This is a genomic window from Cupriavidus sp. IK-TO18 (genome assembly GCF_015549295.1).
Taxonomy (GTDB): domain Bacteria; phylum Pseudomonadota; class Gammaproteobacteria; order Burkholderiales; family Burkholderiaceae; genus Cupriavidus; species Cupriavidus oxalaticus_A.
The window spans coordinates 56,390-168,669 of record NZ_JADGMP010000033.1 but is presented as its reverse complement, the minus strand read 5'-3'; the positions used below and the strand labels follow the sequence as shown (position 1 = coordinate 168,669).

At 66.4% G+C, this 112,280-nt stretch carries 103 protein-coding genes and 4 pseudogenes (2 of these 107 running past the window's edge); 44 read left to right on the top strand and 63 right to left on the bottom strand.

Annotated elements, in window-relative coordinates:
- From lptE to IPF36_RS26175, 4 genes are all read right to left on the bottom strand, one after another.
- Positions 1-197: the 5' portion of an LPS assembly lipoprotein LptE gene (gene lptE / locus IPF36_RS26190; protein WP_116318117.1), read on the bottom strand. 319 nt of this gene lie to the left of the window's left edge; the window shows 197 of its 516 coding nt (coding positions 1-197); the start codon lies at positions 195-197; its stop codon lies off the left edge, out of view.
- A gap of 40 nt (positions 198-237) precedes the next feature.
- On the bottom strand, positions 238-2,859 hold the full coding sequence (gene leuS, locus IPF36_RS26185) for a leucine--tRNA ligase (RefSeq protein WP_195431289.1): 2,622 nt from the start codon (positions 2,857-2,859) through the stop codon (positions 238-240).
- A gap of 180 nt (positions 2,860-3,039) precedes the next feature.
- Positions 3,040-3,837 (bottom strand): 4-hydroxy-tetrahydrodipicolinate reductase, encoded by a 798-nt coding sequence (dapB, locus tag IPF36_RS26180; protein WP_135705912.1) that lies wholly within the window; start codon positions 3,835-3,837, stop codon positions 3,040-3,042.
- Positions 3,838-3,935: 98 nt separating this feature from the next.
- Complete coding sequence (locus IPF36_RS26175; RefSeq protein WP_195431276.1) at positions 3,936-4,586, bottom strand: outer membrane protein assembly factor BamE; 651 nt, start codon at positions 4,584-4,586, stop codon at positions 3,936-3,938.
- Between the two features lie 243 nt (positions 4,587-4,829).
- Between IPF36_RS26175 and fur the strand changes: the two genes are divergently transcribed.
- On the top strand, positions 4,830-5,261 hold the full coding sequence (gene fur / locus IPF36_RS26170; protein WP_010813212.1) for a ferric iron uptake transcriptional regulator: 432 nt from the start codon (positions 4,830-4,832) through the stop codon (positions 5,259-5,261).
- An 81-nt stretch (positions 5,262-5,342) separates the two neighbouring features.
- Here fur and IPF36_RS26165 read toward each other — a convergent pair whose 3' ends face one another.
- The gene (locus IPF36_RS26165) at positions 5,343-6,338 is read right to left on the bottom strand and encodes a LysR family transcriptional regulator (protein WP_133092312.1); all 996 of its coding nucleotides are present in this window, start codon (positions 6,336-6,338) and stop codon (positions 5,343-5,345) included.
- A 300-nt stretch (positions 6,339-6,638) separates the two neighbouring features.
- On the opposite strand from IPF36_RS26165, the gene IPF36_RS26160 reads away from it, so the two are divergent.
- Complete coding sequence (locus tag IPF36_RS26160; RefSeq protein ID WP_195431274.1) at positions 6,639-7,262, top strand: flavin reductase family protein; 624 nt, start codon at positions 6,639-6,641, stop codon at positions 7,260-7,262.
- A 68-nt stretch (positions 7,263-7,330) separates the two neighbouring features.
- Here IPF36_RS26160 and gap read toward each other — a convergent pair whose 3' ends face one another.
- Both gap and tkt read right to left on the bottom strand, forming a co-directional pair.
- Positions 7,331-8,329: a type I glyceraldehyde-3-phosphate dehydrogenase gene (gap, locus tag IPF36_RS26155; RefSeq protein ID WP_011298986.1), complete on the bottom strand. Its 999-nt coding sequence runs from the start codon at positions 8,327-8,329 to the stop codon at positions 7,331-7,333.
- Positions 8,330-8,413: 84 nt separating this feature from the next.
- Positions 8,414-10,447, bottom strand: coding sequence for a transketolase (gene tkt, locus IPF36_RS26150; protein ID WP_195431272.1), 2,034 nt, complete (start codon positions 10,445-10,447; stop codon positions 8,414-8,416).
- 275 nt (positions 10,448-10,722) lie between these two features.
- Between tkt and IPF36_RS26145 the strand changes: the two genes are divergently transcribed.
- From IPF36_RS26145 to IPF36_RS26135, 3 genes are read left to right on the top strand one after another with little or no spacing between them, the layout of a single operon-like run.
- On the top strand, positions 10,723-11,151 hold the full coding sequence (locus IPF36_RS26145; protein WP_133092314.1) for a glyoxalase/bleomycin resistance/extradiol dioxygenase family protein: 429 nt from the start codon (positions 10,723-10,725) through the stop codon (positions 11,149-11,151).
- A complete protein-coding gene (locus IPF36_RS26140; RefSeq protein WP_195431269.1) occupies positions 11,151-11,906 on the top strand; it encodes a 16S rRNA (uracil(1498)-N(3))-methyltransferase in 756 nt (251 codons plus the stop codon). The genes IPF36_RS26145 and IPF36_RS26140 overlap by 1 nt, the downstream gene beginning before the upstream one ends.
- Positions 11,907-11,954: 48 nt before the next feature.
- A complete protein-coding gene (locus tag IPF36_RS26135; RefSeq protein ID WP_133092316.1) occupies positions 11,955-12,557 on the top strand; it encodes a YidB family protein in 603 nt (200 codons plus the stop codon).
- Positions 12,558-12,635: 78 nt separating this feature from the next.
- Here the strand turns inward: IPF36_RS26135 and IPF36_RS26130 are convergent, their stop codons facing one another.
- The 3 genes from IPF36_RS26130 to IPF36_RS26120 form a co-directional block, all read right to left on the bottom strand.
- The gene (locus IPF36_RS26130; RefSeq protein ID WP_029047850.1) at positions 12,636-13,256 is read right to left on the bottom strand and encodes a barstar family protein; all 621 of its coding nucleotides are present in this window, start codon (positions 13,254-13,256) and stop codon (positions 12,636-12,638) included.
- Positions 13,253-13,624, bottom strand: a complete 372-nt coding sequence (locus IPF36_RS26125; RefSeq protein ID WP_133092385.1) for a ribonuclease domain-containing protein — start codon at positions 13,622-13,624, stop codon at positions 13,253-13,255. Before IPF36_RS26125 ends, IPF36_RS26130 begins: the two co-directional genes overlap by 4 nt.
- Before the next feature lie 366 nt (positions 13,625-13,990).
- Positions 13,991-16,315 (bottom strand): NADP-dependent malic enzyme, encoded by a 2,325-nt coding sequence (locus IPF36_RS26120; RefSeq protein WP_195431267.1) that lies wholly within the window; start codon positions 16,313-16,315, stop codon positions 13,991-13,993.
- Between the two features lie 369 nt (positions 16,316-16,684).
- Here IPF36_RS26120 and thiL point away from each other — a divergent pair, with 369 nt between their 5' ends.
- From thiL to IPF36_RS26105, 3 genes are all read left to right on the top strand, one after another.
- On the top strand, positions 16,685-17,665 hold the full coding sequence (thiL, locus tag IPF36_RS26115; protein ID WP_133092318.1) for a thiamine-phosphate kinase: 981 nt from the start codon (positions 16,685-16,687) through the stop codon (positions 17,663-17,665).
- A gap of 146 nt (positions 17,666-17,811) precedes the next feature.
- Positions 17,812-18,378 (top strand): phosphatidylglycerophosphatase A, encoded by a 567-nt coding sequence (locus tag IPF36_RS26110; RefSeq protein ID WP_133092319.1) that lies wholly within the window; start codon positions 17,812-17,814, stop codon positions 18,376-18,378.
- 33 nt (positions 18,379-18,411) lie between these two features.
- A complete protein-coding gene (locus IPF36_RS26105) occupies positions 18,412-18,909 on the top strand; it encodes a CinA family protein (RefSeq protein ID WP_133092320.1) in 498 nt (165 codons plus the stop codon).
- 102 nt (positions 18,910-19,011) lie between these two features.
- Here IPF36_RS26105 and pyrF read toward each other — a convergent pair whose 3' ends face one another.
- Positions 19,012-19,830, bottom strand: a complete 819-nt coding sequence (gene pyrF, locus IPF36_RS26100) for an orotidine-5'-phosphate decarboxylase (RefSeq protein ID WP_133092321.1) — start codon at positions 19,828-19,830, stop codon at positions 19,012-19,014.
- 202 nt (positions 19,831-20,032) lie between these two features.
- Here pyrF and IPF36_RS26095 point away from each other — a divergent pair, with 202 nt between their 5' ends.
- Positions 20,033-20,932 (top strand): DMT family transporter, encoded by a 900-nt coding sequence (locus IPF36_RS26095; RefSeq protein WP_135705916.1) that lies wholly within the window; start codon positions 20,033-20,035, stop codon positions 20,930-20,932.
- A 557-nt stretch (positions 20,933-21,489) separates the two neighbouring features.
- On the top strand, positions 21,490-22,452 hold the full coding sequence (gene corA, locus IPF36_RS26090) for a magnesium/cobalt transporter CorA (RefSeq protein WP_133092323.1): 963 nt from the start codon (positions 21,490-21,492) through the stop codon (positions 22,450-22,452).
- A 21-nt stretch (positions 22,453-22,473) separates the two neighbouring features.
- On the opposite strand, the gene mtgA is transcribed toward corA, so the two are convergent.
- From mtgA to mpl, 8 genes are all read right to left on the bottom strand, one after another.
- The gene (gene mtgA, locus IPF36_RS26085) at positions 22,474-23,175 is read right to left on the bottom strand and encodes a monofunctional biosynthetic peptidoglycan transglycosylase (RefSeq protein WP_133092386.1); all 702 of its coding nucleotides are present in this window, start codon (positions 23,173-23,175) and stop codon (positions 22,474-22,476) included.
- A gap of 86 nt (positions 23,176-23,261) precedes the next feature.
- Positions 23,262-24,161, bottom strand: a complete 900-nt coding sequence (gene aroE, locus IPF36_RS26080; protein ID WP_133092324.1) for a shikimate dehydrogenase — start codon at positions 24,159-24,161, stop codon at positions 23,262-23,264.
- On the bottom strand, positions 24,161-25,093 hold the full coding sequence (locus IPF36_RS26075; protein ID WP_195431265.1) for an energy transducer TonB: 933 nt from the start codon (positions 25,091-25,093) through the stop codon (positions 24,161-24,163). Before IPF36_RS26075 ends, aroE begins: the two co-directional genes overlap by 1 nt.
- Before the next feature lie 111 nt (positions 25,094-25,204).
- The gene (locus IPF36_RS26070; protein ID WP_135705918.1) at positions 25,205-27,319 is read right to left on the bottom strand and encodes a ribonuclease catalytic domain-containing protein; all 2,115 of its coding nucleotides are present in this window, start codon (positions 27,317-27,319) and stop codon (positions 25,205-25,207) included.
- Positions 27,320-27,566: 247 nt separating this feature from the next.
- Positions 27,567-28,307 (bottom strand): 3-oxoacyl-ACP reductase FabG, encoded by a 741-nt coding sequence (gene fabG, locus IPF36_RS26065; RefSeq protein ID WP_133092327.1) that lies wholly within the window; start codon positions 28,305-28,307, stop codon positions 27,567-27,569.
- A gap of 4 nt (positions 28,308-28,311) precedes the next feature.
- Positions 28,312-28,965 carry a chorismate lyase gene (locus IPF36_RS26060; protein WP_195431263.1) on the bottom strand — a complete coding sequence of 218 codons (654 nt, stop codon included), beginning with the start codon at positions 28,963-28,965 and terminating at the stop codon, positions 28,312-28,314.
- Positions 28,962-29,576 carry a YqiA/YcfP family alpha/beta fold hydrolase gene (locus tag IPF36_RS26055; RefSeq protein ID WP_195431261.1) on the bottom strand — a complete coding sequence of 205 codons (615 nt, stop codon included), beginning with the start codon at positions 29,574-29,576 and terminating at the stop codon, positions 28,962-28,964. Before IPF36_RS26055 ends, IPF36_RS26060 begins: the two co-directional genes overlap by 4 nt.
- 17 nt (positions 29,577-29,593) lie before the next feature.
- Positions 29,594-30,982, bottom strand: coding sequence for a UDP-N-acetylmuramate:L-alanyl-gamma-D-glutamyl-meso-diaminopimelate ligase (gene mpl, locus IPF36_RS26050; RefSeq protein ID WP_195431259.1), 1,389 nt, complete (start codon positions 30,980-30,982; stop codon positions 29,594-29,596).
- A 200-nt stretch (positions 30,983-31,182) separates the two neighbouring features.
- On the opposite strand from mpl, the gene IPF36_RS26045 reads away from it, so the two are divergent.
- From IPF36_RS26045 to IPF36_RS26000, 10 genes are all read left to right on the top strand, one after another.
- Complete coding sequence (locus tag IPF36_RS26045) at positions 31,183-31,872, top strand: UDP-N-acetylmuramate--alanine ligase (protein ID WP_135705922.1); 690 nt, start codon at positions 31,183-31,185, stop codon at positions 31,870-31,872.
- Between the two features lie 40 nt (positions 31,873-31,912).
- On the top strand, positions 31,913-32,461 hold the full coding sequence (locus IPF36_RS26040) for a TlpA disulfide reductase family protein (protein ID WP_195431257.1): 549 nt from the start codon (positions 31,913-31,915) through the stop codon (positions 32,459-32,461).
- 195 nt (positions 32,462-32,656) lie between these two features.
- Positions 32,657-33,154 carry a type II 3-dehydroquinate dehydratase gene (gene aroQ, locus IPF36_RS26035; RefSeq protein ID WP_195431255.1) on the top strand — a complete coding sequence of 166 codons (498 nt, stop codon included), beginning with the start codon at positions 32,657-32,659 and terminating at the stop codon, positions 33,152-33,154.
- 167 nt (positions 33,155-33,321) lie between these two features.
- Entirely contained in the window at positions 33,322-33,783 is a 462-nt protein-coding gene (gene accB, locus IPF36_RS26030; protein ID WP_135705924.1) for an acetyl-CoA carboxylase biotin carboxyl carrier protein, read from the top strand.
- Positions 33,784-34,038: 255 nt separating this feature from the next.
- A complete protein-coding gene (accC, locus tag IPF36_RS26025; RefSeq protein WP_195431253.1) occupies positions 34,039-35,391 on the top strand; it encodes an acetyl-CoA carboxylase biotin carboxylase subunit in 1,353 nt (450 codons plus the stop codon).
- Between the two features lie 41 nt (positions 35,392-35,432).
- A complete protein-coding gene (prmA, locus tag IPF36_RS26020; protein WP_029047872.1) occupies positions 35,433-36,326 on the top strand; it encodes a 50S ribosomal protein L11 methyltransferase in 894 nt (297 codons plus the stop codon).
- 9 nt (positions 36,327-36,335) lie between these two features.
- Positions 36,336-38,009: a zinc-ribbon and DUF3426 domain-containing protein gene (locus IPF36_RS26015; protein WP_195431250.1), complete on the top strand. Its 1,674-nt coding sequence runs from the start codon at positions 36,336-36,338 to the stop codon at positions 38,007-38,009.
- Positions 38,010-38,130: 121 nt separating this feature from the next.
- The gene (gene tpx / locus IPF36_RS26010) at positions 38,131-38,631 is read left to right on the top strand and encodes a thiol peroxidase (RefSeq protein ID WP_133092337.1); all 501 of its coding nucleotides are present in this window, start codon (positions 38,131-38,133) and stop codon (positions 38,629-38,631) included.
- A 97-nt stretch (positions 38,632-38,728) separates the two neighbouring features.
- Entirely contained in the window at positions 38,729-39,676 is a 948-nt protein-coding gene (locus tag IPF36_RS26005) for a carbohydrate kinase family protein (protein WP_135705927.1), read from the top strand.
- A 35-nt stretch (positions 39,677-39,711) separates the two neighbouring features.
- A complete protein-coding gene (locus IPF36_RS26000) occupies positions 39,712-40,179 on the top strand; it encodes a hypothetical protein (protein WP_133092339.1) in 468 nt (155 codons plus the stop codon).
- Positions 40,180-40,420: 241 nt separating this feature from the next.
- Here IPF36_RS26000 and IPF36_RS25995 read toward each other — a convergent pair whose 3' ends face one another.
- A complete protein-coding gene (locus IPF36_RS25995) occupies positions 40,421-41,002 on the bottom strand; it encodes a histone H1-like DNA-binding protein (protein ID WP_133092340.1) in 582 nt (193 codons plus the stop codon).
- A 1,645-nt stretch (positions 41,003-42,647) separates the two neighbouring features.
- Between IPF36_RS25995 and IPF36_RS25990 the strand changes: the two genes are divergently transcribed.
- Entirely contained in the window at positions 42,648-43,133 is a 486-nt protein-coding gene (locus IPF36_RS25990) for a DUF2147 domain-containing protein (RefSeq protein WP_133092341.1), read from the top strand.
- A gap of 131 nt (positions 43,134-43,264) precedes the next feature.
- Here IPF36_RS25990 and IPF36_RS25985 read toward each other — a convergent pair whose 3' ends face one another.
- Both IPF36_RS25985 and IPF36_RS25980 read right to left on the bottom strand, forming a co-directional pair.
- Positions 43,265-45,388 carry a TonB-dependent siderophore receptor gene (locus IPF36_RS25985; protein ID WP_195431247.1) on the bottom strand — a complete coding sequence of 708 codons (2,124 nt, stop codon included), beginning with the start codon at positions 45,386-45,388 and terminating at the stop codon, positions 43,265-43,267.
- Between the two features lie 181 nt (positions 45,389-45,569).
- Positions 45,570-46,451, bottom strand: coding sequence for a LysR family transcriptional regulator (locus tag IPF36_RS25980; RefSeq protein WP_195431244.1), 882 nt, complete (start codon positions 46,449-46,451; stop codon positions 45,570-45,572).
- A 153-nt stretch (positions 46,452-46,604) separates the two neighbouring features.
- Here IPF36_RS25980 and IPF36_RS25975 point away from each other — a divergent pair, with 153 nt between their 5' ends.
- Complete coding sequence (locus tag IPF36_RS25975; protein WP_135705930.1) at positions 46,605-46,997, top strand: 4-oxalocrotonate tautomerase family protein; 393 nt, start codon at positions 46,605-46,607, stop codon at positions 46,995-46,997.
- 164 nt (positions 46,998-47,161) lie between these two features.
- On the top strand, positions 47,162-47,995 hold the full coding sequence (locus IPF36_RS25970) for an aldo/keto reductase (protein ID WP_135705931.1): 834 nt from the start codon (positions 47,162-47,164) through the stop codon (positions 47,993-47,995).
- Between the two features lie 19 nt (positions 47,996-48,014).
- Here IPF36_RS25970 and IPF36_RS25965 read toward each other — a convergent pair whose 3' ends face one another.
- Positions 48,015-48,437 carry a hypothetical protein gene (locus IPF36_RS25965; protein WP_135705932.1) on the bottom strand — a complete coding sequence of 141 codons (423 nt, stop codon included), beginning with the start codon at positions 48,435-48,437 and terminating at the stop codon, positions 48,015-48,017.
- Between the two features lie 188 nt (positions 48,438-48,625).
- Between IPF36_RS25965 and IPF36_RS25960 the strand changes: the two genes are divergently transcribed.
- Together IPF36_RS25960 and IPF36_RS25955 are read left to right on the top strand one after the other, a co-directional pair.
- Positions 48,626-49,204 (top strand): YSC84-related protein, encoded by a 579-nt coding sequence (locus tag IPF36_RS25960; protein ID WP_133092347.1) that lies wholly within the window; start codon positions 48,626-48,628, stop codon positions 49,202-49,204.
- Positions 49,205-49,310: 106 nt separating this feature from the next.
- On the top strand, positions 49,311-50,210 hold the full coding sequence (locus tag IPF36_RS25955; protein ID WP_133092348.1) for a recombination-associated protein RdgC: 900 nt from the start codon (positions 49,311-49,313) through the stop codon (positions 50,208-50,210).
- Between the two features lie 45 nt (positions 50,211-50,255).
- Here IPF36_RS25955 and IPF36_RS25950 read toward each other — a convergent pair whose 3' ends face one another.
- The 11 genes from IPF36_RS25950 to IPF36_RS25900 form a co-directional block, all read right to left on the bottom strand.
- Positions 50,256-50,699, bottom strand: a complete 444-nt coding sequence (locus IPF36_RS25950) for a thioesterase family protein (RefSeq protein WP_133092349.1) — start codon at positions 50,697-50,699, stop codon at positions 50,256-50,258.
- A gap of 121 nt (positions 50,700-50,820) precedes the next feature.
- Positions 50,821-52,173: a BatD family protein gene (locus tag IPF36_RS25945; protein ID WP_195431241.1), complete on the bottom strand. Its 1,353-nt coding sequence runs from the start codon at positions 52,171-52,173 to the stop codon at positions 50,821-50,823.
- Positions 52,170-53,807 (bottom strand): VWA domain-containing protein, encoded by a 1,638-nt coding sequence (locus tag IPF36_RS25940; RefSeq protein ID WP_195431238.1) that lies wholly within the window; start codon positions 53,805-53,807, stop codon positions 52,170-52,172. The genes IPF36_RS25945 and IPF36_RS25940 overlap by 4 nt, the downstream gene beginning before the upstream one ends.
- Positions 53,807-54,829: a VWA domain-containing protein gene (locus tag IPF36_RS25935; RefSeq protein ID WP_195431235.1), complete on the bottom strand. Its 1,023-nt coding sequence runs from the start codon at positions 54,827-54,829 to the stop codon at positions 53,807-53,809. Before IPF36_RS25935 ends, IPF36_RS25940 begins: the two co-directional genes overlap by 1 nt.
- Positions 54,816-55,361 (bottom strand): DUF4381 domain-containing protein, encoded by a 546-nt coding sequence (locus IPF36_RS25930; protein ID WP_195431232.1) that lies wholly within the window; start codon positions 55,359-55,361, stop codon positions 54,816-54,818. Before IPF36_RS25930 ends, IPF36_RS25935 begins: the two co-directional genes overlap by 14 nt.
- On the bottom strand, positions 55,358-56,386 hold the full coding sequence (locus tag IPF36_RS25925; protein ID WP_195431229.1) for a DUF58 domain-containing protein: 1,029 nt from the start codon (positions 56,384-56,386) through the stop codon (positions 55,358-55,360). Before IPF36_RS25925 ends, IPF36_RS25930 begins: the two co-directional genes overlap by 4 nt.
- Positions 56,387-56,402: 16 nt before the next feature.
- On the bottom strand, positions 56,403-57,380 hold the full coding sequence (locus IPF36_RS25920) for a MoxR family ATPase (protein WP_135705939.1): 978 nt from the start codon (positions 57,378-57,380) through the stop codon (positions 56,403-56,405).
- Positions 57,367-60,015: a fused MFS/spermidine synthase gene (locus IPF36_RS25915; protein ID WP_195431226.1), complete on the bottom strand. Its 2,649-nt coding sequence runs from the start codon at positions 60,013-60,015 to the stop codon at positions 57,367-57,369. The genes IPF36_RS25920 and IPF36_RS25915 overlap by 14 nt, the downstream gene beginning before the upstream one ends.
- A 58-nt stretch (positions 60,016-60,073) precedes the next feature.
- The gene (locus IPF36_RS25910; protein ID WP_255519901.1) at positions 60,074-61,822 is read right to left on the bottom strand and encodes an arylsulfatase; all 1,749 of its coding nucleotides are present in this window, start codon (positions 61,820-61,822) and stop codon (positions 60,074-60,076) included.
- Between the two features lie 56 nt (positions 61,823-61,878).
- Positions 61,879-62,967, bottom strand: coding sequence for an HAD family phosphatase (locus IPF36_RS25905; protein ID WP_195431223.1), 1,089 nt, complete (start codon positions 62,965-62,967; stop codon positions 61,879-61,881).
- Between the two features lie 37 nt (positions 62,968-63,004).
- Positions 63,005-64,171, bottom strand: coding sequence for a formylglycine-generating enzyme family protein (locus IPF36_RS25900; RefSeq protein WP_255519905.1), 1,167 nt, complete (start codon positions 64,169-64,171; stop codon positions 63,005-63,007).
- A gap of 411 nt (positions 64,172-64,582) precedes the next feature.
- Here IPF36_RS25900 and IPF36_RS25895 point away from each other — a divergent pair, with 411 nt between their 5' ends.
- Complete coding sequence (locus IPF36_RS25895; protein ID WP_195431217.1) at positions 64,583-65,599, top strand: tripartite tricarboxylate transporter substrate binding protein; 1,017 nt, start codon at positions 64,583-64,585, stop codon at positions 65,597-65,599.
- 104 nt (positions 65,600-65,703) lie between these two features.
- Here IPF36_RS25895 and IPF36_RS25890 read toward each other — a convergent pair.
- Positions 65,704-66,225, bottom strand: a pseudogene (locus IPF36_RS25890) (DNA-binding protein).
- A gap of 218 nt (positions 66,226-66,443) precedes the next feature.
- A complete protein-coding gene (locus IPF36_RS25885; RefSeq protein ID WP_195431213.1) occupies positions 66,444-67,703 on the bottom strand; it encodes a CaiB/BaiF CoA-transferase family protein in 1,260 nt (419 codons plus the stop codon).
- A gap of 168 nt (positions 67,704-67,871) precedes the next feature.
- Here IPF36_RS25885 and IPF36_RS25880 point away from each other — a divergent pair, with 168 nt between their 5' ends.
- From IPF36_RS25880 to IPF36_RS25865, 4 genes are all read left to right on the top strand, one after another.
- Entirely contained in the window at positions 67,872-68,678 is an 807-nt protein-coding gene (locus IPF36_RS25880; RefSeq protein WP_133092362.1) for an IclR family transcriptional regulator, read from the top strand.
- A gap of 128 nt (positions 68,679-68,806) precedes the next feature.
- Entirely contained in the window at positions 68,807-69,808 is a 1,002-nt protein-coding gene (locus IPF36_RS25875) for a tripartite tricarboxylate transporter substrate binding protein (protein ID WP_195431206.1), read from the top strand.
- Between the two features lie 66 nt (positions 69,809-69,874).
- The gene (locus tag IPF36_RS25870; RefSeq protein ID WP_195431203.1) at positions 69,875-71,047 is read left to right on the top strand and encodes an acyl-CoA dehydrogenase family protein; all 1,173 of its coding nucleotides are present in this window, start codon (positions 69,875-69,877) and stop codon (positions 71,045-71,047) included.
- A 130-nt stretch (positions 71,048-71,177) separates the two neighbouring features.
- Positions 71,178-71,681: a GNAT family N-acetyltransferase gene (locus IPF36_RS25865; protein WP_195431200.1), complete on the top strand. Its 504-nt coding sequence runs from the start codon at positions 71,178-71,180 to the stop codon at positions 71,679-71,681.
- Between the two features lie 103 nt (positions 71,682-71,784).
- Here the strand turns inward: IPF36_RS25865 and IPF36_RS25860 are convergent, their stop codons facing one another.
- The 9 genes and pseudogenes from IPF36_RS25860 to IPF36_RS34845 all read right to left on the bottom strand — a co-directional run bounded on the left by IPF36_RS25860 (position 71,785) and on the right by IPF36_RS34845 (position 80,264).
- Complete coding sequence (locus tag IPF36_RS25860; protein WP_195431197.1) at positions 71,785-72,630, bottom strand: enoyl-CoA hydratase/isomerase family protein; 846 nt, start codon at positions 72,628-72,630, stop codon at positions 71,785-71,787.
- Complete coding sequence (locus tag IPF36_RS25855) at positions 72,627-73,862, bottom strand: CaiB/BaiF CoA-transferase family protein (protein ID WP_195431195.1); 1,236 nt, start codon at positions 73,860-73,862, stop codon at positions 72,627-72,629. The genes IPF36_RS25860 and IPF36_RS25855 overlap by 4 nt, the downstream gene beginning before the upstream one ends.
- A 59-nt stretch (positions 73,863-73,921) precedes the next feature.
- Positions 73,922-74,890 (bottom strand): tripartite tricarboxylate transporter substrate binding protein, encoded by a 969-nt coding sequence (locus IPF36_RS25850; protein WP_195431192.1) that lies wholly within the window; start codon positions 74,888-74,890, stop codon positions 73,922-73,924.
- A 66-nt stretch (positions 74,891-74,956) separates the two neighbouring features.
- Entirely contained in the window at positions 74,957-75,895 is a 939-nt protein-coding gene (locus tag IPF36_RS25845) for a LysR family transcriptional regulator (RefSeq protein WP_135705950.1), read from the bottom strand.
- A 277-nt stretch (positions 75,896-76,172) separates the two neighbouring features.
- Positions 76,173-76,718 (bottom strand): hypothetical protein, encoded by a 546-nt coding sequence (locus tag IPF36_RS25840; RefSeq protein WP_240745899.1) that lies wholly within the window; start codon positions 76,716-76,718, stop codon positions 76,173-76,175.
- Positions 76,715-77,356, bottom strand: a complete 642-nt coding sequence (locus IPF36_RS25835) for a hypothetical protein (protein WP_195431189.1) — start codon at positions 77,354-77,356, stop codon at positions 76,715-76,717. Before IPF36_RS25835 ends, IPF36_RS25840 begins: the two co-directional genes overlap by 4 nt.
- Entirely contained in the window at positions 77,353-77,913 is a 561-nt protein-coding gene (locus tag IPF36_RS25830; RefSeq protein ID WP_135705952.1) for a PAAR domain-containing protein, read from the bottom strand. The genes IPF36_RS25835 and IPF36_RS25830 overlap by 4 nt, the downstream gene beginning before the upstream one ends.
- Positions 77,914-78,532: 619 nt before the next feature.
- Positions 78,533-79,406, bottom strand: a pseudogene (gene dapA, locus IPF36_RS25825) (4-hydroxy-tetrahydrodipicolinate synthase).
- A gap of 525 nt (positions 79,407-79,931) precedes the next feature.
- A complete protein-coding gene (locus tag IPF36_RS34845) occupies positions 79,932-80,264 on the bottom strand; it encodes a hypothetical protein (protein ID WP_255519900.1) in 333 nt (110 codons plus the stop codon).
- Between IPF36_RS34845 and IPF36_RS25815 the strand changes: the two are divergent.
- Positions 80,257-80,598: pseudogene (locus IPF36_RS25815) on the top strand (D-serine ammonia-lyase); the annotation flags it as partial. The gene IPF36_RS34845 and the pseudogene IPF36_RS25815 sit on opposite strands and share 8 nt — an antisense overlap.
- A gap of 70 nt (positions 80,599-80,668) precedes the next feature.
- Here the strand turns inward: IPF36_RS25815 and IPF36_RS25810 are convergent.
- Positions 80,669-81,885, bottom strand: a pseudogene (locus IPF36_RS25810) (RNA-guided endonuclease InsQ/TnpB family protein).
- 22 nt (positions 81,886-81,907) lie between these two features.
- Here IPF36_RS25810 and IPF36_RS34415 point away from each other — a divergent pair.
- From IPF36_RS34415 to IPF36_RS35165, 3 genes are all read left to right on the top strand, one after another.
- A complete protein-coding gene (locus IPF36_RS34415; protein WP_218959710.1) occupies positions 81,908-82,228 on the top strand; it encodes a hypothetical protein in 321 nt (106 codons plus the stop codon).
- 34 nt (positions 82,229-82,262) lie between these two features.
- Positions 82,263-83,786, top strand: a complete 1,524-nt coding sequence (locus IPF36_RS25800; protein ID WP_195431186.1) for a M81 family metallopeptidase — start codon at positions 82,263-82,265, stop codon at positions 83,784-83,786.
- A gap of 317 nt (positions 83,787-84,103) precedes the next feature.
- A complete protein-coding gene (locus IPF36_RS35165) occupies positions 84,104-84,319 on the top strand; it encodes a SymE family type I addiction module toxin (RefSeq protein ID WP_135705955.1) in 216 nt (71 codons plus the stop codon).
- Positions 84,320-84,445: 126 nt separating this feature from the next.
- On the opposite strand, the gene IPF36_RS25790 is transcribed toward IPF36_RS35165, so the two are convergent.
- On the bottom strand, positions 84,446-85,348 hold the full coding sequence (locus tag IPF36_RS25790; RefSeq protein WP_135705956.1) for a LysR family transcriptional regulator: 903 nt from the start codon (positions 85,346-85,348) through the stop codon (positions 84,446-84,448).
- Between the two features lie 92 nt (positions 85,349-85,440).
- Here IPF36_RS25790 and IPF36_RS25785 point away from each other — a divergent pair, with 92 nt between their 5' ends.
- The 3 genes from IPF36_RS25785 to IPF36_RS25775 are packed head-to-tail and all read left to right on the top strand — an operon-like array spanning position 85,441 to position 87,257.
- A complete protein-coding gene (locus tag IPF36_RS25785; RefSeq protein ID WP_195431183.1) occupies positions 85,441-85,881 on the top strand; it encodes a DoxX family protein in 441 nt (146 codons plus the stop codon).
- A gap of 21 nt (positions 85,882-85,902) precedes the next feature.
- Positions 85,903-86,331 (top strand): nuclear transport factor 2 family protein, encoded by a 429-nt coding sequence (locus tag IPF36_RS25780; RefSeq protein WP_135705958.1) that lies wholly within the window; start codon positions 85,903-85,905, stop codon positions 86,329-86,331.
- Entirely contained in the window at positions 86,331-87,257 is a 927-nt protein-coding gene (locus tag IPF36_RS25775; RefSeq protein WP_195431180.1) for an NADP-dependent oxidoreductase, read from the top strand. Before IPF36_RS25780 ends, IPF36_RS25775 begins: the two co-directional genes overlap by 1 nt.
- Before the next feature lie 7 nt (positions 87,258-87,264).
- Here IPF36_RS25775 and IPF36_RS25770 read toward each other — a convergent pair whose 3' ends face one another.
- Positions 87,265-88,158: an AraC family transcriptional regulator gene (locus IPF36_RS25770; RefSeq protein ID WP_195431298.1), complete on the bottom strand. Its 894-nt coding sequence runs from the start codon at positions 88,156-88,158 to the stop codon at positions 87,265-87,267.
- 283 nt (positions 88,159-88,441) lie between these two features.
- Between IPF36_RS25770 and IPF36_RS25765 the strand changes: the two genes are divergently transcribed.
- From IPF36_RS25765 to IPF36_RS25755, 3 genes are read left to right on the top strand one after another with little or no spacing between them, the layout of a single operon-like run.
- Positions 88,442-89,182 carry an SDR family oxidoreductase gene (locus tag IPF36_RS25765; RefSeq protein WP_167884598.1) on the top strand — a complete coding sequence of 247 codons (741 nt, stop codon included), beginning with the start codon at positions 88,442-88,444 and terminating at the stop codon, positions 89,180-89,182.
- A 41-nt stretch (positions 89,183-89,223) separates the two neighbouring features.
- Positions 89,224-89,985 (top strand): SDR family NAD(P)-dependent oxidoreductase, encoded by a 762-nt coding sequence (locus tag IPF36_RS25760; RefSeq protein ID WP_135705960.1) that lies wholly within the window; start codon positions 89,224-89,226, stop codon positions 89,983-89,985.
- Between the two features lie 41 nt (positions 89,986-90,026).
- The gene (locus tag IPF36_RS25755; RefSeq protein WP_135705961.1) at positions 90,027-90,875 is read left to right on the top strand and encodes an SDR family oxidoreductase; all 849 of its coding nucleotides are present in this window, start codon (positions 90,027-90,029) and stop codon (positions 90,873-90,875) included.
- A gap of 239 nt (positions 90,876-91,114) precedes the next feature.
- Here the strand turns inward: IPF36_RS25755 and IPF36_RS25750 are convergent, their stop codons facing one another.
- From IPF36_RS25750 to IPF36_RS25720, 7 genes are all read right to left on the bottom strand, one after another.
- Positions 91,115-92,302 (bottom strand): ribonucleotide-diphosphate reductase subunit beta, encoded by a 1,188-nt coding sequence (locus tag IPF36_RS25750; RefSeq protein WP_029048109.1) that lies wholly within the window; start codon positions 92,300-92,302, stop codon positions 91,115-91,117.
- Between the two features lie 143 nt (positions 92,303-92,445).
- Positions 92,446-95,382, bottom strand: a complete 2,937-nt coding sequence (locus tag IPF36_RS25745; RefSeq protein WP_135705962.1) for a ribonucleoside-diphosphate reductase subunit alpha — start codon at positions 95,380-95,382, stop codon at positions 92,446-92,448.
- A 516-nt stretch (positions 95,383-95,898) separates the two neighbouring features.
- Entirely contained in the window at positions 95,899-96,519 is a 621-nt protein-coding gene (ampD, locus tag IPF36_RS25740; RefSeq protein ID WP_135705963.1) for a 1,6-anhydro-N-acetylmuramyl-L-alanine amidase AmpD, read from the bottom strand.
- A complete protein-coding gene (locus tag IPF36_RS25735; RefSeq protein ID WP_135706314.1) occupies positions 96,516-98,171 on the bottom strand; it encodes a sigma-54 dependent transcriptional regulator in 1,656 nt (551 codons plus the stop codon). The genes ampD and IPF36_RS25735 overlap by 4 nt, the downstream gene beginning before the upstream one ends.
- 29 nt (positions 98,172-98,200) lie before the next feature.
- Entirely contained in the window at positions 98,201-100,315 is a 2,115-nt protein-coding gene (locus tag IPF36_RS25730; RefSeq protein WP_195431177.1) for a sensor histidine kinase, read from the bottom strand.
- Positions 100,312-100,608 carry a PP0621 family protein gene (locus IPF36_RS25725; protein WP_133098435.1) on the bottom strand — a complete coding sequence of 99 codons (297 nt, stop codon included), beginning with the start codon at positions 100,606-100,608 and terminating at the stop codon, positions 100,312-100,314. Before IPF36_RS25725 ends, IPF36_RS25730 begins: the two co-directional genes overlap by 4 nt.
- A gap of 6 nt (positions 100,609-100,614) precedes the next feature.
- Entirely contained in the window at positions 100,615-101,577 is a 963-nt protein-coding gene (locus tag IPF36_RS25720; protein WP_133098436.1) for an inner membrane protein YpjD, read from the bottom strand.
- A 130-nt stretch (positions 101,578-101,707) separates the two neighbouring features.
- Here IPF36_RS25720 and ffh point away from each other — a divergent pair, with 130 nt between their 5' ends.
- Both ffh and IPF36_RS25710 read left to right on the top strand, forming a co-directional pair.
- On the top strand, positions 101,708-103,102 hold the full coding sequence (gene ffh / locus IPF36_RS25715; RefSeq protein ID WP_135705965.1) for a signal recognition particle protein: 1,395 nt from the start codon (positions 101,708-101,710) through the stop codon (positions 103,100-103,102).
- A 52-nt stretch (positions 103,103-103,154) separates the two neighbouring features.
- On the top strand, positions 103,155-103,697 hold the full coding sequence (locus IPF36_RS25710; protein ID WP_133098438.1) for a hypoxanthine-guanine phosphoribosyltransferase: 543 nt from the start codon (positions 103,155-103,157) through the stop codon (positions 103,695-103,697).
- Positions 103,698-103,760: 63 nt separating this feature from the next.
- Here IPF36_RS25710 and IPF36_RS25705 read toward each other — a convergent pair whose 3' ends face one another.
- From IPF36_RS25705 to IPF36_RS25690, 4 genes are all read right to left on the bottom strand, one after another.
- Positions 103,761-104,384 (bottom strand): LysE family translocator, encoded by a 624-nt coding sequence (locus IPF36_RS25705; RefSeq protein WP_133098439.1) that lies wholly within the window; start codon positions 104,382-104,384, stop codon positions 103,761-103,763.
- A 116-nt stretch (positions 104,385-104,500) separates the two neighbouring features.
- Positions 104,501-105,403, bottom strand: a complete 903-nt coding sequence (locus tag IPF36_RS25700) for a 2OG-Fe(II) oxygenase (RefSeq protein WP_133098440.1) — start codon at positions 105,401-105,403, stop codon at positions 104,501-104,503.
- Entirely contained in the window at positions 105,400-106,140 is a 741-nt protein-coding gene (locus tag IPF36_RS25695) for a lytic transglycosylase domain-containing protein (protein WP_133098441.1), read from the bottom strand. Before IPF36_RS25695 ends, IPF36_RS25700 begins: the two co-directional genes overlap by 4 nt.
- Before the next feature lie 5 nt (positions 106,141-106,145).
- The gene (locus tag IPF36_RS25690; protein ID WP_133098442.1) at positions 106,146-107,867 is read right to left on the bottom strand and encodes a proline--tRNA ligase; all 1,722 of its coding nucleotides are present in this window, start codon (positions 107,865-107,867) and stop codon (positions 106,146-106,148) included.
- 181 nt (positions 107,868-108,048) lie between these two features.
- On the opposite strand from IPF36_RS25690, the gene IPF36_RS25685 reads away from it, so the two are divergent.
- Both IPF36_RS25685 and IPF36_RS25680 read left to right on the top strand, forming a co-directional pair.
- Entirely contained in the window at positions 108,049-108,711 is a 663-nt protein-coding gene (locus IPF36_RS25685) for an RNA pyrophosphohydrolase (RefSeq protein ID WP_135705967.1), read from the top strand.
- Positions 108,704-109,285 (top strand): CNP1-like family protein, encoded by a 582-nt coding sequence (locus tag IPF36_RS25680; protein WP_195431174.1) that lies wholly within the window; start codon positions 108,704-108,706, stop codon positions 109,283-109,285. Before IPF36_RS25685 ends, IPF36_RS25680 begins: the two co-directional genes overlap by 8 nt.
- An 80-nt stretch (positions 109,286-109,365) precedes the next feature.
- Here the strand turns inward: IPF36_RS25680 and proB are convergent, their stop codons facing one another.
- The 4 genes from proB to rplU form a co-directional block, all read right to left on the bottom strand.
- Entirely contained in the window at positions 109,366-110,484 is a 1,119-nt protein-coding gene (proB, locus tag IPF36_RS25675) for a glutamate 5-kinase (protein ID WP_133098445.1), read from the bottom strand.
- Between the two features lie 47 nt (positions 110,485-110,531).
- Positions 110,532-111,629, bottom strand: coding sequence for a GTPase ObgE (obgE, locus tag IPF36_RS25670; RefSeq protein WP_133098446.1), 1,098 nt, complete (start codon positions 111,627-111,629; stop codon positions 110,532-110,534).
- A gap of 112 nt (positions 111,630-111,741) precedes the next feature.
- Positions 111,742-112,002, bottom strand: coding sequence for a 50S ribosomal protein L27 (rpmA, locus tag IPF36_RS25665; RefSeq protein WP_010814747.1), 261 nt, complete (start codon positions 112,000-112,002; stop codon positions 111,742-111,744).
- A gap of 39 nt (positions 112,003-112,041) precedes the next feature.
- On the bottom strand, positions 112,042-112,280 hold the 3' portion of the coding sequence (gene rplU, locus IPF36_RS25660; protein WP_006576525.1) for a 50S ribosomal protein L21. The gene runs 73 nt beyond the window's last position; the window shows 239 of its 312 coding nt (coding positions 74-312); its start codon lies off the right edge, out of view — the gene reads right to left on this strand; the stop codon is at positions 112,042-112,044.

The following is a 112,280-nucleotide window of genomic DNA, read 5'->3' as shown; positions in this document are numbered from 1 at the left end:
GTGTCGGAGCCGCCGCGGATGGCGCGGCGCAGGTCCGCGCCCATCAGCGAGTTGGGCGGGATCCCGATATAGAGCCGCTTGAACGCGAAGTCCGAATTGCCGCGCATGTGGAAGCCGCAGCCGGCCAGCAGGCCCGTTGCCGGCACCGCCAGCATCGCCGCGAGCGCCTTGCGGCGGCCCATGTTCAGTCGCTTCATTCTTGGCGATTCCTCAGTCAGGTTCCGGGCCGCTGACCCGTTACAGCACCACGTTCACCAGCCGGCCCGGCACCACCACGATCTTCTTCGGCGCCTTGCCTTCGGCAAACTTGGCCACGGTCTCGCAGCCGGCGGCGGCCGCCTCGATCGCGGCGCGGTCGGCGCTGGCCGGCACGGTAATGCTGCCGCGCACCTTGCCGTTGATCTGCAGCACCAGTTCGATCTCGCTGCGCACCAGCGCGGCTTCGTCGACCTGCGGCCACGGGGCGTCGAGCAGGTCGCCGGCTTCGGCGGCGAAGCCCAGCTGTTCCCAGAGGCCGTGGGTGATGTGCGGCACCACCGGGTACAGCACGCGCAGCAGGATGCCGAAGCACTCGCGGCGCGCGGCCGGCGAAGCGGTCTTGGCGTCTTCCAGCGCGTTCAGCATCTTCATCGTGGCCGAGACCACGGTGTTGTACTGGATGCGCTGGTAGTCGTAGTTGGCTTGCTTGAGCACGCCGTGGATCTCGCGGCGCAGCTCGGCGTCATCGGCCGTGATCGCACTGCCGGCGCCATCGCGCAACGCGGCGGCGTTGGCGTAGCCGTAGTTCCACACACGGCGCAGGAAGCGCGAGGCGCCCTCCACGCCCGAGCCGCTCCACTCCAGCTGCTGCTCGGGCGGCGCGGCGAACATCACGAACAGGCGCGCGGTGTCGGCGCCGTACTGGTCGATCAGCGCCTGCGGGTCGATGCCGTTGTTCTTGGACTTCGACATCTTCTCGATGCCGCCGATCACCACCGGCTGGCCGTCGGCCTTCAGCGCGGCGCCAACCGGGCGGCCGCGCTCGTCGGTCTGCACGTCGACGTCGGCCGGGTTGTACCAGTGCTTCTTGCCCGAGGCGTCTTCGCGGTAGAAGGTCTCGTTCAGCACCATGCCCTGCGTCAGCAGGTTGGTGAACGGCTCGTCGAACTTGACCAGGCCCAGGTCGCGCATGACCTTGGTCCAGAAGCGCGCGTACAGCAGGTGCAGGATCGCGTGCTCGATGCCGCCGATGTACTGGTCCATCGGCATCCAGTAGTCGTTGCGGGCATCGACCATAGTGGCCGCGTCCGGGCAGGTATAGCGTATGTAGTACCAGCACGAATCGATGAAGGTATCCATCGTGTCGGTCTCGCGGCGCGCGGGCTTGCCGCACGACGGGCAGGTGCACTGCAGGAAGCGCGGGTCCTTGGCCAGCGGGTTGCCGGTGCCGTCCGGCACCAGGTCTTCGGGCAGCACCACCGGCAGGTCCTGTTCGGGCACCGGCACCACGCCGCAGCCGTCGCAGTGGATCAGCGGGATCGGCGTGCCCCAGTAGCGCTGGCGCGAGATGCCCCAGTCGCGCAGGCGCCAGGTGGTCTTCTTCTCGCCAAGGCCCATCGCGCCCAGGTCGGCGGCGATGGCTTCCACCGCGGCCTGGTAGCCGAGGCCGTCATACTTGCCGCTGTGGACGCAGGTGCCGTTTTCCTTGTCGCCGTACCATTCCTGCCAGGCTTCGGTCGAGTACGGCTGGCCCTTCACGTCGATCACCTGCTTGATCGGCAGGCTGTACTTGTTGGCGAAGGCGAAGTCGCGCTCATCGTGCGCGGGCACGCCCATCACGGCGCCGTCGCCGTAGCTCATCAGCACGTAGTTGCCGACCCACACATCGACCTTGTCGCCGGTCAGCGGGTGCGTGACCTGCAGCCCGGTCGGCATGCCCTTCTTCTCCATGGTCGCCATGTCGGCTTCCATGACCGAGCCGTGCTTGCATTCGTCGATGAAGGCAGCCAGTTCGGGGTTGTTCAGCGCGGCGTGCGTGGCCAGCGGGTGCTCGGCGGCGACCGCGCAGAAGGTCACGCCCATGATGGTGTCGGCGCGCGTGGTGAAGACGTAGAGCTTGCCGTCGTTGATCGGCTTGCCGTCCTCGCCCGGGATGTCATGCGTGAAGGCGAAGCGCACGCCCACGCTCTTGCCGATCCAGTTCTGCTGCATTACCTTGACGCGCTCGGGCCAGCCCAGGCCGTCGAGGTCGCCCAGCAGCTCCTCCGCATACTCGGTGATGCGCAGGTAGTACATCGGGATCTCGCGCTTTTCCACCACCGCGCCCGAGCGCCAGCCGCGGCCGTCGATGACCTGCTCGTTGGCCAGCACAGTCTGGTCGACCGGGTCCCAGTTGACGGTTCCGGTCTTGCGGTAGGCGATGCCCTTTTCCAGCATCTTCAGGAACAGCCACTGATTCCAGCGGTAGTAGTCCGGGCTGCAGGTGGCGACCTCGCGCGACCAGTCGATGGCCAGGCCCATCGACTGCATCTGCTTCTTCATGTAAGCGATGTTGTCGTAGGTCCAGGCGGCCGGCGCCACGCCGTTGTTCAGCGCGGCGTTTTCCGCCGGCATGCCGAAGGCGTCCCAGCCCATCGGCATCAGCACGTTGTTGCCGTTCATGCGCAGGTAGCGCGCCATCACATCGTTGATGGTGTAGTTGCGCACGTGGCCCATGTGCAGCTTGCCCGACGGGTATGGCAGCATCGAGCAGGCGTAGAACTTGGCCTTTTCCTTGCCGTCGGGGCCCGCTGCATGCTCCGACACGCGGTAGGCGTCGATGGCTTGCCAGTGCTGCTGGGCGGCTTGTTCAACGGCGGAAGGAAGGTATTTGTCTTGCATGGTCGGGACAGCAGTCAGGGCAACGATCAGAGCAGCGCCTGCGCGGCATCTGGTCTGCCGGCAGCCGGGGAAGCGTTGGAATGTGGGCGGCGGGCGCCCGTCTGGGGCGCCCGTCCGGCGAGCAATGCTAAAGCAATCGATTATAACCGTGGCGCCGGCGCTGGCCGCGCCGGGGGCGCCTTACTTCAGGCCCAGCACGTCCTGCATGTCGAACAGGCCGTTGGGCTTGTCGGCCAGGAAACGGGCCGAACGCACGGCACCGTCGGCATAGGATTGGCGGCTGGACGACTTGTGGCTGATCTCGATGCGCTCGCCGATGCCGGCAAACATCACGGTGTGGTCGCCGACGATGTCGCCGCCGCGGATGGTGGCAAAGCCGATCGAATTGGGATCTCGCTCGCCGGTATGGCCCTCGCGGGCATAGACGGCGCAGGTCTTCAGGTCGCGTCCGAGCGCATCGGCGATCACTTCACCCATCTTCAGCGCGGTGCCCGACGGGGCGTCGACCTTGAAGCGGTGGTGGGCCTCGATCACTTCGATGTCGTAGCCGGTCGACAGCAGCTTGGCCGCCACTTCCAGCAGCTTGAAGGTGGCATTCACGCCGACGCTGAAGTTGGCGGCAAAGACGATGCCGATGGACTTGGCGGCTTCGGCCAGCGCGGCCTTGCCGGCGTCGTCGAAGCCGGTAGTGCCGACCACCATCTTGACGCCCAGCTTCTTCGCCACGGCCAGGTGCGCCAGCGTGCCTTCCGGACGGGTGAAGTCGATCAGGCAATCCGCAGCGGCCAGGCCGGCTTCCAGGTCCGCCGTGATCGCCACGCCGGTGTTGCGGCCCAGGAACAGGCCCGCGTCCTGGCCCAGTGCCGGCGAGCCCGGCAGGTCGAGCGCGCCCGACAGCTTCACGCCCTCGGTGTTCAGCACTTGTTCGATCAGCATGCGGCCCATGCGGCCGGATGCGCCTGCGATGGCGATGTTCATGGTGTCTGGCTCAGCGGAATGTGCGCAATACGCGAAAAGTGAATGGGCCGGTCATGGCTGACCGGCCCGGGAACAGATGGCAAGCCGCGGATGGCGGCTCAGTTGGCCTTGGACGCTTCGGCGGGCGCGGTGGCCTGGGCGGGGGCGGGGGCCGCAGCCGGCGGCGCTTCAGCCGCGGGGGCGGCAGATGCAGCGGGCGCCTGTGCCGGCGCGGCGGCCGGCTCGGCCGCCTGCCGCGGCACGAAGTTTTCCACGGTGGTCTGCGGCTCAGCCTGGGCAGCGGCCGTGCTGCTGGTGGACACCTTGCCCGGGGTCTGGCCCTTCAGCGCCTTCTTCATGCCGTCAATTTCGGCGATCAGCTCGTATTCGGACGGCAGTTCGTCGCCACCAAACTTGACCAGGCGGTCGCCATCGAAAAAGACCGTATAGCGGCGCTGCTGCACCACCGGGGTATTGCCGCGGCGGAACGAGAACACATAGTCCCAGCGGTTGGCGTGGAACACATCGGTCAGCAGCGGCGTGCCGAGCAGGAACTTGACCTGCTCGCGCGTCATGCCTTCGCGCAGTTGCGAAGCGGCCTCGCGGGACACGAAGTTGCCCTGCACGATATTGATCCGGTACGGCGTGATGGCGTTGGCTACCTTGCGCGAGGTGGAATCGTAGGCCGAGCAGGCGCCGGCCAGCAGAGCCGCGGCCAGCAGGGAGACAACCAGCGTCGGGCGCATGGCGGACGAACGGATATAACGCATGTATCTCGCTTCCGGGAGGGAAAGGGAAAGTACGGAAAGTACCGCGGAAGACCGGCGCAGCAAGCGCTGCAAGAGCCGGCTACACCACATGCGCACGGGGCGCCTGCCGCGGCAACCACATGGGACCGACGGCAAATGCCTGAGGCGCGTTGCCCACATGGCATGCGGCACCGCGGGCGACTTTTGCTGTCAAAACCCTTATGATTCAACTATCCAGACATTGTACTCTAGGGAGTCACGCCCATGCCGAGTCCGGCGGACCTCAAGAATATCGGCCTGAAGGCGACCGTGCCCAGGCTGAAGATTCTTGAAATTTTTCAGACCAGCGAACAGCGGCACCTGAGCGCGGAAGACGTCTACCGTATCCTGCTGAACGAGCATATGGATATCGGCCTCGCAACCGTCTACCGCGTGCTCACCCAGTTCGAACAGGCAGGCCTGCTGTCGCGCAACAACTTCGAATCCGGCAAGGCCATTTTCGAACTCAACGAAGGCAAGCACCACGACCACCTGGTCTGCCTCGATTGCGGCCGCGTCGAGGAGTTCTTCGACTCCGAGATCGAGCATCGCCAGCAAAGCATTGCGCGCGAGCGCGGCTTTACCCTGCAGGAACATGCACTGTCGCTGTACGGCAACTGCACGAAGACCGACTGTCCCCACAGACCCAAACGATAAGCCGGCGCACGCACCGCGTAGCGCATCCGGCAAAACAAAAACCGGCGCCAGGCGCCGGTTTTTTTATGGGAATGCCCTGGTTCAGGGCTCGCGCAGCGCCTGCAGGTCGTCTGCAGCAACCACGCGCGACGGGCGCGACGCCGACAGGCCGACAAACTCGGCCACCACCTGGCGGAACAGGTTGCGCGCCCATACCAGCATCGGATGGGTGTTGCGGCTGCGGTGCCAGAACATGTTCAGGCCGACCGTGGTATTGAGTTCAGCCGGCAGCGGGAACGCCTTCAGGCCGTAGGTTTCGCAGGCCATGTCCTTGGTCAGCGCATTGACAGTGAAGATCATGTCGGTCTGCGCGGCCATCTCGGCCTGCGCCCGCCACGAATGCACCGTCAGCGTCGCATTGCGCTTGAGGCCGCGCTGCTGCAGCGCGTAGTCGAGCGGGATCAGCGACGGCGCCGGGCGGCCCGCGCCGCCGGAATGCGCCATGAAGATATGGCCGCAGTCCAGGTATTGCTCGAGCGTGCAGTGGTTCTTCAGCACCGGGTGGTTCTTGCGCGCGCACACCCACAGGTTCAGCGACGTCACCATTTCCTCGACGATTTCCGGATGCCGGGTCGGGAACGGGGAAAACGCCAGGTCCAGCTCATTGGCGCGCATCGAGGCCACGTCGGCTTCCCAGGAATGGGACTCGACCAGCTTGATATGCAGGTCCGGCGCCAGCTGCTTGATGCGCAGCACGAAGCGGTTGAACACCGTGTCGCCCAGCTCGGCGGCAAAGCCGATGCTCAGCGTGCCGGTGGCCACCGCGGGATCGAAATTATCGGCGTCGCCTTCGTTGATCGACGACCACAGGTCCAGCATGTCGCGGATCTTGGGGCCCAGCTCCAGCGCGCGGGGGGTGGGCGTCAGGCCGTGGGGAACGCGGATGAAGAGCGGATCATCAAAAATCTCGCGCAACCGGCCCAGCGAATGCGATACCGCCGGCGCGGTCATGTGCATCTTCTCCGCGACGTAGGTGGCGTTTCGCTTACTCAGCAGCTCGGTGAAGATCACTAAAAGCTTTGTGTCTACGTTCACCATGATCAGGCCCAGGTCAGATTTTTCTTAGCAAAGATGGCCCCACCACTTGCACTGGCTGCACATCAGAGTTCAACGGCATCTTGATAGTGTAAGAGGAAAAAACAAGCTCGGAAAGCAAATTCGGCATTTTCGGAGCGCCAAACCTTGTCACATTTCTGAAAAATGAGGTCATTTTTATGAAGTTGGTCTCATATACGCATACTTTCCGTGCCGCAGCAGAGCCTTGGGCATCGGCGTATATTGGGGGTCACCATCCCATTTTTGTCATTCTTTTCCCAGGCCGCGAACGCGTCCGCCATCATGCCTGACTCCCGCACCGACCATTACCGCCTTCCTGTCGAACTGCCCAAGGCCTACCGGCTGCTCAACCATGGCCCGACCGTGCTGGTCAGCGCGGCCGCGGGCGGCAAGCGCAACATCATGGCCGCCGCGTGGGCAATGCCGCTGGATTTCGCGCCGCCCAAGGTTGCGGTGGTGCTGGACAAGAGCACCTGGACCCGGCGCCTGCTGGAAGATAGCGGCGAATTCGTGCTGCAGGTGCCCACCGTCAGCCAGGTCGACCTGACCGAAGCGCTTGGCTCCAGCTCCGGGCTGGCCCTGCTGGAGCAGGAAGGGATCGACAAGTTCGATGCCTACGGGCTGGGCACCTTTGCCGGCACCGTCGTCGGCGCGCCGCTGCTGGAAGGCAGCGCGGCCTGGCTCGAATGCAGGCTGCTGCCGGAACCGGCAACGCAGCAGACCTATGACCTGTTCCTCGGTGAGGTGGTAGCCGCGCATGCGGATTCGCGCGTGTTCAGCAATGGGCGCTGGCATTTCGAGGGCCACGACGCGCTGCGTACGATCCACCATGTCGCCGGCGGCCACTTCCTGGTGGACGGCGCGGCGGTCGACGCGCGCCCGCTGGCGCCGCGCGAGGGCGCCTGAACGGCCATCGCGCCCAATAAAAAAACGCGCCCGAAGGCGCGTTTTTATTGGCTGCAAGGACAGCCGGATTACTTGGCCACCACGCGGGCCATTTCCAGGCACTTGTTCGAGTAGCCCCACTCGTTATCATACCAGCTCACGACCTTGATGAAGGTGCCGTCCAGCGCGATGCCGGCTTCGGCGTCGAAGATCGAGGTGCGGGCATCGCCGCGGAAGTCGGTGGCGACAACCTTGTCTTCGGTGTAGCCCAGCACGCCCTTGAGCGCGCCCTGGCTCTGGGCCTTCATCTCGGCGCAGATTTCCTCGTACGAAGCCGACTTTTCCAGCTCGACGGTCAGGTCGACCACCGACACGTCGGAGGTCGGCACGCGGAACGACATGCCGGTCAGCTTCTTGTTTAGCTGCGGGATCACCACGCCCACGGCCTTGGCGGCGCCGGTCGACGACGGGATGATGTTTTCCAGGATGCCGCGGCCGCCGCGCCAGTCCTTGTTGGACGGGCCGTCAACGGTCTTCTGGGTGGCGGTGGCAGCGTGCACGGTGGTCATCAGGCCGCGCTTGATGCCCCACTTGTCGTTCAGCACCTTGGCCACCGGTGCCAGGCAGTTGGTGGTGCAGCTCGCGTTGGAGATGATCGCTTCGCCCTTGTACGTTTCGTGGTTCACGCCGTACACGAACATCGGGGTGTCGTCCTTCGACGGGGCCGACATGATCACCTTCTTGGCGCCCGCATCGATGTGCTTCTGCGCGCCTTCCTTGGTCAGGAAGATGCCGGTCGACTCGATCACCACGTCGGCGCCGACTTCACCCCACTTCAGCTCGGCCGGATCCTTGACCGCGGTCAGGCGGATCTTCTTGCCGTTGACGACCAGGGTGTTGCCGTCGACCGACACTTCGCCGTCAAAGCGGCCGTGCACCGAGTCGTACTTCAGCATGTAGGCCAGGTAGTCGGGCTCGAGCAGGTCGTTGATGGCAACGACTTCGATGTCCTTGAAGTTGGCGGCGGCGGCGCGGAACACCATGCGCCCGATGCGGCCGAAGCCGTTGATGCCGATCTTGATGGTCATGACTGTCTCTCCTGAGGATCGATGAAAACCGGTGGGCGCCGCTGCTGCCGCGCGGCGCACCGCGCGGTTGCAGCGCCCGGATGCTTAGATAAGGGTGTCTTTCACCGTACGCACGACGTTGTCGACGGTGAAGCCGAAGTGCTTGAACAGCACGCCGGCCGGGGCCGATTCGCCGAAGGTGTCGATGCCCACTACCGCTTGGACCTGGTACTTCCACCAGAAGTCCGTCACGCCCGCCTCGACCGCCACGCGCGGCACGCCGGCCGGCAGCACGCTGGCCTTGTAGGCGGTGTCCTGCTTGTCGAACACGGTGGTCGCCGGGATCGAGACCACGCGCACATGCACGCCTTCCGCTGCCAGCGCGTCTGCCGCGCCAACCGCCAGGCCCACTTCCGAGCCGGTCGCCATGATCACGGCGTCCGGACGGCCGGTGCTGGCGTTGACGCTGTCGCGCAGCACGTAGCCGCCGCGCGCGATATTGGCGCGGGTGGCGTCGTCGCGCTGCTGGAACGGCAGGTTCTGGCGGCTGAAGATCAGGCAGCTCGGGCCATTCTCGCGGCGGATCGCCTCGGCCCAGGCCACCGCGGTCTCGGTGGTGTCGGCGGTACGCCAGACGTCCATGTTGGGGATCAGGCGCAGGCTGGCGACATGCTCGATCGACTGGTGCGTCGGGCCGTCTTCGCCCAGGCCGATCGAATCATGGGTGAACACGAACAGCGAGCGGATCTTCATCAGCGCCGCCATGCGCAGCGCATTGCGGCTGTAGTCCGAGAAGGTCAGGAAGGTCGCGCCGTAGGGGATGTAGCCGCCATGCAGCGTGATGCCGTTCATGATGGCGCTCATGCCGAACTCGCGCACGCCGTAGTTGATGTGGTTGCCCCAGGCGTCCACGCGCACGGCCTTGCTGCCCGACCAGTTGGTCAGGTTCGAGCCGGTCAGGTCGGCCGAGCCGCCGAGGAACTCGGGCAGCACCGGGCCGAAGGCTTCGATGGTGTTCTGGCTGGCCTTGCGGGTGGCGATGGTCTCGGCCTTTTCCTCGCACTTGGCGATGAAAGCCTCGACGGCGGCGTCGAACGAACCTGGCAGCTCGCCCTTCATGCGGCGGGTGAATTCGCCGGCTTCATACGGGTGGCGCTCGGCGTACGCGTCGAACAGCGCGGTCCAGGCACGCTCCAGCGCCTGGCCGTTGGCCTTGGCGTCCCAGGCGTCATAGACGTCGGCCGGCACTTCGAACGGGGCATGGGCCCAGCCCAGCGCCTCGCGCGTGGCCAGCACTTCGGCGCCGCCCAGCGGCGCGCCGTGCACGTCGTGGCCGCCTTCCTTGTTGGGCGCGCCCTTGCCGATCTTGGTGCGGCAGCAGATCAGGGTCGGCTTGTCGCTGGCCTTGGCCTGCGAGATCGCCAGGTCGACGGCGGTAACGTCATGGCCGTCGATGCCGCGGATCACGTTCCAGCCGTAGGCTTCGAAGCGCTTCGGGGTGTCGTCGTTGAACCAGTGCACGACGTCGCCGTCGATCGAGATGCCGTTGTCGTCCCACAGCGCAATCAGCTTATTAAGCTTCAGCGTGCCGGCCAGCGAACAAGCCTCGTGCGAGATGCCTTCCATCAGGCAGCCATCGCCCAGGAAGACGTAGGTGTGGTGGTTGACGATATCGAAACCGGGGCGGTTGAATTCTTCGCCCAGCAGGCGTTCGGCCAGCGCCATGCCGACCGCGTTGGTGATGCCCTGGCCGAGCGGGCCGGTGGTGGTCTCCACGCCCGGGGTGATGCCGTATTCCGGGTGGCCGGCGGTCTTGCTGTGCAGCTGGCGGAAGTTCTTCAGCTCTTCGACCGGCAGGTCATAGCCGCTCAGGTGCAGCAGCGAATAGATCAGCATCGAGCCGTGGCCGTTCGACAGCACGAAGCGGTCGCGGTCGGCCCAGTGCGGGTTGGCCGGGTTGTGCTTCAGGTGCCGGCCCCACAGCGCCACGGCGATATCCGCCATGCCCATCGGCGCACCGGGGTGGCCGGAATTGGCCTGCTGGACGGCGTCCATGGCAAGCACGCGGATGGCATCGGCCATCAGCTTGGCGGGCTGGGAAGCGAAGGGACTCGTGGCGGGATGGGCTAGGGCGGACATTCGTGCGGTCTTGGACGTGAGCTTGGACGCGGGCGGGCGTGAGCCTGTCGGCGGGAAAACCGCAATTTTAACAGAAGCTAAGGGGTTTTCCGGACTCCCGGACACCGGCAGCGGGCATGGCTCGGGGATCACCCGGGTGGCTGTGCACGTAGCGCTGCGCCGCACTTCGACAGCGCACCGCCACGCGCGTAAGATGCACACTCGCACCGCGCGGGCCGGCTCGGCAATAGACGAGTGACAGACCGCGCCGGGTTTCCCGCAGACAGGAGACGATCATGAGCAGACCGGCCAACACCCCCTGGCTCACCCCCTACCTGACCGTCGCCAACGGGCGCGCCGCACTGGACTTCTACAGCCGCGCCTTCGGCTTTGCCGCCGGCAACGTGGTCGATGAAAACGGCGTGCCGACCCATGCCGAAATGCACTACCAGGGCGACCTGGTGGTAATGTTCGCACCCGAAGGCGCCTGGGGCAGCACCGCCCGCACGCCCCGCTCGCTGGGCGTGGAATGCCCGCAAACCTTCTATGTCTACTGCGACGATGTCGACGCGATGCACCAGCGCGCGGTCGACGCCGGCGCCGTCAGCCTGATGGCCCCCGCCGACCAGTTCTGGGGCGACCGCTACTGCATGGTCGAGGACCCGGACGGGTACCGCTGGGGCTTCGGCAAGCCGCTCGATCCGAACGGGGGCAAGGCAAGCTGATGGCTCCGCGTTTCTTTGTCGGCGGCACGGACACGGTCCTGGCCGCCGAAGCCGAATTTCCGCTGCCCGAGCCGGTGGTACGCCACGCCCAGGTGCTGCGCCTGGCGCCCGGTGACGCCATCACGCTGTTCGACGGTCGCGGCGGCAGCCACGCCGCCACCCTGCTTGAACTGGGCAAGCGCCATGCGCTGGCGCGCATCGGCGCGCACGACGCGGCCGAGGCCGAGCTGCCCTTCCACGTCACGCTGGCGCAAGGGCTGGCCGGCGGCGACAAGATGGACTGGCTGATCGAGAAAGCGGTAGAACTCGGTGTCGCCGCGATCCAGCCCCTGCAGGCCAACCGCTCGGTGGTGCGCCTCGCCGGTGACCGCGCGCACAAGCGCCAGGCGCACTGGCAGGCGCTGGTGCAGGCCGCCTGCGAACAATGCGGGCGCAATCGCTTGCCGGCAGTGGCCCCGGTCGCTAACTTTGAGACGTGGCTGGCGCAGTCAGGCAGCGGCGCCGGTGCACGGCTGCTGGTATCGCCGCGGGCCGAGCAGTCGCTGCCGGCCTATATTGCCGAGCACCGCGACGCCCTGCTCGCCGATGGCGTCACGCTGCTGATCGGACCGGAAGGCGGGCTGTCGCCCGATGAAGAACAAGCGGCGCGGCAAGCCGGCTTCACCGGCGTGTCGCTCGGCCCGCGCATCCTGCGCACCGAGACCGCCGGGCTGGCCTGCCTTTCCACGCTCAACGCCTTGCTTGGCGGATTCTGACGGCGGCGGCCATCCGGCCAGCGCCAACCTTGACTGAAGGAGTCGACCATGGGACTACTCGATAGCGTGCTGGGCGGCGTGCTCGGACAACTGGGCAATGCCCGCGGCGAAGAAGGCAGCGCCGGCGGGCTCAATCCGAAGCTGATGATGGCGCTCGGCCTGCTGGCAATGCTGGCCATGCGCAACCGCAGCCAGGAAAGCGGCTCCGCAGCGCCGGTCGACGATGGGCTCGGTGGACTGGGCAGCCTTGGCGGGCTGCTAGGCGGCATGATCGGCGGCAATGCCAGCGCGCCCGGCGCCACCGGCGGGCTCGACCTTGGCTCCCTGCTCGGCGGGCTGCTTGGCGGCCAGGGTGGCGCCCCGGCCAACAGCCAGGCGCTGGGCGCTGCCGCAGGCGGCATCGGCGCGCTGCAGCAGATCCTGGCGCAGGCGGGGCTGGGCGAGCAGGTGGATTCGTGGATCGGCACCGGCGCCAACCAGCCGGTCACGCCTTCGGCGCTGAGCGACGCGCTGGGCGGGACCGGGGCGCTGGACTCGCTGGCACAGTCGACCGGGATGTCGCAGGAGGACGTGGCAGCGCAACTGAGCGAGGGCCTGCCCGAGCTGATCGACCGGCTGACGCCGCACGGGCATGTCCCTGCGCAGGAGTGAGGCCGGCACGCGCCGCGCGCATACAAGCAAAAAGCCCGCAATTGCGGGCTTTTTGCTTGTATGGAACGGTACCGGCGCTCAGGCGAACGAGTAGAACACCCGGAACTGCACCTTACGCTCGCCCCAGAACTCGGCGGCATCGCGAAACACGTCGAGCAGCACCTCGCGCCCTTCCTTGTCGAACTTCTGCGCAATCGGCAGGCCTTCCAGAACGATGACAAAGCCCGGCTGCGGGCCAGCCTTGTAGATCAGGTCGGTCAGGCAGTCCGCCAGCGCATCGAAGTTCTTGCCGAAATGCTTGGGAAAGATAAACGACGTTGCGATCGTTTCCAGAACCTCGGCCTTGCTGGCGCAATGCGCGCAGTTAGCATACAGGAAATGCTGGCCGAGATCGGCGGCCGCCTGGGCCAGCTCGGGCACGCGGAAGGCGCGGATCGACTGGACGATGTTCGGACGCACCGTCTTGAACAGGTTCATGGCCCCCTCGCTGGTGCCGTCAGCCCAGCCTGCACCGGCCGGCATGGCCACGGGCGCGTTCGCGGGCGGGAGTTTGTGCGTGAGCTCTTGGCGCTGCGGCATCGTCAGCACGTTGTCGTATAGGTTCTGGGCCTGCTGCTGGGCCCGCTGCCAGCCATCTCCGGCGCCGCGCTCTTCGCGGGCGGCAAGGGCGTCGCCCAATCCGAAAATGTCAGTCATCATTTGAGTATCCGTTTGAAGCTGTTGTAGTGGTCTTCCGTGTAGTAACAATCGTTGGCAGCGCGCTGTTCCCCGCCGCATACGATCCGCCTGGCTCCCCGGTTCCGGCTTCTGGCGCTCTTTACCGTGTACTCGCGGTAGTAGCCGCGTTCTTTTTGCGGCAGCAGGCGTTCGTAGTTGCCGAACCTGGTTCCGTCCTTGTCATACGGAAACGGGCCGCCGGCTTCGATGCGCTCCAGGGTCTGCCGTGCTTCGTTGGGCAACTGCTGCACCGCAATGGTTCCCATGCCTTCGGTCTGCGCCTGGCGCGCCAGCGCGGGCTGCGCCAGGGCCAGCACCAACGCCGCGCCGGTCATCGACCGGGCCAGCATCCGCGCTGCCTGCTGCATCAAGGGTACTTGGGAAACCACGTTGCTTGTCTAGGTTGAACCGGAAATCGAGCCTGCCGCTGTTTGGGTAGACGATCTGTCCGGGCCACCCTGGCCGGCAAACCTTGCGCGCCTTTCAATTCACGCGCCGGATGCCAACCGCACCGGGGCGCTCATGGCGAGCGCCTGTATCAAAGGCGTAAGGTTACGCGCATGCACGCAATTAATCAATCCCGGCCCCGGCGCAGCGGGATTTCTTCAATTGTTTCAATATGTTAAGCGTATGTGTGCGCATACTAACCGTCACCGCCAAGCGACAAAAAAGCCGGGTTCGCCCGGCTTTTCCGCAACCGCTGCAACGCAGCCGGCTTAACGCTTGGCAGCAGCGTCCACCACCACCAGCGAGGTCATGTTGACGATGCGGCGCACCGTCGCCGACGGCGTCAGGATATGCACCGGCGCGTTCACGCCCAGCAGGATCGGGCCGATCGCCACGTTGTTGCCCGCGGCAACCTTGAGCAGGTTGTACGAGATATTGGCTGCGTCGATGTTCGGGCACACCAGCAGGTTGGCTTCGCCCTGCAGCGTGCTGTCCGGCACCAGCCGGTCGCGCAGCTTCTGGTCGAGCGCGCTGTCGCCGTGCATTTCACCGTCGACTTCGAGTTCCGGCGCGCGCTCGCGCAGGATGGCGAGCGTATCGCGCATCTTGCGGGCCGAAGGCGCCTCGGACGTGCCGAAGTTCGAGTGCGACAGCAGGCCGACCTTGGGCTCGATACCGAAGCGCTTCAGTTCTTCGGCAGCCATCAGCGTGATCTCGGCCAGCTCCTCGGCGGTCGGGTCCACGTTGACGTGGGTGTCGACCAGGAAGATCTGGCGGCCCGGCAGCACCAGGCCGTTCATGGCCGCGTAGACCTTGCCAGTGCCGCCCAGCACCTGGTCGATGTAGCGCAGGTGCGCCGCGGTGGTGCTGACGGTACCGCAGATCATGCCGTCGGCCTCGCCCTGCTTGACCAGCATGGCGCCGATCAGCGTGGTGCGGCGGCGCAGTTCCAGCTTGGCGTACTGGGGCGTGATGCCCTGGCGCGCCATCATGCGGTAATACGCGTCGGAGTAGTCGCGGAAGCGCTCGTCGTGCTCGGGATTGACCACAGTGAAGTCGACGCCGGCGCGCAGGCGCAGGCCGAAGCGCTCGATGCGGTGCTGCAGCACGGCCGGGCGGCCGATCAGGATCGGGTTGGCCAGCTTTTCATCGACGATCACCTGCACGGCGCGCAGCACGCGCTCTTCTTCGCCCTCGGCAAAGACGATGCGCTTCTTCTCCATCTCGACCTTGCGCGCGGCGGCGTAGATCGGCTTCATCAGCGTGCCGGAGTGGTACACGAACTGCTGCAGTTGCAGGCGGTAGGCGTCCATGTCCTCGATTGGACGGGCGGCCACGCCCGACTTCATCGCGGCTTCGGCCACGGCCGGCGCCACCTTGACGATCAGGCGCGGATCGAACGGCTTCGGGATCAGGTACTCGGGGCCGAACGACAGGTCCTGGATGCCATAGGCGCTGGCAACGATGTCGCTCTGCTCCTGGCGCGCCAGCTCGGCCAGCGCGTTGGCCGCGGCGATCTCCATCTCGCGCGTGATGGTGGTGGCGCCGCAGTCCAGCGCGCCACGGAAGATGAACGGGAAGCACAGGACGTTGTTGACCTGGTTCGGGTAGTCGGTGCGGCCGGTGGCCATCACGGCGTCCGGGCGCACTTCCTTGACCAGCTCGGGCGCGATTTCCGGGTTCGGGTTGGCCAGCGCCAGCACCAGCGGCTTGTCGGCCATGCGCTGGACCATGTCCTGCTTGAGCACGCCCGCGGCGGACAGGCCCAGGAAGATGTCGGCGCCGTCGATGACCTCACCCAGCTTGCGCTTGTCGGTTTTCTGCGAGAAACGGGCCTTTTCCGGATCCATCAGCTCGGTACGGCCTTCATAGACCACGCCGGCCAGGTCGGTCACCCAGATGTTCTCGATGGGCAGGCCGATGTCGACCAGCAGGTCCAGGCAGGCCAGCGCGGCGGCGCCGGCGCCCGAGGCGACCAGCTTGACCTTGCTGATGTCCTTGCCGACCACCTTCAGGCCGTTGATCACGGCCGCGGCCACCACGATTGCGGTGCCGTGCTGGTCGTCGTGGAAGACGGGAATCTTCATCTTCTCGCGCAGCTTGCGCTCGACGTAGAAGCACTCCGGTGCCTTGATGTCTTCCAGGTTGATGCCGCCGAAGGTGGGCTCCAGCGCGGCGATGATCTGGACCAGCTTTTCCGGGTCCTTCTCGTCGATTTCGATATCGAACACGTCGATACCGGCAAACTTCTTGAACAGGCCGCCCTTGCCTTCCATCACGGGCTTGGAGGCCGCGGCGCCGATGTCGCCCAGGCCGAGCACGGCGGTGCCGTTGGTGATCACCGCGACGAGGTTGCCGCGCGCGGTATAGCGGAAGGAATTGGCCTGGTCGACCACGATCTCTTCACAGGCCGCGGCCACGCCCGGCGAGTAGGCCAGTGCCAGGTCGCGCTGGTTCGACAGCGGCTTGGTCGGGGTGACGGAAATCTTGCCGGGGGTCGGAAACTCGTGGTACTCGAGCGCCGCTTTGCGCAGCGCCTCACGCTGCTGCTGTTTCAGATCGTCTTGGGACGGGGACTGCTGAGGGCTGGTCATCGGCGCATTTTCCAATCGGTGGAGCCGTCATTGACTGGCGGGGACGATCGGCGGACCGGCTCCACGTGTCCGCCCTTCTCTTCCTTTGGAACCCAGCATTTTATATAGTGAAATACTATTTCACAATAAGCCTTTTGCTTGGGGCACCTTTGCTATTCGGTACAATATGCCCCATCCAGCGGGGCAACACCAGCAAGCGTAGCGCCGCCCGGCGCATGGCTGGTGACTCGCTGCGGTCATGGCTGTCGTGCGCGGCAGTATCTTGCTGAAACGCTGCCGGCGCCGCATCCTGATGCGCCCATCCGAGTCCTTCCGTCCCTCCGGTGCCTGCCGGCCGGGCAAACACCTGTCCACTGCCAGTTCGCCGCGATGTCCGACGCCCAGACCGCTCCCCTTTCAGAGTTCGACCTGATTCGCCGCTATTTCACGCGTCCGGTGCACAAAGCCGCACTCGGCGTGGGCGACGACTGCGCACTGATCGAAGGCCGCCCGGGCCATCACCTCGCCATCAGCACCGACATGCTGGTCAGCGGCCGCCATTTCTTTGCCGACGTGGCGCCACGCGCGCTGGGCCACAAGGCGCTGGCGGTCAACCTGTCCGACCTCGCCGCGATGGGGGCCGAGCCGCGCGCCTTCACGCTGGCGCTAGCCCTGCCCGAGGCCGACCCGGCATGGCTGGCCGAGCTGGCCGACGGCATGCTGGCCCTGGCCGACGCCCACGGCTGCGAGCTGGTCGGCGGCGACACCACGCGCGGTCCGCTGACGCTGTCGCTGACCGTGTTCGGCGATGTCCCGCACCGCGCGGCGCTGCGCCGCGACGCGGCACGCCCGGGCGACGATATCTGGATCTCCGGCACGCTTGGCGACGCGCGCCTCGCACTGGGCGACTGCCGTGGAGAATGGCTGCTGCCCGAGCCCGACTTCACCCAGGTACGCCCGCGCATGGACACGCCGACACCGCGCGTGGCACTGGGCATGGCCCTGCGCGGCGTAGCGCATGCAGCACTCGACATCTCCGACGGCCTGATCGGCGACCTTGGCCATATCCTGGCACGCTCGCAGGTGGGCGCACTGGTCGATGTCGACGCCCTGCCGCGCTCGGCGGTGCTGGCCAGCCAGCCGGAGGCGATCCAGCGTGAATGCGTCTTGGCGGGCGGGGACGACTACGAGCTGTGCTTCACCGCCCCGGCGGGCAACCGCGATGCGCTCGCCGCAATCAGCGAACGGCTGGCGTTGCCGCTGACGCGAGTCGGGGCGATCACATCGGAGCCGGGCCTGCGCCTGGTCGACCATGCCGGCAACCCCACGCGCTACACCGGCGCCAGCTTCGACCACTTCGCCTCCTCCTGACACCGGGGCACAGGCGTGTCATGATGCCGGCATCGGCGCGCCGCGCGGGAACCGGAGTCCCGCCTTTTGCAGCACTAAAAGCAGCAGTTGCCGCAGCAAGCCGGCCATAACCATAAGCAGCATCCGCATCACACGAGCCAACCTTGATGTCCACCATCCCGTCCGGGGCCGCACCCCGCGATCCCGCCATGACCCTGGAAGCCGGCCAGACCGTCAAGGTCACGCGCCCGACGGCGCGCTTCATGCTGGCGCATCCGGCCCACCTGATCGCCTTCGGCTTCGGCTCGGGCCTGTCGCCGGTCAGCCCCGGCACGGTCGGCACGCTCTACGCGTGGCTGTCGTTCGTGGTGGTGTCGCTGTGGATCGAGCCGACCACCTGGCTATGGGTGGTAGGCGGCGGCTTCCTGCTGGGCCTTTGGGCCTGCGCCAAAACCGCGCGCGACATGGGCGTGCATGACCATGGCAGCATGGTGTGGGACGAGATCATCGCGTTCTGGCTGGTGCTGGCCTTTGTCACGCCGACCGGATTCTGGGGGCAGTTCGCCGCCTTCCTGTGGTTCCGGCTGTTCGATATCGCCAAGCCCGCGCCGATTGGCTACTACGACCGCACGCTCAAGGGCCCCGGCCTGCGCGGCGGCTTCGGCGTGATGTTCGACGACATCTTCGCGGCCTTCTACACGCTGCTGGTGTTCGCGCTGTGGCGCTCGTTCTGAGTCCCGCCCCTTCCAACAAACCCCAAATCCATCATGTCAGTCAGCCGCCTGCTCGACCAGCTTGCCGTCCAGTCCGGCGTCGCCCTTGCCGATAAATCCCTGATGCTGGCCACCGCCGAGTCCTGTACCGGCGGACTGGTCGCCGCCGCCATCACCGATGTCTCGGGCTCTTCAGGCTGGTTCGAGCGCGGCTTCGTCACCTATTCCAACGAAGCCAAGTCCACTATGCTGGGCGTGCCGGCCAAGCTGATCCGCGACCACGGTGCCGTCAGCGAAGAGGTCGCGCGCGCGATGGCGGAAGGGGCGCTGCTGAACAGCCGCGCGCAGGTCTCGCTGGCGATCACCGGCGTGGCCGGCCCCAACGGCGGCACGCCGGAAAAACCGGTGGGCATGGTGTGCTTTGGCTGGAGCAACCGCATCACCACCATCGTGGAAACCCAGCGCTTTCCCGGCGACCGGGCGCAGATCCGGCGCCAGGCGGCGGAGCACGCGATGCGGGGGTTGCTGGAGTTGCTGCGCAATGAGGCCTGAGGGCTCCTGCCGTCCCAGGGTGCCCAACCGCAGCCCACACTGCAGCCCAACAAAAAACCGCGCCAGCTGGCGCGGTTTTTTTTAACCTGCCGCATGCGGCAGTCAGCCGTGGCGGTAGCGATTGATGGTCTCCCGCGTCTGCAGCGCCACGTTGCGCGCCGCCGCCGCGAAATCCTTCTCGCGGCTGGCGTACAGGATCGCGCGCGACGAGTTGATCATCATGCCGGTGCCATCCGCGGTACGCCCGGCCTTGACCGTCGCTTCGATATCGCCCCCCTGCGCGCCGATGCCGGGGATCAGCAGCGGCATGTCGCCGACGATCTGGCGCACGCGCGCGATTTCGTTGGGGAAGGTGGCGCCCACCACCAGGCCCATCTGGCCGGTGGTGTTCCAGCGCTCGCGCGCGGCCTCGGCCACCAGCTGGTACAGCGGCTTGCCCTCGACCTGCAGGAACTGCACGTCCGAGCCGCCGGGGTTGGAAGTGCGGCACAGCACGATCACCCCGCGGTCCGGGTAGGCCAGGTACGGCTGCATCGAATCGAAGCCCATGTACGGGCTGACCGTGACTGCGTCGGCGCGGTAGCGCTCGAATGCTTCCAGCGCATAGTGCTCGGCGGTCGAGCCGATATCGCCGCGCTTGGCGTCCAGGATCACCGGGATGCCGGGGTGGGCGTCGTGGATGTAGTGGATCAGCTGCTCGAGCTGGTCTTCGGCGCGCTGCGAATGGAAATACGCGATCTGCGGCTTGAAGGCGCAAACCAGGTCGGCGGTGGCATCGACGATCTCGCGGCAGAACGAGAAGATGGCGCCGCCCGTGCCGGTCAGCGACAGCGGCAGCTTCTGCGGATCAGGGTCGAGCCCGACGCACAGAAGGGAATCGTTGCGCTGCCAGGCGGCAGCAAGCTGCTCGGTGAAAGTCATGGGATGCTCGAAATTTCCTGGTGGCGCCGGCGCCTCATGGGACATCCAAGTCCCAGGCCGGCACGGTTGGCCGCAGCGGCGTGAAAACCTTTCATCCCTGCAGCATATGTCGTTTCCGGCAATTTTACCCGCTGCGTGCTATCGTTTTGCGCTTCCTCTCAAAACAAAGAGCGGCATCGCGCACAGCCGCCATCCTGCAGTCATGTCTCTCGATCGCCGCGGTATTTTCCTGCTTGTCGTGCTGACCCTCGCCTGGGGCATCAACTGGCCCATCATGAAGGTCGGGGTTGCGCATTTTCCGCCGATGGGCTTCCGCCTGCTGTGCATGGCCGGCGGCGTGGTCGCGCTGGGCCTGGCGCTGCGCCTGCGCGGCGATTCGCTGGCGGTGCCGCGGCGCGAATGGGGCACGGTGTTCCGCCTTGCCCTGCCCAACATGGTGGTGTGGCACCTGTTCGCCATCTGCGCGGTCAAGATGCTGTCGTCGGGACGTGCCGCCATCCTCGGCTACACCATGCCGATCTGGGCCGTGGTGTGGGGCCTGGTCTTCTTCCGCGAACGCATCGGCGGCTGGGCCTGGATTGGCATCGGCTGCGCGCTGGCGGGCACGGTGCTGCTGCTGTCGGGCGAAATCAGCGCGCTGACCGGCAGCCCTGCCGGCACGCTGCTGATGCTGCTGGCCGCGGCTGGCTGGGGCTTCGGCACCCAGTTGATGAAGCGCACCCAGACTGACGTGCCGATCGGCGCCATGACCTTCTGGATGCTGCTGGCAACCGTGCCCTTCCTGCTCGCCGGCACGCTGCTGCTGGAGCACGGGTGGCGCATGCCGACCGCCGTCGAATGGGGTGCGATCGCCTACAACGCGGTGGTGGTCTTCGCCTTCTGCCACCTGGTCTGGTTCGGGCTGGCGCGCAGCCTGCCGCCGGTGGTGTCGAGCCTGTCGATCATGTTCATCCCGGTGGTCGGCGTCTTCTCGGGCATGTGGCTGCTGGGCGAGCAGCCGCACTGGCAGGACTACGCCGCCATCGTGCTGATGTTCATGGCCCTGTCCTCGGTGATGCTGGCGCCGCTGTTGTGGCGCCGGCTGCGCGGTGCCATGGGCTGAGCCCGCCTGGGGGGCGGAGCACAACGGCCACGCCGCCTGCCGCGCCGACTTCGCGGAGATTTCACTTAACAAGCGCCCCTTCGTTGGGCTACACTCGCGGCCATCACAATCCCGGAGAAATTACGTGGGCAGTAGCATCGGGTGTTCGAGTTGGCGCAGTCATGCGGCCACTGCGAATGCCATGTCACTGCGGGCTGCGTAACGACGACCTGCCCGGAGCACCCGGCTCCGCGCTTCGTCGGCCTTGCCCGCAGTCAGAACTGCGGGCGAGTGTCTTTCCGTGCCACCGGCGGCGCCTCCATGCGCGCCCTGCCGTGGCGGATCTTCCCTCTCCCGGCTAGCCAGCCAACCCAGGCAAACGCCATCGCCTTGTCCGCCCTGCTCTCGCGCAGCCGCGGGACAGCGCGATCACGCTTGCCCGTGGCCCGGCCTTTCGCGGCTTGCCGCTGGGCCATGACGGGGCATGACGCAATACCTGGGATGCGGCGAGCCGCCTGCGCTTGTCTTCGCGCTTGTCATTGTTTTTCGTCGCAAATCAGCAATAAGGAATCCCGGGGATGATCAACCTGTTCGTCCTGCAGAAAGGCCGGCTTGCCCAGGAGCAAGTCGACGAGCGCAATGAGCTGCTGCAGCACAAGCCGATCTGGATCGATGTCGTCAACCCTGACGACGAAGAGCTGAACTGGATCAAGGAAGCCTACGGCGTCGCCCTTCCCGAGCTGGAAGACTTGGGCGACCTGGAGGCGTCGGCGCGCTATTTCGAGGGCGAGGACGAAAATATCCATATCCGCACCGACTTCCTGCTCGCCGAGGAAGAGGTCTCGCGCAACGTGCGCGTGGCCTTCGTGCTGACCAAGGACGTCCTGTTCTCCATCCACGACGAAGACCTGCCGGTGTTCCGGCTGGTGCGGCTGCGCGCGCGCATGCGACCGGGCTCGGTGCGCAACGCCAAGGATGTGCTGATGGACCTGTACGCGACCGATGCGGAATACTCGGCCGACTCGATCGAAGAAGTCTACGAGCGCCTGGAAGAAGCCAGCCGCCGCGTGCTGGCCGAGAACGTGACCGATGCCGCCGCGGCCGACGTGCTGGAAACCATCGCCCGCGAGGAAGACCTGAACGGCCGCATCCGCCGCAACGTGATGGACACGCGCCGTGCGGTGTCCTTCCTGATGCGCAGCCAGCTGCTGTCGGCCGAGCAGCAGGACGAAGCGCGCCAGATCCTGCGCGACATCGACTCGATCGAGAACCACACCGCGTTCCTGTTCGACAAGATCAACTTCCTGATGGATGCGACCGTCGGTTTCATCAACATCAACCAGAACAAGATCATCAAACTGTTCTCGGTGGTGTCGGTGGCATTGATGCCGCCCACGCTGATCGCGAGTATCTACGGCATGAACTTCAAGGTGATGCCGGAACTGGACTGGGCCGCGGGCTATCCGTGGGCGATCGCGCTGATGGCGGTGTCGGCGGCGATCCCGCTGGTGTATTTCCGCCGCAAGGGGTGGCTGAGCTGAGTCCCGGAGGCCCGCCGGGCCTCAGTCCGGCAGCGTCGCCGCGCCCATCCGGCGCGCGATGATCCCCGCCTTGGCGCGGAAATTCACCCGCACGTTGGCGCAGTACTCCTTCTTGTCGAAGCACTTGGGCGCCGGCAGCGCCGCCGCCAGCCGCGCGGACTGGCCGATGCTGAGCTTGTCGGCATTGGTGCGGAAGTAGTGCTGTGCCGCGGCCTGCGCGCCGAACACGCCCTCGCCCCACTCCACCGAGTTCAGGTAGATCTCGTAGATGCGCTGCTTGTCCAGCCAGAACTCCAGCATCCACGTGATCGCCAGCTCCTGCCCCTTGCGCAGGTAATGCTGCTCGGACGACAGGAACAGGTTTTTGGCCAGCTGCTGCGTGATGGTCGACGCGCCGCGCACGATGCGGCCGCGCTTCTTGTTGCGCTCCCAGGCATCGAGCATGGCGTCGAGTTCGTAGCCGGGATGGTTGACGAAGCCCGCATCCTCGCTGGCGATCACCGCGCGCTTGAGGTTGCGCGAGATGCGCTCGTATGGCACCCAGTCGCGTTCCAGCCCGCAGCTCCAAAAGTTGAAGCCGCACAGCCGCCAGCGCTCGGCTCGCATGAAGGTCGTGCTCGACGGATTGACGTACTGCCAGCTGGCAATCTGCACGAAGAAATACAGCTGCATCGCCAGCACGCCCGCGACCACGCAGCCCAGCAGGTAGCCGAGCCAGCGCAGCGGATTGAGCGCCGAGCCGGCGGAAGCAGCGCCGCGGGCAGCGCCGGCCGTGCGGTTGCGGATGGCCACGGCTGGCGGCGCCCCGCTCAGCCCTTGCGTTCGGCCTGCAGCGCTTCGCGCAGCTCGGCCAGCACGGGAGCGGTGCGGGGACGCACGCCGCGCCAGATATAGAAGGCCTCGGCGGCCTGCTCGACCAGCATGCCCAGGCCGTCGCTGGTGCGCGCGCCGCAGCGCGCGGCGAACTGCAGGAACACGGTCGGCTCGGCACCGTACATCATGTCGTAGGCCAGCACGCCTTCGCCCAGCAGGAACTCGGGCAGCGGCGGCACTTCGCCATGCAGGCTGCTCGACGAGGCGTTGATCACGATGTCGCAGGCCTCGTCCTCGGACAGGCCTTCGAGCGCATCGAGGCCGCCGCCCCACAGCTCCACGCCGAACTGGTCGGCCGCTTCGACGAATTCTTCAAGCATGTCGGACGCGCGCGACGCGGTGCGATTGGCCACCACGATGCGCGACGGACGCGCCTCGATCAGCGGCAGCATCGCACCCATGGCCGCGCCGCCCGCGCCAAGCAGCAGCACGCGCTTGCCTTCGACCAGCGTGTCGAGGTTGTCCTGGATATCGCGCACCAGGCCCACGCCATCGGTGTTGTCGCCGTGGATCAGGCCATCCTCGATCCACAGCGTATTGACCGCGCCGGCGGCTTCGGCACGCTCGGTCAGGCGGTCGGCCAGGTCATAGGCCTCCAGCTTGAACGGCACCGTCACGTTGCAGCCGTAACCGCCGTCGGCGAAGAACTTGCGCACGGTATCGGCAAACCCGTCCAGCGGCGCTTCCAGCCGGTCATACTGCACCGCTTCGCCGGTCTGGCGCGCAAAGGCGGCGTGGATCGCCGGCGAACGGCTGTGCGCGATCGGATTGCCGATCACCACATACTGGTCCGGCGTGTTCTGGGTGCTGTCGGGCGTAGTGTCTGGAGTTGTCATCAGCGTGCCTGCAGCCGGGTTTCCAGCCCGCTGCGCGAAAACTTGAAGGTGGAAATGACTTCCAGGATGTCCTGGCGTGCCGCCATTTCCGCGGTGAAGGCGCCGAACGGCGCGGCCGCGCGCACGATCGCCACGGCCTGTCGGTCCAGCGCGGGATCGCCCGAGCTCTTGACCACGTCGATGGCGTCGATGTTGTAGCCGTCGCGGTTGTAGCCGAGCTTGCCGAGCCGGTTCACGTTGATCACCAGGATCAGCTGGCCGTACAGCGGCTTGCCATTGCGCTGCGGGAAATCGGTGGTGCCGCGCGCCTCAATCTTGCGGCGCAGCCGGTCGTAGTACTGCGCGTAGTCGACCGCCTGCGCGCTGGTCGCGGTCAGCTGGAAGCGCTTGGGCCGCTTGGCATAGTGGTCCAGGTTGCGGCCGATCTCGGCTTCGAGCTTGGCCATCTCGTCGGCCGAGGTGCGCTCGTCCTGGCCGCGCCGGGGATTGTCCTGGCGCTTCTCGCCGGGCTTGAGCGGCTGGCTGTGCACCGCGGGCGCGGCCTCGCGCGCCTGTGTCAGCAGGCGTTGCTGCTCCATTTCGAGCTGCTCGACGCGGCGCTGCACCTGGCGCACAAGGTCGCCTTCCTGCGTCACGGTCTGCGCGGGCAGCGGCGTGGTGGCGCGCTGCAGGTCGTGGTCGCCGCCGCCGTCGAGGTTGGCTTGCGCCAGCGCGGTCGGGTTGCGCGGCTTCTGCGCCGACTTGGCGTTGACCAGCACCACGTCAAGCGGCGAGTCGGTGCGCTTGATCTCGAACACCTCGGGCGCGGCGACGCGCACCATCAGCAGCAGCGCATGCACAACCAGGGAAATGGCCAGCGCCTTGGCCAGCGTACTGCTGTTGTGCCACCTGGCGTGCCACCAGTGGCGGGGAGCGGCGAATGCGGCGTTCACGATGGCGGGAATTTGGCTCGGAAGGTGCGAGGCGACTGGTTGACGAGCATTCCCGGCCAGCCGGGAATGCCGCTAGGCATTGTAAGTGAGCCCCGCCGATTTCCGAAGGCTTCAGCCCGCGGCGGTGCCGCCGGTGTCGCGCTCAGCCGACGGCTCCGCCGGCACGTTGCCACCGGCTTCTGCGGGGGCTTCTGCGGCAGCCTCTTCCGAGGCCCCCGCGGCCTGCTCGGCAGCGTCTTCCGCAGCAGCCTCGGCAGCGGCTTCGGCTGACATTTCAGCGGCTTCCTCGTCGCTTTCCAGCTCTTCTTCAGGCAACACACCCTCGCCGGCAAAGATTTCCAGCACGCGGCACGAGACTTCCAGCGTGATCTCGTCGGTCTCGCCGATCTCCAGCAGCACCTGGGTGCCGCGCTGCGCCTGGACCAGCTCGGGCACGCGCGTGACCAGCGGGATCTCGGTAAAGCGCACCGCGCCTTCCTTGAGCACTGCGGCGACCAGGCGCTCGCGGTTCTCCTGCTTGAGCCAGCGCAGGCACCAGTAGCGCTCCATGGTCGACTGGTGGTCGGCATAGGCGGCATAAGTGCCTTCGAAGTCGGCCACGGCAGCCAGCAGGTCGGCGTCCTTGGGCTTGAACGGCGCCACCAGCTTGGCGGTCACGCCGTGCTGCGCCACCGCCAGGATCTGCCACTGGTTGACCAGGTCGACGTAGCGGCGCAGCGGCGAGGTGCTCCACGCGTACTGCTGCACGCCCAGGCCTTCGTGCGGCGCCGGGTAGGTCTGCATGCGGGTGCGGTGCATGCCCCACGCCTTCTGCGTGCGGTAGATGCCCGGTACGCCGTTGTCCGCCAGCAGCTTGCCCCACGTGCTGTTGGCCAGGATCATCAGCTCGGCCACGATCTTGTCCAAGGGCGAGCCACGCTTGCGCTGCTCGATGCGCACGCGCTGGCTGCCGTCGTCCTGGTCGTCGAGGTAGAAGTTGAAGTCGGCGCGGTTGTGTGTCTCGGGGCGCAGGCCGCTGGCCAGGCGCGCCTTCTGGCGCTCATCGTACAGGTAGCCGGCGAAGTGCCACAGCTGGGTCAGCGCCTCGCGGAACGGGTAGTCGCCGGTGCCGTCGGCGAGCGAGGCCTCGGTGATGACATCGTCCAGCAGGTTGTGGCGCAGGTTGGCGGAGATCGGCACCATCTCGGCGCGGGTCTCGCTGCCGGTGATCAGCCAGACCGTCGGGTCCACCGTCACATACAACGACAGGGCCGGACAAACCCGGCCTTCCTGCAGCGTGTAGCGCTCGACCACCGGGTCGGGCAGCATGGTGATCTTGTCGCCCGGGAAGTACACCGTAGACAGGCGCTGGCGCGCGATCACGTCGAGCGCCTCGCCTCGGCGGATACCCAGCGCGGGCGCGGCGATATGGATGCCGATGCGCAGCTTGCCATCGGGCAGCTTCGTCACCGACAGCGCATCGTCGATCTCCGTGGTGGTGACGTCGTCGATCGAGAACGCCTCGACCTCGGCCAGTGGCAGGTCGGCGGGCGGCTCGGGCACGTCGGTATCGGGGAAGCCGGTGCCCTTCGGAAAGCACTCGGCGAGGAACTTGGCCTCGTGCAGCGCACGTGCGCTGGCGACGCCGCCGACGGCCACCATCAGCCGCATCGGCGTCATGCCGAGCGCGGTGCAGGCCGCGTCCATGGCCTTGTATTCCAGGCTGTTCTTGTCCGGCTTGAACAGCAGTTGCAGCACCTTGTTGCGGAACGATTCCGGCAGCGTCAGCGCCTTGAGCTGTTCTTCATATTCGGCCTGGACCAGCGCCTGCTGGCGCTTGCGCTCGAGCGCGGCCAGCGCGGCCTTGAGCTGGTCCTCGGGCGCGCGCTGGTAGCGGCCACGCCCCTTGCGGCGGAAGTACACCGGGTTGCCGTGCAGCGCCATCGCAAGCGCCGCCTGCTGCACCGCGCCAGGCTCGGCGCCGTAATACTCGGCGGCCAGCTCGGCAAAGCCGAACTCGGCCTCGGGGGCGCATTCCCACAGGAAGTCCAGGTCGATCTCGGCCACCATGTCGCCGGTCTGGCGGACCAGCTCGATCGCCGACGGCTGCGCAAACTGCAGCAGCACGTCGCGCGACTTGACCTTGGTGCGCTTGCCGGCCGGCAGCTCCACCTGGTAAGCCTCGCCCTGCTGGTTCAGCACGGTGCCGGCGCGGATCTCGCCGCCTTCTTCGAACAGCAACTGCATCGATCGGTACTTTCAGAAATGCGCGGATCCGCTTCGGGGCGCCACGGAGCGGGCGCAGCGGTGGATCCTGTGGGAGAAATGGTGCAAACGGCCCCGGCCGGCGGCGCGCTGCACGCCGCGCCGTGGCCACGAGGGCCAGGCCGCAGACCCGGAATGATACCGCACCGGCGCTGCGGCCCCGGGCGTGCGCCCCGGGGCGGTGCGCGCCGCGGGACGCCGGGGACCGGGCCCGAAATAACCGGAAGGGTCAGAGCGACATGCCGCCGCTGGCTTCGATCGCCACGCCGTTGACATAGCTGGCGTCGTCGCTGGCCAGGAAGGCGTAGATGCTGGCGATCTCGGCCGGCTCGGCCAGCCGGCGCAGCCAGCACGACGACTTCATGCCGTCGAGCACCTTGTCGGGCACGGTCTGCAGGATCTCGGTATTGACGAAGCCGGGGCAAACGGCGTTGACGCGCACGCCCTTGGGACCCAGCTCGCGCGCCCAGGTCTTGGTGAAGCCGATCACGCCGAACTTGCTGGCGGCATAGTTGGTCTGGCCGAAGTTGCCATACAGGCCGACCACGCTGGAAGCGTTCAGGATCACGCCCTTGCCCTGCTCGGTCATGATCGTGGCGACAGCCTGGGCGCAGTTGAAGACGCCCTTCAGGTTGACGTCGATCACGGCATCGAACTGCGCCTCGGTCATCTTGGCCAGGCGCGCGTCCTTGGTGATGCCGGCGTTGTTGACCAGGATGTCGATGCGGCCGTGCGCGGCCAGCACCGCAGCCACCATGGCATCGACGTCTTCGCGGCGGGTCACGTCGACCCGGTAGGCGGAGACGCTGGCGCCGGCGCCGGCAAGCTTGCCGGCGGCTTCGCGCACGCGCGCTTCATTGACGTCGCACAGCACGACGACGGCGCCTTCGGCGGCGAAGCGCTGCGCGGTGGCAAAGCCGATGCCAGCGGCGGCACCGGTGATGATGGCAACCCGACCCTGCAGTTTCATCTTGTTATCTCTTGATTTCGGTAGTGTGTGAAGTGATGGGGCCGCGGTCTGTGGTGCGCCGGAACATCGGTAGCGCAATCGCCTTGGTCCCCGGGGCTGGCCGTGCCAGCAGGTCCGGCAAGAAGACCTCTGTCACGAGCATGACGCCGTCGCCGCGCCGGAATACGGAGCGCCGCGCAGGCAGCATGGGCAGCGGCGCCATCGCCGGCAGCTCGCGCTGCAGCGCCTGGCGCAATGGATGGTGCGGCAGCAGCCGGGCAAACTGGAACGGGTCGCGCGTCACGGCCGGATCGATAAACAGCCGCCCGCCCAGGGGGCGCGCGCCCAGCCCCCGCAGGAACGGCCAGTCGCGCCGCGCATGGCGCAGCCGCACCACGGTGTGGGCGAAGACGGCGGGGATATCGTCGCAGATCAGCAGCACTTCGCGCGTCAGCGCCGGGACGCGGTCGTGCTGGCCCAGCACCTGCCATTCATCGGCCAGCGGCCGCAATGGGCGCTGCAGCAGCTGCGCCACGCGGAAGCGCTCGGACGCGGCCACCAGCCGCGCGGTCAGCGAACCGTCGTCGCCGGTGACCCAGCGCCGCAGGTTGGGCGTGATCGCCGCATCGAATGCCAGGTGCGAACTCCAGCCGCAGCGGCGCGCGGACTGCGCGCTCATGCCGCGCCCGCGCTTGCCGGCACCTTGCCGCCCGGGCCATAGCCGCAGAAAGCGAGCACTTCGTCGACGTAGTCGGCAAATTCGCTGATGCCGTGGTCGCTGCCCTCGATCACGCGGATATTCGCGCCGGGGCAGGCGGCCACCATTTCACGGTAGTCCAGCACCTCGTCGCCGGTGGCGGCGAGGAGGTAGTAGCGCTCGGGGCGCGTGATGGCGTCCACCCGCAGGGCCAGCAGCTCCAGCAGGTGGCGGCGCTCGACCGTGACCGAGCCGCCGCCGTGCCACAGCGGCTGCTCCCCGAGGTATTGCTCCAGGTCGGTCCACGGATGGACCGCCGGGTTCAGCAGCACGGTCTTGCAGCCGTGGCGCTCGCCGAGCCAGCGGGCATAGAAGCCGCCCAGCGACGAGCCCACGATGGCAACTTCCTGGTCGCCGCGGGCCTGGGCGGCGCGGATGGCGGCGTCGGCCTGGGCGATCGCCAGCGCCGGCGAGACATTGAGCTCCGGACAGGCGTAGTAGCGGCCCACGCCCCACTCGCGCATGCGCTCCTGCACCAGGCGCGCCTTGAACGACTGCGGTGAGGAGCGGAATCCGTGCAGGTACAGCAGCATGGCAGCCCCCCTGCGGCTCAGGCCGCCGCGGCCAGCGCGTCCAGCAGCTTCTGGTGCACGCCGCCGAAGCCGCCGTTGCTCATCACCAGCACGTGGTCGCCCGGCTGTGCCGCGGCGCACACGGCCTGCACCAGCGCGCCCAGGTCCTGGAATGCGCCAGCCTTGTCGCCCAGCGGCGCCAGCGACTCGGCCAGGTCCCAGCCCAGCGCGTCCTTGCCGGCCGGGGCGCCGTAGCCGAACACCAGGTCAGCCTGCTCCAGGCTTGCCGGCAGCTGGGCTTTCATCACGCCCAGCTTCATGGTGTTCGAGCGCGGCTCCAGCACCGCCAGGATGCGGGCATTGCCGACACGCCGGCGCAGCCCTTCCAGCGTGGTCTGGATCGCGGTCGGATGGTGGGCGAAGTCGTCGTAGACGGTCACGCCGCCGACCTCGCCGCGCACTTCCATGCGGCGCTTGACGTTGGCGAAGCGCGACAGCGAAGCGATCGCCTGCTCCGCCGGCACGCCCACGTGGCGCGCCGCGGCGATTGCCGCCAGCGCGTTCATGCGGTTATGCGTGCCCTGCAGGTCCCACACCACGGTGCCGACCACGGCGCCCTCGAACCAGACGTCGAAGGCATCCTTGCCCGGCTGTGCGGTGTGGGCGGTGTGGGCGGCATCGCTCTCGCGCCAGTCGCCCACGCCGAACTGCTCGACCTCGCTCCAGCAGCCGCGCTCGAGCACGCGCGCCAGGCTTTCCTCGACGCCGTTGACGACCAGCCGGCCCTGGCCCGGTACGGTGCGCACCAGGTGGTGGAACTGCGTCTCGATCGCCGCCAGATCCGGGAAGATGTCGGCGTGATCGTATTCCAGGTTGTTCAGGATCGCAGTGCGCGGGCGGTAATGCACGAACTTGCTGCGCTTGTCGAAGAACGCGGTGTCGTACTCGTCGGCCTCGATCACGAAGAAATCGGACTCGGTCACGCGCGCCGAGATGCCGAAGTTCTGCGGCACGCCGCCCACCAGGAAGCCCGGGTTGTAGCCGGCATCCTCCAGGATCCAGGCCAGCATCGACGTGGTGGTGGTCTTGCCGTGCGTGCCGGCCACCGCCAGCACCCATTTGCGCGCAAGCACGTGCTCGCCCAGCCATTGCGGGCCGGACACATAGGGCAGGTTGCGATCGAGGATGGCTTCCATCAGCGGATTGCCGCGCGAAACCACGTTGCCGATCACGAACAGGTCAGGCTCCAGCGCCAGCTGGGCGGGGTCGAAGCCTTCGATCAGCTCGATGCCCTGCGCTTCCAGCTGGGTGCTCATCGGCGGATAGACATTGGCATCGCAGCCGGTGACGCGATGGCCGGCCTGCTTGGCCAGCACCGCCAGGCCGCCCATGAAGGTGCCGCAGATGCCAAGGATATGAATATGCATGGGTTCCCGGGAAGACATGAAGCCCGCAGGCTTGGGGACTCGGCACCCGGCGCTCGCGCGGCGGCAGCGTGGCCGCATGGTGATGGCAGGCCGGGCAGGAAGCCACTGATTGTACCCGAGCGCCGGCGGCCTTCGCTGCACCGCGGCACCGGCGGCCACGTGCGTGCGGCGCCCCGCGTGCGCTCCGGTATCATGGGGCAATGAGCCGACGTACCCCGCCCGACCCCACCCGCCTGCGCGAGGAAATCGCCCAGGCCGCCGCCCGCATGATCGCCGAGGACGGCGCCGACTACGCCACCGCCAAGCGCAAGGCCGCGCGCCAGGTGCTGGGCGAGCAGCGCGTGCCCGGCGAATGGCTGCCCGACAACGACCAGGTCGAGGCCGAAGTGCGCGCCTACCAGGCGCTGTTCCATGGCGACACCCAGCCGCGCGTGCTGGCCCTGCTGCGCCGCGTGGCCGTGCTGGCCATGGAGGACCTCGCGCCGTTCCGGCCCTACCTGGTGGGCGCCGTGCTGAACGGCACCGCCACCGAGCACTCGGATATCTACCTGCAGTGCTTCTGCGACAGCGCCAAGGACGCCACGCTGCACCTGCTGAACGCCGGGGTCGACTTCGAAACCAGCGAAAGCCGTCACTTCGGCGGCCGCGGCGATGTCGAGACCCTCAGCTTCCTGTGGAAGGGCCAGTGGCCCGACCGCCGTGCGGCCCGCCAGCTGGCCGGCGAGGTGCGCGCGGAACTGGGTGCGCCGGTCGGCATCCATATTGCGCTGTATGATGCCGTCGACGAACGCGGCGCCGTGCGCGCCGACGCCTCCGGGCGGCTAACCCGCGCGGACCTGCAGGCCGTACGCGCGCTGATCGGCGAAGATGCCGGCACCGGGCCGTCCTGAATCACGGCCCGCGCCCGCCCCGCTCACGCTACCTAATCCAATGACTGATACCGTCTCCTCGACCGTCCGCCGCTCCCGCCTCTGGCTGTGGATCGCGGTTGCCGTGGCGGCATGCGCCGCCGGCGCGATTGCCGGCCATTTCTTGTTCTCGCCCAAGCCGGCCAGCGACCAGGCCGTCGAGGCGTTCTTCCAGACGCGGCTGCCGGACCCCGCGGGCACCGAGCTTGACCTGGGCACGCTGCGGGGCAAGACACTGGTGGTGAACTTCTGGGCGCCGTGGTGCGGCCCCTGCGTTGAAGAAATGCCCGAGCTGACCGCGCTGCACGAGGAATACAAGAACCGGCAAGTCGAGTTTGTCGGCATCGGTATCGATTCAGCCAGTAATATCCAGCAGTTCACCAGGAAGGTACCGGTCGCCTATCCGCTCGCAGTGGCAGGCTTCGCCGGCACCGAGCTGTCGCGCAATTTCGGCAACAGCGCCGGCGGCTTGCCCTATACCGTGGTCATCAACCCCGACGGCAGCGTCAAGTACCGCAAGATGGGCCGCGTCACCGCGGAAGAGCTGCGCGCGGTGCTGCCTCGCACCTGAGTAAGTTCTTTCGGTATCTCCGGTCAATTTCGGATTTCTCGCGCGATTTGTTCCGTTTCCGTATGTGAGGCCCGAGAAAGTGCCGAAAGCGCCGCCGTATCGTCCCGATGCCGCCGCGCCTTGTATCCCGCGCTAGACAAATCCCTCTAAGCTACGGTAATCTCCGCGCAATTTCGTTGATCTGGTCGAGCCGCCGTGACTGCAACCCGCTCCATCCGTCGCTCAACCCGCTACCGCAAGGTGCTGGTCCTGCATGGGCCTAACCTGAACCTGCTGGGAATGCGCGAACCGGAGACCTACGGGCACACCACCCTGGCCGATATCGACGCAGCGCTGGCCGACCATGCATCCAAGGCCGGTATTTCCCTGGCTTCGTTCCAGTCCAACCATGAGGGGGCACTGGTCGATCGCATCCACGCCGCGCGCGAGGAAGGCGTCGATTTCATCATCATCAACCCGGCGGCCTACACGCACACCAGCGTGGCCCTGCGCGATGCGCTGGCCGGCGTGGCCATCCCGTTTGTGGAGGTCCACCTGTCCAACGTGCACCGCCGCGAGAGCTTCCGTCACCACTCCTATTTCTCCGATATCGCTGTCGGAGTGATCTGTGGGCTGGGCTGGCAGGGATACCTGCTGGCACTCGACTATGCGCTCGCCCAGGAACAGCCGCCGCCAGGAAGCCCGGGGCGCTGACCCCTGCCAGAATTTTTTGACGAACCTGCGCGCGCCGCCCGGCGGACCGCGCCCGTTGCACGTGCCGCGGCACGGCGGGCGCGGCTCCGTGGTGGGCGCCAAACGATTTCTTCCGCCGCAGCCCAGCGGGGCCGCGGCCGGACAACCTGATTCAGGAGGATAAGAAGATGGACCTGCGCAAGCTGAAGACGCTCATCGACCTGGTGGCCGAATCCGGCATCTCCGAGCTGGAAGTCACCGAAGGCGACGGCAAGGTACGCATCGTCAAGCAACCGCCGCAAATCGTCGCCGCGCCGATGGCCATGCCGCAGCTGCAGGCACTGCCGGCCGCATCGGCCGCTGCCCCGGTCGGCACCGCCGCCCCGGCCGCCGAGCCGGTTGCGCAACTGCCCGCCGGCCACATCGTGACCTCGCCGATGGTGGGCACGTTCTACCGCGCGCCGTCGCCGGGCGCCGCACCGTTCGTCAATGTCGGCGATTCGGTCAAGGAAGGCCAGACCGTCTGCATCATCGAAGCCATGAAGCTGCTCAACGAAATCGAGTGCGACAAGGCCGGCGTCATCAAGGAAATCCTGGTCGAGAACGGCCAGGCCGTGGAATACGGCCAGCCGCTGTTCGTCATCGGCTGAGCCTGAAAGGCATGCCGCGCCCAGCGCTGCCGACGACCGCCCTTGCGGCGGCAGGCACAGCACCGGCGCGGCCCTCTATGGCGTTTCAGGACGCCAGGGACGTTGTGGGCATCGCGACCCGTTCCGTGCAGTTCCATGCAGTTCCGCGCGTTAGTGCGGCCCGGCGTGCGGCCCGGCGGCCAGCCTGACGGCCGCGCGCCCGACGTGCCATGGCGGCACGCAGCGGGACCGCTCCCGTTCTCGCAGAGAGAGACCATGTTTGAAAAAATTCTGATCGCGAACCGCGGCGAAATCGCACTTCGCATCCAGCGCGCCTGCCGCGAACTGGGCATCAAGACGGTGGTGGTGTATTCCGAGGCCGACAAGGAGGCCAAGTACGTGCGCCTGGCCGACGAAGCCGTCTGCATCGGCCCGGCCCCGTCGCCGCAGTCGTACCTGAACATGCCGGCCATCATCTCGGCCGCCGAAGTGACCGATGCGCAGGCCATCCACCCGGGCTACGGCTTTCTGTCGGAGAACGCCGACTTCGCCGAGCGCGTGGAGAAATCCGGCTTCGTCTTCATCGGCCCGACCGCCGACAGCATCCGCCTGATGGGCGACAAGGTCTCGGCCAAGCAGGCCATGATCAGGGCCGGCGTGCCGTGCGTGCCGGGCTCTGACGGCGCCCTGCCCGACGACCCCAAGGAAATCCTGGCGACCGCGCGCCGCGTAGGCTACCCGGTGATCATCAAGGCCGCCGGCGGCGGCGGTGGCCGCGGCATGCGCGTGGTGCACACCGAAGCGGCGCTGATCAACGCCGTCAACATGACGCGTGAGGAAGCCGGCCGCGCCTTCGGCAATCCCGAGGTCTACATGGAGAAGTTCCTGGAGAATCCGCGCCATGTGGAGATCCAGATCCTGGCCGACCAGCACAAGCAGGCGATCTGGCTGGGCGAGCGCGACTGCTCGATGCAGCGCCGCCACCAGAAGGTGATCGAAGAAGCGCCGGCGCCGCATATCCCGCGCCGCCTGATCGAGCGCATCGGCGACCGTTGCGCCGAGGCCTGCAAGAAGATGGGATACCGCGGCGCCGGCACTTTCGAGTTCCTGTACGAAAACAACGAGTTCTACTTCATCGAGATGAACACGCGTGTGCAGGTGGAGCACCCGGTCACCGAGATGATCACCGGCATCGACATCGTGCAGGAACAGATCCGCATCGCCTTCGGCGAGAAGCTGCGTTTCCGCCAGAAGGACGTGCAATTCCGCGGCCACGCGATCGAATGCCGCGTGAATGCCGAGGACCCGTTCAAGTTCATCCCGTCGCCCGGCCGCATCACCGCCTGGCACATGCCGGGGGGCCCTGGTGTACGCGTGGACTCGCACGCGTATGATGGCTACTTCGTGCCGCCCAACTACGATTCGATGATCGGCAAGATCATCACATACGGCGCCACGCGCGAGCAGGCCATCGCCCGCATGCGCATCGCGCTGTCCGAAATGGTTGTGGACGGCATCCAGACCAACGTGCCGCTGCACCGCGAGCTCATGATGGACGCCAACTTCGTCGAAGGCGGCACCAGCATCCACTATCTCGAGCATCGCCTGGCGGAGCGCGCGAAGGCCTGACGCGACTTACCCGCAACCCCAAGCAGCAAGCAAGGAAGCCCGTGGCATTTCAGGAATGTGTGATCGAAGTGGCGCAGGACCAGGCCGAAGCCTGGTCCGAGGCCCTGTTCGACCTCGGTGCGCTGTCGGTCTCGGTGGAAGACGCCGATGCCGATACGCCCGATGAGCAACCGCTTTTCGGCGAGCCCGGGCTCGAACCCAAGCAACTCGCGTGGAACCGGTCGCGCGTGGTGGCGCTGTTCGGCGACGATGCCGATCCCGCCGTGGTGGTGGCCGCTGCCGCCAACCAGCTTGGCATCGATCCGGTGCCGGCATACGAACTGCGCGCGGTGGAAGACCAGGACTGGGTGCGCCTGACGCAATCGCAGTTCGAACCGATCCGCATCGGCGAGCGCATCTGGGTGGTGCCGTCGTGGCACGACGCCCCCGAGCCCGATGCGGTGGTGCTGGAGCTCGACCCCGGCCTGGCCTTCGGCACCGGCAGCCATCCGACCACGCGGCTGTGCATGCAGTGGCTGGAGCAACACGTGGTGCCGGGCGAGACCGTGCTCGACTATGGCTGCGGCTCCGGCATCCTGGCGATCGTCGCGCGCAAGCTCGGCGCGGGCGCTACCGTTGGCATCGACATCGATCCCAACGCCGTGGAAGCGTCGCGCTACAACGCCGAGCGCAACCAGGTCGAGGCGTCGTTCGCGCTGCCCGAGTCGGTGTCGGAGGCCACCTATGACCTGGTGGTCGCCAATATCCTGTCGAACCCGCTCAAGCTGATGGCCGCCATGCTCAGCGCCCGCGTGCGCCCCGGCGGCCGGCTGGTGCTGTCGGGCGTGCTGGAGCGCCAGGCGGAGGAAGTTGCCGCCGCCTATGCACCGTGGCTGCCGCTGACGGTATGGCGCGCCGAGGAAGGCTGGGTGTGCCTGCACGGCACCCGTCCCTGACCAGTCCAGATGGCCGCCGTCAAGCTCGTCACGCGCTGCCCGGCCTGCCGCACCGCCTTCCGGCTGGTCGCCGACCAGTTGCGCCTGCGCCAGGGGCTGGTGCGTTGCGGCCACTGCGAAACGGTGTTCGATGCGCGCGAGCACCTGATCGAAATCCCCGTGCCGGCAGGCAGTGCCACGCCGCCGGCGTCCGCCGTACCGGCAACGACCACGCCGACCGCGGCCACGCCCGCACCGGCAGCTGAAGCTGCGCGCCCCGGCGAGTCTGCCCCGGCATCGCAGCCAGCCCCTGCCCCCTTCACGCCCTTCACGCCCACCATCGATCCCGGCTATGACGTGCCGGCGCTGGACGCGCCTACCATGCTCATGACCTCGCCCGCGGACCTCGACGTCGCGGCACCGCCCCACGCGGACGTGCATGAGGACGAGATCGAACGGGCGCTGCGCGAGGCCAACGATGCCGTCGCCCAGCGCGACGCGCGCGATGCGGAACGGCAGGCGGACATCGAGCCCGCGCCGCAGCAGACGCCCGCCACGGAGACCGCGCGGGAAGCGGAACCCATGGCGGAGTCGGAACCGGAGCCAGAAGCAAAACCAGGACCGGAACCCGAAGCGCAGCCTGAACCAGAGCGCAAAGCCACGCACGACGCAGAGGCCACGGCGACGCACGCGGCGCCTCAGCCGGCCGAACCCGAAGTTGCAGCGCCGGCATGGCCCGCACTGAACCACAACGCACTCGATCATCCTGCGCTTGAAGAGCCGGCACGGATCGGCAAGGCCGGGGAGCCCGAAGCAGAAGCGCGAGGGAAAGCGGAAGCGCCGGCGCCCCAGCCGGACGCTGTGCCCGCACCCGCGGCAATCCCGAGTGCCAGCGAATTCCTGCGCGCGGCGTCGGCGGATATCGGCCCGCCACCGGCGATCCATCCGGCGCCGGCAGACACGCCCGAGTCCGCCGCCGAGCCGTCCGAGAGCAAGGCTGCCGAGCGCACCGACACCAGCGATACGCGCTACGGCCGCGACGCCGGGCCCGCGCCCGACACTGGCGCGCCCGCCAGCATCACTGGCGAAGCCGTCGCACGCGAGCAGACCACGCGCCGCTGGACCCGCGCCGAAGCCCCGGCCGGCCCGGTCTTCGCTCCCGACTTCCTGCGCCACGCCCGCGAACGCGAGCGCGAGCGTGCCCCCGCGCGCAGCCGCGCGCCGGCGCCGCGCACGCTCTGGTACGCCGCGGCAGCGGTGCTCGCCCTGGGCGCGACGGTGCAGGCCGTGTATCTCGCGCGCAGCCCGCTGGCCGGACAGTTCCCGATGCTGCGCCCGGCACTGGAAGCCGCATGCGCCCCGTTCGGCTGCGACGTGCCGCCGTGGCGCGACATCGACGCACTGCGCATCGAGAGTTCGCAGCTGCAGCGCCTGGACGAAGGCGGCGATGCCTACATGCTCGCCGTCACGCTGCGCAACCTCGGCCGCGCCACCACCGCGCTGCCAGCGATCGAGCTGGTAATGACCGACCTGCAGGACCAGCTGCTGCTGAGGCGTGTGCTGCAACCGGCGGATTACCTGGACCCTTCGCAAAAGGCCTTCGCGACAGAGGGGCTTCGCGCCGGCATGGAGCTGCCGGTTCGGGTACGATTCCGGACGCAGCAGGCGCCATCCAACTACCGCGTGCTGATTTTTTATCCCTGAATTCCGCGGCCTGCCGCCGGACCGAATCCGAGTCCGGCGGCGGGCAGCGCCCCCCACCGGGGCATTGGCCGGCCAGGCGCCGGAAACTGAACCGGAAACCATCAGACATCAAGGAGCAGACATGAGCAGCGTTACCCTCGGCGGCAACCCGATCGAAGTCGCAGGCAAGTTCCCGCAAGCCGGCGACAAGGCGCCCGCCTTCTCGCTGGTCGGCAAGGACCTGAAGGACGTCACGCTGGCCGACTTCGCCGGCAAGCGCAAGGTGCTGAACATCGTCCCGAGCCTGGACACGCCGGTGTGCCAGGCTTCGGCCCGCAAGTTCAACGAGGCCGCCAACAGCCTGGCCAACACCGTCGTGCTGACGATCTCGGCCGACCTGCCCTTCGCGATGGGCCGCTTCTGCACCACCGAAGGCCTGGCCAACGTGGTGACGCTGTCGACGATGCGCGGCGCCGAGTTCAAGGGCAACTACGGCGTGGACATCAAGAGCGGCCCGCTGGCCGGCGCGACCGCGCGCGCAGTGGTGGTGCTCGACGAGAACGACACCGTCAAGTACGCCCAGCTGGTCCCGGAAATCAAGACCGAGCCGGACTACGAAGCCGCCCTGGCCGCGCTGAAGTAATCCGCACCGCCTGACGGCAGCGGCCGCCCGCGCAACCGGGGCGGCCGTTTTTGCTTTATCTGACCTATCCACCAACAACCTACCACCTGGAGAGAGCATGGCCAGCCTGATCTGCGGCTCCGTCGCCTACGACACCATCATGACGTTCGACGGACGCTTCCGCGAACACATCCTGCCGGACCAGATCCATATGCTGAACGTCTCGTTCCTGGTGCCCGGCATGCGCCGCGAGTTCGGCGGCTGCGCCGGCAACATCGCCTACACGCTGAAGATGCTGGGCGGCGATCCGGTGGTGATGGCCACCGTCGGCACCGATGCCGAGCCCTACCTGGAATACCTGCGCAAGCTGGAGATTCCCACCAGCCACATCCGCGTGCTGCCCGAGAGCTTCACGGCGCAGGCCATGATCACCACCGACCTGGACAACAACCAGATCACCGCCTTCCACCCTGGCGCAATGAGCCAGTCGCAGCTGAACAACGTCAAGGACGCGCTCGGCAGCGGCAAGGCGCCCGCGCTCGGCATCGTGGCCCCGGACAGCCGCGAAGGCATGCTGCACCACGCGCGCCAGTTCGCCGAGGCGGGTGTTCCGTTCATCTTCGACCTGGGCCAGGCGATGCCGCTGTTCAACGGCGAAGACCTGCGGGAGTTCGTTGAACTCGCCAGTTACGTGACAGTCAATGACTACGAGGCGCAGGTGCTGCTGTCCCGTACCGCATGGACCAGCGCCGAGGTTGCCGCCAAGGTTCGTGCCTTCATCGTCACGCACGGCGAGCGCGGCGCCAGCATCTATGCCGATGGCCAGCAGTACGCGATCCCGGCCGTGCGGGCCGAGCGCATCGTCGACCCGACCGGCTGTGGCGACGCCTTCCGCGGCGGCCTGCTCTACGGCATTGAAAACGGTTTAGACTGGGAAACGACCGGCCGCCTGGCATCGCTGATGGGGTCGGTCAAGATCGCGCAGCAGGGTCCGCAGAACCACTGGTTGTCGCGCGAGGAAATCGGCAACCGGTTCCAGTCTGCATTCGGGTACCGCTACGCCTGACCTGCGGCCAGTGCGTGGCCTCTTCGGGATTTGACATGAACCACCAGCTCCGTGGCGGCGCGCTTGCCGTCATTGCCATCGCGGCCCTGGTCGCCGGCTGTGCGACGGAGTCGAACTCCAACAGCGTCTACAGCACCGGGCAGGCGCAGCGCGAGCAGACCGTACGCTATGGCGTGGTCGAAGGCATACGCGAAGTTGCCATCCAGCGCAGCCAGACCGGCGCGGGCACGCTCGCCGGCAGTGCCATCGGCGGCATCGCCGCTGGCAGCACCATCGGCAGCGGCAACGGCGCGGTGGCGGCGGGCATCCTCGGCGCGATCCTGGGCGGCATCGCCGGCAGCGCTGCCGAGAACAAGGTCAACGAGCGCCGCGGCCTGGAGATCACCGTGCGCCTGGACAACGGCGAGATGCGCGCGATCACGCAGGAGGCCGACGAGGTTTTCCGCCCGGGCGAGCGCGTGCGGCTGCTGTCCTCGGGCGGCGTCACCCGCGTCACGCACTGAACCGCTGCGCCCGGGCGGGCGCCAGCATGCAGCGCATCCAGGCGCCGCGCCCGCAAGGGCCGCGGCGCTTTTTCTTTGCTCGCGCACCAATGAAAAAACCCGCCGGGCCAGCGGCCATCGGCGGGTCTGCAAGACTGGCGTCTTGCTGACCGGATACGCAGTATCCGGTCATGCTGGCACGCACTGCGTGCCGATGTGGTTCCGTACGGAACGCGTAAGTCCCACGCCGTGGCGGCGCAGCTTACGGACGGTTGCCCGTCGGGAACGGCCAGGCAGCGGCCGGGTTCAGCGCGGTCTTGGCAGCCGAAGCGGGAGCAACGGCAGGGGCAGCGGCAGGCTTCGCGGCAGCCTTCTTGGCAGCCGGCTTCTTCGCAGCAGCCTTCTTGGCAGGAGCCTTCTTGGCAGCCGGCTTCTTGGCAGCAGCCTTCTTGGCCGGTGCAGCCTTCTTGGCGGCGACCTTCTTGGTTGCAGCCTTCTTGGCCGGTGCTGCCTTCTTGGCGGCGACCTTCTTTACTGCGGCCTTCTTGGCCGGTGCTGCCTTCTTGGCGGCGACCTTCTTGGTTGCAACCTTCTTGGCGGCGACCTTCTTCACCGCGGCCTTCTTGGCGGGGGCCTTCTTGGCCGCAGCCTTCTTGGCCGGCGCAGCCTTCTTGGCGGCGACCTTCTTCACGGCGGCCTTCTTGGCCGGTGCCTTCTTGGCGGCCGGTGCTGCCTTCTTGGCGGCTACCTTCTTGGTTGCGGCCTTCTTGGCCGGAGCGGCCTTCTTGGCGGCCGGCTTGGCGGCCTTCTTAGCCGCCGGCTTTTTCTTTGCAGCAGTTGCCATGGATAACTCCTTCACTAGAGAGTGAATATCGAATGACCTAAGTCAGGCGACCCGACCGACCCGAGGCGCGATACCACAGCGCGGCCCCAGTCGAGCGAGCGATTCATCGGCGCGCGGCCCGACTGCGGCTGCACGCTAATGAATTCGGTTGCAGGCGCACCGCCCATGGCGGTGACTTCGCGGCAGTCGCGGACCCGCAAGCGGGACCGGGGCACTTGCCGCGCCCTGGAATATTCGATCGGCCCGCCCCGCCAGTCGGGTCGGCGCGCGGCCTGAAAAGAGGAGATATCGGACAGCAGGCCTGCGGTGCGGGCATGGCCTCGCGCACGGCAAGCGGCATTCATTCGGTGGTAGCTGGTCCAACCCGTCAATGGACCAAGGGAGACTGCACGCGTTTTAAGAAGCCGGCTCGGCCAGGTCTGCGTCAAAGTTCTCGTGCTCCTCAGCTACAACCTTCATCACTGCATCGAAGCGCGCATCGCGCTCGTCGTTCCAATCTTGCTTCCTGCTTCTCTGCAATGAAGTGAGACTCTTGTCAAGGCGAATCATAATTCGTTTGCACGATGATGTTAAGAAAAAAGTGCAAAAAAACTTGCCTGCATGCATTACTCAAACTAGTTCTCTCGCGCGTCGTCACGAAGACGTTGCCGATGGCATCGCAATGCATCGCGCGCACGCTGATGCGAACACGCGCTTCGCTCGTTCGCACACGCGTCGCGGCCCTCCATCCCGACCCGCGCACGCGCAGCTTTTACACACCCGCACGGCACCCGATTACAACCCGCGCAACGCGCATCGCAGGATTGCGCGCGCCCTGCTGCGCACGTCATCGCGCTTTCCGAAAAGCCGCATGGACAAAGGCTTTGCGGGCGATGCACCGATACGCGCGCGACCTGCGCGGCAGTGCGCGAGCACGTAAGCGCTCGCGCCGGAAACGGGTGGCGCGCTTCGTCGCCTGCATGCGTTACACAGTCGTCAGCGCGCACGCGCGAAGGGCGTCCGGCTGACTGCGACGACTCGCGCCACTCACCTCGCGAAAGCACGCCGAACAAGCCCACGAAGAGTGATGCGCGAACGCAACGGTTTGCATCGAAGCAACAGCGCGAGGACATCAAAGCGTTGCGATTGAGCAAAGCGGCGACGCGTGCGAAGCATCGCGGCAACACTTCGATCGTTTGTCGGGACACAGCTGCGCCGACAGCATCGCGATCGCCGCTCTCATCCATTCGGATGACTCCGATCACGCACCACAGATCGCTGCGCGCATCGCGCGATGCCGAGCGTGCCGGCACGCTTCGCAGCGCTTGCCGCAGGCTTGCCGATCTCGCCGCGAGAGCCCGGCGATGCGCCGCACGTCCGCTTAGAGGAATGCTTCGGCAGCGCGCTCGGCGGCCCGATTTGCTGCAACACAATAACCCGCAAACAACGGCTGCATGCGGCTTTGCGGGGAGCATGCAAGGCGTGCGCGCAGGCCGCCGCGGGGACCGGCGCAGCATGCCGGGCGATTGCAGTGCCGCTGCTGCGACAGTAGATTGGCGTGCGCGCCCGCCGCCCAGGCTCCGCTGCTTCGACGCAGGCGGCAATCGCCACGCGGCGCATCGCACCGGCACCCTGCCGGTGGGCAACGAACCTCAAAGGAGACATCATGCGCAACCCATCCCACCTCGCCGCTGTCCGTCCGCTGGTGCGTCCGGCACTGCGTGCCGCGGTGCTCGCCGCCGCCCTGCTCGGCAGCGCCGCCGCGATGGCGCAGGCCTCGCCCAGCGGCATGTGGAAGACCATCGACGACAGCACCGGCAAGCCGCGCGGCCTGGTGGAGATCAGCGAGAAGAACGGCGTCTACAGCGGACGCCTGGTGAAGACCTTCGTCGAAGGCGACGGCAAGCCCAGGGTCTGCGACAAGTGCACCGACGCGCGCAAGGACCAGCCGCTGATCGGCATGACCATCCTGACCGGCCTGCGCAAGACCGGCGACAACGAGTGGAGCGGCGGCGAGATCCTCGACCCGGAGAACGGCAAGGTCTACAAGAGCAAGATGTCGCTCGCCGAGGATGGCAGCAAGCTCAACGTGCGCGGCTTCATCGGCATCAGCCTGATCGGCCGCACCCAGACCTGGGAGCGCGATCACTGAGCGTGCGACGGCTCATGTGACTCAGGGTTTCTCCGCAACCGCCGGCAGCATGCGATGGCGCGGCGACGCGGCTGGCGAAAAAAAACCGGGCGATTCTCACCGCCCGGTTTTTTTGTCCTCGATGCTGCGCTTTACATCCGGTACCGCAGCGTCGCCATCACGCTGCGCGGGGCGCCCGGCATGTTCAGGTTAGGGCTGGTGCCGTGCGCCGACACGATGTAGCCCTTGTCGAACAGGTTGTACACGTTCAGCTGCGCCTCGAAGGCGCCGCGCCGGTACCAGGCCATGGCGTCGGCGGTGACGTAGCCGGGCAGCGTCACGGTGTTGAGCGGATCGGCATAGCGCGCGCCCACCAGGTTGAGGCCGGCGCCCACGCCGAAGCCGTGGCCCAGGTCCTTGGTCACCCACGCGTTGCCCGAGTGGCGCGGCGTGATGGTGGCGCGCTTGCCCTGCAGCGCGGCGGTGGACTTGGTGATGGTGGCATCCAGGTACGCGTAGCCCGCCAGCATGCGCCAGCCGCCGCCCAGCTCGGCCGCGCCGGAGATCTCGATGCCGTCGGTGCGCTGCTCGCCGATCGGCAGCAGTGCCGTGTTGGTGGCGTTGGCCACCTTGATGTTGCTGCGCTCCAGGCGGAACACCGAGATCGTGGTGCTGGCCTTGCCGTTCAGCCAGTCATACTTGGCGCCGACTTCGGTGTTGTTGGTGGTCTCGGGCGCCAGGTCGGCGTTGTTGGCCGCCAGCGCAAAGGCCTCACCCGACGGCTGGAACGACTTGCTCCACGACACGTAGTACGACTGCGCCTTCGACGGCTGCCACACCAGGCCGGCGCGCGGGCTCCAGGCGGTGTCGGTGCGCGACAGGTCGCGCTGGCCGGCGATCCGGTTCCTGGTCTCCTGCTGGAAGTTGTCGTAGCGCACCCCGACCAGCGCCTTCCACTGCTCGCTGAACTTGATCATGTCCTGGGTGTAGAACGCCAGGGTGTCGAACACGCCCAGGTTCGAGGTGGTCGGGTTGCCCGGCGCCTTCAGCGGCAGCGTCATCAGCACCGGGTTGAACAGGTCGAACACTGCCGGGCGGCCGTTGGCGCCGAGCACCGGCTTGGTGTTGTTGACCTGGTCCTTGTTCTGCTGCCCGATCTCCATGCCGTACAGGATCTCGTGCTCCATGCCCAGGAAGGTGGCCTTCTGGGTCAGGTCGGTCTGGTTGAACCAGCCATGTTCCTCGCGGCGGACATTGCCGTGGTTCATGGTCAGCGTGCGCGCCGCTTCGTTGACCGCAGCGGTCAGCGTGTTGTTGCGGTCCAGCGAGTAGTGGTAGTAGCGCGTGGCGTTGCGGATCGACCAGTTCTGGTTGAAGCGGTGGTTGATCGTGGCGGTGCCGGAGAACACGCGCGACTGCGAGTAGTCGGCATCGCGCGCATTGGCCGCGCCGTAGTAGCGCGAGGCCGGCACGTCGACCGGGCGGCCCTGGTAGGCCGGAATGCCGAAGTCGGTGACGCGGCGGTCTTCCAGGTAGTCGGCCTGGAACAGCACGGTGGTCTCAGGTGCGACGCGCAGCTCCAGCGACGGCGCGATCGCCTTGCGGTCCAGGAACTGCTGCGAGCGATAGCTGTTGGCCTTCTCCACGGCGCCGGTGATGCGGAACGCGGCGGCGCCGTCGGCGAACACGCGGCCGACGTCGGCCTCGGCGCGGCGGTCGGCCCACATGCCATAGCTCAGCGCGAAATCGGTGACGTCGATGCCAGGCTTCTTGGTGACGCGGTTGATCAGACCGCCTGCCGAACCGCGCCCGTAGAGCACCGCCGCCGGGCCCTTGACCACTTCGACGCGATCCACGTTGGACAGGTCGCGGAAGTACAGCGCATCGTCACGAATGCCATCGACGAACTGGTCGGCGATCGCGGTGAAGCCGCGGATCGAGACCTGGTCGCGCTGGCCGTCGCCATGCGAGAACGACACGCCGGGCACGTTCTTCAGCGCGTCCTGCATCGACGTGGCGTGCTGGTCGCGCATCACCTCGGCGGTGACCACGTTGACGGTCTGCGGAACGTCGCGCAGCGGCGCTTCGGTCTTGGTCGCGCTGACCGCGTTGGGCGGGTTGTAGCCGGCGCCCAGCTCACGGCTGACGTCGGCCTTGACGGTGACCTCGGGCAGCTGCGCCGCTGCCGTCGGTGTCGCCTGCGACCAGGCTGCCATCGGTTGAAAAACAAGGGTCCCTGCCACCGCGGCGCAGATCGGGTGAAGTTTTATTCTCATTTCCCTGTAATTGACTGTAATTCTTTTTAAGAAAGCGGTGCATTATCAATTATGAGAATGAAGGGGTCAACGAGATTGCGAATTATTCCCATTCAATGTCGCGCAGCGTTGTTTTCAGATCGGCGTTGACCGGGAGCAGTACGCTGGTGTTTGACTTATGAGCCGACTCAGATGAGCCGACTCAGGCCAACTGCTCGGCCAGCACGTTGCGTACCTCGGCAATGAACGGCGATTCGTTGCGGCGGGCAGGTAGCAGGAAGAACTCCGCTTCGGGCAGGCGCGGCAACCCGAGCCGCGCGACCGTGCCGCCGTCCAGCGGCGCGACGCCCGGCCCGATCGCCGCTGCATTCAGGCAGGACAGCCCCAACCCGGCCGCGAGCGCGAGATGCAGGCCCGCTACGCCTGAGGCCGAGTGCGCGATCTCGAAGGGCAGGCGCTTGCGCAGCAGTTGCTGCACCACGAACTGGTGCAGCGAGCAGGTGTCGGGCAGCAGCACCAGCGGCAGCGTGGCGGGCAAGGCGTCGGCCTCGCCGGAGGCCGCCACCCAGGCCAGCGGTTCGCGCCGCAGCACCGTGCCCCGCGTGCTCTTGCCCTGTGTGTCGCGGCCGCGCGGCAGGCGCATGCTCAGGCCGATATCGAAGGCATCCATCCCGGCGGCGGCATCGATTGCCGCACTCTTCATCACCGTCACGTGCAGCCGCAGATAGGGATAGCGTTCACGCAGGCGCCGCAGCATGCCGGCGATTTCGCCCGGGCGGAAGTAGTCGGTGACGGCAAGCCGCAGGTCGCCTTCCAGCGCGTGTCCGCGCAGTTCCTGCAGCGCCAGTTCGTTCAGCGCGAGGATGCGCCGCGCGTGCTCCAGCAGCCGCGCGCCGGCCGGCGTCGGCACCGCGCCGTGCCGCCCGCGCGACAGCAGCGGCACGCCGGCGCGCTCTTCCAGCTTGCGCAGCTGTTCGCTGACCGACGATTGCGACAGGAACAGCCGGGGCGCGGCGGCGGACAGGCTGCCGCAGTCGGCAACGGTGACGAAGGTGCGCAACTGGTCTGTGTCGAATCCACGCATGATGGGACGCTCCGGCATAGGCTGGCAGAGGGTGGCAAAGGCGGCCGCAGTTACTTCGGCAAATCCGATGGATGGTATCGGACATTCCCGCTTTTCCGATACTACACCGGCTCCTAACATGGCATCACCCACCCACGAAACCAGGAGCCAGCCATGCCCCACATCGTCCTGCAACTGTCCGGCCAGCCCGATGCCGCCCTCACCCGCCGCAGCGCCGCCGCCATCGCCGACCTGACCGCAAGCGTGCTCGGCAAGAAACGCGACGTGATTGCCATCACCGTCCACTACGTGCCGCACGACAGCTGGATCATCGGCGGCGTGCCGCTGTCCGAGCAGGGCCGCAACGCCTTCCATCTCGATATCAGCGTCACCGATGAGACCAATACCAAAGCTGAGAAGGCGCAGTTCATCCAGGCTGTGTTCGAGACCATGGCGGGCCTGCTCGGCAACCTGCATCCAGTTTCCTATGTGCATGTGATCGATGCCCGCGCGGCGGCGTACGGCTATGGCGGCCGCACGCAGGAGTATCGGCACCAGCACGGATGAAGCGCGCGTCGCCTGCAGGGCGGCGTTATCGCGCTGGGCTGTATTTTGTGACCGGACTGGTCTGAAGCAATCGGGGGCCCCGCCGCTTGTACATTTAGTGCGTTGTTAACTAGTGTGAGTTGGGTGCCGCCGGCATCCAACCCGGCCATCCTGGAATCCGACGCATGAAACAGATCACCCTGCCCGACGGCGAGCGCATCCCCGCGCTCGGCATGGGAACGTGGAACATGGGCGAGTCGCCCGCCGCGCGCGCCGAAGAGATCGCCACGCTGAGGCTGGGCCTGGACCTGGGCCTGCGGCTGATCGATACCGCCGAGATGTATGGCGAGGGCCAGTCCGAGGAGATGATCGGCGAGGCCGTGGCCGGACGGCGCGACGAAGCCTTCCTGGTCAGCAAGGTCTATCCGTTCAACGCCAGCCGCCGCGGCACCGTGCAGGCGTGCGAGCGCAGCCTGCAGCGGCTGCGCACCGACCGCATCGACCTCTACCTGCTGCACTGGCGCGGCGGCGTGCCGCTGGAAGAGACCGTCGCCGCCATGCAGGCGCTGCAGCGCGACGGCAAGATCCGCCACTGGGGCGTCAGCAACCTGGACCTGGCAGACCTGCAGGAGCTATGGGACGCGCCCGGCGGCGACGGCATGGCCACCAACCAGCTGCTGTACAACCTCGGCCGGCGCGGTATCGAATGGGACCTGTTGCCGTGGCTGCGCCAGCGCGGCATCCCGGTGATGGCCTACTCGCCGATCGAGCAATCGCGGCTGCTGGGCAACCCGGGGCTGAAGCGCTTCGCGCGCGACCACGGCATGACCGCGGCGCAGGCGGCGCTGGCCTGGCTGCTGGCGCAGGACGGCGTCATCGCCATCCCCAAGACCGGCCGGCGCGAGCGCCTGCAGGAGAATATCGGCGCGCTGTCGCACCCGTTGTCGGCGGCCCAGCTGGCCGAACTCGACCGCATCTTCCCGCCTCCGGACGGGCCGGGGGCGCTGGAGATGCTGTGAGCGCGCCCGCGGCGCGGCGTCAGTTCACGCGCGACGCGTAGCGTTGGTTCTCGACATAGCGCACCAGGTAGTTGCGCGCTTTGTCGCGGGTATCGGCAGTGACGCGCGCCGCCGCCTGGCGGGCGCTGTTCTTGCCGTGCGCCGACGACATCTGACCGTCCAGGTAACTGCGGAAAGAGTCGTGCATGGCGTTCAGGTCGGACTGGCATGCGGCTAGCGCCGCATTCGCCACGTCTTTCGACTGGCCCTTGGACGACAGGTTGTCGTCGGCCTTCTCCTTGACGCAGTCCATGTATTTGGCGCGCAGCGCCTGCCAGCCGCTGCTGTCGGCGGTGGCGGCGCTGGCGGCAGCGTTGGTAGTTTCACTGGCGGGTCCGGTCGAGGGCTGGGAAGCGCACGCGGCGAGCAAGGCCAGTGGCAGGGCGGTAAGTAATTTCTTCATGCCTTGATGATGCGATGCGGCGGTGCCGCATGGATGCGTAGTCATTTCTGGAGCCGACAAACTGCCATGAATGCCCGGGCGAGGCTACCTTCGTCACAAATGGAAACGACTCGTCACCACGTGATCTTTTGTCCGAGTGCTTTTGCCGCCTATGCTTCAGAGACGACAACAACACCCAAGGAGACAAGATGAAACGTCGAAACTTCCTGACCGCCAGCGCGGGCCTTGCCCTGGGCAGCCTGGCACTGGGTGCCTGCACCACCACAAAGCCCGACGCACCGACCGACAAGGCGGCACGGCGCCGCGAGCTGGACTCGGGCGTCGATGCCACGTTGTCGCGCCTGTATGGCTCGGTCAACGGCTCGCGTGAACTCGGCAATCGCGCGCGCGGCATCCTGGTGTTCCCCAAGACCTTGTCGGCAGGCTTTATCGTCGGCGGCGAATATGGGGACGGCGCGCTGCGCTCGGGCGGCGCGACGCGCGGCTATTACCGCCTGGTCTCCGGCTCGGTCGGCTGGCAGATCGGCGCGCAGTCCAAGTCGGTGATCCTGATGTTCCTGACGCAGGACGCGTACGACAAATTCGTGCGCAGCTCAGGCTGGACCGCTGGTGTCGACGCTACCGTCGCGCTGGCGACGGTCGGCGCCAGCGGCGTGCTCGACACCAATACCGCGCAGCAGCCGATCGTCGGTTTCGTGATGACCAATGCCGGGCTGATGGCAGGCCTGAGCCTCGAAGGCAGCAAGGTCACCCGGCTCGACCTGTAAGCGCCTGGCGCCGGCTTGCGCCGCACGGTCCGACGGTCGTGCGGCGGCGGTTTTTCGCGGCCATCCGCCGCGAGGGGATAGAATTCGTCCCTTTGGCCGAATTCTCATGTGGTTCAAGAACCTGCAGGTCCATCGTTTCTCCGCCCCGTGGACGCCCGGCGCCGACGAGGTCGAAGCCAGCCTGGCGAAGCACGCCTTCTACCCCGGCACCAGCCTCGAAATGCAGACGCAGGGCTGGGCCTCGCCCCGTGACAACGGCCAGCTGGTCCACGCCGTCGGCCGCCAGATGCTGCTGACGCTGCGCACCGAGAAGAAGCTGCTGCCGACCACCGTGGTCAACCAGGTCACACGCGCACGCGCCGCGGAGATCGAGGAGCAGCAAGGCTACAAGCCGGGCCGCAAGCAGCTGAAGGAACTGAAGGAGCAGGTCACCGAGGAACTGCTGCCGCGCGCCTTCAGCATCCGCCGCGACACCCGCGTGTGGATCGACCCGGACAACGGCTGGCTGGCGATCGACGCCGCTGCCGCGGCCAAGGCCGATGAAGTGCGCGGCATGCTATTCAAGGCGCTGGATCCGCTGCCCCTGGTCAACCTGCATGTCAACCAGTCGCCGGTGGCGGCGATGACCGAATGGCTGGCCGGCGACGCCGCGCCGGGCGGCTTCACCGTCGACCAGGAAATCGAGCTGCAGTCCGGCAGCGAAAGCAAGGCCACGGTGCGCTACGTGCGCCACCCCCTCGATCCTGAAGACCTGCGCCGGCACATTGCCGCCGGCAAGCGCTGCACGCGCCTGGCGATGACCTGGAACGACCGGGTCTCGTTCGTGCTGACCGACGGGCTGGTGGTGAAGAAGGTGGCGCCGCTGGACGTGATCAAGGAACAGGCCGACGGCACCACGCATGACGAAGACGAGCGCTTCGACGCCGACTTTGCCATGATGGCCGGCGAGCTGTCGGGCCTGCTGGGCGACCTGACTGAAGCGCTGGGCGGCGAGCGCAAGAGCTGATGCTGGCGGCGCGCGCTGCCGCGCGCCGGCGCACCGATACGCCGGTTACGCTACCCAGTTCACCTTGGGGAAGCGGTCGGCAAATCCGGCCGGCATCGGCATCACGGTCTTGCCGACGTAGTCGAAGAACACGAAGCCGGACTTGGCCATGGCGATCAGGGTGCCGTCAGCCGGGCGCGTGATGCGGAAGATGATGTCGCCGCCGTACTTGTTGAAGTCCATCACGCCGACTTCGAACAGCAGCTGGTCGCGCGCGTGCGCTTCGTTGCGGTACATGGTGGCCAGGTCCGTGACGATGATGCCGAGACCCTCCACCTTGTCTCCCTCGCTGCCGAACTCATAGAGGAAGCGGGCGCGCGCCTCGGAGATCATCGAGATCATCGAATCGTTGGCCAGGTGGTTGGCCGAGTTGATGTCGGTGACGCGCACGGTCAGGTGGGTCGAATAGCAGAACTGGTCGTCGGGAAGATCGAGTTGAAGGCGGGCCATGGCGGCATCGGGCAAAGTGGACAAGAAGCCTCCGCCAGGCACGCATAAGGACCATCCGATTCCGGGCAGGCTGGCGGCGAGGCGCCCATCATAGTCGATCCGGCCGGCTCGCCAGCGGGGCTCAGGGATTGAGCGGCGGCAGGGCTGCCGGCGTGGCCCGATGCGCCCGGACAGGCCGGTGTGCGGGGCCGTACTTCGGCAACAGGCCCGCCAGTTCGCTGCCGTTCCATTGCCCCGTGCCGGTGCCGGCACCGAACAGGCGCCGTTCGAGTCCATCGACGGCGGAAGCCAGCGCCGCGTCGGTGCCTGCCGCCCACTCCGATGGTGCCTTGCCCCACGCGCTGCGCGACCACACGCCAAGGGCGCGATAGGCTGCCGGCGCGTCGTTCGCGCGGCAGGCCTGCAGCAGCGCCGCGAGCCGCGCCTCGCTGCCGGCCGCCCTGGCGCTGCGCCGTGCCGCGAGCGCCCGGCGCAGGCGTGCCACGCGCGGCCGTGCCCAATGCAGCAGCAGCCATCCCAGCAGCAAAACCGGGGCGCCGCCGGCCGCCCACAGCCACAGGCGCCACGCGGTCCCGCCCTCCCCGGGCAACGGCGCGGCGTGGGGGCCGGTCGGGGACAATCCTGCAAGGTGCGGCGCGCCGGCCACGTCTACCTTCACCTCGGGCGCCTCCGATTCGCCGGGCTTGCGCGTGACCGGGTCGAACCACTCCACCTTGATCGCCGGCAGCGTATAGGTCCCGGCGTGCTCGAACACATAGGTGATGCGGTCCGTGCGGCTGCCGCCCGTGTTGCCCGCGCTGTCGTGCGCGGCATCGCTGAGTTGCGGATCGCCCGCGAAGACGCGCACGCCGGCCGGCGCTTCCACCTTGGGCGGCCGGATCATCATGGCCTGCGTCTGCGGCGCGAACGTGATGATGGTGCGCACCAGCGCGTCGCCGGCTTGGAATTGCGCCTGCGGGCCGCTGACCGGGCGGTCGAAGCGCTGCGTGACGTTCAGGCGCGCCACCGGCAGCGTGGCAACGGCCGGCGCGCCGGCTGCGCCCGCGGCACGGATCGTGGTGGCCGGCAGCGTCACGCTGCCCTGGCGCGGCTTGCCGTCGTCGCCGGAATAAGTAAAGGCGATGGAGACCTGCGGCAACCGGAAATCTCCGCCCTGCTCCGCGGCAAACAGGTAGGTCTTCCGGATGCCGGCATAGCTCACGCCGCCGATGGTCTCGACCGTGTTCTGGCCGCGGTCGTCCGGCATGGTGACGATCGCGCCGGGCACCTGCAGTGTCGGGAAGACGGGCGCCGACAGGAAAAAGTTGGGCGCCAGTATCGTCACGTCGACGCGGATCTGCTGGCCCGGCAGCACGGGCTGCCGCGCCGCCACGTCGACGCGCACGATGGGATCGGCCGCCAGCGCGAGCGCGCTCGCCAGCCATAGCGCAAGGCCGGCGAGCCAGATGCCGAAGCCCCGACCCGCGCGCGTCATGGTTTGGCTCCGGCGCCCGGCTGCGCCTGGCCCTGCTGCAGCGCGAACTTGCGTTGCAGCAGTTCGGTCGGCGTGGTCTGGATCGCGCGCATCCAGGTCTCCGCGCTTTCGACCGCGCCCATCTCCAGCTTCTTGCCCTCGCCTTCGGGCGGCCTGGACTCGCTGTCGTACTTCACTTCGTCGGGCTTGATGTCGGGCGGCTCCTCGCCTTCCTTCGGCTTTTCCGCCTTCGCGGCCAGCTTCTCCATGAGCGCCAGGTTGGCCGTTGCCGCGGGCCATTGCGGGCGGCGCTTCAGGGCCTCCCGGTAGCGCGCCGCCGCGTCCTTGTACTTGCCCATCCGTGCCAGCGCATCGCCCTGGTTGAAGTCGCTCTCGGGCGAATCGATCAGCGCGAAGCTCTGCACCGCCTGCGCGTACTGCCCGGCGCGGTACTGCGCCACGCCGCGCCACATGGGGTCGTCGAACAGCGCGGCGGCGGCGGCAAAATCGCCGCGCTCGAAGGCCCGGCGGCCCTGCTGGTCATGCGTGAGCCACAGGTCGACAAAGCGCGACGCGCGTGGCGCTTCGGCACCGGGCGCCGGCGCCTGCGCGCGCAGCGCCTGCTGCGGCGCCGCCAGCGCCACGGCAAGCAGCACGCCGGTGATCCAGCGCACGGTCCAGCCCTTGCGGAACCACAGCACGCCGAACAGTGCGATGGGAACCGTCAGCCACCAGCCCTCATCCTTCCAGCGCGTGTTGTCCGCCGACTGCTTCTGCGCGAGGTGCGACTGCACATGGCGCTGCACCCAGGCGACGTCGTCGTCGCTGTCGGGCGTGAACGTGGCGACCGGCACGCCGGTGTCGTCGCCAAAGCGCTTGAGCGCGGCCGTGTCCATGCGCGCGAACACGCGCACGCCGTCCTTCTCGACAAAGCCGTCGGTGCCGCTGCGCAGCGGGCCGCCGCGTTCGGTGCCGATCGCCAGCACCACCGGCTGGCTGCGCCCGCTGCCTGCCCGGGTCTTGAACGCGCGCACGGCGGCGGTTTCCACGCCGTCGGTCAGGAACAGGATGGTGCCAGGCACCTCCTCGTGCGCGAGCGCCGCGTCGATGGTGCGCAGCGCAAGTGCGGTGTCCCTGCCGGGCGCCGGCATGATACGGGTCTGCAGCGCATCGACGAAAGTCTGCAGCAGCATGGCGTCGTCGGTCAGCGGCAGCACCAGGTGCGTGGAGCCGGCGTAGGCCCAGATAGCGGTGCGTCCGCCGTCGCGGCGCGCCAGCAGCGCCTTGACCTTGAGCTTCGCGCGCTCGAGCCGCGTGGGCGTCACGTCGATGGCATCCATGGTCGGCGACAGGTCGATGGCGATCGCCAGCGGCGCCTTGTCGTCGAGAAACGGCGGGCGCTCGCGCTCCCACGCGGGACCGGCCAGCGCAATGGCGCCGAGCGCAAGCAGCAGCGCAGTCAGGTGCACGGGACGGATGGCCAGCCGGCGCCGCTCGCCGACCATCAACGCGTCCAGCAGGTGCGGAGCAATCGCATCGCGCCAGCGCCGCCGCACATCGCCACGGCGGCGCACGGCCCACACCAGCAGCACCGCCGGGACCAGCGCCAGCAGCCACCACGGGCGCAGGAAATGGAAATCCGCGAGCGCCTGCATCACGACTCCTGCGCCGCCGGCTGCGGCGCGCCACGCCGGCGCGGACGCGCAAGCCATGCAGACCACGCCGCCATGATGAGCTGGTACGCCAGCACCATGCCAACCGCCGCGCCGAGCGGCCACATGAACAGCTCGCGCCGCGGCCGCCACGACAGCGTCTTGTGGTTGTGCGGCGTAATGCGGTCGAGCGTTGCGTAGATGCTTTCGAGTCCCTTTTGGTCGGCACCGAAGAAATAGCGTCCACCCGTCTGCGCGGCGATGCGCTGCAGCACGCCCAGATCGACGCGCTGCTCGCCCTCGGCGGAAGGATCGCCGATGCCGATCGTATGCACGATCACGTGCCGCTGCCTGGCGACCTCCGCGGCGCGTTCGGGCGGCATCTTGCTGGCGGTGTCGTTGCCGTCGGTCAGCACGATCAGCACCTTCTCGGGCGCCTGGCTCTGGTCGAACATCTTGATGCCAAGGCCGATGGCATCGCCGAACGCCGTGCTGGGCCCGGCCATGCCCGGCAGCAGGTCATGGATCATGGCCTGCACCAGCGCGTGGTCCAGCGTGAACGGCGCCAGCGGGTACGGCGCGTCGCCGAAGACGATCAGGCCGACGCGGTCGCCGGGCCGGCGCGCCACGAAACTGCTGACTACCTCGCGCACCGCCTGCACGCGCGGAATCAGCGCGCCGGCCGGATCGCGGAAGTCCTGCGTATCCATTGACTGCGACAGGTCCAGCGCGAGCAGCAGGTCGCGCGCCGGCTGCACCTTCTCGATCGGCGCCTCCAGGAACTGCGGGCGCGCCAGCGCGGTCACCAGCAGCGCCCATGCGAGCGGCGCCAGGATGCGCTGCAGCCAGTTGCTGCGCGGCACGACCGCGCCCGGCGCCGGCTTCAGCCCCACGGCGCTGGCCACCTCGCCGAAAAACGGCAGCCGCACCGACGGGCTTTCCTCGCGATACGGCGGCAACAGCCACCACAGCAGCAAAGGCAGCGGCAGCAGCACGAAGAGCCACGGGTATTCAAACTGGTACATGGTGGCCGGCGATCCATTGCTGGCAGGCCGCGGCGGTTGCCGTCACCTGGCTGTCGGGCCATTGCGCCAGCGCGGCCGCATCGCGGTACTGCGCGTCATTGACCAGCGTCGCGAGCACCGGTGCCGCCGCGCCGGCCTTGCCCGCATAGGCTTGCAGGAACCGCGCCCACTCGGCGCCGGCCAAGCTCGCCACCTCTGTGCGCGGCCACGCCGCCAGCGCGGTGCGCTTGAGCAGCTCCGCCATGGCAACCAGCGCGTGCGCGCGAGCCTGCGGCGACGCGGACATGCCCGCGCGCAACCGTGCCAGCTCGGCCAGTGCTTCGCGGCGGTAGCGGTTGGCGCGGAAGTGGCGCCACCAGCGCCAGGCCGCGAAGGCCAGCAGCGCCAGCACGATCGCGCCGGCCACCGGCCAGCCGATGGTCTGCGGCCGCCATGACGGCGGCGGCGGCACGACCACCTCGGCCATATGCAGGAGATCGCCGGCAATCGTGGCGCTGTCGGGCGCGGCCGTGCTGTGCACCAGGTCGCTCATGGCCGCCCTCCCTGCCGGGCGCGCAGCGTTCCCTGGCCTTGCGGCAGCGCCTGCCCGAGCAGGCGGCGCAGTTGCAGCGGCGTTTCCTCCGCAGCCGACAGCGGCAGCAGCGGCACGCCGATGGCGCGGTGCCAGCCCAGCAGGTCGCGGCTCTGCGCATCGACGAATTCGGCAATGCCCTTGCGTGTCGACGCGTGGCCGAATCCCAGCTCGACCTGCAGCTCGCCGTCGCTGACGACAAGGTGGCCGGAGTCCGGCAGTTCGAGCAGGAACGGGTCATAGACCAGCATCGTCAGCAGGTCGTTGCGGGCGCTCATCGACAGCATCAGGTCGCGCGTGGCCGCGTCATGGCCGTCGAAGTCGCTGATGACGATGACGAGGTGGTCATGCCGCGCGAGCCGCGCCGCGCGCTCGAGCGCGGCATTGAGCTGGCCGGCGCCGCGCCCCGCGGGGGCATCGGCGCGCAGCGCCTGGTTATGGCGCGCGATCTCGCCGAGCATGTGCTCCACCGCCTGGCGGCTGCGGCGCGGCGCGAGCTCGGTGCATTCACCGTCGCCGAACACGAGGCCGCCGACACGGTCGCCCTCGGACAGCACGCGCCACGCGGCCAGCGCTGCGGCCTCGGCCGCGACCACGGACTTCATCGCGCGGCGGCTGCCGAAGAACATGTTGATGCGCTGGTCCACCAGCAGCAGCACCGGCCGGTCCTTTTCCTCGCTGTACACGCGTACGTGCGGCTTGCCGGTGCGCGCCGTGACGCGCCAGTCCATGCTGCGGATATCGTCGCCGGGCAGGTAGCCGCGCACCTCCTCGAAGGTCAGGCCGCGCCCGCGCACCCTGGAGGCATGCCGGCCGGCCAGCACGCTGTGCACGGGCTGCCGCGGCAGGAAATGGAAATCGCGCGCGGCAACTTCGAGCGCCGCCAGCGCCGCGGCATCGACGCAGACACCAGGCTGCGCGCGCGAAGCAGGCCCCTCCCCGGCGGGCACCGGCGAGCGGCCGAGCGAGGCAAGGTGGGAACGCATGGCGCCGCCCGCCGCGTCAGGCCACGGCCACCTGCCGCACCAGGCGGTCGATCACGGCATCGGCGCTGACACCGGCCGCGTGCGCCTCGTACGACAGGATCAGGCGGTGGCGGAAGACCTCGTGCACGACGGCTTGCACATCCTCGGGCGAGACGAAGTCGTGACCGCGCAGCCAGGCATGGGCGCGCGCCACCTTGTCCAGCCCGATCGAGCCGCGCGGGCTCGCGCCGACCTGGATCCAGCGGTCCAGCTCGTCGTCGACGGCCTTGGGTTCGCGCGTGGCATGCACGAGCGCCACCATGTAGCGCGCGACCGCTTCGCTCACGTGGATGCCGTGGATCTCGGCCCGCGCGGCGAAGATGACTTCAGGCGCCAGCTTCTGCGCGGCGGCCGACTGCGCGCCCGGGGCGGCCCCGGACTCCTCGGCGCGCGCCAGCGCCACGATCTGCGCCTCGGCGTCGGCCTCGGGATAGGTCACGTTCACGTGCATCAGGAAGCGGTCCATCTGCGCTTCGGGCAGCGGGTAGGTGCCTTCCTGCTCGATCGGGTTCTGCGTAGCCATGACAAGGAACAACGGATCAAGCTTGTGGGTGACGCCGCCGACGGTGACCTGGCGCTCTTCCATGGCTTCGAGCAGCGCCGCCTGCACCTTGGCCGGCGAGCGGTTGACCTCGTCGGCGAGCACCAGGTTGGCGAAGATCGGCCCGGGCTGGAAACGGAACTCGCCCTTGCCGCCCTCGGCGTAGTACACCTCGGAGCCCGTGATATCGGCCGGCAGCAGGTCGGGTGTGAACTGGATGCGCGACAGCTTCGCCTCCAGGTTCCGCGCCAGCACCTTGATCGCGCGCGTCTTGGCCAGCCCCGGCAGCCCCTCAACCAGCAGGTGGCCGTCAGCGAGCAGGCCCAGCAACATGCGCTCGATCATGTGCTGCTGGCCGACGATGGCTTCGCCCATCCGCTGCTGCAGTGCCAGCACGTCGTCACGGGTGCTCATGGGGCTTCCTCGATGGCGCCGGCCCGGGCGTTCGGCGGCCACCTCCGAACCAGGCGTAGTAAGGGTTGTCGGGATCGGCACGCATGACTTGCTGCATATGCAGCGCCCACGCGTCGCGGTCGCCGTAATAGGCGTCGAGGCCGGCAGTGTAGAAAGTGTGCAGCGTTTCGCGTTCGCGCCCGATGTCGGCGATCAGCCCGGCATCGGCACCCGTCACCGTCGGCTCGGTCTGCAGCGTCAGCAGGCGCTGCAGGACCTGCGGGAACTCGGCGCGCCGCACCCAGGTAGCGTATTCGATGCGCGGGCGGTCGTCGGTCACGGCGGGCGCATCGCCGGCATAGCGCTCCAGGCCCGCGCGGTCCGTCACCCAGGTCGCCAGCAGCGCTGCCGGCGACGCCACGCCCACCGCGCGCAGCGCCGACGCGACTTCGGGCTCCGCAAAGCGCTGGCGGATGCGCACTGCATCGAGTGTGATCGGCGACGGCGAACCGACCAGCATCATCTCGTGCAGCTCCGTGGTCCACAGCGTCGCGTGCGGGAACACGTCGAGGAAGCTACGCACCAGCGAGCGCGTGTCTTCATCGTTCTGCGTGGGCAACGGCAGCCATTGCGCGACCAGTCCGCCCGGTTGCAGCCGTGCCGCGGCGAGGCGATAGAAATCGGTCGAGTACAGGTTGACCACGCCCGCGGCCGAAGGCGGCGGCGGTTCCAGCGTGATCAGGTCGTAGCGTTGCTCGCTCTGCAACAGTTCGCGCCGGCCGTCACGCAGGCGGATCTCCACGCGCTTGTCCCCGGCCACGCCGAAGTTGCCCTGGAACTGCGGCACAGCACGCAGGACCGGCGGCAGCAGTTCGGCCACCACGCGCTGTTCCAGGCCCGGATACGGCAGCGTGGCGCCAGCCGTGATGCCGGTGCCGAGGCCGATCACCAGCGCCGAGCGCGGCGTGCCGCCATGCACGATCAGCGGCAGCAGCGCCTGCAATCGCATGTAGCGCAGCGACGTCATGGTGTCGCCGGAATTGGACACGCCCTGGATATAGAGGCGGTTGAATGTGTGGCTCGGCGACGACTGCTTCACCACCGCCACGGTGGCGCCGCGGCCTTCCTCGTAAAACACGATCTCGCCGCCACGTGCGCGCGCCAGCAGCGTGGCGAGCCGGTCCGCGGGCGCGAGCGCCGCGGCAATCACCGCAAGCACCGCCACCATCGGCACCGACCAGCGCGCCAGCTTGCGCACACCCGAGCCGAGCGCGACCGCAACGATGCCGACCATGCCGGCGCCCACGGCCAGCAGCGACAGCGTATGGACCAGGCCGATGCGCGGCACCAGGACAAACCCCGCCACCGCCGTGCCGACGATGCCGCCCAGCGTGTTGAGCGCGACCACCGCGCCCACGCCGGCGCCGAGCCGGTGGTTGTCCACGCCCACTCGCAGCACGAACGGGAACGCCGCGCCCAGCAGCAGCGTAGGCACGAACACCACGCACAGCGCCGCCACCGCGAAACTCGCGCAGGCGGCCGCCAGGCCGCTCGACGTGGCCGATTGCACCCAGGCCGACACCCCAGCCTGCGCCTGCAGCAGCCATTCGCCAAGCACCACGATTTCGAGCAGCGCCACCAGCCCTGCGGCGGCGATCAGCATCGCGAATGCGCCCCACGGGTCGCGCGCCCGATCGGCCCGCCGCGCGGCCAGCGCGCTGCCGATGGCAAGGCCCGCAAGATAAGTCGCCAGCACCACCGTGAAGGCAAAGGTGCGCGTGCTGATGAACTGCACGATGGCCTGCGACCACACCACTTCATAGCCGAGCGCGATGCCGCCCGCGGCGGCATAAAGCACCAGCGCCAGCCGCCCGTCGTCCGCATCGCGCACGCGCCCTGCGGATGCTGGCGTGGCAGCGGTGGCGGCCGGTTCCTGCGCAGGCACGGTGCGCGAAGCCAGGGCCAGCGCGGCGACCGCGGCGAGACCGTTGAGCGTGGCCGCGGCCAGCGCGCTGCCGGTGATGCCGAGCCACGGGATCAGCACGAAGCCCGCCAGCAGCGTGCCGGCAATGGCGCCCGCGGTGTTGGCGGCATACAGGCGTCCGCCATGTGTGCCGATGTAGCCGGGGCGCGACGCCAGCACGCGCATCAGCACCGGCAGCGTGCCGCCCATGGCTGCCGCCGGCACGATCACCAGCACGAACGGCAACGCCCAGGCCAGCAGCCCGGCGCGGCTCTCCAGCCATGCGAACGGCGCGACGGAGCGCGCCAGCGCCAGCGTGGCGCCAATGGCCAGCACCAGCACGGCGATTTCGAGCCACGCATACAGCCGCAGCGGCCGCGCATGGCGGTCCGCGACACGCCCGAACAACCAGCCGCCGAGTGCGAGCCCGGCAAAGAATGCGCCCACGGCGGTGGTGACGGCGTGCACATCCACGCCGACCACGAGCGCGAGCTGCTTTATCCAGAGAATCTGGTAGATCAGTCCGGCCGCACCGGACACGAAAAGCAGCAGGGCAGGTGTCAGCATGGCGCCGTGATGCGCCAGTTGACCCTGCCCTGCCTGCAAGGCGGCGCCTCCCGCACGCCGCAGCTTGTCAGAACTGTGCCGCGCTTGCTGCTTGCCGGCGTTGGCGCCGGCATGCGCTTCTCTCATGGTGCGATCCTGGTGAAGAGGTTGGCCGGGATGACCCGGCCAACCATTGCCACTGGAATTACTTCCCGGCTGCCCCCTTGTCGAGGGACTTCATCACCGCCTCGGTCATCTGGTCGATGGTGAAGCTCGCCGGGCGCTGGCTGGGCGGGTAGTCCTTGAACGTCTGGAGGAACGGCGCCACCCGTGACGATGCATAGCTGACCATATAGGCATTCTTCGCCGTCCAGTCATAGTACTGATCGGAGACGATATCCGCCCGTTCATACGGATCCATGCGCAGGTTGAACACCTTTGGCACGCGCAGGCAGGTAAAGGGGTTGGCCCAGACTTCGAAGCCGCCCGGGTGACGCTGCTCGCAGAACACGAACTTCCAGTCGTTGTGGCGCATTGCCACCAGTACGCCGTCATCGTTGAAGTAGAAGAAGTCCTGGCGGGGCCCGGCATTGGTCTGGCCGGTCAGGTACGGCAGGAAGTTATAGCCATCCAGGTGGACCTTGAAGGACTTTCCGCCAATGCTGGCGCCCTTGAGCAGCCGGTCCTTGATGTCGGCATCGCCGGCGGCCGCAAGCAGCGTCGGGAACCAGTCGAGACCGGACATCATGGTCGTGGACACCGTGCCAGGCTTGATCTTGCCCGGCCAGCGTACCAGTGCCGGCACGCGGAATGCCCCTTCCCAGTTGGTGTCCTTCTCGCTGCGGAACGGCGTGGTTGCCGCGTCCGGCCAGGACCACTGGTTGGGTCCGTTGTCGGTCGTGTAGACAACGATGGTGTTGTCGGCAACCTTCAGGTCGTCGAGCGACTTGAGCAGCTTGCCGATGTCGCCGTCGTGTTCGAGCATACCGTCCGCGTACTCATTGCCAGGCATGCCGCTCTGTCCGCGCATCGACTCGCGCACGTGCGTGAACGCGTGCATGCGCGTGGTGTTCATCCACACGAAGAACGGCTTGTCCGCCTTCACCTGCTTCTCCATGAAGCCGATCGCCGCCGCCGTGGTTTCGTCGTCGATGGTCTCCATGCGCTTGCGGTTCAGCGGACCGGTATCTTCCACCTTGCCGTCGGCGTAGGAGTGGAGGACGCCGCGCGGCCCATTCGCCTTGACCCAGGCCGTGTCGTTCTTCGGGTAGTACGGACGCTCAGGCTCCTCTTCCGCATTGAGGTGGTACAGGTTGCCGAAGAACTCGTCGAAGCCGTGCGCGGTCGGCAGGTACTCGTTGCGGTCGCCCAGGTGGTTCTTGCCGAACTGCCCGGTCGCATAGCCAAGCGGTTTGAGCGCCTGGGCAATTGTCACGTTCTGCGCTTGCAGGCCGACCGGCGCGCCCGGAATACCCACCTTCAGCAGGCCCGTGCGCAGCCCGACCTCGCCGGTGATGAAGGTGGAGCGGCCCGCCGTGCAACTGTTCTCGCCGTAGTAGTCGGTGAGCATCATGCCTTCGTTCGCGATCCGGTCGATATTGGGCGTGCGATAGCCCACCACACCGTGGCTGTAGGCGCTGATGTTGGTCTGCCCGACGTCATCGCCGAAGATGACGAGGATGTTCGGCTTCTTGCCGGACGGCGCGGTGGCCGCCAGCGCGGGCGCCGAAGCTGCGGCAACCGGCGCGTTGGCCGCCACCGGCGGATTCTCCTTGGCCGGCGCTGGCTCGGCCGCTACTGGCGCCGCCGTGGGCGCCTGCGCCGCCGGCTGCTGTTCCTTGGGCGGCGTCTCCTTCTTGCCGCAGCCCGCAATCGCAAACACGGCGGCGGCCATGGCCAGCATCACCAGCCTGGAGCCCCGCCCTTTCCCTATGCCTTCTTCATCTCGGTGCATGTTCCGCCTCCGTTCATTGACCCGTTACGGTCGGTTCACTGCTGCTCGCATCGTGCTCATGGCTTGCCGGCCGGATAAATCTGCTGCCAGTCCTGCTTCATGCTGACCACGGTCCAGCCTCGCGAGCGCGCCGCATCCAGCGCCTTGTCCAGCTTGCCCACCTTGGACTGGCGGTCGTAGGCGAACTCCCGCTCGGCGTCGTCGTGATGCACCAGCACCGCCATGCGCGGACCGTCGCCGCCGGCGGTGTACTCGAGCATTTGCAGGTCGCCGTCGGAATTGCCGACGGCGAGGATGGGCCGGCGGCCGATATGGCGGTAGATGCCGACCGGCTTGCCGGGGCCGTCATCGATAAAGTCGAGCTTGGGATCGCGCACCAGCACCGGCTTGCCGTCGCGCACCATGTAGCGCACCGCCTGCGACGAGCCGATCACCTGCTCGGGCGGGATGCCATAGACCTGCTGGCTCCACGGCCGCATGAAATCGATGGTGCCGCCGGAGACGATGTAGGTCTTGAAGCCGTTAGCGCGCAGGTAGGACAGCAGTTCCAGCTGCGGCTGGTAGACCAGCTCGGTATAGGGCCGCTTGAACCTGGGATGGCGCGCCCTGGACAGCCAGTCGCGGATGGTGCGGTCGTACTCGTCCACGCTCATGCCGCTGTTGGCAGTGGCGATCAAGCCGAGCAGCTGCTTCTGGTTTGCCATCAGCGCGTTCATGTCGTTGGCCATCAGCGCCTTGAACGCGGCATTGTTGCGCCACTCAGGATGCTGCGGCGCGGCGGCCCTGACCTGGTCGAGCAGGAAGAAGAACTGGAAGTACAGCGGCTGCTCGCTCCACAGCGTGCCGTCGTTGTCGAACACCGCCACGCGCGCCTCGGGTGGCACGAAGGTGGGCGAGCCCGGGCGCGTCACGTCGGCCACGAACTTGAGCAGCGCCTGACGCGCGGCGCCGTCGCGCCACGATGGCAGGGCTTGTTCGGCGGGCTGGGCCTGGGCGGCAGTGGCCTGTGCCGCGGGGGCCGCGGGTCCGGCGGGCGCGGTACAGCCGGAAAGCTGCAGGCCCGCAAGCGCCAGCGCGGCGCACAGTGCCGCGATCGTCTTGCGCGATGCGCTTGCGCGCAAGGCGCTGTTGGCAGGCATGCTCATGGCACTTGCTCCTGTGTCGTATCGCACCGCTCCGGCATCAGCGTGACGCCGGCTGCGGCTGTCCGCCCATCGCCAGCGGCAGATGGGGCGCGTTGCGGCGCATTTCGGCCCAGCGGCTGTCGTCCATCACGAGCCGGAAGCCAAGGTGCGACATGCTGTTGAAAGGATCCGTCCCGCGCCGAGCGCTGGGGCGGTAGCTCAGGCAGTAGTCTTCGTTGCACAGGAACGAGCCGCCGCGCGTCACGCGCTTGGGCGCGTTGACCGGTACGCCAGGCTCGCTGGGATCCCATGAGGCCAGGGGGCCGGCCGGGTTCTCGATCGGCTGCGCCTTGCCGGCTTCGCGCCGGAACTGGTCGGCGCGGTACCAGTCGGCGACCCATTGCCAGGCATTGCCGGTCATGTCGGACAGTCCGTAGCCGTTGGGCGGGAACGTGCCGACCGGTCTGGTGCCCAGCGCGCCACCGGCCTTCGGGCTGACTACCTGGCTCACTGCCGGGCTGACTGCCGGGCTAACAACCGGGAACGGCTGGTTCTGCTGGCCCTGCCAGACGTTGGCCATCTGCTTGCCGGCGGGCGCGAACTGGTCGCCCCATGCGTAGGTGGCCTGCTCCAGCCCGCCACGCGCGGCAAATTCCCACTCGGCCTCGGTAGGCAGGCGCTTGCCGACCCATTTGGCATAGGCCTGGGCGTCTTCGTACGACACCTGCACCACCGGATGGTCGTCCTTGCCTTCGATCGAGGTACCGGGACCTCCCGGATGACGCCAGTCGGCGCCGGGCACATAGCGCCACCAGCGCGAATAGTCCCGCAGCGGCACCGGACGCGGCGTGCCGACAAAGACCATGCCGCCGGCCACCATCGCGCTGTCGGGCGGACGCGGCGTGCCAGGGGGCAGCTGTACCTTCAGGGTCTCCCAGTCCGGCACCCGCTCCGCCGTGGTGACGTACCCCGTGGCCTCGACGAACTTGCGGAACTCGCCGTTGGTGACGTGGTGCTTGTCCATCCAGAACGCATGCACGCGCACCTTGTGCGCCGGCTTCTCGTTGGCCTGCGCCATTTTGCTGTCGCTGCCCATCAGGAATTCGCCGCCGGGTATGCGGACCATGCCGAGCGGACCGCTCTTGCCGTCGCCTTCTACCACCCCGGGCGCCTTGCCGGAGAGCGACTGCGCGTACCACCAGCTGCCGCCCGCGCCTGCCGCCATGCAGGCACAGGCCAGCACGGCAATCAGGAACGTGCGGCGTCGATGCGGCGCCGCAGCAGCAGAGGCAGGCGGCGCTTGCGCTGCGCCGTGCGCCGGGGCCTGCGAATGAAGCCCGTTGCGCTTGCCGGTTGCCATAGGACGTCCTCCGCCAAAAGACAAAAAGGTGCAATAGCGCACCTGCGGGTATCGTCACAGAACGGTTACTGAAAAGGAATTTAGATTTCTTGCCGAGTGTGTTGAAAGATTTCACGGCAGCGCTGTCATCGCCGTTTGCTCCTCGGGGTAAATACCATCCCACTGTCTCGTCCATAGCGCCGATGTGCCGCGCCGGCAGCGGCCCGTACGCTGCCGTTTGCCATGCGCGCAAGGCGCGACAAGACAACCAGGACGTCACAACCAGGAGGAAACACCATGCAAGCTGACCGACGCAAAGCCCTGCAGTGGCTGGGTGCAGGTTCCCTCGCCGCCACGGCCTCGGCGCTTGGCCTTGGCCTTGGCCATGCCCGGGCCCAGTCAGCCCAGTCCGCCGTATTGAACTATCCGTCGAGGCCGGTGCGGCTGGTCGTGCCCTACCCGCCGGGCGGCGCCACTGACGTGCTGGCACGCGCGCTTGGCGAACCGCTCGGCAAGCTGTGGCAGCGCCCGGTCATCGTCGAGAACCGCCCCGGCGTCGGCGGCATGATCGGCGCCGACGTGGTGGCCAAGGCGGCGCCCGATGGCTACACGCTGCTGCTGGCGCTGCCCAGCCTGGTGCAGACGCCCTACATGGTGGCCAAGCCCCCCTTCGATCCGCTGCGCGACCTGACCGCCATCGGCCAGCTGTGCACCTCCAGCCTGGTGCTGACCGCCAACAGCGCCATGCCACGCACGCTGCCCGAGGTGGTGAGCCTGGCCAAGTCGCAGCCGAACAAGCTTTCTTACGGCACTTATGGCATCGGCACCGGCGCCCATCTCTATATGCAGGTGTTCACGACCGGTGCCGGCGTCGAGCTGCTGCACGTCCCGTACAAGGGCGAGGCGCCGATCGCCACCGACCTGATCGGGGGCCAGATCTCGCTGGGTACGCTGTCGCCGATGACCGTGCGCCAGCATGCGCGCAGCGGCAAGCTGCAGCCGCTGGCCGTGACCGGCAACACGCGCGCGCCGATGCTGCCCGACGTGCCCACCTTCCAGGAACTCGGCTACAAGGGGCTGGACGGCCCGGCCTGGCTCGGCCTGTTCACCACGGCCGGGACGCCGCAGGCTATCGTCGAGAAGATTTCCGCGGATGTGGAGACCGTGATGGCCGCGGCCGATATCCGGCAACGCATGGCCGACCTGGGGCTGATCGTCAAGACTTCGCGCCCGGCGGCGTTCGCGGCGGTGGCGAAGGCCGACCAGGCTTATTGGGGGAATGTGATCAAGGAGTACAACATCCGGCTGGATTGAGCTGGCATGCGTCAGACGCCGTAATTGCGGAACCAGCGCACCAACTGGCTACGGCATGCCGCAGCGGGGTGTGGTGCGCTGACAGGGGCAACCGGAAGCGCTGATCAGGCCACCAACGGCCGGAACCGGCGCTCCATTGCAGGGCTCACGTCCCTGACGCGCATTGCCAGATTGACTTGCATGGTCGTGGATGCCGTTTCAATCAGTGTCCGCTCTATCTCGTAGCTGTTTTTGCTCATCCACAACAAGACCTCGCGCAGGTGCCATAGCGAACTGGCGCCTTCATGCACCGGCGGCGGAAATGACTCGGGATGGCCGATCATCAGTTTGCGCATGTTCTGGCGGGACATTCCGATCGCATCGGCAATATCCGTCAGGCCGACCAGATCCGGCGCGGCTTCGATCAGCATTGCGGATGGTATGGCACGCTTTATGTCGGCGAGCGCGCTCATGATGGCGTCCATGGCGGACTCCGCATCACGGTCAAAGGCGACTGCAATCCGGCCCGCCACGCCCGTCCCGACGATTGCGTCGTCACATCCCGCCTCCTACAGGCGTTCGACCAGGGCATCGGGATTGTTATCGTCCGGTGATAGTTGATATCTGAGGGTGAAAGAATATTCCATAGCTACTTCGCCTTCTGCAGATTGAACCGTGGTCCTGTCTCCAAGATTAAGTGCGTCTGCGTTAGTTGTCATATGACAACTAACGCAGACGAAAGCCTATGAATCGAAGGAGTGTGAAATAGGGACTTAAAGCGGCACTGAGAGGACACTGCAATCGGTGTGTCCTTCGCGCACGCTAAGTTCTTTCGGCGGCACCAGTCGGCAAGAACTGAAACGATTCAGATCACGCCCGCTTCCCTCAGTGCGCGCAACTCACTCGCCCCCAGTCCCAACGCGCCATAGACCAGCGCATTGTGCTCGCCCACGGCCGGACCGCAGCGCGGCGCGGCCGGTGCGTAGCCGGAGAATCTCGGCACCACGCATGGCGCCGGCACTGACCCAAGCTCGGCATCCGGCAGGCGCACGATCGCCTCGCGCGCGCGCATCTGCGGATCTTCGACAATGTCGGCGATGCTGAACACCTTGCTGAACGGCACCTGGCACGCCTCGAGCGCCGACGCCGCGTCCGCGTAGGACCGCGCAGCAAACCAGGCCGCGATCTGCGCGTCGAGCGCATCGAGATTACGCACGCGGCCGGCGTTGGTGGCGTAGTCGGCCGCGCACGCGAGCTGCGGCGCCGCCATCGCTTCTGCCAGGCGGCGGAAGGTGGCATCGGACGACGCCACCACCGAGACCCAGACGTCGTCCGAGGTCCGGTACATATTCGACGGTGCCGCATAGGTAGTCCGATTGCCCGCGCGCTGGCGCACGCGGCCCAGTTGCTCGTACTCCACCGCCAGCGGCTCCAGCAGCCGGAACAGTGCTTCAGTGGCGGCCAGGTCGATCTCGCGGCCAGGCAGGTCCGGCCGCGCGCGCCGCTCCGCCACCGCGGTGGCGATGGCAAAGGCGCCGAACAAGCCAGCGACCATGTCGCCGACCGGGTAGTTCATGTGCATCGGCCCGCTCTCCGGCGAGCCTGCCAGGTTGGTGAACCCGCTCATCGCTTCAAAGATCCGCGCAAACCCGGGCCGCTGCGCATACGGTCCGGTCTGGCCGAAGCCGGTCAGCCGCAATACCACCAGGCCGGGATTGGCCGCGCGCAGGGTCTCGATATCCAGCCCCCAGCGCGCCAGCGTGCCGGTGCGGAAGTTCTCGACCAGGACATCGAACTGCGGCAGCAGCTTCAGGAAGATCTCCTTGCCGCGCGGTGTGCGCACGTCCAGCGAGATGCCGCGCTTGCCGCGGTTGGTCACTTTCCAGTACAGCGCGTGCGCGTCGGTGACGGGTTCAAGCGAGCGCAGCGGATCGCTGCCATCGGGCAGTTCCAGCTTGACGACTTCGGCGCCCATGTCGCCGCACAGCGTGGCCGAGAACGGTGCCGCCACCACGGTGGCCATGTCCAGGATACGCACGCCCGCCAGCGGGCCGGTGCCGGCGTCGGTGTGGGTGTTGCAAGGCGTTGCCGCCGTGGCGGCGTGGTCGGGTGACGCGTTCGGCATTGGGATCTGTCTCTTCGTTTTGGGGTTGGGCGCAGGTTGCTGCGATCCAAACTGACAGCCCCGCTCGCCGGGCGCAAGCACGGTTTCGCTGTGCGGAACCGTCGTGCTACAACATTGACGAGCCCCCTCACGGATCCGAGCATGAATGCCAACAGACCGCCGCCAGACATGGAACGCACTCCACTGCCCGGCCTTGCCAGCGCCGACGAACTCTCAACCGATCGCCAGTTCGCCAGCAACCTGGCTCGCGGGCTGGACGTGCTGCGGGCGTTCACGCCGGGCAGCCCGGTGCTGGGCAACCAGGACATCGTGGCGCGGACCGGACTGCCCAAGGCAACGGTGTCGCGCCTGACGTACACGCTCAGCCTGCTTGGCTTCCTGAGCCGGGTGCCGGGCAACCAGAAGTACCGGCTCGGCGCTGGCGTGCTGGCGCTGGCGTATCCGATGCTTGCCGGGCTGGCTATCCGCCAGATCGCGCGGCCATATATGGAAGCCATCGCCCGCGAAACCGGGTGCACGGTGAACCTGGGGATGCGCGAGCGGCTGACGGTGGTGTACGTGGACAGCTGCCGCGTCGATCCGGGCAACGTGTACCAGCCCGACATCGGGAGTACGCGGCCCTTGCTGTCCACCTCGATCGGCCGCGCCGTGCTGCTGGCGTGCGGGGCGGAAGAGCGCGCCGCGGTGCTGAACCGGCTGCGCGTGGAAGATGCCGGGCGCTTCGAACGGGAGCAGCCGATGTGGATTGCGGAACAGGCGCACTACGCGGCGCATGGCTTTTGCCTTAGCCGCGGCGAATGGCGAACGGACATCCACGCGATAGCCGTGCCGATCCGGCAATCGCTGCATGAAGACCCGTTCGCGCTGAACTGCACCGTCGCCGCCGCGCGCGACCGTGACGACATGCTGGCGCGCACGGTCGCGCAGAAGTTGCGCGAAGGCGTCAGGCAGATCGAGCTGGCGTGCGCGCGTTGATGTGATGCCAGGCAGTGACGACAAGCGGTGACGACGCCGCGGAGGTTGTAGCAAGGAGGCGCCAAGCGATCCGGCGAGATTGCGGCCTTATCGGGAAACCACGGGAACATCCCAGACCAGGAGACAAGATGCAATCCTCTCAAACAGCACGCCGGCGCCTGCTGGCCGCCATGTGCGGCTGCGCCGCGCTCGCGCCTGCCGTGGCCCTTGGCGCCGCCGACAGTGCCGACAGGTTCCCCGCCCACCCCATTCGCATCATCGTGCCGTTCTCGGCCGGCGGCGTGGTCGACACCGTCACCCGCGTCACCGCCGAGCGCATGGCCCTGCTGCTGCGCCAGCCTGTCATCGTCGAGAACCGCACCGGCGCGGGCGGCTCCATCGGCACCGACATCGCTGCCAAGGCCACGCCTGACGGCTATAACCTGCTTGCCGTCAGTCCCAGCTACGTGGTCGGGCCGCTGCTCAACAGCGCGATCAACTGGAAAGGCACCCGCGACTTCCGCGCGGTTGCCGGCTTTGGCGTGGTGCCCAACGTGATCGTGGTCCCCGCATCGTCGCGCCTGCGCACCCTGCCTGAACTGCTTGACGCCGCGCGCAGCCAGCCCGGTGCGCTGACCTACGCCAGCGCCGGCTTGGGTACCTCCAACCACCTCTCCGGCGAATTGCTCGCGCAAATGACCGAGGTCAAGCTGATGCATGTGCCGTACAAGGGCCAGCCCGAGGCGCTGACGGACGTGCTGGGCGCGCGCGTGTCGATGATGGCGCTGACCGCGGCGATCGCCCGCCAGCAGGTCCAGAGCGGCAAGCTGCGCGCACTCGCGGTGACTTCCGCCAAGCGGTCCGCGGCGTTGCCGGACATTCCCACCGTCGCCGAAGTTGCGCGCCTGCCCGGCTATGAAGTAGGCGCGTGGTTCGGACTGGTCGCGCCGCACGCCACCCCCGACGCCGTCGTGCGCAAGCTCGCCGACGCCGCGGCGCAGGCCGTCAGCGATCCTGCCGTGGTCAAGCGTTTGGCCGACATCGGCATGGACGTAGCCCCGCAATCCGCACCGGCCTTTGACCGCTACCTGGACAGCGAGTCGAAGAAGTGGACCCGCGTGCTGAAGACCGCCGGCATCAGCGCCCAGTAGCGCCTGTCGTCCACACGGCAAGACACATCCCGCTCCTTCCCAGACACCTACCCACCTGACGCTCCCATGATCCGCGACGCCGCCCGCATGCAAGCCCTGCTTGCCGACCTCCGCCAGTTCGTCCTCAACACCTGCATTCCGCTCGAAGCCGACATCGACCGCGACGACGTCATCCCTGAACCGGTGGTCGACGCCATGCGACAACTCGGATTGTTCGGACACAGCATCCCCGAGGCCTATGGCGGCGCGGGGCTGACGTCCGAAGAACTGACGCTCGTCAACATCGAAGTTTCGCAGGCCGCGACCGTCTTCCGCGCGCGCTTCGGCGGCAACACCGGCATCGCCTCCGAGTCGCTGGTCGTCGACGGCACCGAAGCGCAGAAGACGCGCTACCTGCCGCGGCTTGCATCGGGCGAGCTGACCGGCTGCTTCGCGCTGACCGAGCCCGAAGCCGGATCCGACGCCACCTCGCTGCTGACATCGGCCCGGCGCGAGGGCGACCATTACGTGCTGAACGGCAGCAAATGCTTCATCACCAACGCACCGATCGCCGACCTGTTCACCGTCTTCGCGCGCACCGACTCCGATACCCCTGGCGCGCACGGCATCAGCGCCTTCCTGGTCGAACGCGGCACGCCCGGCATCAGCACCGGCGAACCGGAACGCAAGATGGGCCAGCACGGCTCGCCGGTGGGCGACGTCTACCTGCGGGACTGTCGCGTGCCCGCCACCGCCATCGTCGGCGGCCAGCCTGGCGTCGGCTTCAAGACGGCGATGAAGGCGCTCAACAAGCAGCGCATCAACCTGGCTGGCCTGTGCATCGGCCCTGCCATCCGCCTGGTGGACGAGATGGTGCGCTACGCGAGCCAGCGGCGCCAGTTCGGCAAGCCGATCGCCGATTACCAGCTGGTGCAGCAAATGGTTGCCGACAGCAACACCGACATCCACGCCGCGCGCGCGCTGGTACTGGAAACCGCCCGCCGCCGCGACAACGGCGAGGACGTGACTATGGAGGCATCGATGTGCAAGCTGTTCGCCTCTGAAATGTGCGGACGCGTGGCGGATCGTGCGGTGCAGACCTTTGGCGGCAGCGGGTATATGGCGCGTACCGTGGCGGAGCGGTTTTATCGCGATGTGCGGTTGTTCCGGTTGTATGAGGGGACCACGCAGATTCACCAGTTGAATATTGCAAAGCGGACGATGCAGGCGCGGGAAGGAGTGCTGGATCGGGCAGGGTAACGCCCAGGTACACCCATGCGTACGGTCAACGAATGACAGCCGCTTGATTCCCCCAAAGCAATGCGTAGTACCGGTCGAATGGATTCTTGTGCGCAATAATGAAGGTGCCTGATCTCCCATCGAGAACGCCATGTCCGCACCAACGATCCATTCGGCACGCCTCGCCCTGATCCCCTTCTCCCGCGCCGATGCCGACGAAGTATGGCCTTGCATCACGCCAACCCTGGCACGCTACATGGAATGGGAACCCGCCCCGTCCCCGGCCGCATTCCGTGACGTCTGGCAAGCCTGGCTGCCGGCCATGGACGACGGATCGGATTTTATCTTTACCATCCGCCGCACGAGTGACGGCCAATTCCTGGGACTGGCCGGGCTGCATCACGCCGATACGCCCGCGCCGGAATTCGGCATCTGGATCCGGGAAGACGCCCACGGCCACGGCTATGGAATGGAGGCCGTGCTGGCGGTGAAAGACTGGGCGATGGCTGCCTTGCAGCCGCCGCGGTTCATCTATCCGGTGGCGGAAGAGAATTGGGCAAGCCGGCGGATTCCGGAGGCGATGGGCGGCGTGGTAGTGGACAGCCAGCCTGCGCCGAAATATGTGCGGCTGATTTATGAAGTGCCAGCGCGGTGATGCGCGCACACAGCCGGATGCTTCCGAGGCGAGGAAGGCCGCTTGACGGTAAACGATAATGGCCCGGCGCGAACCATCATTCGCGCCGGGCCAGCCTGCACGTTTAACGCCCCTTCCACTCCGGCGGCCGCCGGCCTACAAACGCCTCCACCCCTTCGCGGAAGTCTTCGCTCCCGTAGCACAGGCGCACGAGATCATCGGTATCGGCCACCGCCTCCACGGTCTGCCGCCGCAAGGCCTCCTTGACGACCGTCTGCGTAACAGGCGCCAGCGCGGCAAGCCGGCTGCATAGCGCAGCGACCTCGCTCTCCAGCGACTCGGCAGCATAGACGCCTTCCAGGAATCCGCACGCCAATGCGGCATCGGCGTCCAGGATCTGCGCCAGCAGCAGCATGCGCCGCACCGGCTGCAAGCCCCACGCCGCGCGCAGCTTGGCGAGGTTCAGCGCCGACAGCGTGTTGCCGAGGGTCTTGGCGATCGGCACGCCGAAGCGGGCCTTGGACGTCGCCACGCGGAAATCACAGGCGGTCGCGATGGCAAGCCCGCCGCCCACCGCCCAGCCCTCGATCACGGCAACGGTCGGCATCGGCAGCTGTTCGACCAGGCGGATGCCCTCGTCGATGCGCGCTTCGTAGGCCACCCCGTCATCGCCATTCGAGAATTGCCGGAACTGCGCGATATCAGTGCCCGCGACAAAGGCCTCCCCGCCCTCCCCGCGCAGCACCACCACGCGCACGCCCTCGCTGCCATCCGCCGCGAGCGCGCGGCAGTGCGTGGCGAGTTGCTCGTACATCGCCCACGTCATCGCGTTGCGCGCGGCCGGGCGGTCGAAGGTCAGCGTCGCGACCTGCCCCTGCACCGTGAGCCGGACTTGCCCGTCGCTGCCAGCACCGCCTTCACGCTGGCTCGCCCCGGATTGACCGCCTCCCGGCGGCTGCGCGGCGTTCATGCGCCGAACGCGCCGGCCGCGGCCAGCGACTGCTGTTCGTCCTTCGACAGCCCCAGCTCGGCCAGGATTTCTTCCGTATGCTGGCCCAGCAGCGGCGGCGGCCGGCGTACCTGCTGCGGCGTGCCGCCCATCTTCACCGCGAAGCCGATATTGGGCACCTTGCCCTCGATCGGGTGATCGATCTCGATACGCATCTGGCGGTGACGGCCATGCTCGCTGTCGAAGGCTTGCGGGTAGGTCAGGATCGGCCCGGCAGGGATGCCGACTTCCAGCAGCTGTTCGATCCAGTAGTCGGCGCCCTGCCTGGCGAAGCTCTCTTCCAGTGCCGTGATCAGTGCCTGCCGGTTGGCCAGCCGCAGCGCCACGGTGGCAAAGCGCTCATCCGCCAGCAGGTCCTGCCGGTCGAGCGTGTTGCACAGAAGCTGCCACAGCTTCTGGTTGGTAGCCCCCATCACAAAGTAGCCGTCGGCGGCCTTCATCGCCTGGTAGGGCGCGCTCATGCGGTTGGCCGTGCCAAGCGGCTCGGGCTCGCGGCCCGTGCCCCAGTACTCGCAGGTGTCCCACACCGAGAATGCCAGCGCGGAGTCGAACAGCGACGCGTCGACATACTGCCCCTTCCCCGTCTCCTTGGCGCCGATATAGGCCGACAGCATGCCGTAGGTCGCGAACAGCGCGCAGCCGATATCGGCCACCGGCACGCCCGCCTTCACCGGCGCGCCGCCGGGATAGCCGGTGACGCTCATCACGCCCGACATCGCCTGCGCCATCAGGTCGAAGCCCGGCCGGCCGGCCCACGGCCCGCTCTGGCCGAAGCCCGAGATGCTGCAATAGACCAGCTTCGGATTGATCTTGCTGAGCGTCTCGTAGTCGATCCCCAGGCGCTTCATCACGCCGGGGCGGTAGTTCTCCACCAGGATGTCGGCCGATTCCGCCATGCGATAGAGCACCTCCCGGCCGGATTCGGTCTTCAGGTCCAGCGTGACGCTGCGCTTGTTGCGGTTCATGTTGAGGAAGCCCATGCTGTCCGGGCCCTTCATCTTGAACCCCATCGCCCCGCGCGTCTGGTCACCGCCTTCTGGCGGTTCGATCTTGATCACGTCGGCGCCGAGGTCGGCCAGCAGCATGCACGCGTAGGGCCCGGCCATGACCTGGCTGACGTCGAGCACGCGCACGCCGGACAGCGGCAGTTTGGTGGCAGGCGCTTGCGCGCCGGAATCGGTGAAATCAGTCATCGGGTGCTTCCTGGGAAATTCGACAAGTCGGCGGATGTGGGCGCGGCGGCTCCGCGCCATCAGCTCTCGGCCTTCACGCCGGCGTCCTTCACGACCTTGGCCCACTTGGTAGACTCGGACGCGATGAAGGCGCCGAACTGCTGGTTCGTGCCGCCGGAGTCCTCGGCGCCAAAGCTCTTGAGGCGCTCGGCCACATCGGGCATCGCCAGCACGCGGTTGACGTCCGCGTTCATGCGCTGCACCAGCGCCGGCGGCATGCCCTTCGGCCCCACCAGGCCGTACCACGACGCAGCGTCCAGGCCGGGGAAGCCCGACTCCGCCAGCGTCGGCACATTGGGATGGCTGGCCGCGCGCTTGAGCCGGGTCTGCGCGATCGCGATCACCTTGCCTTGCTGGATAAAGGGCGTGGCGGCGGTCATCGTGTCGAACGCATAGTCGATCTGGCCGCCCATCAGGTCCGCCACCAGCGGGCCCGAGCCCTTGTACGGGACGTGCACCACGTCGATCCTGGCCTGCATCCGGAACATCTCCAGCGCCAGATGCTGCGCCGAACCGATGCCGGACGAACCGAAGGAGATCTTTCCGGGCTTCTGCCGGCACAGCGCCACGATGTCCGAAACGGTGCGCACCTTCTGTTCCGGACGGCAGGTCAGCATATTGGGCGTGACGCCCACCATCGAAATCGGGGTGAAATCAGCGCGGGGGTCGTACTTGACGTCCAGCAGCGCCGGGGCGATCGCATGGCTGTTGACGTGGGCCATCAGCAGCGTGGTGCCATCCGGCGGCTGCTTGGCCACATAGGCGGCGGCGATCGCGCCGGTCGCGCCGGGCTTGTTCTCCACCAGCACGCTGGTATTCCACATGACCCCGAGCTTCTGCCCGATCACGCGCGCCAGCACATCCGTGCCGCCACCGGGGGCAAACCCCACTACGATGCGCACCGGCCCTTGTACGTCAGCGGCGGCGCGCGCCAGGCCGGGCATCGCCAGTCCGGCCGCTGCGGCCAGGATGAATTGTCTGCGCTGCATTGCGTGTCTCCGTAGTACTAATCGTTATGGAGCCATCTTCCGCAATGCGCGCGCCAAGGGCTATCGCTATTTTGGGGATTCTGGTTTCGCGTTTTGCGCAAGCACTTCCAGGACGCTGAGCGCGGCGGAGGAAAGTGCGCCATGGGGCCGGTGGCAGAGCACGAACTGGCGTCGCGCCCAATCTTCCGCGATCGGCAAACGCACGAAGCGGCTACCGCCTGCCACCTCGCGCGCAATCGCCTCCGGCATCACGCCGCCGCCCAGGTTCTGGGCCACCAGTGCGGCGATGCTGTCGAAGCCGCCGACGCGCATCCGCATATGGAGCACGCGGCCGGCTTCCTCGGCCAGACGTTCAAGGCCGATGGAGATGGCCGAGCTTTCGCCGAGGACGATCAGGTCGCAGTCGAGCACGTCTTCCGAGGTGACCTGCTTGCGCTTGGCCAGCGCGTGGCCGCGCGCCACCACCAGCACCAGCTTGTCGGTCCGGTAGAGCGCGGTCGGCAGGTCCACGACGCCCAGGCTGCCTTCGTAGATGCCAATGTCCACGGTGCCGCGGCGCAGGGATTGCTGGACTTCCAGGCTGTTCATTTCCTGGAGGTCGATGCGGACGCCGGGGCAGTCGGTGGCGCAGCGCTGGATGTCGAAGGGGAGGAACTGGATGACTGCTGACTTTGGGGCGGCAACGCGTACCACGCCCAGGTCGCCGCCGACGAAGGAGGCGGCGTCGTCCTGCATGCGCTGGACGGTGTGGGTGATGCCGCGGGCGTGGGCTAACAGTGCGCGGCCGGCTTCAGTGCAAGCCATCCCATGGGGAAGGCGCTCGAACAGCGAGACGCCTAGTTGGGCTTCCAGTTCGAGGATGCGGCGGGAGGCGGCGGCGGGAGCCAGATGGAGGCGTTCGGCGCCGCGGGTGATGCTGCCCAGGTCGGCGACGGCAATGAAGAGCTGGACAGTGGTCAGGTCGAAATGCAGCCGAGGAAGGCGAGAGGAGGCGGAGGACGTCACGATGGTCGCATCTGCTGCGTCGTTGCGGAAGAAAGGCTGCCGGGCTGGGGTTGGGCCCTTCGAAAAAAGAGCCGTGGCGGCCCGATTTTCCACCGCTCAAGCGATCTCGGCAATTGCAGATTCCCATGCAACCCTCGAACGAGTATTTGGGCGGGACCGGGGCAGCCGCTGATGATTGATGCGCTTCGCGGCTAGGCCGGACTGTAATCGTTGTGTCGTCCCGCCATCCTCCTTACATCTAAGCTTGTTGTCTGAAGCGATGGAAGCTAAGTCCGCATCAAAAGCGCTCTGCGCCATCGAATGCATTGAACTTCTTCACGTCTGCCACCTTGTAGAACAGTTTCAGTGCGGAGCCTTTCGAGGGTGGAATTCGGCCTACAAAGGCCGATCTCACAAAAGCCGCACTGCCGTTGCCGTTGCTTTCCATCAGGCACACATATTGAAGTCCACGCTGGCGCAACAATGCAAAAGCTGCAAGGCCCGGTTCCTCAACTCTTGCTGGCCGGAATTTGCCGACCGCAACCGCTCGCATGATGTAGCCACGATGTGTACCTACGAAGATATAATCCTTGAGTCCGCGCTTGCTGGTCGCATAGCCAATCCGAAGCCTGTTTCTGTCGCTGGCAGGTATAAATAGCCGATGGCCGGGTACCGTTACATCATCAATCAGATGCGCCTCCCCTTCAATTGGGACAATAGAAACCGAAGCGTCAGTCGATTTGTCAAATAGCAGGCAACTATCGATGACCGCCTCCGGCACCAGTTCGGCATGTGCAGAAACTGAAAGTGCGACAAGCAAAGCCAGAATGGTGGGCCGTATCATCTGTACTCCTTCGCACGGGTGACTGTCACCCAATCCCGGCCATAACGCCAGAAGATGGTGCCGCCTACGCCTGCGGTGGATTCATAGACCCAGGAGTAGCGTCCAACCTCCTCCCGCACAGTCTTCACCTGTCCGCCTACCTTCTTCTTGACTGTTTTGTACAGAATTTTCGTCTTCCCTGAGTCGCTGATTCCGTAAATATTGTGAACAGGATCCGTGATATGGATTCCGGACTTTACTTTCGCGTGATGCTTGTAGTTAGACTTTATGTCTGCTCCATCCCAAAAATACGCGCCATTCGAGAAGTCTACGCCTCCTGAGAAAGCATTTCGTGCGGCCTTGACTGCATCGGACATAGGCGGGCTCTTTTCAATGTCTTTCTCCGTGGCCTTCATTAACTTAGCGTAGCGCGCGTTGCCGACTGCTCTCACAAATGAAAAATTCTTGTCCTTCGATGTAAAGGCATCGATGGTGGAATAGCCCCTGGCTTTCATCTGACGGACCATCACACTTGCCAGTGCGGCCATTTCTTCGTACAGGTCCCTTGTTGACGACTCGCCATAGGCGATAGCTGCCAACAGACGCTCCTCAGAAGACAGAGCTGAACTTGCCGACGCCGATCTTGATACTTCTGTCATGCTCGTGTTTCCTTTGCCTTGTCCAGCCACATGACGATTTCCATGGACACGCCACCGCGCACCGTCGGGGTTGCTCCGCTGCCAAACGGGGTATCCTGGCTAATCCGCTGCCCCTCAACAAATAGGTCATAGCGATAACCTTCCTCCCCCGCGCCGGTCTCGGCATCAACAAGCTCGTAGTATTGCTCAATGATTTGCGTATCGTGACTTGCCGATACTACGCTGGAGCTTGGCCCCGATGAGAGTGGCGGCGCATAGTGCCCCATCCGGTTTACTTCTATGGTGAAATTGGTCTGGGAGTGGATGACTATCGGGTTGGTCGGGCACTTGCAATAGACGCGCGCGCCGCTCACCAATATTTGTTTCCCACGCAGATCAAAGGCAGGGTAACAGTCGTTCATCACAGGCCCGCCAGCCTTGCAGGCCAGACAGGTTGCATAGTCGCCTTCGACACCCACCTTCACACCGTGATGGAACATGCTCTCGCCGGTGGCGATGAGTACACCGTTTGCGTTGGTCTTGTCCCCATCTAGCAGAGCATAGCGAATATCAGGCATTACAACTCCTTATGGCGGTGTTGGCGTAAAAGACGTCGTCTTTTTTGGGTTGGTAGCGGACCAGAATACATAGGTCCGGCGTAGTGTGGGGATGTGTCCGCAAGGGTGGGCCGCTGTGGAAAGCGCTACGCAAGGTTTAGCATTCCTTAGAGGGAAAAGGATGAGCGAATCGGACCAACATTCAACGACCCAATTCGACACAGCCATGCTTCCACTAGGGGCGCCCGCCCCGCCATAGGACGGTTCCGAATCTGAATGAAATGAATTCGTATCAGAATTTAGGTTGCACAAGCACAGCGCGCAGGTGTCGGTGCCACCATCAGGGTGTCACTTGGCGGCAAGCAAGGCCGCTTCCTGTTGCTTCGATCGAAGCAGATGCCTTGAGTACGGCTGCAATTGCGTCGTTTCCCGCGTGAAAGGCTCGTTGGAGAATTCTGGCCTTCGTCGGATGAGGTGCGGGTCGATGGCGGTGCCGATGTCGCAAGATGGCGGGAGTCAATGGCTAAGGAAGCGCCGTCGATTGAGCACGGCGGCCATAGTCCAGTGTTGCGCCGAATATCTCCGGGCTGCGCTTATGAAGGCATACGGGCGACCGTACGCCCACATCTAACCTGCTCAGTTACAACGCATTCGCGTGTACCGCGTCCAAGGCATCACAAACAATTGCCAATTGCTCGGCGAGCGCTGTTGAAGCCGGCATCATTGGCAAACGCAGTTCCTCAGACAGCAAGCCTTGCCTGGCCAGTAATGCCTTGACCGGTCCAGGGTTAGGTTCTGCAAACATCAGCCGAATCAGCGGCATCAGGGCATGGAAAAGCTCGCGGGCAACGCTCAGGCGCTGGTCATCCACAGCGCGCCACAGCTCCGAAAAGAGATCAGGCCGAATGTGCGCTGACGCAACGATCGCGCCCTGCCCGCCCATGCATAGCGTGGCAAGCAGTTGGTGATCCTCTCCCGCGAGAACTGCCAGGCGGCCATCGGCGATTAACGCTTGCGTGGTTTCAGCATTGCCGCCGCAGTCCTTGATTCCTCGAATATTGCCGTGGCTTGCCAACGAGAGCAGCGTTTCGGCGCTCAGCGTCACACCGGTTCGGTAGGGGATGTCATAAAGCACCAAGGGTGCCCGAGATCTGTCGGCCAGCTCGCGAAAATACCCCTTCAATCCTTCCTGCGACGGTCTTATGTAGTACGGTGCAGGCGCCAGCACCCCCGCCAGCGGACGTTCGCCAATCCTGTCCAGACGGCCAAGCACATGCCGGAGATTGTTGCCAGCCAGGCCCATCATGACCGGCAACTCCCCGACCTCGGCCAGCACGGTATCCAGCACCGCCAACTGTTCCGCCTCATCGAGCGCGGCGGCTTCGCCGGTGCTGCCGCACACCACCAATCCCGCCAGGCCGCTGCAGCGGTAATAGGCCACTAGCCGCCGCAGCGCGAAAAGGGGTGACCAGGGGTAGCCAGATACCACGATAGAGATATTCCACTTCTTGCATTGCATGCTCCGGATCGACCGATTCGGAAACCGCACAGGCAAGCGACGGAGCAAGATGCGCTCAAGACAGTAAGGGGGATTGGCAGACCGTCTTTTAGATTGATGCTGCTCCGTCGCTCAACTGACGGAACAGCGCGCTCCGGTCAGATGAGCGACTGTTTTTTGAATTTGGCGCGCGCGCCCCACTGCGGCTGGTTCGCAGTGAGATCAAGAGAGAGGGAGGCGGGGCGGCGGCTCATGGTTGCGTCAATCTATCCGCTTCTCCGCAATCTCGTCAAGCCTGGCTTGGAAGGGCTCTCCTCCAAGGGGCTATCGAATCAACGCCCCCAACCCGGCTCTTCGCGGTACGGCATCCAGCGAAAACAACTCCATTCGCGCAGCATCAAAGCGCGCACACTCGGCCTTAAGCCACGTAGAGAAAATGGTCGTGCGCCGATCCTCAGGATTACGAGAATGCAGCATGTAGCGCGCCGGCGCGCGTACGTGCTTGCCGAAGACATTCACCAGCCGTCCGCTCCTGATCTCGTCATAGACCAGGGCCGTGCGCCCCATCGCCACCCCCGTGGTGGTTCAGCGCCGCGCTGATGGCAAGGCTCGACAGATTGAATTGCGGCCCCTCCAGCTGCGCAATCCATGCCGGATGAAAGGCCTCAAGCCACGTCCGCCATTCCACGAACTCGGCTGCGCCGACCCATGGAGATGCGTCATGCAGCAACACGACGCCGTCGAGCGAAGCGCCATCAGATAACCCAGAATGCCGGGCGAGGTACTCGGGCGTGGCCACAGGAATCAGGTACTCATCCAGCAAAACGTCAGCGTGCAACTGTCTGTAGCGGACGGGGTCGTAGCGAACTGCCACGTCAATGTCTTCCGCGTCCGAAGCCGGCCGCGTCGTGGATGCCGCGCATCCGCTCTTCGTCTATCTGCCCTGCGGTGTCGGCGGCGCACCGGGTGGTATCACTTACGGTCTCAAGGCACTGTTCGGCGAACATGTACACTGCTTCTTCGCCGAGCCCGTGGCCTCGCCGTGCGTACTGGTGCAGTTGGCCTCAGGTGCGCAAGCTCCCGTATCCGTCTACCACATCGGCCTGGATAACCGGACCGACGCCGATGGCCTCGCCGTCGGCCAGGCATCGCATCTGGTCAGCCCGTTGATGGGTTCCCAACTCGCCGGCGTGTTCACCGTCCCCGACGTTGACATCCTCCTCTCCCTCGACCTTCGGTCGCCGCTTGTCGGCGGAATGGAAGGGGATTCCTACGGCGCTACGCGGTGAGCTGCGCAGCCACTTCGGTGGGTTCCTGTTTCGCAGAGCGGCCTAACTGCACCGGCTCTCCACAGGCTGCAACGCGGTGTCCCCGCGCCAAAACGTTGATCGCGCCGACCACGTCGGCGTTTTCCTCGAAACCGCATTCGATGCAGGCGAACCGAGCTTGCGTAAGCCTGTTGTCCGCGCTTACGCAACCGCACGCCGGACACGTCCGGCTCGTGTTCTCGGGCGGCACTGCGACAAGCCAGCCGCCGTTCCATACCAGCTTGTATTCCAACTGGCGGCGGAATTCGAACCAGCCCTGATCCAGAATCGCTTTGTTCAGGCCGGACTTGGCCCGAATGTTCTTGCCCGGCTTCTCGGCACTGCCCGCTGCCGACCTGGACATGCTCCTCACCTGCAAGTCCTCGATACACACCATCGCGTGGTTTTGGCTGATCGTGGTCGTGGCTTTGTGCAGGTAATCGCGGCGGGCATTGCCGATGCGGGCGAGAATGCGCTGGACGCGGGCTTTCGCCTTCTTCCAGTTGCTGCTGAATTTCTGTTTGCGGCTCATCGTCCGCTGCGCTCGGCCCAGCCGAGCTTCGTGCCGCTTGAAACTATTGAGCGGTGCAAGGTAGCTGCCGTCGCTGAGTGTCGCAAAGCGTGTCACGCCAACATCGATGCCGACGGCGCTGGTGCCCTGAGGCACGGGCTGCTCGACCTCACGTTGCGTCTGGATCGAGACGAACCACTTGCCCGCGCTCATGGATACTGTACCGTTGCGCACCTCGCCCTGCACATTCCGGCTGTTTCGTTAGTGCAGCCATCCAAGTTTGGGCAGGAAGATACGACTGTTGGCCTGATCCAGCTTGATCTGTTTCGGGTCCGGGTAGCGGAAGCTGTCGCGTTGCCCCTTCTTCTTGAAGCGCGGGAACGCGGCCCGTTTGGCGAAGAAGTTCTTGTAGGCTCGCTCCAGTCCTTGAGCGCATGCTGCAGCGGATGAACGGGAGAGTCCTTGAGCCACGGTGTCTCCGGCCCGTTGCGCCATCCCGTCAGGTGCTTTGCCATGGCGACATAGCCGATGAAGTTGCCGCCGGCCTCGTAGTTTCCCTTCTGCAACGCCAGCGCCTTGTTGTAGACGAATCGGCACGATCCGGAAAAGCGGCGCATGTCGCGCTGCTGTTCGCCGGTCGGCTTCAGTTCGTATTTGAAGGCTTGAAGTCGTTGCATCGGCCCATTATAAAGTTGGCCAATGAGAGAGAAATCGCATTCGGCACGGCAGGCATTGCGTCTTTCTGATGCGCGTGCATTTGATCTAGAAGACGCCACACTAACCGCTGAAATGGACGCCTGTGGCGTCCGCGCTATCCTTCCTCGCCCTGAAGGACGAGGTTTGACGCGCATTCCGATCAACAGCCTGGCGAACCTTGGCGGCTTCGTCAGCCCGTACCTGATCGGCTGGATCCGCGACACGTACCACAGCACCGCGCCGGCTATCTTTATCATCGCCGGCGCGCTTGCCGCCAGCGCCCTGATCACCCTAAGCTTTGATCCAAAGAAGGTCAATCGCTGATCGCGCGCAACACATAGCTCCCGGAGGCATTCCCGTGACTTCAGACCAATTGCCCGTCCGCCTGGCCGTTGCCGGACTCATCCACGAGACCAACACGTACGCCGCCGAGTTCGCGGGCATGACGCCGCTGCGCGCGTTCGAGCAGTATCGGGGCAACGAAATCCTGGCGGCGTTCGACAAATCGAATCATCAGGTGGGCGGCTTTATCGAAGGCGCGCGCAGGACCGGCGCCACGCTCATTCCCACCTATGTCGGGCAGGCGACGCCCTCGGGCACGATCGAAGCCGGCGCGTATGCCGCCATGAAGCAAGACATCCTCGAAGGCATTCGCGCTGCGCTGCCGGTTGACGGCGTGCTGCTGGCCCTGCATGGCGCCGGTGTCGCCGACGGCACTGAAGACGTCGAAGGCGACCTGGCGCTTGCCGTTCGTGCGCTGGTCGGGCCGGGTGTCCCGATTGCCGCGGTCTACGATTTGCACGGCAACATGACGGACGCGATGCGCGACGCTTGCGACCTGACGTTGCCGTGCAAGCTGTATCCGCATACCGACTTCCATGACCGGGCCGTCGAAGCCGTCGAGCTGCTGCTTGAGATGATTCGGGGCGGGCTCAAACCGGTCACCGCAATGCGACGCCTGCCGATGCTGCCGTACATCGTGACGACACAAGACGGGTTCATCCCAGCGGAAGTCAACGACGTTTGCCGGAAGCTGGCCGCACAGCCCGGCGTCATCGACTGCTCGTGGTTCCACGGCTTCCCCTACGCGGATATCGCGGCCCCCTGCCCGGCGGTCGTGTGCACCACAAGCGGAGACGCCGCGCTTGCGCAGCGTTGCGTCGACGAAGTCGCGCAATGGATCTGGTCGCATCGCGAGGCGTTCCGTTCGACGTTTCCGCCCCCCGCACAGGGCGTCGCCCTTGCCCTGTCGGCGGCAGAGGGGCCTGTCGTTGTCAACGAGTACGCAGACAACCCGGGCGGCGGCACACCCGGAGACGGCACGCATCTGCTTCGTGCGTTACTGGACGCCAATCCGCCCGCCGGCACGTGCTGTTTCGCGTCGATCAATGATGCTGCCGTGGTTGCACAAGCACAGCGCGCGGGTGTCGGCGTCACGATCAGGGTCTCACTGGGTGGCAAGCAAGGCCGCTTCCAGGGCGCGCCCATTGAGGCCGATGCCTATGTGAAATGCATCACGGACGGGCGCTTCGTGAATCGCCCTGGATCGATGTTCGAAGGTGTTCGCTTCGACCTGGGGGTGATGTGTCGCCTCATCATCAACGGTGTCGATGTCATCGTGGCTTCGCGTGCCGAGCAGATCTTTGATGTCGAGCCGTTTGTGCTGCATGGGCTGGATGTCACTGGGTACAAGCTCGTTGCGATCAAGGGGGCCAACCACTTCCGTGCTGGATATCGGACGGTGGCTAAGCAGATCATTTCTGTCGACAGTGAGGGCTTGAGTACAGCTGCGATTGCGTCGTTTCCGCGTGAAAGGCTCGCTGGGGCGTTTTGGCCCTTGTCGGATGAGGTGCGCTTCGATGGCGGTGCCGATGTCGCATGACGGAAGCGAGACTACGTCATCAAACGAGTTGGGTGCCCCGTGCGCAATCGCGGCGGCCGCAGCGGCTATCCCGATGAACAGGCCCACGCGCGTGGGGAGCATGTGCCCAGCCTCCTTCGCGTAATTCTTCCGAGGGATCTTTGACGTCTTGGCCTCCTAGCCGATCGCCGGGCCATCGTGGTGCCTGACGTGCCCTTATAGGAGATTGCCAGCGGCAACGGTCATGCGTAGCCTATTTCATCGTCAAGTGATGAACACACTCTCGCAGCGGCCTTACCGCACCCGGACAGCTTGCGGTCATCCTCTCAGGAGCCGCCATGAAAATCAAATCCACTGGCACGCACGTACGGACTATCAAGATTAGTCGGACTCAATTCCCGGCTGTTCCAAGTAACAGCAATAACTTCACTGGTCTGCGGACGATCCCTTGGATTCGCTTGCGAGGTCTTTGGTTGGAGCGGGCTGGATTCAGCGTCGGCCAATCCCTGAAGGTTAGAGTTCAGCATAAGCGGATAGTTATTTGGGTGGAGTAACGTAGACAGTCAATCCGGTGGGCGCCGGCGACGGCACCTACCGACCCATCTTGGTCCGTCATGTCGTTACTGCGTCTGGCTGGCAACGGATGACTAGGAGACATAGCCTCCCCGCAGTGATGCTCGTTAGTGGGTGTCGCCTGCGTCTCTGAGGCGCTTGAGAAACCACCTTCCAGCAGGCCCGGGCGGTGTGTCCTTCCTAAAGACTGCAAACATGGCGATGGGCGGCGTATGTGGCTGGAACGCTTCGAGTCGCAGGGGCACTAGCTTGCCGCTGTCCAGGTCATCCTGAACCATTGCCACCGGCATATGGCCCCATCCAAAGCCAGCGCGCAAGAATGCGTGCTTGGCTCCTAGATCGGCAAGGCGCCATATCTGTGGAGAGAAAACGCCGAAAGTGGTGCCCTCTGTGAGGGTCGTGCGGTCCGTCAGCACGAGTTGGACGTGCTCCTTGAGATCCACCGGCCCTAGGATCCGATTCGTTGATGCCAGGGGATGGGACGAGGCAGAGACCGTAATCATTGGCACATCCAGCAATTTCTCGGCATCGAGAATTTCTGGGACCGATGGCATCGAGCCGCTGATTCCGAGCCGGCATGTCTGGGCGAGTACCGGCTGCATGACAGCACCCAGCGCTTCGACGTAAAGGCGTAATGGTGTGTGCGGAAACTCGCTTCGAAATGCACCGACGGCGTCTGTCAGTGATGTCATTGGATACATGACGTCCACCACGACAGAGAGCTCGGGCTCGAGTCCGTCGGAAATTGTCCGCGCCTTCGCCTTAAACCCGTCCATGCCACCCACCACCAGCCGCGCCTGCGCAAGTAAGGCCGATCCTTCGTCCGTCAGCTTTGGATAACGGCCCGCCCGATCGAAGAGCTGCACGCCGATCTGACTCTCTAAGTTGGCCAGCGTATGGCTGACCACGGATTGCGCTCGCCGGAGTTTGCGGCCTGCGGCGGAGAAACTGCCTTCGTCGGCGGCAGCGATGAAGGTGCGAAGCTGGTCCAGCGAGACGGCATCGAGCATATATCTATAGAGTAGATGGATTGCATCTAGAAATATAGGCTACCTTGATGGTTGTCAAGTCTCTAATCTTCGTTCATCCACTCTTTGAAAGGATGAACACTATGAACTCGAACCTGAACACCTCGCTGAACGAAAACTCCGCCATCCCCGCCGTTGGCCGCACCCTCATCGCGGTCATCTTTTTCATCAGCGGCTTCGGCAAGCTGATGGCACCTGGCGCAACGATGGCCTATATCGGATCGCTGGGTCTGCCCGCGCCAGCGCTCGGACTGATTGGCGCACTGGTGCTGGAACTGGCGAGCGCCGCACTCCTGGTCATTGGCTACAAGACGCGCGTGGTGGCTCTCCTGCTTGCTGCCTACGCTGTCGTGACCGCGCTGATCTTTCACCACGCGCTCGCTGACCAGAATCAGATGTTCCATTTCCTGAAAAACCTGGCGATGGCCGGTGGCCTCCTGCAGGTAGTGGCGTTCGGCCCCGGCGCCTTCAGTCTGGACAACCGTCGCGCGCCGGCCAAGCGCGTTGCCGCCTGACACATCGCAGGAGAAGACATCATGAGCATTGCCACAACGCTTCTGGAGCAACATCTCCAGTTCCTAGTCGACAAGCCGGAGCAATGGCAGGAACTAATCGCCGACAGCATCGTCTGGGATCTGCCGTACGCACCCAGCCTGGGTCATCCGCTGAAACTCGAAGGACGTGAATCTGTGCTGCGGCATGCGAGCTGGTTCGTGGGGGCGGTCAGGAACTTTCGCTTCTCCGATGCCATCGTGACTGCGACGGACGATCCGCAGCAGGCGATTGCTCGGGTGCGTGGGGAGGGCCTGATCGCGGCGACCGGCCGTACCTACCGCCAGGAGTATGTCGTGTTTCTGACAGCCCGCGACGGTCGCATCGTGCATCTGCGCGAGTATTTCGACCCGGTTCAGGCAGCCCTTGCCCTTGACGCGCCTGTAGTGGGCGTCGCTTCCAGGAGCATCTGATGAAAGCCATCCAAGTAACTGGCTACGGCAGCCCCAGCGGCATGACGCTGGTCGAGGCGGACGACCCCGTACCGGGCGACAACGAAGTCTTGATCGACATTGCCGCGGCATCGGTGAATCCGATTGACTGGAAGATCGTCAGTGGCGCCATGCGGGCGTTTATTCCACTGCCGTTGCCTTTCACCCCTGGGGTTGATGCTGCAGGGACCGTCATCGCCGTGGGGCGCAACGTCACAAGACTGAAGCCGGGCGATGAAGTGATGGGATTCATCGGGATTGTCGGGGCTTTCGCCACGCGCGCCGTCGTGGACGCCAGCCGCCTGGCGCGCAAGCCTGCGTCCTTGGCTTTCGCGGAAGCCGCGGCGATTCCCGCTGCAACGCTGACGGCATGGCAGGCGCTCCACGAGCATGGGGGCTTGCAAGCCGGGCAGTCGGTCCTAATCCACGGGGCCGCAGGCGGCGTAGGCACTGCGGCCGTGCAGCTTGCCAAGTTGGCCGGCGCCCACGTCATCGGCACCGGTTCAGCCCAGAGCCGCGAATATGTAGCAAGCCTCGGCGCCGATGCCTTTATTGACTACCGCACCGAGGATTTCGCCGCGCGGGTCTCGGGATTGGACCTCGTCCTCGACCTGATTGGCGGTGAAACTCAGGAGCGTTCATGGTCGGTGCTGAAGCCGGGCGGCACCCTGGTGTCGACGGTGGCAAGGCCCGACGCAGCTCGAGCCAAAGGAACGCAGGCGACCGGCAGACATTTCGCTACGCGTAGCGACGCGCCCCAGCTCGAGAAACTGGCTACGCTCCATGCATCGGGCGATCTGCGTACCCAGATCGATTCGGTCTTTGTGCTCTCAGACGTTAGCCAGGCGCTCGACCACAGCAAGGGCGGCCACGTGAAAGGCAAGGTCGTTGTGGCCGTGGCCCAGTAGAGTGCGCCTAGGCGCCAAAGCGAACCGCCGGTGACAGGGTGAAAGACTCGCGCATGTCGCGTGCCTCCTCAACCGGCGTTCGCCCGAAAAGCCGCTTGAACTCCCTGCTGAACTGCGAAGTGCTCTCGTAGCCGACCCGCCCCGCTGCTGCCGCAGCGGTGACCCCGTCGCGAATCATCATCAGGCGCGCTTGATGAAGGCGGGTGGACTTGATGTACTGGATTGGCGACGTCTGGGTCACCGTGCGGAAGTTGGCGTGAAACGCTGGCACGCTCATGCCGGCCTCTTCAGCCAGGCATGAGACATTCAGGGGCGCCGCATAATCCGCATGGATACGCTTCAGCGCTCTTGCGATGCGGCCGAAGCGCCCGTGGTGAGCGAGAGCGGCACGCATCGCGCCTCCCTGTGCCCCCGTTAACACGCGGTAGCAGATTTCCCGCACCAGGCCCGGACCCAGGATCCGGGCATCCATCGGCACGGTCAATGCCTCCAGCAACCTGACGGTTGTACCGGCCAGATTCTCGTCCAGCTCCGTAGACACCATGCCGTTGGGTGGCTCTTCAGGCAGATCTCCCGCTGCACCGATCTGCGTGATCAGTTGGCTGAGTTCGAGGAGGTCCAGACGGATGGACACCGCCAGCATGGGTTCCTCTGGCGAAGCCTGGGTTTCCGTGGAAAACGGCAGCGGTACCGACAGTACAAGATAGTGCTGCGCGTCGTAGACATAGACCTCATTGCCCAGAAAGCCAAGCTTGCGGCCCTGGCACACGATCACGATGCTTGGCTCGTATAGCACCGGTGTGCGCCCAAGGGGCCGATCCGAACGCATCAGCCGCACGCTGTCGAGCGTCGACTGCGTGTAGCCCTCGTTGGGCGCCAGTTTCTCGATCAAACGAACCATCTTGACGGAAGCGGGGGAGCGGACCTTGGACACAAAGCCTCCTGTTGTTTGCCTGCAGCCGCCATTCTAGCCGCGTCTTGCACACCGTACCAGCCGGATCAATAGGAATAGGCAATAACGGCATCGGTCCGTGTATTCGCCTGCAGGCAGGTCATCCCTATCATTCATTCACCGGCCGACGAACCATACCGCTTCATTGAAGGCCGAAACGTGACTGCAGAGCGCGCCGCATCAAGCGCTGAACCCTGCGGTCAGATCCGAACCAACAATAGGAGTATGCAACATGGCAATCGCCACCAACGAATCGAAAGTTATTCTGATCACCGGCGCCAGCAGCGGCATCGGCGAGGGCGCCGCTCGCCTGCTCGCCGCGCAAGGACACCGGCTCGTGATCGGTGCACGCCGGACCGACCGGCTCGCCGAGTTGGCGGCATCGATCGAAGCCTCCGGCGGCGTGGTTCGTTACCGCGAGCTCGACGTGACGTCGGCCGATGACGTGGCGGCATTCGCCCGCTTCGCGCTCGATGCCTTCGGCCGCATCGACGTGCTCATCAATAACGCGGGCGTGATGCCGCTTTCGCCCCTCAACGCCCTGAAGGTCAGCGAATGGAACCGGATGATCGACGTGAACATTCGTGGGGTGCTGCATGGCATTGCCGCCGTGCTGCCGACGATGGAGGCGCAAGGGCTCGGCCAGATCATCAATATTTCCTCGATTGGTGGACTCTCCGTGTCGCCCACTGCCGCGGTCTACTGCGCGACCAAGTTCGCCGTGCGTGCCATCTCCGACGGGCTGCGCCAGGAGACCGACAAGATCCGCGTGACGGTGATCTGCCCCGGCGTCGTGGAGTCCGAGCTGGCCGATTCGATCTCTGACGACACCGCGCGTAGCGCGATGCAGGAGTTCCGTCGCATCGCCATTACGCCCGACGCCATCGCTCGCGCCATTGCATACGCGGTGGAGCAGCCCGCCGAAGTCGACGTCAGCGAGATCGTCGTACGGCCCACCGCCAGCCCGTTCTGATCCAGGCAGCACGCGGAACCCAAATCAATCAGGAGAACATCATGACATCACGAAACACGGCAGGCGGCGCCTTTGCAGGCAAGGTCGCCATCGTTACCGGTGCAGCCAGTGGCATCGGCCTGGCCACGACCGAACTGCTTCACGCCGAAGGCGCGAATGTGATTGCCGTTGGCCGCAGCAGCAACGTGGAAGCACTGGCGCGACCTGGCATCGTTCCCATCGTCGCCGACGTGGCGCGCGAGGAAAGTGCCGTACAGGCCGTTGCCACGGCAATCGACCGGTTTGGCAAGCTCGACATCCTCGTCAACAACGCGGCGGTCATCATCAACAAGCCACTGGTGGACATGTCGCTGGAAGACTGGAATGGCATTCAGGCCGTCAATGCCACGGGCGCTTTCCTATTCTCGCGGGAAGCCATGCGCGCCATGCTGCCGGCAAAGACAGGCGCCATCGTCAACGTGGGGTCCTACGCCTGCTATCAGGCTTTTCCGTTGATTGCGGCCTATGCGGCGTCGAAGGGCGCGCTGGCGCAGTTGACGCGGGCCCTTTCGCTGGAAGCCATCGAACACGGCATTCGCGTCAATGCGGTGGGCTCCGGCGATGTCATTACCAACATTACCAACCACATCCATGCCGACGGCCAGGCGTTCCTCGCAGAGCATGGCAAGAAGGCACCGATCCGCCGCGCGGCACAGCCCAAGGAAATCGCCGAGGTAATCGCCTTCCTCGCATCGGAAAAGGCCAGCTTTATCGTCGGCGCCGTGGTCATGGCCGACGGTGGCATGAGCGTGGCCCTGCCTTGATCAACGTCTTGACCGCATATTTATCTGAAGGAATTTGCATCATGAAACAAGCATCCCGTACATGGTTCATCACAGGCGCGTCGAAGGGCGTCGGTCAGAAACTCGTTGCCCACCTGCTGGAGCAAGGCCACCGGGTAGCGGCAACGTCCCGCATAGCCGCATCGCTGACGGAGACATTTGGTGGCGCATCCGACCGCTTTCTACCTTTGGAAGTTGACCTGACCAGCGACCGCAGTGTCCAGGCGGCCGTCGAGAAGACAGTGCAATGGTTCGGCGTGATCGACGTGGTCGTCAACAATGCCGGCTATGCCCAGCAAGGCACGGTCGAGGCACTGTCCGACGACGAACTGCGCGGCAATTTCGAGGTCAACTTCTTCGCACCGATGGCTGTACTGCGCCATGCGCTGCCGCAGCTTCGTCGCCAGCGCAGCGGGCACATCATCAACATCTCCTCCATCGTGGGCTACCAGGGCGGGTATGCGGGCTGGGGCAGCTACGTCGCGAGCAAGTTCGCACTGTCAGGCTTGACGGAATCCCTGGCGGCGGAAGTCGCGGAACTGGGTATCCGAGCCACTGTGGTCTATCCGGGGCCTGTGCGCACGGACTTTCTGTCGAACGGTGCGCTCGCAGTGGCCAAGCGACAGATCGACGACTACTCGGAGGCCAAGGCTTCGCTGGACCTGCATCTCGACACTCTACATGGCCATCAGGCCGGCGATCCTGACAAGCTCGCCCTGCTGATCATGCAGGCCGCTGCGGTCGAATCGGCGCCGTTGCATCTGTTCGCCGGCAAGATCGCCAATGAACTTGCGGCTGCGAAAGCTAACGCTGTTGCAAAGGATCTCGACACCTGGAGGGGCTCGTCCGAGGCTACCGACTTTGCAGACTGATCGATAGTGAGGGGGTCCCGGCTTTGCCGGGACTCTTTTCCTATAAGGCCTACGACACAACGTGGGCTTTGAGAATGTATCCACTCAGGCCCCATAATGGCAGCTTTGGCCAAGATGGGACATTCGAAGAGCGTAGGGATATGTCTCAAACTGGCCGATTGCAGCCACCTTTTGTCTTGGTAGGTCCATAAAAAATGGGAGCCATCAGCTCCCATTTCTCATCATCAAAGCAAAAAAACTCAATCCCAGCTCAACGCCCCACCCGTCTGATACTCAATGACGCGCGTCTCGAAGAAGTTGCGTTCCTTCTTCAGATCAATCATCTCGCTCATCCACGGGAACGGGTTCTCCTCGTTCGGGAACAGCTGATCAAGACCAATTTGCTGGCAACGACGATTGCAGATAAACCGCAGATACGACTTGAACATCGGCGCATTCAAACCAAGCACCCCACGCGGCATCGTGTCTTCCGCATAGCGATACTCCAGATCCACCGCCTTCTTGAACAGTTCGGTGATCTCGGCCTTGAACTCCGCCGTCCAAAGATGCGGATTCTCCAGCTTGATCTGATTAATCAGGTCGATACCAAAATTGCAGTGCAGCGACTCATCCCGCAGGATGTACTGATACTGCTCCGCCGCCCCAGTCATCTTGTTCTGCCGCCCCATCGCCAGGATCTGCGTGAAGCCCACATAAAAGAACAGCCCTTCCATGATGCAGGCGAACACGATCAGCGACTTCAGCAGCTTCTGGTCGTTTTCCGGCGTGCCGGTCTTGAACGACGGGTCGGTCAGCGTGTCGATGAACGGGATCAGGAACTCGTCCTTGTCGCGGATCGACTGTACTTCGTGGTACGCGTTGAAGATCTCGGCTTCGTTCAGGCCCAGCGATTCAACGATGTACTGGTAGGCGTGCGTGTGGATGGCCTCTTCAAAGGCCTGGCGCAGCAGGTACTGGCGGCATTCCGGCGCGGTGATCTGGCGATAGGTGCCCAGCACGATGTTGTTGGCGGCCAGCGAGTCGGCGGTGACGAAGAAGCCGAGGTTGCGCTTGATGATGCGGCGCTCGTCTTCGGTCAGGCCGTTGGGGTCTTTCCATGTCGCGATGTCGCGCGACATGTTGATTTCCTGCGGCATCCAGTGGTTGGCGCAGCCGGCCAGGTACTTTTCCCACGCCCACTTGTACTTGAACGGGACGAGCTGGTTGACGTCGGTCGAGCCGTTGATGACGCGCTTGTCGGCGGCGTTGACGCGGCGGTTGCTTTGCGCGGCGGCGGCGTTGGGATTGTTGCCCAGGATGCCGGCTTGCGTGGCGCTCGGCGGCAGGACGCCTTGCTGGTCAGCGGTGGCAGCCGATGCAGCGGGTTGCAGGGCAGGCTGCGGTGCGGCCTGCGGGGTGGCTTGAACGTCGTCGTCCCAGCTCAGCATGATGTTGTTCTCCGTGATTCGGTTTGGGGGCGGCGGTGATCAGTGTTTTTTGACTTGTGCAACTTCGTGGTTGCGCCGGCCCTCTCCCCCGGCCCCTCTCCCGCGGGCGGGAGAGGGGAGCAAAGCGGGGGATTAGTTAAGGCTTACTGACAGGCTTCGCACTCTTCGAAGCCGGGGTCGCCCGGGCGCATCGTGCAGACCGCGCCTTCGGCTTCCGGCATGGCCGGGGCCGAGGCAGCCGCTGCGTCCAGGGCCGAGCCGCTGTCGCTGCCCGACGACACCGCGTTCAGCGAGCCGCGCGACACGGTGGACTTCTCCACGTGCGTGGCAGCCATGGTGCGCAGGTAGTACGTGGTCTTCAGGCCGCGCACCCATGCCAGCTTGTAGGTGTCGTCCAGCTTCTTGCCCGACGCGCCGGCCATGTAGATGTTCAGCGACTGGGCCTGGTCGATCCACTTCTGGCGGCGGCTGGCGGCTTCCACCAGCCAGGTCGGCTCGACTTCAAACGCGGTGGCGTAGATGTCGCGCAGGTCTTGCGGAATGCGGTCGATGCGCGACAGCGAGCCGTCGAAGTACTTCAGGTCGGCAACCATCACCTCGTCCCACAGGCCGCGTTCCTTCAGGTCGCGCACCAGGTAGTCATTGACCACGGTGAACTCGCCCGACAGGTTGGACTTGACGTACAGGTTCTGGAAGGTCGGCTCGATGCAAGCGGACACGCCGATGATGTTCGAAATGGTCGCGGTCGGGGCGATCGCGATGCAGTTCGAGTTGCGCATGCCGTGCTGCTTGATGCGGGCGCGCAGGCTGTCCCAGTCCATGGTGCTGGACAGGTCCACTTCCAGGTAGCCGCCGCGCTCTTCGGCCAGCAGCTTGAGCGAATCTTGCGGCAGGATGCCGCGGTCCCACAGCGAGCCTTCGTAGGTGCTGTAGCGGCCGCGCTCTTCGGCCAGCTCGGTCGAAGCCTGGTAGGCGTAGTAGCACACCGCTTCCATCGAGGTGTCGGCGAACTGCACCGCGGCCTTGCTTGCGTACGGCGTGCGCAGCACGTGCAGGCAGTCCTGGAAGCCCATGATGCCCATGCCGACCGGACGATGGCGCAGGTTGGAATTGCGCGCCTTGTCGACAGCGTAGTAGTTGATGTCGATGACGTTATCCAGCATCCGCATGGCGGTGCGGATGGTCTTCTGCAGCTTGGCGTGGTCGAGCGCGTACGAGCCGTCGGCCTGCCTGGCCAGGTGGGCCACCAGGTTGACCGAGCCCAGGTTGCAGACGGCGATTTCGCTGTCGTTGGTGTTCAGCGTGATTTCCGTGCACAGGTTGGAGCTGTGGACGACGCCGACGTGCTGCTGCGGGCTGCGGATGTTGCAAGGATCCTTGAAGGTGATCCACGGGTGGCCGGTCTCGAACAGCATGCCCAGCATCTTGCGCCACAGTTGCAGCGCGGGCAGCTTCTTGAACAGCTTCAGTTCGCCGCTGGCGGCCTTGGCTTCATAGCCCAGGTAGGCCTTTTCGAATTCCTTTCCGACCTTGTCGTGCAGGTCCGGGCAGGTGGCGGGCGAGAACAGCGTCCACTCGCCGCCTTCCATCACGCGCTTCATGAACAGGTCCGGGATCCAGTTGGCCGTGTTCATGTCGTGGGTGCGGCGGCGGTCGTCGCCGGTGTTCTTGCGCAGCTCCAGGAATTCTTCGATGTCCAGGTGCCACGTTTCCAGGTAAGCGCAGACGGCGCCCTTGCGCTTGCCGCCCTGGTTCACGGCCACGGCGGTGTCGTTCACCACCTTCAGGAACGGGACCACGCCCTGCGACTTGCCGTTGGTGCCCTTGATGTGCGAGCCCAGTGCGCGCACGTTGGTCCAGTCATTGCCCAGGCCGCCGGCGAACTTGGACAGCAGCGCGTTTTCCTTCAGCGCTTCGTAGATGCCTTCCAGGTCGTCCGACACGGTGGTCAGGTAGCACGACGACAGCTGCGAGCGGCGGGTGCCGGAGTTGAACAGGGTCGGCGTGGACGACATGAAGTCGAACGACGACAGCAGCTGGTAGAACTCGATGGCGCGCGCTTCGCGGTCCTTCTCGTTCAGCGCCAGGCCCATGGCCACGCGCATGAAGAAGGCCTGCGGCATTTCGATGCGGGTTTCATCGATATGCAGGAAGTAGCGGTCGTACAGGGTCTGCAGGCCCAGGTAGTTGAACTGGAAGTCGCGGCCGGCGTCGAGCGCGGCGCCCAGGCGGGCCAGGTCATAGGTGGCCAGCTTTTCGTCCAGCAGCTCGGCTTCGATGCCGCGGGCGATGAACTTGGGGAAGTACTCGACGTAGCGGGCCGACATCTCCGTCTGGGTCACTTCGGCGCCCAGGATTTCCTTGCGGATGGTGTGCAGCAGGATACGGGCGGTGACCTGGCTGTAGTTGGGGTCCTTTTCGATCAGGGTACGCGCAGCCAGGATGGCGGAGTCGTACACCTGCGTCATCGGCACGCCTTCGTACAGGTTCTTCAGGGTTTCCTTCAGGATCGGCTCGGCGCTGACCGCATCGCCCAAACCGGAGCAGGCGTTGTCGATCAGGGCGTGCAGCGCGACGATGTCCAGCGGCTTGGCCACGCCGGCGTCTGTCACATTGATCTGGATGCCGGACTGCTGCACGCGGGCCACGGCCTGGGCGCTGGCGCTGGCGCGCTCCTGGGCGCGCTTCTCGCGGTACAGCACGTAGGCGCGGGCCACTTCATGCTCGCCCGAGCGCATCAGGGCCAGCTCGACGTGGTCCTGCACGTCTTCGATATGGATGGCGCCACCGCTCGGGCGGCTACGCACCAGCGCGCGCACCACGCTGTCGGTCAGTTGCTCGACGATCTCGCGCACGCGCGCGGAAGCTGCGCCCTGCCCGCCGTTGACGGCGAGGAAGGCCTTGGTCATGGCGACGTTGATCTTGGACGGCTCGAACGCCACCACGGCGCCGTTGCGACGGATGATCTTGTGATCCGGGTAGCTGGTGGAAGCGGCGCTGGAGGTCTGTGCGTTGGGTGCCTGGCTGGCAACGCCGGCGGCGGCGCCACCCGTGGTGAGTTCGTTCTGGGCCGTTTGCATGTGAAGTCCTGTTTTTACCCTGGATTTAAGAGACAAAAGAGTCCCTGGCGAAATGCGGCGGAAAGAAGGATCCGTTTCGGTGTGACCGCGCACGGACAAACTGCCTTTGCGTGAACATTTCGCCAGGGACTCTTTGTGATTCGCTAGCTTTGCGGAGGTTTCCGGACGGGTTGCACTCGCTGTGCAACCGGCACCTCACACTTGGGCCAGCTCCCCGGTTTGACTACTAGATATAGTGGGTACTGCTGAAAACTTGGCTAAGTATAGTGAAACGAATCCGAATGACCAGTCTTGACAACCGTTATTTCGGGGTCGTTTCGCGGTCGGGCCGCCGCGTGCGGCAGCGCCACATGCCCGGGAGCCTAGTACACACAAGGGTTTCAGCGAAACCGTTCGCAACTGCACATTTCACAAAAATTTTTTTGATTGTTGCGAGCATGCGATAGCCCCTAACCTGCCTGGGGCATGTGTGCCAAAAAGGGGCGCACGACCATGGGGAATGACGTTACGAATTCATCACCCCGTGGTATGCCGATAGGGCAACATGCCTGGCGGCACTGCTGCACCGGCGGCGAAGCGGTCCCAGTCGAAATGCGGGCCGGGATCGGTCTTGCGCCCCGGGGCGATGTCGCTGTGGCCGGCAATCGCGCGCACCGGGTAGGCCGCCATCAGGGCCGGGACCAGGGCGGCCACGGTGTCGTACTGGGCGGGGGTGAACGGCAGGTCGTCGCAACCCTCGATCTCGATGCCGATCGAGAAGTCGTTGCAGCGCGTGCGGCCGAAGAAGTCGGACTGGCCGGCATGCCAGGCCCGCTGCGTGCACGGCACGAACTGCACCAGCTCGCCCTGCCGCGTCACCAGGAAGTGCGCGGACACCTGGACCTGGTGGATGGTGGCGAAGAACGGGTGCTTGTCCGGGTCGAGTCGGTTCTGGAAGAACGCTTCGATGTCGCCGCTGCCGAACTGGCCGGGCGGCAGGCTGATGTTGTGCAGCACCACCAGGTCCACGGGCATGCCGGTGGGCCGTTCGTCGAAATTGGGCGACGGCACGCGGCGGGCGGCGGGTACCCAGCCGTCTGCGTCTGGGAGGAAGGCACGCACCTGTGCAGGCAGATTGGGCTGGCTGGGCCTCGTCATGGCGTGCCCTCGCCCGCGCCGTCGCCGTTGTTCTCGGCCACGCCGCGGTCAGCGGCGTCCATGGCTTCGCGGATGCCAAGCTGCTGGATGCGGTAGCGCAGCTGGCGCAGGTTCAGGCCGAGCAGCGGCGCGGCAGCGGTGCGGTTGAAGTTGGTCTGCGCCAGTGCCTGCAAAATCAGTTCGCGCTCCACGGCTTCGAGCCGGGCCGGCAGGTCGATTGGGAAGACGATGCCGCGGCAGGCGCGCTCGGTGGCGTCGCCCTCGGGTTCGGGCTGGGTGGCGGGCGGTGCGGCAACCTGTGGCGCGGCAGCAGGTTCGGCCACGGCTGCGGGCGTGGGTGTCGCCGCGGGCGGCATCGGCGCCCACATGCCCGGCGCGCCCCAGGGGGCGTACTGGGTCGCAGGGACCGGTGACGCCATCGTGGGCGCGGGGGCCATCAGCCCGGCGCCGGGCGCGCCGGCATCCAGCGGGCCGAGGTCGGCCACCTCGATCTGCTCGCTCTCGGCAAAGGCGTAGGCACGCTCGAGCAGGTTTTCCAGTTCGCGGACGTTGCCCGGGAAGCGGTAGGCGGCCAGCTGCTCCAGCGCGGCCGGCGCCAGGCGCTTGGGATGCGGGTCGCCATAGCGCACCGCCAGGTGGTCCAGGATGGCGCGCGCCAGCACCGGGATGTCTTCGCCACGCTCGCGCAGCGTGGGCATGCGCAGCGCCAGCACGTTCAGGCGGTAATACAGGTCCTGGCGGAACTGGCCGGCGGCGACCATCGCGGCCAGGTCCTTGTGGCTGGCGCACATCACGCGCACGTCCACGGCATCTTCGCGGCTGGCGCCGATCTTGCGCACGCGGCGCTCCTGCAGCGCGCGCAGCAGCTTGACCTGCATGGCCAGCGGCAGGTCGGCCACCTCGTCGAGCAGCAGCGTGCCGCCGTTGGCGGCATGGAAAAAGCCGCCCCGCTCGCCATCGGCGCCAGTGAAGGCGCCTTTGACGTGGCCGAAGAACTCCGACTCCATCAGCGTCTCGGGGATGGCGCCGCAGTTGACCGCGATAAACGGGTGCGAAGCGCGCGCGCTGATCGCGTGGATGGCGCGCGCGGCGCGCTCCTTGCCGCTGCCCGATTCGCCGCTGATGACCACCGGGGCCATGCTGCGCGCCAGCCGCGACAGCGAGCGGCGCACCTCGTGCATGGCGGCGGAATGGCCGGGCAGCAACGCCGCGGCGCGGTCGGCGGCAGCGTCCGCGCCGGCGCTGCCGCCGGCATCGGCTTCGCTGCTGTCGCGCTGCTGGCGGCCGAGCGCGTTGAGCACCAGGCTGCGCAGCTGCTCCAGCGAGACCGGCTTGGCGATGTAGTCGAAGGCGCCGGCCTTGAGCGCCTCGACAGCGTTGTCGGCGCTGCCGTAGGCGGTGATGACCGCCACCGGGATGCGCTCGGGCGCGGCCGACAGCTGCCGCACGATCTCGATGCCCAGGCCGTCGCCCAGCCGCATGTCGGTCAGCACCAGGCTGTAGCGGCCCTGCGCCAGCTTCTGCCGCGCCTCGGCCAGCGAGCCGGCCAGCACCACGTCATGGCCCATGCGCCGGATGGAGATGTCGAGCAGCTCGCGCAGGTCGGCCTCGTCGTCGATGACGAGGATGGGATCGGGCGTACGGGATGGCATGGTGGCGGGTGTGGATGGGCGGACGCCGTTCATGCGACGGCCGCGTCGGCGGTCTCGATGCGCAGCGTCAGGACAAAGGCTTTGGCCGGCAGTGTATCGCGCGCAGCGGCGGCCAGCACGCCGGTGCGCTCGAGCAGCGCCGGCACCGAGACCGCGCCGTAGCGTACTTGCGCATCGTTGGCGCCGCACAGCTCGCGTGCCATGAACAGGCCCAGGCCGGTGCCCTGGGCGTTGCTGGTAAAGAAGGGTTCGAACAGGCTGCGCTGGTGCTCGCGCGAGACCTCGGCGCCGTCGTTCCAGACGATCAGCTCGGCGTGATGCTGGTCCAGCGCGTGCGCCAGCAGCCGGATCGAGCCGGGCAGCCGGCTGCAGTAGCGCCAGGCGTTGTCGAGCAGGTTGCCCAGCACCTGTTGCAACTGCGCGGCGTCGAACACCACCGGCTGGGCCACGTCGACGGTCAGGCGGATGGCGTTGGCGTTGACGTCGGCGCGGCCGGCCGGGCGGGTCTCGCCGGCGTGCGGGCGGCGCGAGCGCATTTCCAGGCGCCAGCGCTCGACGATCTCGGGCAGCGCCTGCGCCAGGTGCACGGTGCTGCGGCCGGTGCGCGGGCGGCGCGACATCTGCAGCACGTCGGACACCACCTGATCGAGCCGGCGCACGTTGTCGTTGATGATGCGCAGCAGGCGAGCGTCGATGTCGACGTCCGCGCCGCTGTCCGCCGCGCCAGGCTCCTGCCGCGCGGAATCGGCCAGCAGTTCGCTGGCCTGGCTGATCGCCGCCAGCGGGTTGCGGATCTGGTGCGCGATGCTGGCCACCAGCCGGCCCATCGCGGCCAGCTTTTCCTGCTGCACCTGTTCGGCGATGCGCTCCCAGCTTTCGATATGAACCAGCACGGTGTCGCGCATCTCGCTGCGCAGCAGCGCTTCGTCTTCCTGCGACCAGGCCATGGCCTCGTTCTGCGCAATGGCCAGGCGCAGGCGGGCGGCGGCCTCGGGCGAGAGCTCGTTCCACGCGGCGGTGTCGAGTTGCGACGGCACCGTGCGCCCCTGCGCCAGCGTCGAGCGCAACCCCGCCAGCCCCGGCAGCACGAAGCGCAGCCGCAACCGGGTGTGCTGCATGGTGCCGTCGGCCAGCGCGCTGCCCGACGCCATCGGCAGCAGCTGCAGGATGCGCGGCACGTCGTCCTTGCTGCGCAGCCAGTCGCGCAGCATTTCCATCAGCGGCTGCAGGCGCGGGATGCGGCGCAGGTCGAACAGCACGGCATCGGTGCCGCCGCCACTGCCCTGCTCCGCCGATGCCCCCAGCCGGCGCGAATAGATGCGCTCATGCGCCTGCACGCCCAGCAGCACCACCGCCGCCGGGTTGGCCGCCACCACGGCGCCGTTGGCGCGCACCAGCATCACGCCGTCCTGCATGTCGTTGACCATCAGCCGGTTGACCAGCTGCTGCATGCGCAATTCCTGCTCGCGCACCAGCGCCAGCCGCTCCTGCGCGATCTGGCGGTTGGCCAGCATATACATCAGCAGCGCCGCGATCATGAACACCAGGCCGAACAGGCCCGAGCCCAGCAGCCCGGCATCGGCCTGGCGCAGCAGGATTGTGTGCATGAACGGTCCGCCCATCACCACCAGCGCGGAGATCGACGCGGCAAAGAGCGCGAACGGCAGGCTGGTGAGCGCACCGGCTTCGAGCGCGGGCAGCAGGAAGATCATGGCGAGGCCGTCGGCCTGGCCCTGGCTGGCCGGGTGGCCGATGGCGTGGAAGACCAGCGCCAGCAGCGCCAGGTCGGCCAGCACCTGCACGCGCACGCGCAGGTGGAAATGGCGGCGCCACAGCGTGCCGGCGAGCATCGCCAGCGCAATGCCAAGGTAAGGCACGGCGACCGTCATGGCCGCCGCATGTTCGACGCCGGCCAGCCCGAAGGACAAATCCGGCAGCAGCGAAGGCGGCAATGACGTTGGGGCAGGCTCGCCGCGCCGCATCAGCGCGTAGCCGAGCAGCAGCAGGCCCACGGCGACGCGGGTCCAGCAGAAATAGCGCAGCAGGCGCCAGTGGAATTCGGGCGGTTCAGGCTGGCGCCACAGCTGCGCCAGGCCGCGCCAGGCATTGAGCCGCTGCCAGCCTGACAGCGCCGGTTCGATCATGGGCGCGCGCCGCCGCCGTCGGTGTGGCTGGCCTCGTCAGGCAAGTGGCTGCGGCGGCAGTAGTGCAGGCCGCGCCAGGCGATGGCCTCGCCTTGCGGCAGGTGCACGCCGCACTGGGCGCACTGGACCATCGGTTCGGCGGATTCGGTTTGCCGGGCGTTGGCGCTGGACCGGGCGGCGCTTTCGCTGGCTTGCTGCCGGGCGCGTTGCTGCGCCAGCCGCGCTTCGGCGCGGGCGCGCAGCCACCAGAAGACGCCCAGCACCACGGCCAGCAGGATCAGGATACGTGCCATGGTGTCTCAGAAACGGTGGAGGACCACTTCAATTACAAAGCGGCTGCCGACATAGGCCAGCAGCAGGATGCCGAACGAGGCGATGACCCAGCGCAGCGCCACCTTGCCGCGCCAGCCGCGGAAGATGCGCCCTGCCAGGATGCCGCCGAACATGGCCCACGAGATCAGCGCGAACACAGTCTTGTGGTCCATCCGGAAAGCGCGGCCGAACAGTTCTTCGGAAAACAGCAGGCCCGAGCCGATCGTCAGTGTCAGCAGAACGAAGCCGGCGCCGATCAGGCGGAACAGCAGCTTCTCCAGCGTCAGCAGCGGCGGCAGCAGGTCCAGCCAGCGGCCCAGCCACTGGCCGGTTTGCGCGGCCTTGCCATCGGCCGGGCGCGCCGGCGCGTGGCGGAAACCGTGCAGCCGGCGCTCGGCCAGCAGCATCAGGAAGGCATGGAACGCCGCCAGCGTGAACAGCCCGTACGCCACGTTGGCGATGATGAAGTGCAGCTTGAACAGCGGCTGCGCGGCATAGCCCAGGATCTGCGAGCCGGGAAAGGCCAGCGGCATCAGGCTGGCGACCAGCGCGACGGGGATCACGATCAGCCCCAGCCCGGCCAGCGAAAAGAAGAAGCTCTCGATCCAGTAGATGCCAACGCCCAGCCACAGCATGGCCGACAGCGCGAAAGCAAAGCCGAACATCATGCGCTCGGCCGGGAAGATGGTTTCGTGCAGCAGCATGCCGTGGCTGGCCAGCGCCGCCAGCATCAGCACGTGCCACCACGCCGGCCGGCCCTCGCCGTGCGCACCGCCCGCAGGTGGCAGGGTGTTGCCGGGCCCGCCGGCGACCAGCACGGCCGAGGCCGCGCCGCCGGCCTGTCCCGCCTTGGCGGCCGTGGAGGCAACGCCGGCATGGCGCGTGGCCCAGCCGTGCCAGGCCAGGCCGCAATAGAGAAGTGCCGTCAAGGCATACAGTACAATGACCATTTGCGCAGTTTACCTTAGTGCCCACGGACGGTGGCGGCCGGTTGAACCGGTACTCCGGGCCTGCAACCGGCACGGGTCTGCCCCGATTTCAGACCGAGCTCCTGCTCCGATATCTCCCCCGATTCCTGCCATGCTGGACAATCTCACTCAACGCCTGGCGCGTGTGGTCAAGACCATGCGCGGCGAGGCGCGCCTGACCGAGGCCAACACCGCCGAGATGCTGCGCGAAGTGCGCCTTGCCATGCTCGAAGCCGACGTGGCGCTGCCGGTCGTGCGCGAATTCATCGCCCGCGTCAAGGAAAAGGCGCTGGGCGAGGATGTGATCACCAGCCTCACGCCGGGCCAGGCGCTGGTCGGCGTGGTCCAGCGCGAGCTGACTTCGGTCATCGGCGGCGCCGAGGCCGCCGGCGGCAATAACAAGGAAGCCGAGCTGAACCTGAACGTGCAGCCGCCCGCCATCATCCTGATGGCCGGCCTGCAGGGTGCCGGCAAGACCACAACGGTCGGCAAGCTGGCGAAGTGGCTCAAGGAAAACAAGAAGAAGAAAATCCTGACGGTCTCTTGCGACGTCTACCGCCCCGCCGCTATCGCCCAGCTGAAGACCGTTTCCGAGCAGGTCGGCGCCGACTTCTTCCCGTCGCAGCCGGACCAGAAGCCGGTCGAGATCGCCCGCGCGGCGGTGGACTGGGCGCGCAAGCACTACCACGACGTGCTGATCGTCGATACGGCCGGCCGCCTGGGCATCGACGAATTGATGATGCAGGAAATCGCCGCGCTGCACGCCGAGCTGAAGCCCGCCGAGACCCTGTTCGTGGTCGACGCCATGCTCGGCCAGGACGCGGTCAACACCGCCAAGGCCTTCAACGACACCCTGCCGCTGACCGGCGTGGTGCTGACCAAGCTGGACGGCGATGCGCGCGGCGGTGCCGCGCTGTCGGTGCGCCACATCACCGGCCGGCCGATCAAGTTCGTCGGCGTCGGCGAAAAGCTGGACGGGCTGGAGCCGTTCTTCCCGGACCGCATGGCCCAGCGCATCCTGGGCATGGGCGACATCATGGCGCTGGTCGAGGAAGCCCAGCGCGGTGTCGACATGGAAGCGGCCGAGAAGCTGGCCAAGAAGATCAAGAAGACCGGCGATTTCGACCTGGAAGACTTCAAGGCGCAGATCGGCCAGATGAAGAAGATGGGCGGCATGGCCAGCCTGGTCGACAAGCTGCCGGCGCAGTTCGCCCAGCAGGCGCAGGGCGCCAACATGGACCAGGCCGAGAAGCAGGTGGCCCGCATGGAAGGCATCATCAACAGCATGACGCCGGCAGAGCGCGCCAAGCCCGACCTGATCAAGGCCAGCCGCAAGCGCCGCATTGCCGCGGGCGCCGGCGTGCCGGTTCAGGAAGTCAACCGCTTGCTGAACCAGTTCGACCAGATGCAATCCATGATGAAAAAGCTCAAGGGCGGCGGCATGATGAAGATGATGCGCCAGATGGGCGCGATGAAGGGCGGCATGAAGGGCCTCTTCAACCGCTGAGCGCACGCTGCAGCGTTATCCGCCTCCCCCGCAAAAGGACAGGAAAGACATCATGATGAGCGCCGTACAGGCCCGCGAACTGTGGGCCAACTCCGAAGAAATCGTCTCGGCCGAGGAAGTCCAGGCATCGCTGGACCGCATGGCCGCCGAGATCACCGCCAAGATGGGCGATGCCTTCCCGCTGGTGCTGTCCGTGATGGGCGGCGCGGTGGTGTTCACCGGCATGCTGCTGCCCAAGCTGGCGTTCCCGCTGGAGTTCGACTACATCCACCTCTCCCGCTACAACAACAAGACCGTTGGCGGCGAGATGCAATGGCGCGTGGCCCCGCGCGAGTCGGTCAAGGACCGCGTGGTGCTGGTGCTGGACGACATCCTGGATGAAGGCGAGACCATGGCCGCGATCCGCGAGCGCATCATGGAAATGGGCGCCAGGGAATTCCACGCGGCGGTGCTGTGCGAGAAGACGCTGACCAAGCTCAAGCCGATGCACCCGGACTTCTGCGGCTTTGCGGTGCCGGATCGCTATGTGTTCGGGTGCGGGATGGATGCCAAGGGGTATTGGCGGAATCTGGGCGCGATCCGGGCGCTGGTTTGATTTTGACGGGCTGAGGTTTGGCCCCCCTACACTCCCCGCAGGCGGGAGTGGGGAGAAAATACATCACGCCTGGTGCGACCCCAAAATCGGCCACAGCGAAGCCAGCAGCAACACCGCCATCCCGATATTGAACGCGCGCAGCACCTTCGGCCGCGCCAGCCAGCGCCGCAGCGCCGAGCCGCATAACGCCCACATCGCCACGCTGGGCAGGTTCACCACCCCGAAGATCCCGGCCAGCAGCAGCACGTTGAGCCACAGGTTGCCGTGCAGCACATAGGTGCTGCACGCGCCCACGGCCATCACCCACGCCTTGGGATTGACCCACTGGAACGCCGCCGCGGCCCAGAAGCCCATCGGCCGCGCCACCTGCTGGTCCTGCACGCCGCCGGCCGTGGCGAGCTTCCATGCCAGCCAGACCAGGTAGACGGTCGCCACCACGCGCAGCACCTGCCAGGTCCATGGGAAGGCGTGGAACAGCGACCCCAGCCCCAGCCCGACCAGCGCCACCATCAGCGCAAAGCCGATGCTGACGCCGAGCAGGTGCGGCACCGTGCGCAAGAACCCGAAGTTCACGCCGGAGGCCAGCAGCATCGTGTTATTCGGACCGGGGGTGATCGACGACACCAGCGCAAAACCGGCAAAAGCGGCAAAGACACCGGTGCCGGCGGCGAGTTGGGATACTTCCATGACTGACTCCATGCGTTCAGGGAATCAGTCTAGGGTCAGTCAGCGGTACAGTACCGGTACACTTTTTCAGCAAATTGCCGATACAGGATCGATCGGCGCAATCCTGCTCGGCGCGGTCAGGCCTCGCTGCGATACGGCCGCTCGCGCAGCCACTTGGTCGCAATCCACTTCTCGCCCTCGGCGACCGGCAGGCCCGCATGCAGCGTGCGCTCGTCCAGCATGCCGTCGGGCAGCAGGTAGCTGAAGTAGACCGCATTGCCCTTTACCGGCGCCACTTCCAGCCCCAGGCGCGGGAACGCGGTGGCGCCGCCGGCCGCGGGCGTGTTCAGGTAGATCACCAGCGTGGCGATGCGCTGGCCGCCAACGGTCAGCTGGCGAGCCTCGCCCGGCCGTTGCGGATTGAAGAAATCGAAATGCGGCTGGTATTCGCCACCGGGCTTGTAGTTGAGGATCTGCAAGCCTTCGCCGTGCTCGGCCGGCACGCCGGTGACCGCGGCGATACGCGCCTCGATGCGTTCGATCAGCGCATGCTCGCCCACCTGGAACATGGCGCCCATGCTGGTGCGGGCGTCGATCAGGTTCTCGTCGCCGGTGTCGGGGTTGACCACCGGCGAGCGCGCCAGCCGGCCGCGCGACAGCGCCACCAGCGCGTCGCACTCGTCGGCGCTCAGCAGTTGCTGGTACAGCCGGATCTGCGGCGAGGCGAGCCGGAACAGGATCGGCACCTGGCGGTCGCCGCCATCGGCCACAAAGGCTGCCGCGGTGCTCCTGGCCTGAGGAGGCGCCGCCGTGCGCGCCGGCTCCGGCCTGGCCGGGCGGCCCGCGGCGACGTCCGCACCGAACGCTGCCGCCACGGCCCGGCGCGCAAAGCCGTCGTCATAGCCCGAACGCAGCATCGACAGCACCAGCGCATCGGCCGCAAAGCCCTGCGCGATATGCCGGGCCAGCCATTGCTCGAGTTCGGGCGAGGATTCGGTATAGCCGGCCCTGCCGCCGGCATCGGATGCTTCGCGGATCATGACGGGTTGGCGACGCGGCGCGGCGAGAAAGGATTGCGTTCCGGCGGATCCGACGGCAGCGCACGGGGGGCGCGCGCCGGCGCATTGTCCGGTTCGCCGGCAACGGTGACCGAAGCTTCGGAATACTGCCAGCGCTTCCACGCCGCCAGTACGGCATTGGGATACTCGGGGCGGCCGCGGCTGCCGTTGTAGCGGCCCAGCGCCAGGTACAGGTCGCCCTGCTCGCGGTCGAGGTAGTAGCGCAGGATGGTGCAGCCGTAGCGCAGGTTGCTCTGCAGGTGGAACAGCTTGCGCGGGTCGCTGTCGCCGATGGCGCGGACCCAGAACGGCATCACCTGCATCAGCCCGCGCGCGCCGGCCGAGCTGATCGCGTACTTGCGGAAATTGCTCTCGACCTGGACCAGGCCCAGCACCAGCGCGGGTTCCAGCCCGGCGCGCTTGGCCTCGTAGTAGGCGACCTCGATCAGTTCCACGCGCACCTGCGGCTCGGGGATGCGCGTGGCCAGGCGCGAAGACATTTCGCCCAGCCACTTCAGGTAAGCCAGGCGCTCGCCGCCGGATGCAAAGACCGGCCGCGTGGGCCGGTCGTCTGCAATCGCCGCGGCCAGCGCGCCGCGCACGGAATCTGCCAGGTCCTCTTCCTTCTGCGCGCCGGCATGCGCGGCCGCCGCGGCCAGCGCCAGCAGCAGCCCGCCGGCAAGGCGGCGGGCGGCGGGCATTGCGCGTGCGGCGCGCATCGGGCTCAGTTCGCCAGCTGGTTGCGCACGTGGCTGACCACGTCGGCCACGCTGACCGGGGTGGCCTGCGCGTCTCGCCGGCCCTGGTACTCGACCTTGCCTTCCTTCAGGCCGCGGTCGCCCACCACCACGCGGTGCGGCACGCCGATCAGTTCCCAGTCGGCGAACATCACGCCCGGACGCTCGCCGCGGTCGTCGATGATGACGTCGACACCGGCAGCCAGCAGCTCGGCATGGATGCGGTCGGCCTCGGCCTTGACGGCCTCGGAGCGGTCATAGCCAACCGGGCAGATCACCACCTCGAACGGCGCGATCGCCGCCGGCCAGATGATGCCGCGTTCGTCGAAATTCTGCTCGATCGCGGCGCCCAGGATACGGGTGACGCCGATGCCGTAGCAGCCCATCTGCATCGGCTGGGTCTTGCCGTTCTCGTCCAGGAAGGTGGCGTTCATCGATTCCGAGTAACGCGTGCCCAGCATAAACACGTGGCCCACCTCGATGCCGCGGCAGATCTCCAGCGTGCCCTGGCCGTCCGGCGAGGCATCGCCCGCCACCACGTTGCGCAGGTCGGCGACGATCGGCTCGGGCAGGTCGCGGCCCCAGTTGACGCCGGTGAAGTGGTAGTCGCGGTAGTTGGCGCCGCAGACAAAGTCGCTCATGTTGGCGACGGTGCGGTCGGCCACCACCTTGACCGGCTTCTTCATGTCGATCGGGCCGAGATAGCCCGGGGGCGAGCCGAAGGCGTCGACGATCTCGTTCTCGGTGGCAAAGCGGAAGTCGGCCAGCCCCGGCACCTTGGAGGCCTTGACCTCGTTCAGCTCGTGGTCGGCGCGGATCAGCAGCAGCCAGATCTGGGCGCCGGCTTCGCTGTCCGTGGCCAGCACGATCGACTTGACGTTGGTCTCCAGCGGGATGCTCAGGAATTCGGCAACCTGCTCGCACTTGACCTTCTCCGGAGTGAAGGTCTTGACCAGGTCTTGCTTCGGCGCGGCGCGCTCCGCCAACAGCGGCAGCGCCTCGGCGGCCTCCATGTTGGCGGCGTAGGCCGAGGTCGGGCAGTAGACGATGGCGTCTTCGCCGGTATCGGCGATCACATGGAATTCATGCGAACCCGAACCGCCAATGGCACCGTTGTCGGCCGCCACCGCGCGGAACTCAAGCCCGAAGCGGCTGAAGATGCGCACGTAAGCGTCGTACATGTTCTCGTACGACTTGCGCAGGCCGTCGGTGTCGCGGTCGAAGGAATAGGCGTCCTTCATGGTGAACTCACGCCCGCGCATGATGCCGAAGCGCGGCCGGCGCTCGTCGCGGAACTTGGTCTGGATCTGGTAGAAATTGAGCGGCAGCTGCTTGTAGCTGCGGATCTCGCTGCGGGCGATGTCGGTCACCACCTCTTCCGAGGTCGGCTGCACGGCGAAGTCGCGCTCATGGCGGTCCTTCAGGCGCAGCAGTTCGGGGCCCATCTTGTCCCAGCGGCCGGTCTCCTGCCACAGCTCGGCCGGCTGGATCACCGGCATGGACATTTCCACCGCGCCGGCGCGGTTCATTTCCTCGCGCACGATGTTCTCCACCTTGCGGATCACGCGCAGCCCGATCGGCATGTAGGTGTAGATGCCGGCGCCCAGCTTCTTGATCATGCCGGCACGCATCATCAGTTTGTGCGACACGATTTCCGCGTCGGCGGGCGCTTCCTTAAGGGTGGAAATGAAGAATTGCGAGGCTTTCATCCGTAGCTTTCTCTCGAGGCCGCAACGCCTGCCCGGCGAATTCCGGTAGCGGCGGCACTGAATTGTCGCGCACGCGCCTGAAACTGCCCTTCTGCTCGGGAAAACCAGCATCCCCCCGCCAGAGCCCAGCTGCGCGCTTCCTTTATAATCAGCGTAATTCTAAAGGATTCGAGGTGCAGTCATGCTCGATCGTGAAGGCTTTCGCCCGAACGTCGGCATCATCCTCCTCAACGCACGCAACGAGGTTTTCTGGGGCAAGCGCATCGGCGAACACTCCTGGCAGTTTCCGCAAGGCGGCATCAAGTACGGCGAGACGCCGGAACAGGCCATGTACCGCGAACTGCATGAGGAAACCGGCCTGCTTCCGGAGCACGTCAGGATCGTAGGTCGCACACGCGACTGGCTGCGTTACGAGGTGCCGGACAAGTTCATCCGCCGCGAGATCCGCGGCCACTACAGGGGCCAGAAACAAATCTGGTTCCTGCTCCGCATGGCGGGCAGGGACTGCGATATCCACCTGCGCGCCACCGACCATCCGGAGTTCGATGCCTGGCGCTGGAGCCACTACTGGGTGCCGCTGGAGGCGGTGATCGAGTTCAAGCGCGATGTCTACCAGATGGCGCTGACGGAACTGTCGCGCTTCCTGAACCGGCATCCGCGCGTGCCGCTGAGCCCCTATGGCACGCATGCGCACGGCCGCCATGGAGGCGGCCAGCGCGGCATCCCGCCCCCGGTCGCCGGCCAGTCGTCAAGGCCTGCCGCGGCCGACTGCGGCGGCGCGGCAGCACAAGAAACTGTTTCGCCGGCGGCGCCGGTTACCAACTCACGGAGTACTGATGACTAGTTGCACCGGCCCGGGCCGCCGCGGCGGCCTGACCGCTGCCGGCCTGCTGCTTGCCGCCGCCACGCTGGCGCTGGCGGGCTGCAAGACCACCGGCAAGGAGATGGCGGAAGAAGAAAGCACCTGGCTCAGCCCCTTCGCGCCCAAGACCTTCGAGGAAGCCAAGGCGATGCTGCCGGCGCCGCCGCAGGATGCCAACCTGGTGCCGTTCTCGGTTTCCGGCACCGGCACGCTGTCGTTTGCGGTGGACAGCAAGTCGGTTTCGGTGGGCAAGGACAACGTGGTGCGCTACACCGTGGTCACCACCAGCCAGAGCGGCGCCCGCAACGTGACCTTCGAAGGCATGCGCTGCGACGCCTTCGAGCGCAAGCTCTACGCCACGCTGCCCAAGGGCGCCACCGAATGGGTGCCTAACATCAGCGGCTACGGCGAGACCTGGCATCGCATGGAAACCGGCGTGCGCAACGCCTATGCTGCCACGCTGGCCATCGAGTTCTTCTGCCAGGGCCGCACGGTGGCCGGCAAGCCGGAGGACATGGTGCGCGAGCTGCAATCGCGCGCGCCCAGCCGCCGCTGAGGCGGGCGGCATCGGCATAAAAAAACGGCGGGACTGCCTGGCAGTTCCGCCGTTTTTCTTTGGCTGTTTTCGGTCGCCGCTCAGACCAGCACGAGGTTGTCGCGGTGGATCAGCTCGGGCTCGTTCAGGTGGCCCAGCACCGACTCGATCTCCGACGAAGGCTTGCGCGCGATCAGGCGCGCCTCGGCGCTCGAATAGTTGGTGATGCCGCGCGCCACTTCCTTGCCCTGCGGATCGACACAGGCGATCACCTCGCCGCGGGCAAATTCGCCCTGCACCTCGACCACGCCGATCGGCAGCAGCGACTTGCCGCCGCCGGTCAGCTTCTCGACCGCGCCGTTATCGATCACCACGCGCCCGCGCAGCTGCAGGTGGTCGGCCATCCACTGCTTGCGCGCGGTGAGCCGGCCGGTCGGCGCCAGCAGCTGGGTGCCGATGGCCTCGCCCGCGGCCAGCCGCTCGAGCACGCTGGCCTCGCGCCCGGAGGCGATGGTGGTGTGCGCGCCGGACTTGGCGGCGCGCTTGGCCGCCAGGATCTTGGTCAGCATGCCGCCGCGCCCGATCGAGGTACCGGCGCCACCGGCCATCGCTTCCAGTTCCGGCGTACCGGCCATGGCTTCGTCGACGAACTGCGCCGCCGGGTCCTTGCGCGGATCGGCGGTGTACAGGCCGCGCTGGTCGGTCAGGATTACCAGCGCGTCGCCTTCGATCAGGTTGGTGACCAGGGCGCCGAGCGTGTCGTTGTCGCCGAACTTGATTTCGTCGGTAACCACGGTGTCGTTCTCGTTGATGATCGGCACCACGCCCAGCGACAGCAGCGTCAGCAGCGTGGAACGCGCGTTCAGGTAGCGCTCGCGGTCGGCCAGGTCGGCGTGGGTCAGCAGCACCTGCGCGGTGCGGATGCCGTAGCGCGTGAACTGGCTTTCATAGACCTGCGCCAGGCCCATCTGGCCGACGGCGGCGGCGGCCTGCAGCTCGTGGATTTCCTTCGGCCGGCGCACCCAGCCCAGGCGCTGCATGCCTTCGGCGATGGCGCCGGAGCTGACCAGCACCACTTCCTTGCCCGCCACGCGCAGCCTGGCGATCTGCGATGCCCAGCGGGCGATGGCGTCGTGGTCCAGTCCCTTGCCATCGTTGGTGACCAGGCTGGAGCCGACTTTGACGACGATGCGCTTTGCCTGCGCGATGACCGATTGCATGGCGGGAATCCTGTCTCCGGAATTCGTTTCAGACCGTTGGGTTTTGATTATGCCTCGCGCTCGTCCTGGTCGACGTTGTGCAGCCGATCGTCCAGACGGATGTCCGGTTCGGCCAGCGCCGCGGCCTCTTCGGCCTTGATCGCCGCCAGATGGTCCTTGATCGCGTAGATCAGCTCGCGGCAGCCTTCGCCGGTCAGCGCCGAGATCTGGAACACCGGGCCCTTCCACTTGTAGCGCTTGAGGAAGTCCTTGACCCGTGCGGCACGCTCGTCCTCGGGCACCATGTCGAGCTTGTTCAGCACCAGCCAGCGCGGCTTGTCGTGCAAGTCCTCGTCGTACTTCTTCAGCTCGTTGACGATGGCCTTGGCCTCGGCGACCGGGTCGACCGCCTCGTCGAACGGCGCTAGGTCGACGATATGCAGCAGCAGGCCGGTGCGCTGCAGGTGGCGCAGGAACTGGTGGCCCAGGCCCGCGCCCTCGGCCGCGCCTTCGATCAGGCCCGGAATGTCGGCGACCACGAACGACTGCTCATGGTCAACGCGCACCACGCCCAGGTTGGGATGCAGCGTGGTGAACGGATAGTCCGCCACCTTGGGGCGCGCGTTGGAAATATGCGAAATGAAAGTCGACTTGCCGGCATTGGGCATGCCCAGCAGGCCGACGTCGGCCAGCACCTTCAACTCGAGCTTGAGCATGCGGCGCTCGCCCGGCTTGCCGTCCACCTGCTGGCGCGGCGCGCGGTTGGTACTGGACTTGAAATGCAGGTTGCCCCAGCCGCCCATGCCGCCTTCGGCCAGGCACACGCGCTGGCCATGCTCGGTCAGGTCGGCGATGACCTCGCCGCTATCCATATCCGTGATCAGCGTGCCGACCGGCATGCGCAGCGTGATATCGTCGCCAGCGGCGCCATAGCAGTCGGAGCCACGGCCGTTTTCGCCGTTCCTGGCCACGTGCTTCTTGGCGTAGCGGAAGTCGATCAGGGTATTGATATTGCGGTCCGCCTGCGCGAACACGCTGCCGCCACGGCCGCCGTCGCCACCATCCGGGCCGCCGAAGGGCACAAACTTCTCGCGCCGGAACGAGGCGCTGCCATTGCCGCCGTTGCCGGCGATGGCTTCGATTCGGGCTTCGTCGATGAACTTCATGATGGGTTTTCCGTGATGGGATCGGCAGATCGGGGGCCGGCGTAGTTTACTTCGCCAGAAAAGAAAAAGCCCCGCAAGCGTTGCGGGGCCTTTCATCCTGCAAAGGCTGTTATCAGGCCGCCGGGACGACGCTGACTTGCTGCTTCTTGGCAGGGCCCTTGACGGCGAACTGCACGTGGCCGTCAACCAGGGCGAACAGCGTGTGGTCCTTGCCCACGCCGACGTTGTCGCCGGCATGCACGCGGGTACCGCGCTGGCGGATGATGATGCCGCCGGCGTTGATGGCCTGGCCACCAAACACCTTCACGCCCAGACGCTTCGATTCGGAATCACGGCCGTTCCGCGTGGAACCGCCGCCTTTTTTCTGTGCCATGTCTTACTCCTGTCGCTTTACCGGATTACGCTCGATCGATCAGGCAACGATCGCTTCGATGCGCAGTTCGGTGTAATTCTGACGATGGCCCTGACGCTTCTGGTAGTGCTTGCGACGGCGCATCTTGAAGATCTTCACCTTGTCGTGACGACCCTGGGAGATAACGGTAGCCTTGACGGAAGCCCCGCTAACCAGCGGCGTACCAAACTTGATTTGGTCGCCGGCGCCCACTGCGAGCACCTGGTCGAGCGTGATTTCTGCGCCAATGTCTGCCGGTA

Bases quoted from the DNA above. Each gene is read 5' to 3' on its own strand.
- IPF36_RS25935 (WP_195431235.1), bottom strand. From the start codon at position 54,829: ATGTACCAGTTTGAATACCCGTGGCTCTTCGTGCTGCTGCCGCTGCCT.
- IPF36_RS25870 (WP_195431203.1), top strand. From the start codon at position 69,875: ATGATCCGCGACGCCGCCCGCATGCAAGCCCTGCTTGCCGACCTCCGC.
- IPF36_RS26045 (WP_135705922.1), top strand. From the start codon at position 31,183: ATGAGCCGACGTACCCCGCCCGACCCCACCCGCCTGCGCGAGGAAATC.
- IPF36_RS26125 (WP_133092385.1), bottom strand. From the start codon at position 13,624: ATGCTGGCCCGGTCGATGACCGGCGCGGCGTTGGTGCTGGCCCTGGCG.
- IPF36_RS26095 (WP_135705916.1), top strand. From the start codon at position 20,033: ATGTCTCTCGATCGCCGCGGTATTTTCCTGCTTGTCGTGCTGACCCTC.
- IPF36_RS26140 (WP_195431269.1), top strand. From the start codon at position 11,151: ATGGCTCCGCGTTTCTTTGTCGGCGGCACGGACACGGTCCTGGCCGCC.
- IPF36_RS26145 (WP_133092314.1), top strand. From the start codon at position 10,723: ATGAGCAGACCGGCCAACACCCCCTGGCTCACCCCCTACCTGACCGTC.
- pyrF (WP_133092321.1), bottom strand. From the start codon at position 19,830: ATGACTTTCACCGAGCAGCTTGCTGCCGCCTGGCAGCGCAACGATTCC.
- IPF36_RS25955 (WP_133092348.1), top strand. From the start codon at position 49,311: ATGTGGTTCAAGAACCTGCAGGTCCATCGTTTCTCCGCCCCGTGGACG.
- IPF36_RS26070 (WP_135705918.1), bottom strand. From the start codon at position 27,319: ATGCAGTTGCTGTTCGAAGAAGGCGGCGAGATCCGCGCCGGCACCGTG.
- IPF36_RS25735 (WP_135706314.1), bottom strand. From the start codon at position 98,171: ATGCCATCCCGTACGCCCGATCCCATCCTCGTCATCGACGACGAGGCC.
- obgE (WP_133098446.1), bottom strand. From the start codon at position 111,629: ATGAAGTTCATCGACGAAGCCCGAATCGAAGCCATCGCCGGCAACGGC.
- IPF36_RS25930 (WP_195431232.1), bottom strand. From the start codon at position 55,361: ATGAGCGACCTGGTGCACAGCACGGCCGCGCCCGACAGCGCCACGATT.
- IPF36_RS25840 (WP_240745899.1), bottom strand. From the start codon at position 76,718: ATGATACGGCCCACCATTCTGGCTTTGCTTGTCGCACTTTCAGTTTCT.
- ffh (WP_135705965.1), top strand. From the start codon at position 101,708: ATGCTGGACAATCTCACTCAACGCCTGGCGCGTGTGGTCAAGACCATG.
- IPF36_RS25765 (WP_167884598.1), top strand. From the start codon at position 88,442: ATGGCAATCGCCACCAACGAATCGAAAGTTATTCTGATCACCGGCGCC.
- IPF36_RS25865 (WP_195431200.1), top strand. From the start codon at position 71,178: ATGTCCGCACCAACGATCCATTCGGCACGCCTCGCCCTGATCCCCTTC.
- IPF36_RS25970 (WP_135705931.1), top strand. From the start codon at position 47,162: ATGAAACAGATCACCCTGCCCGACGGCGAGCGCATCCCCGCGCTCGGC.
- IPF36_RS26060 (WP_195431263.1), bottom strand. From the start codon at position 28,965: ATGAGCGCGCAGTCCGCGCGCCGCTGCGGCTGGAGTTCGCACCTGGCA.
- IPF36_RS25940 (WP_195431238.1), bottom strand. From the start codon at position 53,807: ATGCAGGCGCTCGCGGATTTCCATTTCCTGCGCCCGTGGTGGCTGCTG.
- corA (WP_133092323.1), top strand. From the start codon at position 21,490: ATGATCAACCTGTTCGTCCTGCAGAAAGGCCGGCTTGCCCAGGAGCAA.
- IPF36_RS25700 (WP_133098440.1), bottom strand. From the start codon at position 105,403: ATGATCCGCGAAGCATCCGATGCCGGCGGCAGGGCCGGCTATACCGAA.
- IPF36_RS25910 (WP_255519901.1), bottom strand. From the start codon at position 61,822: ATGCACCGAGATGAAGAAGGCATAGGGAAAGGGCGGGGCTCCAGGCTG.
- IPF36_RS34415 (WP_218959710.1), top strand. From the start codon at position 81,908: ATGAGAGAGAAATCGCATTCGGCACGGCAGGCATTGCGTCTTTCTGAT.
- IPF36_RS25695 (WP_133098441.1), bottom strand. From the start codon at position 106,140: ATGCGCGCCGCACGCGCAATGCCCGCCGCCCGCCGCCTTGCCGGCGGG.
- IPF36_RS25790 (WP_135705956.1), bottom strand. From the start codon at position 85,348: ATGCTCGATGCCGTCTCGCTGGACCAGCTTCGCACCTTCATCGCTGCC.
- mpl (WP_195431259.1), bottom strand. From the start codon at position 30,982: ATGCATATTCATATCCTTGGCATCTGCGGCACCTTCATGGGCGGCCTG.
- IPF36_RS25965 (WP_135705932.1), bottom strand. From the start codon at position 48,437: ATGAAGAAATTACTTACCGCCCTGCCACTGGCCTTGCTCGCCGCGTGC.
- IPF36_RS35165 (WP_135705955.1), top strand. From the start codon at position 84,104: ATGAAAATCAAATCCACTGGCACGCACGTACGGACTATCAAGATTAGT.
- IPF36_RS25705 (WP_133098439.1), bottom strand. From the start codon at position 104,384: ATGGAAGTATCCCAACTCGCCGCCGGCACCGGTGTCTTTGCCGCTTTT.
- IPF36_RS26105 (WP_133092320.1), top strand. From the start codon at position 18,412: ATGTCAGTCAGCCGCCTGCTCGACCAGCTTGCCGTCCAGTCCGGCGTC.
- IPF36_RS25725 (WP_133098435.1), bottom strand. From the start codon at position 100,608: ATGGCACGTATCCTGATCCTGCTGGCCGTGGTGCTGGGCGTCTTCTGG.
- IPF36_RS26055 (WP_195431261.1), bottom strand. From the start codon at position 29,576: ATGCTGCTGTACCTGCACGGATTCCGCTCCTCACCGCAGTCGTTCAAG.
- IPF36_RS25880 (WP_133092362.1), top strand. From the start codon at position 67,872: ATGGAACGCACTCCACTGCCCGGCCTTGCCAGCGCCGACGAACTCTCA.
- IPF36_RS26000 (WP_133092339.1), top strand. From the start codon at position 39,712: ATGAACCACCAGCTCCGTGGCGGCGCGCTTGCCGTCATTGCCATCGCG.
- IPF36_RS26130 (WP_029047850.1), bottom strand. From the start codon at position 13,256: ATGATGACTGACATTTTCGGATTGGGCGACGCCCTTGCCGCCCGCGAA.
- IPF36_RS25985 (WP_195431247.1), bottom strand. From the start codon at position 45,388: ATGAGAATAAAACTTCACCCGATCTGCGCCGCGGTGGCAGGGACCCTT.
- IPF36_RS26005 (WP_135705927.1), top strand. From the start codon at position 38,729: ATGGCCAGCCTGATCTGCGGCTCCGTCGCCTACGACACCATCATGACG.
- gap (WP_011298986.1), bottom strand. From the start codon at position 8,329: ATGACCATCAAGATCGGCATCAACGGCTTCGGCCGCATCGGGCGCATG.
- IPF36_RS25830 (WP_135705952.1), bottom strand. From the start codon at position 77,913: ATGCCTGATATTCGCTATGCTCTGCTAGATGGGGACAAGACCAACGCA.
- IPF36_RS25760 (WP_135705960.1), top strand. From the start codon at position 89,224: ATGACATCACGAAACACGGCAGGCGGCGCCTTTGCAGGCAAGGTCGCC.
- leuS (WP_195431289.1), bottom strand. From the start codon at position 2,859: ATGCAAGACAAATACCTTCCTTCCGCCGTTGAACAAGCCGCCCAGCAG.
- IPF36_RS25835 (WP_195431189.1), bottom strand. From the start codon at position 77,356: ATGACAGAAGTATCAAGATCGGCGTCGGCAAGTTCAGCTCTGTCTTCT.
- IPF36_RS25685 (WP_135705967.1), top strand. From the start codon at position 108,049: ATGCTCGATCGTGAAGGCTTTCGCCCGAACGTCGGCATCATCCTCCTC.
- IPF36_RS25775 (WP_195431180.1), top strand. From the start codon at position 86,331: ATGAAAGCCATCCAAGTAACTGGCTACGGCAGCCCCAGCGGCATGACG.
- accC (WP_195431253.1), top strand. From the start codon at position 34,039: ATGTTTGAAAAAATTCTGATCGCGAACCGCGGCGAAATCGCACTTCGC.
- IPF36_RS25945 (WP_195431241.1), bottom strand. From the start codon at position 52,173: ATGACGCGCGCGGGTCGGGGCTTCGGCATCTGGCTCGCCGGCCTTGCG.
- accB (WP_135705924.1), top strand. From the start codon at position 33,322: ATGGACCTGCGCAAGCTGAAGACGCTCATCGACCTGGTGGCCGAATCC.
- fur (WP_010813212.1), top strand. From the start codon at position 4,830: ATGCCGAGTCCGGCGGACCTCAAGAATATCGGCCTGAAGGCGACCGTG.
- proB (WP_133098445.1), bottom strand. From the start codon at position 110,484: ATGCAATCGGTCATCGCGCAGGCAAAGCGCATCGTCGTCAAAGTCGGC.
- IPF36_RS25750 (WP_029048109.1), bottom strand. From the start codon at position 92,302: ATGCTGAGCTGGGACGACGACGTTCAAGCCACCCCGCAGGCCGCACCG.
- IPF36_RS26120 (WP_195431267.1), bottom strand. From the start codon at position 16,315: ATGACCAGCCCTCAGCAGTCCCCGTCCCAAGACGATCTGAAACAGCAG.
- IPF36_RS25900 (WP_255519905.1), bottom strand. From the start codon at position 64,171: ATGGCGGCAGGCGCGGGCGGCAGCTGGTGGTACGCGCAGTCGCTCTCC.
- thiL (WP_133092318.1), top strand. From the start codon at position 16,685: ATGTCCGACGCCCAGACCGCTCCCCTTTCAGAGTTCGACCTGATTCGC.
- IPF36_RS25860 (WP_195431197.1), bottom strand. From the start codon at position 72,630: ATGAACGCCGCGCAGCCGCCGGGAGGCGGTCAATCCGGGGCGAGCCAG.
- IPF36_RS25905 (WP_195431223.1), bottom strand. From the start codon at position 62,967: ATGAGCATGCCTGCCAACAGCGCCTTGCGCGCAAGCGCATCGCGCAAG.
- IPF36_RS25995 (WP_133092340.1), bottom strand. From the start codon at position 41,002: ATGGCAACTGCTGCAAAGAAAAAGCCGGCGGCTAAGAAGGCCGCCAAG.
- IPF36_RS25680 (WP_195431174.1), top strand. From the start codon at position 108,704: ATGACTAGTTGCACCGGCCCGGGCCGCCGCGGCGGCCTGACCGCTGCC.
- IPF36_RS25720 (WP_133098436.1), bottom strand. From the start codon at position 101,577: ATGGTCATTGTACTGTATGCCTTGACGGCACTTCTCTATTGCGGCCTG.
- IPF36_RS25730 (WP_195431177.1), bottom strand. From the start codon at position 100,315: ATGATCGAACCGGCGCTGTCAGGCTGGCAGCGGCTCAATGCCTGGCGC.
- IPF36_RS25915 (WP_195431226.1), bottom strand. From the start codon at position 60,015: ATGAGAGAAGCGCATGCCGGCGCCAACGCCGGCAAGCAGCAAGCGCGG.
- IPF36_RS26040 (WP_195431257.1), top strand. From the start codon at position 31,913: ATGACTGATACCGTCTCCTCGACCGTCCGCCGCTCCCGCCTCTGGCTG.
- IPF36_RS26160 (WP_195431274.1), top strand. From the start codon at position 6,639: ATGCCTGACTCCCGCACCGACCATTACCGCCTTCCTGTCGAACTGCCC.
- IPF36_RS25875 (WP_195431206.1), top strand. From the start codon at position 68,807: ATGCAATCCTCTCAAACAGCACGCCGGCGCCTGCTGGCCGCCATGTGC.
- fabG (WP_133092327.1), bottom strand. From the start codon at position 28,307: ATGAAACTGCAGGGTCGGGTTGCCATCATCACCGGTGCCGCCGCTGGC.
- tpx (WP_133092337.1), top strand. From the start codon at position 38,131: ATGAGCAGCGTTACCCTCGGCGGCAACCCGATCGAAGTCGCAGGCAAG.
- IPF36_RS26110 (WP_133092319.1), top strand. From the start codon at position 17,812: ATGTCCACCATCCCGTCCGGGGCCGCACCCCGCGATCCCGCCATGACC.
- aroE (WP_133092324.1), bottom strand. From the start codon at position 24,161: ATGACAACTCCAGACACTACGCCCGACAGCACCCAGAACACGCCGGAC.
- IPF36_RS25780 (WP_135705958.1), top strand. From the start codon at position 85,903: ATGAGCATTGCCACAACGCTTCTGGAGCAACATCTCCAGTTCCTAGTC.
- IPF36_RS25990 (WP_133092341.1), top strand. From the start codon at position 42,648: ATGCGCAACCCATCCCACCTCGCCGCTGTCCGTCCGCTGGTGCGTCCG.
- IPF36_RS25710 (WP_133098438.1), top strand. From the start codon at position 103,155: ATGATGAGCGCCGTACAGGCCCGCGAACTGTGGGCCAACTCCGAAGAA.
- rpmA (WP_010814747.1), bottom strand. From the start codon at position 112,002: ATGGCACAGAAAAAAGGCGGCGGTTCCACGCGGAACGGCCGTGATTCC.
- IPF36_RS25885 (WP_195431213.1), bottom strand. From the start codon at position 67,703: ATGCCGAACGCGTCACCCGACCACGCCGCCACGGCGGCAACGCCTTGC.
- IPF36_RS26015 (WP_195431250.1), top strand. From the start codon at position 36,336: ATGGCCGCCGTCAAGCTCGTCACGCGCTGCCCGGCCTGCCGCACCGCC.
- IPF36_RS26165 (WP_133092312.1), bottom strand. From the start codon at position 6,338: ATGGTGAACGTAGACACAAAGCTTTTAGTGATCTTCACCGAGCTGCTG.
- dapB (WP_135705912.1), bottom strand. From the start codon at position 3,837: ATGAACATCGCCATCGCAGGCGCATCCGGCCGCATGGGCCGCATGCTG.
- IPF36_RS25950 (WP_133092349.1), bottom strand. From the start codon at position 50,699: ATGGCCCGCCTTCAACTCGATCTTCCCGACGACCAGTTCTGCTATTCG.
- IPF36_RS25855 (WP_195431195.1), bottom strand. From the start codon at position 73,862: ATGACTGATTTCACCGATTCCGGCGCGCAAGCGCCTGCCACCAAACTG.
- tkt (WP_195431272.1), bottom strand. From the start codon at position 10,447: ATGTCCGCCCTAGCCCATCCCGCCACGAGTCCCTTCGCTTCCCAGCCC.
- IPF36_RS25980 (WP_195431244.1), bottom strand. From the start codon at position 46,451: ATGCGTGGATTCGACACAGACCAGTTGCGCACCTTCGTCACCGTTGCC.
- IPF36_RS25920 (WP_135705939.1), bottom strand. From the start codon at position 57,380: ATGAGCACCCGTGACGACGTGCTGGCACTGCAGCAGCGGATGGGCGAA.
- ampD (WP_135705963.1), bottom strand. From the start codon at position 96,519: ATGACGAGGCCCAGCCAGCCCAATCTGCCTGCACAGGTGCGTGCCTTC.
- IPF36_RS26175 (WP_195431276.1), bottom strand. From the start codon at position 4,586: ATGCGTTATATCCGTTCGTCCGCCATGCGCCCGACGCTGGTTGTCTCC.
- IPF36_RS25745 (WP_135705962.1), bottom strand. From the start codon at position 95,382: ATGCAAACGGCCCAGAACGAACTCACCACGGGTGGCGCCGCCGCCGGC.
- IPF36_RS25770 (WP_195431298.1), bottom strand. From the start codon at position 88,158: ATGGTTCGTTTGATCGAGAAACTGGCGCCCAACGAGGGCTACACGCAG.
- IPF36_RS25690 (WP_133098442.1), bottom strand. From the start codon at position 107,867: ATGAAAGCCTCGCAATTCTTCATTTCCACCCTTAAGGAAGCGCCCGCC.
- IPF36_RS26135 (WP_133092316.1), top strand. From the start codon at position 11,955: ATGGGACTACTCGATAGCGTGCTGGGCGGCGTGCTCGGACAACTGGGC.
- IPF36_RS25895 (WP_195431217.1), top strand. From the start codon at position 64,583: ATGCAAGCTGACCGACGCAAAGCCCTGCAGTGGCTGGGTGCAGGTTCC.
- IPF36_RS25850 (WP_195431192.1), bottom strand. From the start codon at position 74,890: ATGCAGCGCAGACAATTCATCCTGGCCGCAGCGGCCGGACTGGCGATG.
- IPF36_RS25975 (WP_135705930.1), top strand. From the start codon at position 46,605: ATGCCCCACATCGTCCTGCAACTGTCCGGCCAGCCCGATGCCGCCCTC.
- IPF36_RS25925 (WP_195431229.1), bottom strand. From the start codon at position 56,386: ATGCGTTCCCACCTTGCCTCGCTCGGCCGCTCGCCGGTGCCCGCCGGG.
- IPF36_RS25960 (WP_133092347.1), top strand. From the start codon at position 48,626: ATGAAACGTCGAAACTTCCTGACCGCCAGCGCGGGCCTTGCCCTGGGC.
- IPF36_RS25755 (WP_135705961.1), top strand. From the start codon at position 90,027: ATGAAACAAGCATCCCGTACATGGTTCATCACAGGCGCGTCGAAGGGC.
- IPF36_RS25785 (WP_195431183.1), top strand. From the start codon at position 85,441: ATGAACACTATGAACTCGAACCTGAACACCTCGCTGAACGAAAACTCC.